Origin of the sequence: Cupriavidus sp. P-10, from assembly GCF_003402535.2 — a bacterium.
GTDB lineage: Bacteria > Pseudomonadota > Gammaproteobacteria > Burkholderiales > Burkholderiaceae > Cupriavidus.
Window position 1 is genome coordinate 2,318,292 of sequence record NZ_AP025170.1, and the last position, 113,791, is coordinate 2,432,082.

A 113,791-nucleotide genomic window follows, 5' to 3' on the forward strand; every position below is an offset into this window, starting at 1 on the left:
CCTTATTCCACTGCTCGCAACCAGACACGATCCAATTCCACGAATCGCCATGTCCGCCACCATCTATCACAACTCCGCATGCGGCACCTCGCGCAACACGCTGGCCATGATCCGCAATGCGGGTATCGAGCCGAATGTCATCGAATATCTGAGCACGCCCCCTGACCGGCAGACGTTGCAGCAGTTGATTAGCGATGCGGGCCTCGCGGTTCGTGAAGCCATCCGCGAGAAGGGCACTCCCTACGCCGAACTGGGCTTGTCCGATCTATCCGTGACCGATGAGCAGTTGCTCGATGCGATGCTGGCCCATCCGATCCTGATCAACCGGCCGTTCGTCATCACGGAGCTTGGCGTGCGGCTGTGCCGGCCATCGGAAGTCGTGCTCGAGATCCTATCCGCGCCCCAGCAAAACGCCTTCATCAAGGAGGATGGCGAAGTCGTCATCGACGCGCAAGGACGGAGGGTCAAATGACCGTGGATCTGCCCAATGTCGTCCCGGCCGTGCTCGATAGCCCGGACCTGAACAAGCTGCAACCGCCACGCGTCAGCACGCATCCGCCGCGCATCCTGCTGCTCTATGGCTCGCTGCGCGAAACGTCTTATAGCCGCCTGCTCGTGCAGGAAGCCGAGCGGATCCTGCAGCATTTCGGCGCGGAGACTCGCGTGTTCGATCCGCATGACCTGCCGGTGTGCGACAGCGTCCCCGCGGATCACCCCAAAGTGGTCGAACTACGCAGGCTCTCGGAGTGGTCTGAAGGCCAGGTGTGGTGCAGCCCCGAGCGGCACGGCACGCTGACCGCGGTTTTCAAGAACCAGATCGACTGGCTGCCCCTTGAGATGGGAGCCATCCGACCGACTCAGGGGCGCACGCTCGCCGTGATGCAGGTCTGCGGCGGCTCGCAGTCGTTCAACGCGGTCAACGCGCTACGCGTGCTGGGGCGCTGGATGCGCATGGTGACGATTCCGAACCAGTCGTCGGTCGCCAAGGCGTACCAAGAGTTCGACACAAACGGCCGCATGAAGCCCTCGTCCTACTATGACCGGGTGGTCGACGTGATGGAGGAACTGTACAAGTTCACGCTGCTGGTGCGCGATCGCAGCGACTACCTGACGGATCGCTACAGCGAGCGCAAGGATGCGGCGCCGGCGAACGTCACCTCCCTCGCTGCTGCAGCTATGAGCCATGAGCGGGATGCGCAGGTCAGCGACACGGATAGCGGCGAAGTCGAATAACAAAAAAACGGGATGGCCATGGAGCCGACGACCAGTGTGATCGCCAGGCTGGGGGTTGCCCAGACGCTGGCATGGGGCTCCACCTACTATCTGCCGGCCATGCTGGCCACGCCCATGTCCCGCGATCTCGGCGTAGCACCGGCCACGATCTTCGCGGCGTTCAGCGCCGCGCTGATCGTGTCGGCGCTGATCGGCCCCTCCGCGGGCAGGATGATCGACCGCACCGGCGGGCGCCGGGTGTTGGTTGCTACCAGTCTCGTTTTTGCTGCGGGACTGGCCGGCCTTGGCGTCGCCCAAGGCGTCGTTGGCCTGTTCGCCGCGTGGCTGATTCTCGGTATCGGAATGGGCGCAGGCCTGTACGAAGCTGCCTTTGCTACGCTCGTCGCGCTGTACGGAAATCGTTCTCGCGGCGCGATCACCGGCATCACCCTGATCGCCGGCTTCGCCAGTACGGTCGGCTGGCCCCTGTCGACCTTCATGGAATCGCACATCGGATGGCGAGGCGCCTGTCTTGCCTGGGCCGCGCTGCATCTGACCCTGGGGCTGGCGCTCAATCTCGGCATGCCCCGCAGGACGGCAATTGAGCCGCCACCGGCCAAAGCCACATCGTCGCAGGCTGCTGGCGACGGCGCGCCGTCTCAGCGGCTTGCCTCCTTCGCACTCGCCTTTGTCTTCGCCGCGACCTGGTTCATCAGCACCGCCATGGCTGCACACCTGCCGCGATTGCTGCAGGCAGGCGGAGCGACATTGGCAACTGCTGTGATGGTCGGTGCGCTGATCGGGCCCGCCCAAGTGAGTGCCCGCATATTGGAGTTCGGCCTGCTACGCAAGATCCATCCACTCCTTTCCGCCCGCATCGCCGCTGCCCTTCACCCCGCCGGTGCCATCGCGTTCGGCGTTGCCGGAGCGCCTGCTGCAGCGCTGTTTGGGGTCCTGCATGGCGCAGGCAATGGCATCCTCACGATCGCCAAGGGAACCCTGCCGCTCGTGATCTTTGGCCCCGATGGCTATGGCCACCGACAGGGAATTTTGATGGTTCCCGCTCGCGTAGCCCAGGCCCTTGCGCCATGGCTCTTTGGCATCTGCCTGGATGCTTTCGGAGCCAAGGCGCTTTGGCTTTCCTCATCCCTTGGTGTTGCTGCAATCATGATGCTAATGGCCATCAGGCAAGAGCATGGGTCGCAGTAGTTGAGTCGACCGGCTCAGCCTCTGCCACTCATGAAAATCCCTAGTGCTCGCATTTCTACCGGTCAGTGGCAGCATCCTCTTTGCTGTTGGATCGATGGGCACTTCACCGTTCCGTAGGAGCAAAACACGCAGCAATCACCGGGTTTCGGCCGCAGCAGTGCGCCGCAGTTGCCACACTCGTAATAGAACAGGCAAGCATTCGCAGGCATGACTTCCCTCCTTGCGAAACCACACTGTGGGCAAGTAAGGATCGATTCAAGTTGAATCGTGTTCATCGTGGTTTGGGCCAACCGGTCACACGTCAACAGTGTATGCCTGTCGGTTGGCATATTGCCGTTGCATCCGAGCGAGTCGGTGCCAGAGGCTTAAGCGGTCACGTGGCGAGTGCGCCGGGAGCATCCGCCACATGAGGCGGAGATCATCAGCCGAACGGCGCCGGCAAGCCTTTGTCGTCCGTGGACACTGGGCGAAGTCCGGGTGCAAACCCGTTGCCGCGGCTGTCGCTCGATAGTTGTCCTTCTGTTGTCCTGCAGCACCTGCTGACCATCGGGACACACCGCTAAACTACTCGCCAACGCCGGGAAATGGTGGCAATGGCGCGTCCTAGAGGACTCGAACCTCTGACCGCTCGCTTAGAAGGCGAGTGCTCTATCCAACTGAGCTAAGGACGCGAAGGCGAGCATTCTACCGCAGCGCCGGGCGGCAGTGCGGGTCCGCGGCGCTCAGGACGCCATGCGCTCGTTGTCGCGGGTGACGTAGCGGCCCGCCGCCGACGCATGATTGCCGGCAACCGGATGCATCGACACGCCGTTGCGGCCCTTGAGCTTGGCGTCATACAAGGCGCGGTCGGCGCGGCGCATCAGCGCGTCGGCGCCCTCGCCGGGGTTGCGCGTGGCCAGGCCGATGCTGACGGTGTAGGCGATCGCATCGGGCTCGGATGGGCACGGGCTGGCGCGCACGGCGGTTGCCAGCCGCATACAGGCCAGGCGGCCGCTTTCCATCCCGGTATCGGGCATGACGATGGCAAATTCTTCGCCCCCAAGGCGCCCGATTACGTCGTGCGGGCCGCTGGCACGGCGCAGCAACCCGGCGAAATGCCGCAGCACGCTGTCGCCGGCCAGGTGGCCGTAGACATCGTTGATGGCCTTGAAGTGGTCCAGGTCGACAAAGGCCACCGTCAACGCCTTGCGCTGGCGCTCGGCGTGCAGGCAGGCTTGTTCGAGCGCTTCCCAGAAGGCGCCGCGCAGCAGTACGTCGGTCAGGTCGTCATGCCGTGCGCGCCACTCCAGCATGCGCCGCAGCCGGTCGTGCGCCAGCAGCGCAAAGCTGACCGAGAGACCGACCAGCGCAATGACGTTGAGCATCGCCAGTTCGCCATCCCACGGCAATGGCCGCGGCCAGGCGCCATCCCGCACCAGCGCGGCAACCGGCAATGCCATGGTCCACGCATTGGTCGCGGCCACGGCCATGGCAATCAGCACCAGCGAAGCGGCGGCCAGGCGCCCGATGCCCCGAGCGGTTCGCACCGATGGGCCGATGCTGCGGGTGACGTCGAGAAGCAAGGCGATATGGCATGCCGTCAGCAGCGGCGCCATCTCCAGTCCGGTCAGCGGCGCATCGGGGTAGCCAGGCGCCACCATCTGCCACGCCACGCCGACCGAGGCAGCCAGGCAGGTTCCCAGCAGCAACCCGGCCCTGCCGGAGCGACCGGCAAAGTGCCGCGCTCCGATCGTTACCGAGGCGAGCGCAGCCAGCAACGCGAGGTCGGTTGCCTCCGGCATCAGCCACGCGGGGCGCGTGCCCTGCACCGCAGCCAGCACCGAGGCGATCGCCCCGGCGACATTGCCCAGCGCCCATGACGTCAGGCCGCTGCGGCCCATGCCCGCGGACCGACGCAATACGACACAAACCACCGCCATCTGCAAGGCAAACAGCCCTGCGATGAGCACAACAATATGCGACTGAAACATCTTCATTCCCGTCCAGGGCAACAAACGGCGCTCCGCTAGGCGCCGTCTTTCCCTTTCTTATGCCGGTCCTGTGCCGGACCGTTGTCATCGATTGCCGCATATCCTGTGTCGGGACGCCGTGGCGTTGCCAGCGGCAACGCCAACGCGCCGAGGCGCTCGCCCGGAAAGGGAGCGCCGTTCTTGTTATGGTGATCAGGTCAGTCCGGAAGGAATCTGCAAACCAGCATCCCCAACATCACGCCGGCCGGACTTAAGCGGTGTGCGGATTATCGCAGCGCGCAAACCCAAGTCAAGCCAAAGCGTCCCCGCCAAAAGGAGGAGCGCGCCCGTGGACTGGCCGAATCCCAACATGTGCCGCCTACGCCTGATTGACCGACAGTACCCGCGCGCGCTACAATCTTTGGCTTCGGGGCGTAGCGCAGCCTGGTAGCGCATCTGATTTGGGATCAGAGGGTCGCATGTTCGAATCATGTCGCCCCGACCAGTTTTGGCTTTAAGGAACACGGCCTGGACAGCAATGTCCAGGCCGTTTTTCTTTTTCGCCCCCGCACTTTGCCCTCCTCCGGCATTTGCTCACCACCTCGGCATCATGTCCGGCCAGATCACCGCGGCAGCGGTCAACAACAGCACCACGGCGGCCAGGACAAGACCGCGGCTGAAGCCGCCGGGTTGTTCATCCACCTGCGGCTGCCAACCGGGGACACCCTCGCGTTGCGGCGATACAGGCGGTGGCGGCACCACGTTGGCCGCGGAAGCCGCCACCCCTTGCGCGACAGCCCGCGACACATAGTCCGGCTGCGCCAGCAGAAAGCCCATCGGCGTGGCCTGGCCTACTGCCCCCATCTGCTGGAACAAGAGCTTGGACAGCGCCAGGCAGTCATCCAGCGCGATCTGCGGCCGCGGCCGGAAGATGCGCAGGTGTTCGCAAAGCGTATCGAGCTTGTGGTTGGGCGCATGGAAATACTGAGACCAGCGCACCTGGCGCACCGAGCAGCGCCAGCGCTTGCGCTGTATGTCGGGCAGCACTTTTTCCAGCATCCGGACATTGAATTCAGCGCCGTGGGCGACCAGCACGTCGGCATCTTCGACGATGGCGCGGATCGCGCCGACGTCGAAACGCTGCCCGCGCAGCATCTCGGCGGTCAGGCCGTGCATGCCCGTAGCAGCCTCGCTGATCGGCACGGCGGGCTCCTGCGAACCGTAATAGTCAGTGATTTCGCGCACGAGACTGCCCACCCTCGGCGCCACTTCGACAAGCAGCAGGCCGATGCTGACAGGCTCGTCCGCTGGCGTGAGCCCGGTAGTCTCGGTACTGACGATTGCGACCCGCATGGGCACTCCGGTGTGGCCGCCCGCAAGGCGCGTTGGCGGCGGCCGCTGTGGTCGGTTGCCTCTAGCGTAGTGCGAGGGTGCCGAACGTCATATCAACCAGATGGGCTAGCCGAAAACGCCAGCCAGTTGTAGACGGCTGGCGCGAAGGACGGGGCCAGCGATTTCAGCCCGGCTGCGGTCCAGCGGTGTCGGCGCGGCGCCGCTCGAGGTTGCAATACACATCGGCCGCAACCAGCCCGAACAGTGCGTGGGCGAACAGACTTTCCCATCCGCGTGCCTCGTCGAACCAGTTGAAATAGCGGCCAAATACATAGAAATTGACCAGGTAGACCGCGACGCCGAACACGATGCCGACCAGCGACGCCAGCGCCATGCTGGAATCGAGCCGGAATGACGACAAGATCATCGCCAGCACCGCCGAAAGTATGATCGACAGCGCGAAATGGACCGTGCCGGCCGACAGCACCACGGTCCAGTTGAAGGCATCGGCGGAAAGCGCTTCGCGGCCGAGGATAATGGCCGCCACCATTTTCACCGTGCCCCAGGCGCCCTGGTACATCAGGAAGCGCGCCGTCAGCAGCTCCAGCACCATGTAGACCGCGCCGGCGATCAGCCCGGCCACCACGGCGGCCCGCCAGTCCGGCGTACAGCGGACGTAGCGGTGCGAGTCCAGATGGAGTTCCATGGCAGTCTTCTCCTTGCGAGATTCCGGCCCCGCCGACTCCGGCCGGCCGTACGAGTTAGTTCTAGCTCATACCGGACAAATACCAAGCTACGCGGGCCACACGGAGTGGATCATGCATCACCAGGATGCGAGACGCACCACGCGAGTTCCCCGACGGCTTGCAGTGCCACGGGGGCAATGCTGCAACTGCGTACGTGATACAATACCGGAGCAAGTAGCCCCGGGGTGTCCGTGCATCCCTGTAACCGGGCGTTCTCACCAGCGCGCTCTTGCGAGCGTTCAGCAGCAGCCGGCGCGGGCCTTCCGCGGCGACACCAGAACTGGCGAACCACCGGGTACACCTGCCCGCCCTGCTCCGCGTAGCGAACGGCCGCCCAGGCCGTCACCGGCAGCGTCCACGCCAGGCAATCCGCATGCGCCTGGCCGAAGCGCGACCGGTATGGATCGAGTATCTGGCGCCACGCGTGGCGCCGCGCGGCAATGTCCGCGTGCGCCTGCCCCGACCGACTTCAATGGCGCGGTTCGCCAGCCATGGCGAATGTGCGTCGGTTTTGCGCCGGTTCTGCGCCGTGCCTCTGGCCGACCGAACCGGATCGGAATTTTTGATAACCAAACCCAGCCTTCGCGGGCTGCCGAAAGGAAAACAGATTGGCTAAGGAAGAACTCATTGAATTTGGCGGCGTGGTGTCGGAAGCCCTGCCTGACAACCGCTATCGTGTCACGCTGGAAAACGGCGTGGAAATCTGGGCATACGCTTCGGGCAAGATGCAGAAGCACCGCATCCGCATCCTGGCCGGCGACCGCGTCACCCTGGAAATGTCGCCCTACGACCTGACCAAGGGCCGCATCAACTTCCGCCACAAGTCCTGAGTCTTCGCACGGCCGGAGTTGCCGCTCCCGCCGTTACAAGTGGATTCCGGGGCGTCGCAGACGCGCTGTCATGCAGCTGACACCGCGCCCGGACACACTTGCGGGCTGCCCGACGGGCGGCCCGATTTCGTTTACGGTCATTGACGGCACCTGGCCGTCCGCTCGCGCCCGCTTGCGCCAGTCAGGCAGCTTCACCATACTCGAAGCATCACCACCGCCACGCCCGACATGAACCTGATCCTCTGGCGCCACGCCGAAGCCGAAGACCTCCCCGACGCCCTCAGCCTGAGCCGCCACGCCGACCTGCAGCGGCCGTTGACGCGCCGGGGCCGCAAGCAGGCGGAGACCTCCGCCAGATGGCTGCGCGCGCATCTGCCGGCGGATACCCGCGTGCTGTGCAGCCCCGCCGTACGCACCCGCGAGACGGCGGCGGCGCTGACAGGTGACGCGCAGATCGTCGAGGCGCTAGCCCCCGGCGCCGACGTCAGCGCGGTCCTCGCCGCGGTCCAATGGCCCGAACGCACCGAGCACGTGGTGGTGGTCGGGCACCAGCCATGGATCGGCCGCGTCGCCAGCCTGCTTCTGGCCGGCAACGAGATGGACTGGAGCGTGCGCAAGGCAGGCATCTGGTGGCTGACTGGACGGACTCGCGAAAGCGAGGCGCAGACCGTGCTGCGTGCCGTCATCAACCCCGAATTCCTCTGACGCAGCCCAGGCATTTCCGACTTCGCCATGCGCAGCCGGCTCGCGCGAGCCGGCCGCAGGCCGTGGCATGGCCGGCATCATTGCGCCTGCAAAATCTGAAATAGCTGATGGCAGCCGGAATCTCCGCTCCCTAGAGTCGCTACGGCGCCGCCCCCTGGCCGCGCCGCCCTAGCCATGCCAGGCATGGGCATCGACTGCAGGTGTCACGGAGATTTCCCATGGATTGCCCGTCGGATCCCCATCGTCCCCGCCAACCCGCCGGCGCGCCGGCAGCCCCGTCCCCAGAACCAGTCCGGCCGTGCAACATCGCCACCGGCACCGGCAACCCGGCGGACGTCACGGAAGCGTCATCGGCGGGTCACGGCACTGTCACCGCGCCTCACTACATTGCATCGCAACAGTTTCGTCACCAAAAGGACATACTGATGCGAGACCTCCCCACGCCGACCCAGCCGCTTTTCGACTCCTTGCCCAATGGCCTCGGTGGCCAGACGGCGCGGAGCCGTCTTCATCGCCAATCGGATAAGGCAAGTGAGTCGCCTGCTCTCAGCGTGGCGTGGGCGCGCCACCAGGACGAAGTAGTCGAGGCGCAGCGCCTGCGCTACAAGGTGTTCGCCGAAGAGATGGGCGCGCGCCTGACGTCTTCGGTGCCCGAGCTGGACATCGACATGTTCGATGCCTACTGCGACCACCTGATCGTGCGCGACATGGCCACGCTGCGTGTGGTCGGCACCTACCGCGTGCTGCCACCGCACCAGGCCAAGCGCCTGGGCTGCCTGTACGCGGAATCGGAATTCGACCTGGTGCGCCTTTCCCACCTGCGCCCCAAGATGCTGGAGCTGGGCCGCTCCTGCGTGCACCGCGACTACCGCTCGGGCAGCGTCATCATGGCGCTGTGGGGCGGGCTGGGCGAGTACCTGCAGCGCTGGGGCATCGAGTCGATGCTGGGCTGCGCCAGCGTGCCGATGAGCGACGGCGGCCACTATGCGGCCAGCCTGCACCGGCTGTTCAGCGAGCGCTACCTGGCACCGATCGAATACCACGCCTTTCCGCGCCTGCCGCTGCCGGTCGAGGACCTGAACCAGCAGCTCGAGGTCGAGCCGCCCGCGCTGATCAAGGGCTACCTGCGCCTCGGGGCGAAGATCTGCGGCCAGCCGGCCTGGGATCCGGACTTCAACGTGGCCGACTTCCTGACACTGCTGCGCGTGAACGACATGAACCCGCGCTATGCCCGCCACTTCCTCGGCCTGACCCAGGGCGGCTGAACCAAACCGGCTTAACCAGGCCGGCTGAACCAGGCCGCCTGAGCGGCGGCCCCCTTCCTCCGCGCTCAGCCGCGCGTCAGTCGTAGATGACCTTGTAGCGCTTGCCGATCCGCTGCCATTCGTCGGCCTCCTGGGCGAGGCTGTATTCGATCAGCGGATTGGCATCGATCCACATCTTGGGCAGGCGCACCTCGAAGCCCTCGTCGAGCGCCTCGGCCAGCTGGCTGACGCGGATATCGGGCAACCCGACGTCCGAACGGCGCCGGCACAGCACGAAGGCCAGGCGCAGGCTGAACAGCATGCGCCAGTCGACGAACTTGCCGCTGCCCGACAGCTTGCCGAGCTTGCCCGCATGCCCCAGCAACAGCGTGGCCAGGCGCGCCTGATCGGTCTTGGAGAAGCCGGGCATGTCCGCATGCGTGGCGATATACGCCGAATGCTTGTGGTAGCCGCTGTGCGAGATCGACATGCCGATCTCATGCAGGCTGGCGGCCCAGCCCAGCAGCGCCAGGTTGTCTTCGCGCCGTTCATTGGCGGGATCCGGGAAGTGTGACAGCAGGGCCTGCGCGCTGCCACGCACGCGCCCTGCCTGGGCGCGGTCGACGCCGTAGCGGCGCATGAACTGATCGACCGTGACGGTGCGCATATCCTCGTGGTGGCTGCGCCCCAGCAGGTCATAGAGCACGCCCAGGCGCAGCGCGCCGTCGGTCACATCCATGCGGTCGATGTCGAGTTCGGCGAACACGCCCAGCATGATCGACAACCCGCCCGGCAGCACCGGGATGCGGTCCGCCTTCAGGCCGGTGAGCTTGACCCGGTTGGTGTTCTCGGCCTTGACCAGCGCGCGCTTCAGGCGCTCCAGCCCTTCGCGCGTGATGCCATGGTCGGCCGGGTTGTCATTCATGCCGTTGAGCTCGATCAGCTCGGCCAGTGCGCGCGCCGTGCCCGACGAACCGACCGCCTGCTCCCAGCCGGCGGCGCGGTACTGGCGCACCAGCACCTGGATCTCACGCCGCGCGGCCAGCTCGGCCTGCTTCATCGCGTATTCGTCGACATTGCCACTGGGGAAGAACTGCCGGCTGTGCGATACGCAGCCGATGTACAGGCTCTCCATCAGCTTGGACTGGTAGCCGCTGCCGATGATGAATTCGGTCGAGCCGCCGCCGATGTCCACCACCAGCCGGTTGCCCTGGCAGGCCGGCGCATCGTGCGAGGCACCCAGGTAGATCAGCCGCGCTTCTTCCCGCCCGGCAATGACTTCGATCGGGAAGCCGAGCGCGTTCTCGGCCTCGATCAGGAACTCCGACGCGTTCTTGGCCACGCGCAGCGTATTGGTGGCGACCGCGCGCACCTGGTTCGGTGCGAAGTCGCGCAGGCGGTCGCCGAAGCGCCGCAACGCATCGATGCCGCGGCGGCGCGCGGGCTGGTCAAGGTATTTGTCGGGCGTCAGGCCAGCCGCAAGCCGCACCGGCTCGCGCAGGGCGTCGACCTGGAAGATCTGGCTCGCCGGGCCATTGGCGGTGGTGGTCTCGTCCACCCGCCCGATCATCAGGCGGAAGCTGTTCGAGCCCATGTCGACGGCGGCGAGCAGGTGTGGAGTGTCGTTCATCGTGTGCCTGGAGGGCTGGTTCGCTTGGATGTTGCGTGGCTCGGCCGGGGCACTGCCGGGTGCCCCGGTGCCGGCGCTCGCGCCCCGGAAAAATATGTCCTTGTCATGTCATCCTCATGACAAAATCAAACTGTCATGAAAGTGACACGATTCTATGGAAAAGTCGCCACATTACCAAAAGAAGGTCATGACCATGTCGACGACACCGTCCAGCACGCTGCTCAATCGCGAGCTGGGCATTCTGGAATTCAATGCCCGCGTGCTGGCGCAAGCCGCGGACCCCAAGGTACCGCTTCTGGAGCGCCTGAAGTTTATCTGCATCGTGTCCAGCAACCTGGACGAGTTCTTTGAAATCCGCATGGCGGGCCTGAAGGAACAGATGCGCGACAACGCGTCGGGGCTGACGCCGGACGGACTGTCCTTCCAGCAGGCTTACCAGCTTGTCACCGAGCGCACGCAGCGGCTTGTTGCTTCGCAGTATGACATGCTGCAGAACACCATTTTTCCACTTCTTGAAAAAGAAGGTGTCTTTTTCCACCTGACCACGACCTGGACCGACGCGCAGCGCGAATGGGCGCGCGAGTTCTTCCAGCGCGAGCTGGCACCGGTGCTGACGCCGATCGCGCTGGACCCCGCCCACCCCTTCCCGCGCGTGCTCAACAAGAGCCTGAATTTCGTGGTGGAGCTGTCCGGCAAGGATGCCTTCGGCCGCGAGGCCGATCTCGCCATCGTGCAGGCGCCGCGCGCGCTGCCGCGCGTGGTGAAGATGCCGGAGAAGCTGTCGGGCTACCCGTTCGGCTTCGTGATGCTGTCGTCGTTCATGCAGGGCTTCGTGCACGAGCTGTTCCCGGCGATCGCGGTGCACGGCTGCTACCAGTTCCGTGTCACGCGCAACTCCGACCTGTTCGTTTCCGAAGACGAAATCACCGACCTGCGCGAAGCGCTGCAGGGCGAACTGCCGACGCGCCATTTCGGCGACACGGTGCGGCTGGAGGTGTCCTCCGATACCCCGATGCCGCTGGCGCGCCGGCTGCTGCTGGAGTCGGGCCTGAGCGAGCAGGACCTGTACCGTGTCTCCGGCCCGGTGAACCTGGTGCGGCTGATGCAGATCCCCGACATGGTCGATCGCCCCGCCCTCAAGTACCCGCCTTATGTGCCGGCGCCCGTGAAGGCCTTCGCCAGCGGCATGTCGATGTTCGACGTGATGCGCCAGCAGGACGTGCTGCTGCACCACCCGTACGAGAGCTTCAGCTCGGTGCTCGACCTGCTGCAGCTGGCGGCCGCGGATCCCAACGTGGTCGCGATCAAGCAGACCGTCTACCGCACCGGCAACGAGTCGCTGGTGATGGAAGCGCTGATGACCGCCGCGCGCAACGGCAAGGAAGTCACCGTGGTGGTGGAACTGCTCGCGCGCTTCGACGAAGAGACCAACATCAACTGGGCCGAGCGGCTGGAATCGGCCGGTGCGCACGTGATCTACGGCGTGGTCGGCCACAAGTGCCACGCCAAGATGCTGCTGATCGTGCGGCGCGAGCCGACCGGCCCCAAGGCCAAGCAGGTCAAGCTGCGCCGCTATGCGCATCTGGGCACGGGCAACTACCATCCGCGCACCGCGCGCCTCTATACCGACTTCGGGCTGCTGACCGCCGATGAGGCGATCTGCGAAGACGTGCACCACGTGTTCCAGCTGCTGACCGGCACCGCCGGCACGATCCGGCTGAACCACCTGTGGCAGTCGCCGTTCACCATGCAGACCAACCTGGTCGAGCATATCCGCGCCGAAGCCCGCAACGCGCGCGCCGGCAAGCCGGCCCGGATCATCGCCAAGATGAATGCCCTGCTGGAGGCGTCGATCATCGACGAGCTCTACAAGGCCTCGCGCGCGGGGGTGAAGATCGACCTGATCGTACGCGGCGTCTGCGCGCTGATGCCGGGCGTGCCGGGCATGTCCGAGAACATCTCGGTGCGTTCGGTCGTCGGGCGGTTCCTGGAACACCATCGCGTCTATTATTTCCGCGCGGGCGGCGAAGAGGTGCTGTACCTGTCCAGCGCCGACTGGATGGATCGCAACCTGTTCCGCCGCGTCGAGGTGGCCTTCCCCGTGCTGGACAAGGCGCTGAAGGCGCGCGTGATCAAGGAAAGCCTGCAGGTCCACCTGCGCGACAATGCTTCCGCGTGGATCATGCAGCCGGACGGCAACTACGTGCGCAAGCAGACGCGGTCCAAGCATCCGCGTGTCAGCCAGAACGACATGCTGGTGATGTTCGGCGGCAATCCGTGAATCCCTGCCGAAAAGCAACAAGCCCCGCCGCGGCGGGGCTTGTTGCTTTGGCGGACCGGTGAGGCAAACCGCTCAGGCGGCCCGGCGTGACGAATCCGGTGCCTGCGGCGATGCCGGCACGGCGGCGGACGCGTCGCTCAGGGTGCGCACGCTGCGCTCCAGCGGGAAGATGATGCGGAACACGCTGCCGCGCCCTTCCTCGCTGGTCACGCGCAGGTCGGCATGGTGGCGCGACAGCACGTGCTTGACGATGGCCAGGCCCAGTCCGGTGCCGCCAGTATCGCGCGAGCGGCTGCGGTCGACGCGATAGAAGCGCTCGGTCAGCCGCGGGATATGTTCGGCGCCGATGCCGAGGCCGGTATCGGCTACCGAGAAGACGGCATGGCCCTCTTCCCAGCCCAGTCGCAGCGAAATGCGCCCACCTTCCGGCGTGTAGCGCACTGCGTTGGACACCAGGTTGCCCAGCGCCGACAACAGCTCGGTCTCGGCGCCGCGGAATCCCACCGTGGGGTCGATCTCGGCCGCAATCTTGTGCCGGCCTTGCGACAGCGCCTCGGCATCATGCATCAGGTGCGCCACCATCGCCTGCACGGCCACCATGTCGTTGCCCGGCGGCTGCGCATCGCTCTCCAGCTTGGCCAGCGCCAGCAGGTCCTCGACGATGCTCTGCATGCGCATCGACTGCACCAGCATCATGTCGATATAGCGGCGGCGATCCTCTTCCGAAACCGGCAGGTCGCGCACGGTTTCCAGGAAACCGGTCAGCACCGTCAGCGGCGTCTTGAGCTCATGCGAGACGTTGGCGACGAAGTCGCGGCGCATCGATTCGGTGTTTTCCAGCTTGGTGATGTCCTGCGTGATCACCAGCTTGCGGTTGTCGCCATAGGGCAGTATCTGCACCGCGATCACGCTGTGCTTGTGCTCGCCCATGTCGCGCATCAGCAGCGGATCGTCGAAGCGCTGCCGCGTCAGGTAGTGCACGAATTCGGGCCGACGGATCAGGTGCGTGATGCGCTGGCGCACGTCGCGCCGCGCGTTCAGGCCGAAGTGCTGCTCGGCCACGTCGTTGCACCATTCGATCTGGTCGGCGTCGTCCAGCATCAGCACGCCGTTGGGCGAGGCCTGGATCGCCTGGATAAAGCGGGTGTGCTGCTGCTCAACCTGCAGTACCTGCGTGCGCCAGCGCTTGACCAGCCGGTGCAGCCGGTAATACACCTCGCCCCACAGGCCCACGGCGCTCGGGATCTCGCCGTAGACCGGCGCGTCCAGCACTTTCCACAGGCGGTTGATCTGGTAGAGGTAGAAGCAAAGCAGCCCGAGCAGCACGACGCACGAGAGTGCCAGCGCGGCGACCGGGCCAAAGGCCAGGTAGACGCCGGCGGACACCACCAGCAGGCTGATCAGGATGGCCACGGAGCGGGCCCAGATGACATTCATGCGCAGGGTTCAGGCTCTAGCGGCCATTGCGTGGCCGCACGGGTTGCGACGGAGTGTGCCACGGATTCGCCGCGCCCTGCCAGCAGCGTGGGTTGTAGCGCGGGGTGGAATGGCGCCGCCCCGCGCCGCCGGCCGTTCAGGCGCCGGGAGAGCGCGCGAGGCGGTAGCCGCTGCCGCGCACGGTTTCGATCATGTTGCTGTAGCCACCGGGGGTGAGCGCTGCGCGCAAACGCTTGATATGCACGTCGACGGTGCGCTCTTCAACAAAGACGTGGTCGCCCCAGACCTGGTCGAGCAGTTGCGAACGGCTGTGCACGCGCTCCGGATGCGTCATCAGGAAGTGCAGCAGGCGGAACTCGGTCGGCCCCAAGTCGAGCTTGATCGGGCCGCTGTCGTCCTGGCCGGTAACGCGGTGCGTGGCCGGATCCAGCCGCAGGCCGTTGATGGCCACCACGTCGTCGGTCAGCTGTGGCGCACGGCGGCGCAGCACGGCCTTGATGCGGGCCAGCAATTCCTTGGGCGAAAACGGCTTGGTGACGTAGTCGTCGGCGCCGGCCTCCAGGCCCATCACCTTGTCCTGCTCCTCGCCGCGGGCGGTCAGCATGATGATCGGGATCTGGCGGGTGCGGTCGTTGGCCCGCAGCTCCTTGGCGAAGGTCGCGCCCGACTTGCCCGGGAGCATCCAGTCCAGCAGCACCAAGTCGGGCAGCACGTCGCTCATCAGCGACAGCGCCTGCTCGGCGTTATAGGCCCGGATCGGATAGTGCCCCGCGTGCTGCAGGTTGACGGCGATCAGTTCGGCGATCGCCGGTTCGTCTTCGACAACGAGAATACTACTCGGCATGTGTATCGTTCTCCGCAATCAGCCCGTTCAACTCAGCGCCTCGCGCTCCATGTCCTCGCGCGAGACATGGCGGACATCCGTCCCCTTGACGATGTAGATAATAAACTCCGCGATATTCTTGGCGTGGTCGCCGATACGCTCCACCGCCTTGGCGATAAAGAGGAAATCCAGCGCGACCGAGATGGTACGCGGATCTTCCATCATGTAAGTGATCAGCTTGCGCACGAAACCGCGGAATTCCTCGTCGATGGCCTTGTCGTCCTTGACGATACGCGCCGCCGCCACGGTGTCCAGGCGGGCAAAGGCATCCAGCGCCTGGCGCAGCAGCGAGATCGCCATCTCGCCCGACAGCTTCACCTCGGCATAGTTGATGCTGTGCGCCGACGCGTCTTCCATGATGTGCTTGGTGCGCTTGGCGATCTTCTCGGCCTCGTCGCCGGCGCGTTCCAGGTTGGTGATGGTCTTGGAAATGGCCATCACCAGGCGCAGGTCGCGCGCGGTCGGCTGGCGCCGGGCGATGATGTTGCCGCAATCGGCATCGATCTCGACTTCCAGCGCGTTGAGCTGCTGCTCGCGCGTGATGACCTGGTCGGCCAGGTCGGCGTCGAAGTCGGCAAGCGCGCGCATGGCAACTTCGATCTGCGACTCGACCAGCCCGCCCATCTGCAGCAGCTTGGTATTGATCGCATTGAGGTCGGCGTCGAACTGGGTCGACAGGTGCTTGTCAGTCATGGGTTTCTCCTGGCTGCTATGGGTATGCTAGTCCCTGCCCTGCTTTTCAGTCCTGGCATCAACCGAAACGGCCGGTGATGTAGTCTTCCGTTTCCTTGCGGTGCGGCTTGATGAAGATCTTCTCGGTCTCGCCAAACTCGATCAGCTCGCCCAGGTACATGTAGGCGGTGTAGTCCGAGCAGCGCGCGGCCTGCTGCATGTTGTGGGTCACGATCACCACGGTGTACTCGTCCTTCAGCTCGGCGATCAGCTCTTCGATGCGGCCGGTGGAAATCGGGTCCAGCGCCGAGCACGGCTCGTCGAGCAGCAGCACTTCCGGGCGGATGGCGATGCCGCGCGCGATGCACAGGCGCTGCTGCTGGCCGCCGGACAGGCCGTAGCCCGACTGGTGCAGCTTGTCCTTGGCCTCGTTCCACAGCGCCGCCTTGGTCAGCGCCCATTCCACGCGGTCGTCCATTTCCGAGCGCGACAGCTTCTCGAACAGGCGCACGCCGAAGGCGATGTTGTCGTAGATGGACATCGGGAACGGCGTCGGCTTCTGGAACACCATGCCGACCTTGGCGCGCAGCAGCGCGATGTCCTGCTTGGCGGTCAGCAGGTTTTCGCCGTCCATGTTGATCTCGCCCTCGGCCCGCTGCTCGGGGTAGAGCGCGTACATCTTGTTGAACGTACGCAGCAGCGTCGACTTGCCGCAGCCCGACGGGCCGATAAAGGCGGTGACCTTGCGGTCGGGGATCGACATGTTGATGTTCTTCAGCGCATGGAACTGGCTGTAGTAGAAGTTCAGGTTGCGCACGTCGATCTTGGCGCGTACCGAATCAGGAATGTCGATGACGGTGGAGGTCATTGCGTTCTCTCGCTTGCAGTCAGCTTGCAGTCTTCAGGGCGGAACGTGGGATTGTCGTCCCGCCGCTTATCTCTTCTTGAACAGGATGCGCGCCAGGATATTCAGGGCCAGCACGCCGATCGTAATCAGGAACACGCCCGCCCAGGCCAGTTGCTGCCATTCGGTGAATGGGCTCATGGCGAAGCGGAAGATGGTCACCGGCAGGTTGGCCATCGGCTTGTTCAGGTCGGAGGTCCAGAACTGGTTGGACAGCGCGGTGAACAGCAGCGGCGCGGTTTCACCGGCGATACGCGCGACCGCCAGCAATACGCCCGTCACAATGCCGGCGTACGATGACTTCACCGTAATCGACAGCACCATCTTCCACTTGGGCGTGCCCAGGGCGAAGGCCGCTTCACGCAGCGCGTTGGGCACCAGGTTCAGCATGTTTTCGGTGGTGCGCACCACGATCGGGATCTGCAGCAGCGCCAGCGCGCAGATGCCGGCCCAGCCCGAGAAGTGGCCCATGCGGGTCACCACCAGCGCGTAGACAAAGAGGCCGATCACGATCGACGGCGCCGACAGCAGGATGTCGTTGATGAAGCGGATGAAGCTGGCCAGCGGCGAGCTCTTGCCGTATTCAGCCAGGTAGATGCCGGCCAGGATGCCCAGCGGCGTGCCGAACAGCGTGGCCATGCCCACCATCACGAAGCTGCCGAAGATGGCATTGGCGAGGCCGCCGCCAGCGGTGTTGGGCGCCGGGGTCATCTGCGTGAACAGGTCCAGCGACAGGCCGCCGACGCCCAGCGTGACGGTGGTCCACAGGATCCACGCCAGCCAGAACAGGCCGAAGGCCATGGCGACCAGCGAGGCGGTCAGTGCATAGAGGTTGGTGCGACGCCGGCGCGCCTGCAGCCGGGCGCGCACGGCGTCGGCGTCGGGACGGACGGCGGGGATCGATACAGACGACACGGCTTGGCTCGCGTGGCTCATTTGGTTCCCTCATTCTTTGCCAGTCGCAGCAGCAACAGCTTGGACAGCGCCAGCACCACGAAGGTGATGAAGAACAGGATCAGGCCCAGCTCCATCAGCGCAGCGGTGTGCAGGCCGGCGCCGGCTTCGGCGAACTCGTTGGCCAGCGCCGAGGTGATGCTGTTGCCCGGCGAGAACAGCGACGCGCTGTCCAGCAGGTTGGTATTGCCGATCACGAAGGTGACGGCCATGGTCTCGCCCAGCGCACGGCCCAGGCCCAGCATCACGCCGCCGATGACGCCGGCGCGGGTGTAGGGCAGCACCACGTTCCACATCACTTCCCAGGTGGTGCAGCCCACGCCGTAGGCGGATTCCTTGAGCAGCACCGGGGTGACTTCGAACACGTCGCGCATCACCGAGGCGATGTACGGGATGATCATGATCGCCAGGATCACGCCCGCGCACAGCAGGCCGATGCCCAGCGGCGCGCCCTGGAACAGCTTGCCGATCACCGGCAGCTGGCCCACCGTGGCGGCCAGCGGCTTCTGGAAATATTCGCCGAAGATCGGCGCGAACACGAGCAGGCCCCACATGCCATACACGATCGACGGCACCGCGGCCAGCAGTTCGATGGCGGTGCCGAGCGGGCGGCGCAGCCAGGCGGGTGACAGCTCGGTCAGGAACAGTGCGATGCCGAAGCTCACCGGCACCGCGATGATCAGCGCGATCAGCGAGGTCACGATGGTGCCGTAGATGGGCACCAGCGCGCCGTAGACATCGGCGGGTGGATCCCACTCCGCGGTCCACAGGAAGCGCGCGCCAAAGGTCTGGATCGAGGGCCAGGCGCTGATCGCCAGCGAGACGATGATGCCGCCCAGCAGCAGCAGCGTCACGATGGCGGCGCCGCGCGTGAGGCCGCCGAACAGGATGTCGCCGAGCCGGCTTGGAGGCTGCACGCCGCGGGTGTCGGAGGGGATGGTCGCCATGTCGGAGAATTCAGGTTGGATCGCCGCTCCCGCCTGGGCGGGAGCGCGGTGTCCGGGCGAGAGTCAGGCCGCCCGGACACCGGCCCCGCGCTCGCACGGGGCCGGCGATGCCGTCAGATCAGTACAGCGCCTTGCCCGAGGCGTCCTTGACGATGGTCTTCCAGGTCGTGCGGATCTGGTTGACGACGTTTTCCGGCAGCGGTACGTAGTCCAGGTCGGCAGCCATGCCGGTGCCATTCTTGTAGGCCCAGTCGAAGAACTTCAGCACTTCGGCACCCTGCGCCGGCTTGTCCTGGTTCTTGTGGACCAGGATGAAGGTGGCGCCGGCGATCGGCCATGCATCCTTGCCCGGCTGGTTGGTCAGGATCTGGTAGTAGCTCTTGCTCCAGTCCGCGCCGGCGGCGGCTGCCTTGAAGGCATCGTCGCCCGGCTTGACCACGGCACCCGACGCGTTCTTCATGTTCACGTGGGTCATCTTGTTCTGCTTGGCGTAGGCGTACTCGACGTAGCCGATGGCACCATTCAGGCGCTGCACGAAGGCGGCCACGCCCTCGTTGCCCTTGCCGCCGGTGCCGCCGCCCGGCCAGTTGACCGTGGTGCCCTCGCCGACCGAGCCCTTCCAGTCAGCGCTGACCTTGGACAGGTAGTTGGTGAAGATGAAGGTGGTGCCCGAGCCGTCGGCACGGCGCACCGGCAGGATGTCCTGGCTCGGCAGCTTGGCTTGCGGGTTCAGCGCCTTGATCGCGGGGTCGTCCCACTTCTTGATCTTGCCCAGGTAGATGTTGGCCAGCACCTCGCCGGTGATGGTCAGCTCGCCCGGCTTCACGCCTTGCAGATTGATCACCGGCACCACGCCGCCGATCACGGTCGGGAACTGGACCAGGCCCTGCTTGCTCAGTTCCTCGTCCTTCAGCGGCGCGTCAGAGGCGCCGAAATCGACCGTCTTGGCGCCGATCTGCTTGATGCCGCCCGACGAGCCGATGGATTGATAGTTGACCTTGTTGCCCGTTGCTTTGTTATATGCGTCGGCCCACTTGGAATAGACGGGCGCCGGGAAGGAAGCGCCTGCACCGGTAATTTCCGCCGCGAACGCAGTACCCGCTACGACCATCGAAACGATGCCTGCCACGGCAGTCTTGACCAGCTTCATATGTCCTCCAGAGAACATTGGTTGGGAATGACAAATTTTTGACAAGACGAACTCTAAGCTCCCTATATGACAATTCCATGACATCTTTGAATCTTCTTGAAACCCGCTGCCAGCCTGGGTTTCAAGGCGCCATCGAACTGTCACGCGGTCGCAATGTTACGGCAGTTAATTGCAAAACAGCATAAAAAAACGCCGGGATCAACCCGGCGTTTGCGCTTCAGGTGCGACGAATCAGGCGCTCAGCGCATCGGCCAGCGTCTTCGCGGCGCGTTCGGCCATCTCGGCCTGCTCGGCCTCCACCATCACCCTCACCACAGGCTCGGTGCCGGAGGCGCGGATCAGCACCCGGCCTCGGCCTTCAAGTGCCGGCTCGACCGCGGCGCGCGCGGCCTTCAGGCCGGCGTGCGACTGCCAGTCGAAGCCTTTCTGCACGCGCACGTTGATCAGCGTCTGAGGGAACAGCGCGACACCTTCCAGCAGTTGTGCCAGCGTCTTGCCGCTGCGGCGCAGTGCGGCCAGCACCTGCAGCGCCGAGACAATGCCGTCACCGGTGCTGTGGCGATCGAGGCACAGCAGGTGGCCGGACCCCTCCCCGCCCAGTGTCCACTTGCGCTTGTTCAGCTCTTCCAGCACATAGCGGTCGCCAACCTTGGCGCGCACGAATTCAACGCCCTGGCGCTGCAGCGCCAGCTCCACCGCCATATTGGTCATCAACGTGCCCACCGCGCCCGGCACGACCTGGCCGTTGGCCTGCCGGTCGCGCACGATCAGATACAGCAGCTCGTCGCCGTTATATAGGCGGCCGTCGGCGTCCACCACCTGCAGCCGGTCCGCGTCGCCATCGAAGGCCAGGCCCAGGTCGGCACCGTTGGCCTTGACCGCCTCGATCAGCCTGGCGGGCGCGGTGGCGCCATAGCCTGCGTTGATATTGCGGCCGTCCGGCTGGTTGCCGATCGAGACCACGTCGGCACCCAGCTCGTGGAAGACGTGCGGCGCGATGTGGTAGGCGGCGCCATGGGCGCAATCGACCACCAGCTTCAGGCCGTGCAGGTCCTGCTCGTGCGGGAAGGTACTCTTGCAGAACTCGATGTAGCGGCCCGGTGCGTCGTTGATGCGGCGGGCGCGGCCAAGGTCGTCGGAGGGTGCGCACAGCATCGGCTCGTCGATGGCGGCCTCGATCTCGGCCTCGACCGCGTCAGGCAGCTTGTCACCGTCGGCGGAAAAGAACTTGATGCCGTTGTCATAGTACGGGTTGTGGCTGGCCGAGATCACCACGCCGGCCGACAGGCGCAGCGCGCGCGTCAGGTAGGCAATGCCCGGCGTAGGCAGCGGCCCGGTCAGCAGCACATGCACGCCGGCCGAAGTAAAGCCGGCTTCCAGTGCGGCTTCGAGCATATAGCCGGAAATGCGGGTGTCCTTGCCGATCAGCACGGTCGGACGGCCCTGCCCCGTCCTGGCGCCGTGCGCCAGCACCTTGCCGGCGGCATGGCCCAGGCGCATCACGAAGTCGGGGGTGATCGGCGCCTCGCCAACGCGCCCCCGGATGCCATCAGTCCCGAAATACTTGCGTGTCATTCGCTGTTCCCTTTCGTTCTGTTTGCGTTGCGCTGCCTGGCGCTCTGCGGCGCCTGGCTTGCGTAGACATTGGCGGCTCAGCCCGCCGCGACGGACTCGTTGCGCACGGCCCACCAGGTCTTCACCGCGTCCACGGTCTGTTCCACATCATGCACGCGTACGATAAACGCACCGCGCTCTACCGCACACACCGCGGCAGCAATACTGGCTGCAATTCGTTGCTGCGGTGGGCGGCCGCCCAGGATCGTGCCCAGCGTGGACTTGCGCGAGATCCCCGCCAGTACCGGCAGCCCTTCGACCGCCACCCGCGGCAACTGGCCGAGCAGGCGCAGATTATGATCCGGCGTCTTGCCGAAGCCAAACCCCGGATCGAGGGATATGCGGGCGTCATCGATGCCGGCGGCGCGCAGCACGGCAATGCGCTCGGCCAGGAAGTCCGCCACCTCGCCGACCACATCGTCATAGTGCGGGTCTTCCTGCATGGTCTGCGGATCGCGCTGCATGTGCATCACGCATAGCCCGGCCTGCCCCGCCTCCGGCGCCGCCAGTGCCTCCACCGCGCCCGGCATGCGGAAGCCCCAGATATCGTTGATGAGATCCGCGCCGGCCGCAAGCGCGGCGCGCATGACCTCGGGCTTGTAAGTGTCGATCGACAGCGGCTTGCCACAGTCGCGCAATGCCTCGACTACCGGGATCACGCGCGCCAACTCATCCTCGAGCGGCAATGCGGCCGAGCCCGGCCGGCTGGATTCGCCACCGATGTCGATGATGTCCACGCCCTCCGCGAGCATCTGCTCGGCGTGGCGCACGGCGGCATTGCGACTGGCGTGCTGGCCGCCGTCCGAGAAGGAGTCGGGCGTAACGTTGAGGATGCCCATCACGAGCGGGCGCTGGTCGAGCGCAAAGCGGAAGCGTCCGCACTGGAAATACCGGGTCTGTGGAGTTTGCTGCAAGGTCTGAATACTCAAGAAAGCGATGCGCGAACCCGGTCGCGCAAAAGGAAAAGCCGGTGCACCAGGCACCGGCTTCAGGGTCATGCACTTACAGCCAGCATGCAGGCGTCGTCAGTCTGACGAGCCGGGCAATCAGGCCGTGGCAGGCGCGTTCGTCGGCGCCACCGGCGAGCCGCCCGAAGGCGTGCTGCCACCACCGTTGGGGCCCGATGCGCTGCGCGGCGGGCGCGGAGGCTTGCCGGCCATGATGTCGTTGACCTGGTCGGCATCGATGGTTTCCCACTCCATCAGCGCGTTGGTCATGGCTTCGACCTTGTCGCGGTTATCTTCGAGCAGGCGCTTGGCCAGCGCGTATTGCTCGTCGATGATGCGGCGGATCTCGGCGTCGACCTTCTGCTGCGTGGCTTCCGACACGGTCTTGGAAGACAGCTTGCCGAACATGCCATCCTGCTCGGTGTCCACGTAGACCATGGCGCCAAGCGAATCGCTCATGCCGAAGCGGGTCACCATGTCACGGGCGATCTTGGTGGCACGCTCGAAGTCGTTGGACGCCCCGGTGCTCATGGCGTTGAGGAAGACTTCTTCCGCCGCCCGGCCGCCGAAGAGGATCGCGACCTCTTCCAGCATGCTGTCCTTGTACTTCGAATACTTGTCATGCTCCGGCAGCTGCCAGGTCACGCCCAGCGCCCAGCCACGCGGCATGATGGTGACCTTGTGCACCGGGTCGGCCTTGGGCAGCAGCTTGGCAACCACCGCATGACCGGACTCGTGGTAAGCCGTGGCACGGCGCTCTTCCTCGCGCATGACCGTCGACTTGCGCTCCGGACCCATGTAGATCTTGTCCTTGGCGTCCTCGAAGTCCTGCATGTCGACCACGCGCTTGTTGCGGCGGGCGGCAAACAGGGCAGCTTCGTTGACCAGGTTGGCCAGGTCAGCGCCCGAGAAGCCCGGGGTACCACGCGCGATCACCGAGGCATCGACGTCGTTGCCGATCGGCACCTTGCGCATGTGGACCTTCAGGATCTGCTCGCGGCCGCGGATGTCCGGCAGGCCCACGTAGACCTGGCGGTCGAAACGACCCGGACGCAGCAGCGCCTTGTCCAGCACGTCGGCACGGTTGGTCGCGGCGATCACGATCACGCCCGAGTTGGCCTCGAAGCCGTCCATCTCGACCAGCATCTGGTTCAGGGTCTGCTCGCGCTCGTCGTTGCCGCCGCCCATGCCGGCGCCACGATGGCGGCCGACCGCGTCGATTTCATCGATGAACACGATGCAGGGTGCCTGCTTCTTGGCGTTCTCGAACATGTCGCGGACACGGGCCGCGCCCACGCCGACGAACATTTCAACGAAGTCCGAACCAGAGATGCTGAAGAACGGCACCTTGGCCTCGCCGGCAATGGCACGCGCCAGCAGCGTCTTGCCGGTACCCGGAGGGCCGACCAGCAGCACGCCACGCGGGATACGGCCGCCCAGCTTCTGGAACTTCTGCGGGTCCTTCAGGAAGTCGACCAGTTCGACCACTTCTTCCTTGGACTCGTCGCAGCCGGCCACGTCCTGGAACGTGACGGCGTTCTGGTTCTCGTCGATCAGGCGCGCGCGCGACTTGCCGAATGAGAATGCGCCGCCTTTCCCGCCGCCTTGCATCTGGCGCATCATGTAGAACCAGAACACGATGATCAGCAGGGTCGGTCCGAGGTAATACAGGGCCTGGACCAGCACGTTGGGTTCGTCATCCGCCTTGCCGGTCACCTGGACGCCATACTTCATCAGGTCGCCGACCATCCAGATGTCGCCCGGCGAGATGATGGTGTACTTGGCGCCTTCCTTCGGGGAGACCACCAGGTTGCGGCCCTGCACGTCGACACGCGACACCTTGCCGTTCTTGGCGTCATCCATGAACTGCGAATAGGTGACGCTGTCCTGCGCACGGGGCTTGTCGAACTGCTTGAAGACGGTAAACAAAACCAGCGCGATCACGAGCCAGATTGCCGCCTTTTGAAACAGGTTGTTATTCAAGGCCGAACTCCTTTGCAATTGCCTTGCCAACGGATAGCTGCATTGTAATGCAGCGCCCGCCCTCGGGGGGAAACAGCGAAACTATGACGCCGATAGCTGCGGGTGGGGCACTTTCGCCCTCTTATTTCGCCCTGGCCTCGATCGGGATCGATCAATCCACCGCCTTCAGGTAGCGCCCAAGGATAAAGGTTTCGGAAGATTTGTCGCGCGACGCCTTGGGCTTGCGCTTCGCGACCACTTTGAACTGCCGTTTGAACTTCTCCACGATCTGGCTGTAGCCGCTCCCGTGGAAACACTTTACCAGCAATGCGCCTTCCGGCTTCAGGTGGGCCTGAGCAAACTCAAGGGCCAGATCGCACAAGTACTCGATCCGCGCCGAATCGGCGGAGGCTACACCGGACAAATTGGGGGCCATGTCGGAGATAACAAGGTCGATTTTGTCACCGCCAGAGGCCTCCAGCACGACATCTTCGAGCTGGCGGAAGACTTCCTCCTCGCGGAAATCGCCCTGGATAAATGTGACGTCCGCGACAGACTCCATCGGCAGGATATCGATCGCCACCACCGCGCCGTCGATCTTTCCGTCCCTGGCCCGCGGTGAAGCCGCCAGCTTGTTGCGGGCGTACTGGCTCCAGCTGCCTGGCGCCGCCCCCAGGTCGACGATCACCTGGCCCGGATGGATCAGCTTGTCCTGCTCGTCAATTTCCTTGAGCTTGTATGCGGCGCGGGCACGATAGCCCTCCCGCTGCGCCATCTTCACGTAGGGGTCGTTGATGTGGTCGTGCAGCCACGAATGGTTAAACTTGTTCTTTGCCATGCCAGATCCAGCCTGTTGCCTGCCCAGGCACGCGGCCGATGCCACATGCGCAAGGTTTTTGTACTGTTTTGATGATTTTGCCGCCCGACAGTGCCGGATTGACGGATAATACGCGCCAATTCGCGCTCCGCCCGCCTGCCTTGCCGGCACCTGCCGGGCCTGCAGCGCACAAAACTCCAGCGCCAGTGGCGCCTACCTATGCCCGCACTACAACTGATTCCTGCCCAGCGCTCAGAACTGCGCTCCCGTGCCCATGCCCTGAACCCGGTCGTCATGGTTGGCGCCGAAGGCCTTACCGGCGCCGTGCTGGCCGAGATCGACCGCAGCCTGGCTGCGCACGACCTGATCAAGATCCGCGTGTTCGGCGACGACCGCGACGCCCGTATCGCAATCTACGAAGAAATCTGCGAAGCGCTGAGCGCCGCGCCGATCCAGCATATCGGCAAGCTGCTGGTGGTCTGGCGCCCGGGCGAAGCGCGCCTGAAGGAAAACCAGCCGGACAACCTGGGCCGCCATGCCCCGCCGGCCCGCCGCGGCGGCGCCGCGCCGCGCACGGTCACGGTCAAGAAACCCAGCGCCGCGCCGAATCGCCGCCCGACCCGCAAGGAAGTGACCGTACTGGGTAACGAGCGTGTCACCGCGGGCGGCAACGTCAAGCGCTCGCGCGCGCGGCCGACCAGCCAGAAGAAGAAAGCACTGGGCTGATTCGCCCATCCGGACATGCGGCCACCGCCCGGTGGCCGCCGGCCGCCCCGCCCCTGGGCCCCTACTCCCCCGCCGAACGCGGCGCCGAAGCGCGCCACACCAGCACCAGTGCCAGCAGGCTTTGCAGCAGGTAAAAAGCACTGGACACGCCGTGCAGCATGCCGAACTGCGACTTGTAAGGCGACTCCGAAACCCCCACTCCCAGCGCCAGCGCCTTGGCCTTCAGGCTGCCCATGAAGGGTTGCGTGCCGAAGTAGCCCACCAGCACGCAGCACAGCATGCCCAGCACCAGCCAGCGCAGTGCGCGGTAGCGGTTGGCGCCGCGCCGGATCATCACATTGCACAGCACCAGCTGCAGCACGCCGATGGTCACGCCTACGATGGCTTCGGTATGGAACAGGTGCCCGGCGATCATGCCGGCCATCTCACGGCTGGGCAGCACGGAAAACAAGGTCGGCGCCACCATGTAGCCGACCGTCCAGAGGCTGCCCGCCCAGACCACCGTCAGCAGCAGAAAGATGCGGTGCGGCAGCGGCGGCAGGCTGTTATAGGAGGAAGAGAACAAGCGGCCTCAGATATAGCGGACGGTAATGACTTCGTACTCGCGCTCACCGCCAGGGGCCAGCACGGTGGCGACGTCGCCCTCGAACTTGCCGATCAGCGCACGCGCGATCGGCGAGCTGACCGAGATCTTGCCGGTGTCGAGGTCGGCCTCGTCGTCGCCCACGATCTGGTAGCTGACCGGCTTGCCGGACTCCAGGTCTTCCAGGTCGACGGTCGCGCCAAAGACGATGCGGCCATCGGTGTCGAGCTGGGTCGGATCGATGACCTGGGCCGTGGACAGCTTCGACTCCACTTCGATGATGCGGCCTTCGATAAAGGCCTGCTTTTCCTTGGCGGCGTCGTATTCGGCGTTTTCAGAAAGGTCGCCCTGCGCACGCGCTTCGGAAATGGCAGTGATCACCGCCGGACGCTCGACAGCCTTGAGGCGCTGCAGCTCTTCCTTGAGCAGCTCGGCGCCACGCTTGGTAATCGGAATGGTGCTCATGTCTTCTTCAACAAAAAAATGAGCCGCAGCGGAGCTGGAGCCATCCCCGGCAATACACAGCCAGGGCACTTCCGCTCAACCGCGGCTTTCAGACAGGACCGAAGGGCCGCACACTGCTTGCACCGGTGCGCCAGGCCAATTCGATCGACGAATTTGACGTAGTTTAGGCCAGGAAGCCCGCCGGCATCAACACCGGCGGGCTTCCGGGCCCTGCCGACCCTTGACCGGACGCAAGCGCCCGGCGGGATGGCAATGTGCAGCGTGGCTTACGCCAGCGTGGCGTGCAGGCCTTGCAGGTCATAGACCTCGAGGCTCTGCATGTGCTTCAGGCCTTCCACCGCGGCGCTGGCGCCGGCGATGGTGGTGTAGTAAGGCACGCGGTTGGCCAGCGCCGAGGTACGGATCGAGCGCGAATCCGCGATCGCGCCGCGGGTCTCGTCCACCGTGGTGAACACCAGCGCCAGTTCGCCGTTCTTGATCATGTCAACAATGTGCGGACGGCCGTCCTTGACCTTGTTCACCACCTTGACCGGGATGCCGGCGGCTTCGATGGCCGAGGCGGTGCCGCGGGTGGCGACGATCGGGTAGCCCATGTCGTGCAGCATGCGGGCCACAGCAACGGCGCGCGGCTTGTCGCTGTCCTTTACGGTGATCAGCACGGTGCCCTTTTCCGGCAGGCGCGAACCCGCGGCCAGCTGGCTCTTGAACAGCGCTTCGCCGAAGGTCTTGCCCACGCCCATCACTTCGCCGGTGGAGCGCATTTCAGGTCCGAGGACCGGATCGACGCCCGGGAACTTGTTGAACGGGAACACTGCTTCCTTGACGCTGTAATACGGCGGCACCACCTCGTTGGTAATGCCCTGCTCGTCCAGCGACTGGCCGGCCATGCAGCGCGCGGCGATCTTGGCCAGCTGCATGCCGGTGGCCTTCGACACGTACGGCACGGTACGCGAGGCGCGCGGGTTCACTTCCAGCACGTACACGGTGTCGACACCGTTGTTCTGCTGGATGGCGAACTGCACGTTCATCAGGCCGACCACGTTCAGCGCCTTGGCCATCGCGGCGGTCTGGCGCTTCAGTTCAGCGACGGTCTCGGCCGACAGCGAGTACGGCGGCAGCGAGCAGGCGGAGTCGCCCGAGTGCACGCCAGCCTGCTCGATGTGCTCCATCACGCCGCCGATGAACACGCGCTTGCCATCGCTCAGGGCGTCGACATCGCACTCGATGGCGTCATTCAGGAAGCGGTCCAGCAGCACCGGGGAGTCGTTCGACACCTTGACGGCCTCGCGCATGTAGCGCTCGAGGTCGCGCGGCTCGTGCACGATTTCCATGGCGCGGCCGCCCAGCACGTAAGAGGGGCGAACCACCAGCGGGTAGCCGATTTCCTCGGCCAGGCGCAGCGCTTCGTCCTCGGCACGCGCGGTGCGGTTGGGCGGCTGGCGCAGGCCCAGTTCCTGCAGCAGCTTCTGGAAGCGCTCGCGGTCTTCCGCGGCGTCGATCATGTCGGGGCTGGTGCCGATGATGGGCACGCCATTGGCTTCCAGGTCCAGCGCCAGCTTCAGCGGGGTCTGGCCGCCGTACTGCACGATCACGCCGACCGGCTTCTCGATCGCGACGATCTCCAGCACGTCTTCCAGCGTCACCGGCTCGAAGTACAGGCGGTCCGAGGTGTCATAGTCGGTCGACACGGTTTCCGGGTTGCAGTTGACCATGATGGTCTCGTACCCGTCTTCGCGCAGCGCCAGCGCGGCGTGCACGCAGCAGTAGTCGAACTCGATGCCCTGGCCGATCCGGTTCGGGCCGCCGCCCAGCACCATGATCTTCTTCTTGTCGGTCGGCTGCGCCTCGCACTCGCCATGCTCGGCCTCGTAGGTCGAGTACATGTAGGCGGTGTTGGTGGCGAACTCGGCCGCGCAGGTGTCCACGCGCTTGTAGACCGGGCGCACGTTCTGGGCGATGCGCGCCTCGCGCACGGCCTTGGCGTCGGTCTTCAGCAGCCTGGCCAGGCGGCGGTCGGAGAAGCCCTTCTGCTTCAGGAAGCGCAGCTCGGCGGCCGACAGGCTGTCCAGCGTGCGCGCCTTGACCAGGTTTTCGGTCTTGACGATGTCTTCGATCTGGGCCAGGAACCAGGGGTCGATGTCGGTCTCGGCATAGACCTCTTCCAGCGACATGCCCAGGCGGAACGCGTCGCCCACGTACCAGATGCGGTCCGGGCCGGCTTCGCCGATTTCCTCGACCACTTCATCACGGTTCGACGACTTCTCGTCGAGGCCATCGACGCCGACTTCCAGGCCGCGCAGGGCCTTCTGGAACGATTCCTGGAAGGTACGGCCCATGGCCATCACCTCACCCACCGACTTCATCTGGGTGGTCAGGTGGCTGTCGGCCTGCGGGAATTTCTCGAACGCGAATCGCGGCACCTTGGTGACCACGTAGTCGATCGACGGCTCGAACGAGGCCGGGGTCGCGCCGCCGGTGATTTCGTTCTTCAGCTCGTCCAGCGTGTAGCCCACGGCCAGCTTGGCCGCAACCTTGGCGATCGGGAAGCCGGTGGCCTTGGAGGCCAGCGCCGACGAACGCGACACGCGCGGGTTCATCTCGATGACGATCATGCGACCGTCCTTCGGGTTGATCGAGAACTGCACGTTGGAGCCGCCGGTGTCGACGCCGATCTCGCGCAGCACCGCCAGCGAGGCATTGCGCAGGATCTGGTATTCCTTGTCGGTCAGGGTCTGGGCCGGAGCAACGGTGATCGAGTCGCCGGTGTGGATGCCCATCGGGTCCAGGTTCTCGATCGAGCAGATGATGATGCAGTTGTCCTGCTTGTCGCGGACCACTTCCATCTCATACTCTTTCCAGCCCAGCAGCGACTCTTCGATCAGCAGCTCGCGCGTCGGCGACAGGTCCAGGCCGCGCTTGCAGATCTCTTCGAATTCTTCGCGGTTGTAAGCGATGCCGCCGCCGGTACCGCCCAGCGTGAACGACGGGCGGATCACGATCGGGTAGCCGCCGGAGCCGGTTTCCTGCGCGATGCGCGACTGCACGGCCATGGCTTCGTCCATCGAGTGGGCGATGCCGGACTTGGCCGAACCCAGACCGATCTTGGTCATGGCGTCCTTGAACTTCTGGCGGTCCTCGGCCTTGTCGATGGCTTCCGGCGACGCGCCGATCAGCTCGACCTTGTACTTGTCCAGCACGCCGTGGCGGTGCAGGTCCAGCGCGCAGTTCAGCGCGGTCTGGCCGCCCATGGTCGGCAGGATCGCGTCAGGACGCTCCTTCTCGATAATGCGCTCGACCACTTCCCAGGTGATCGGCTCGATGTAGGTCACATCGGCCGTGTTGGGATCGGTCATGATGGTCGCCGGGTTCGAGTTGACCAGGATGACCTTGAAGCCTTCTTCGCGCAGGGCCTTGCAGGCCTGGGCGCCGGAGTAGTCGAACTCGCACGCCTGGCCGATGATGATGGGGCCCGCGCCGATGATCAGGATGCTCTTGATGTCTGTGCGTTTTGGCATTGCACGCTCTCTTTATGGGCCGGCCCGCTTGCATGCGGGCCGCGCCGGTAATCAGGGAATCCGTGGGGATTCGAAAATGTCAGTTTGTCCGCCGCTGCGGCTAGTTCATGGTGGCCGTCGCCAGCTTGGCGCCGAAGCCGATGAACATCGCGCCCACCCCGCTCGACATGCCCGCCGACAGGCGCCGGCGGCGCCGGAATGCATCGGCCAGCTTGGCGCCCACGAAAATGATCGTGGTCAGGTAGGCAAAGCTGCACAACTGGGCGACCACACCCAGCACGGAGAACGACAGCACCGGATAGCCGAAGGCCGGATCAACGAACTGGATGAAGAACGAGATGAAGAACAGGATCGCCTTCGGGTTCAGCAGGCTGATCAGCAACGCCTTGCGGAACGGGTCGGACTGGTCCGACTTGCCAACGGTCAACGTGGCGGCGGCATCGCCGCGCGCGGCCCAGTTGCGCACCGCGCCGCGCAGCATGCTGAAGCCGATCCACGCCAGGTAGGCCGCGCCGATGTACTTCACCACGTAGAACAGCGCCGGGCTGGCCTTCAGCAGCGAGGCCACGCCCGCCGCCGACAGCACCATCAGCACGAAGTCGCCCAGGAACACCCCGCACGCGCCCTTGTAGCCGGCGCGCACGCCGCGCTGCGCCGCCACCGACAGCACATACATCGAGTTCGGCCCCGGCAGCAGCACGATAAAGATCGTGCCGAGCAGGTAGGTCCAGAAATCGGTGATGCCGAAGGCGGTTTGCATAAAGGCGTTCATGGGATGTCCCTTGGTCCAGCGCTTTCCCGGTGCGCGCTTATTTGCGCGCGTCCGTCATGTGCTGGATGAAGCGGTCGAACAGATAAGCCACGTCGTTCGGGCCGGGCGAGGCTTCCGGGTGACCCTGGAAGCAGAACGCCGGCTTGTCGGTCAGCGCGAAGCCCTGCAGCGTGCCGTCGAACAGCGACACATGCGTCACGCGCGCGTTGGCGGGCAACGTGTCGGCATCGACCGCGAAACCGTGGTTCTGCGACGTGATCATCACACGGCCATCCTCCAGGTCCTTGACCGGGTGGTTGGCGCCGTGGTGGCCGGCCTTCATCTTCAGCGTCTTGGCGCCGACGGCCAGGGCCATGATCTGGTGGCCCAGGCAGATGCCGAAGGTCGGGATGCCGCGCTCGATGAACTCGCGCGTGGCGGTGATGGCGTAGTCGCACGGCTCGGGGTCGCCGGGGCCGTTGGACAGGAACACGCCGTCCGGATTCAGTGCCAGCGCGTCGGCGGCAGTCGCCTGTGCCGGCAGCACCGTCACCTTGCAGCCGCGCTCGGCCAGCATGCGCAGGATGTTGAACTTGACGCCGTAGTCATAGGCGACCACGTGGAACTGCGGCTTGTCCTGCTTGCCGTAGCCTTCGCCCAGCGCCCATTCGGACTGGGTCCACTCGTACGGTTCCTTGACCGAGACCACCTTGGCCAGGTCCATGCCGGCCAGGCCGGGGAACGAGCGGGCCAGGTCGATGGCCTTCTGCACGTTGTCCTCGCCAGCCAGGATGCAGCCGTTCTGGGCGCCCTTCTCGCGCAGGATGCGGGTCAGCTTGCGGGTATCGATGCCGGCGATCGCCACCACCTTTTCCTGCTTCAGGTAGTGCGCGAGGGTGTGTTCCTTGCGGAAATTGGAGGCCAGGATCGGCAGATCCTTGATGATCAGGCCGGCGGCATGGACTTTCGTGGCTTCGACATCCTCAGGATTGACACCGTAGTTGCCGATATGCGGGTACGTCAGCGTGACGATCTGCCGCGAATAGCTCGGGTCGGTGAGGATTTCCTGGTAACCGGTAATGGCGGTGTTGAACACCACTTCACCGATGGTATGGCCGGAAGCGCCAATGGAATAGCCACGAAAGACCGTGCCGTCTGCTAGCGCGAGAATGGCGGACGGAAAAGACGGTAACACGGGTAGGCTCCTGCTGGACTCACCCCGTGACCGACCAATCGACGCCTCGTGCCTCCCAGGCTGGATCCGTGACGTCGGCAGCGGCATTGCGCCGATGCGGTCGGATCCGGTCGCAACATGCTCTTTGCATCACATAAATTGTGGTTGGCAAAGGCGGCGCGGATGGGGGCGGCGGAAGGTGGAAAGCGGTTGGCGCTAGGGTGAAGGGTTCTGAAAGCGAAACTTTCGAATTATATCCCGCGCCACCCAATTTCTCAAGTTTTCAAGGACTTGCATCAACCGGGCGGCGCCTCGGGCAGCCGCGACAGCGGTGCCGGGGCGCCGGTCCGGTGGTGTGCCGCAGCCGTTACGCCTGCGGCGGCACAACCGCCGTGACCTCGATTTCGACCTTGGCGCGCGGCTCGACCAGGTCAGCCACTTCGACCGCGGTCATGGCCGGGAAGTGCCGGCCGATGATGGCGCGGTAATGTTCGCCGATCGCCCGATAGGCCGCGACGTATTCCGCCTTGTCCTTCACATACCAGGTCATCCGTGCGATATGTTCCGGCCGCGCGCCGCCGGCGGCCAGCACATCGACCACATTGCGCAGCGTTTGCGCCACCTGCATGCCGAAGTCATCGGTCTCGAACTCGCACTTGCCATTCCAGCCGATCTGGCCGCTGACAAAGATCAGGCGGCTGCCGGCATGCATTTCAGTCATCGTGCCGTTGGCGTAGCCACGCGGGGGCGCCCAGTCGGGCGGCTGCAGGATTTTCATGGTCATGTCCTGTTGCTCTCTGTATCAGTGGATTGAAAATTCAGTCATGGGTCGGGCGGTCACGCCGCGGTCACCAGATAGGCGGCCATGGCCTCACGCACCGCTTCTGGCAGCGGCTGCGGCGCGATCGAACCGGTGTCGACGCACACCAGCCGCTGCGTCACTTCCATGCGGGTATCGTCATGTGGGCCGGCAAAGCGGATCGCCAGCGTGAAGCTGGACTGTCCGAGCTTGAGCACGCGCAGCTCGCGCGTCAGCACCTCGCCGAGCCGGCTCGGCGCCAGGAAGCGGCACTCCAGCTCCGCGGTCGGCACGCCGGCCCGACCCTCGCCGTGCATGGCGTCGAAGGGCCAGCCCAGCGCCTCGCCGAACCAGTCTTCGATCAGGTCATTGAGCATCTCGAAATAGCGCGGGTAGAACACGATCCCGGCTGCATCGCAGTGCTTGAAACGCACCAGAACGGTGCTACGGAATACCGGGCTCATGATTTGCTCCCACCGTGGTTAGTGCCATCGCCCTGCTCCGCCATCTGGCGCAGCCGGAAGCGCTGCAGCTTGCCGGTCTCGGTGCGCGGCAGCGCCGGCACGAACTCGATGCGGCGAGGATACTTGTACGGCGCGATCTGGCGCTTGACGTAGTCCTGCAGTGCGGAGCGCGTGGCGTCGTCCGCCGGCACGCCTTCGCGCAACACCACGTAGGCCATGACCACCTGCCCGCGCCCGTCGTCGGGTGCGCCCACCACGCCGCATTCGGCCACGGACTCATGCTGCATCAGCGTGCTCTCCACCTCCGGGCCGGCGATGTTGTAGCCGGCCGAGATGATCATGTCGTCGGAGCGCGCCTGGTAAAAGTAATAGCCGTCTTCGTCGACCGTGAAGGTATCGCCCGGCAGGTTCCATCCGGCCTTGACGTAGTTGGCCTGGCGCGGGTCGTCCAGGTAGCGGCAGCCGGTGGGACCCTGCACCGCCAGCTTGCCGACCTGCCCCGGCGGCAGCGGCCGCATCTCGTCGTCGACAATCTGCGCGGCATAGCCAGGCACCACCTTGCCGATGGCACCGGGCTTCACTTCGGCGCCGGCACTGGAGATAAAGATGTGCATCATTTCCGTGCCGCCGATGCCGTCGGTCATCTCGATGCCGGTGGCGGCTTTCCAGCTTTGGCGGGTAGCGTCGGGCAGTGCCTCGCCCGCGGACACGCTTTTCCGCAGGCTGGAAATGTCGAAGCGCGGTGCCAGCGTCGCCATCTGCCGGTAGAAGGTGGGCGCGGTGAAGACGATGGTGGCGCGGAAGTCGTGGATCAGTTCCAGCAGCGTCTCCGGCGTCAGCTTCTCCGCCAGCACCGTGCTGGCACCGATGCGCAACGGGAAGCACAGCATGCCGCCCAGCCCGAAGGTGAAGGCGATCGGCGGCGTGCCGCAGAAGATATCGTCCGGCCCGGAGCGCAGCACGTGGCGCGGGAACAGGTCGCACATGGCCAGCACGTCGCGGTGGAAATGCACCGTACCCTTGGGCTGTCCGGTGGTGCCGCTGGTGAAGGCGATCAGGCAGATATCATCGCTGGCGGTGTCGCAGGCGTCGAAGCTGTCGGGCTTGCCCGCCATCGCGGCTTCGAGCGACCCCTCGCCGGTGCCGTTGAAATACATCGCGCGCGCCAGGCTAGGGCAATGGTGTTCGCCGCCGGCCCGCTGGTTGGCATCGAGGTCCTCGCGCAGCCGCGCATCGCAGAGCGCCGCGGTGACCTGCGCCTTGTCAACGATCTGCTTCAGTTCCTTGGCGCGCAGCAGCGGCATGCTCGGCACGGCGATCAGGCCGGCCTTGATGGTGGCGAGCCAGCTTGCCGCCATCATCAGGTTGTTGGGGCCGCGCAGCAGTACGCGGTTGCCGGGCACCAGCGCCATGTCCTCGACCAGCACGTGGGCGATGCGATTGACCAGCGCCGCCAGCTGCGCGTAGGTGACCGTCTCGATCTGGCCCGTCTGACCGTTGCGGTGGCGGATGGCGGCGCGCTCGCCGCGGCCTTCGCGCACATGGCGGTCGACCAGTTCCACCGCGCAATTCATCCGCGCCGGGTAGTCGGTATCGGCATTGAAGCGGAACACCGGCCACTGCTCGGGCGGCGGCAGGCGGTCGCGGGCGAAGGTATCGAGGTGGGCGGTGGTCGCCATGGCTTGTCTCCTGTCTGCTCTCGGTACGGCAGTTCCGGGGCTTGTGGCTCAGGCCTTCCGGCCGGCCAGCGTCTCGCGGGCGATGATCAGCTTCTGCACTTCGGTGGCGCCTTCATAGATGCGCAGCGAGCGGATCTCGCGGTACAGGCTTTCGACCCGCGTGCCGACCTTGACGCCGAGGCCGCCGAACATCTGCACCGCACGGTCGATGACCTGCTGCGCATTCTCGGTGGCGACCATTTTCGCCATTGCCGCTTCGCGCGTGGTGCGCTCTTTTCTGACGTCCCGCTGCCAGGCCGCGCGATAGGTCAGCAGCGCGGCCGCGTCGATGGCCGTGGCCATGTCGCCGATGGCGGCCTGCGTCAGCTGCAGGTCGGCAAGCACGCCGCCGAACATCGGCCGCTCGCACGCACGCGCCAACGCATCGTCCAGCGCGGCACGGCCGAAGCCCAATGCCGCCGCGGCTACGGAGGCACGGAAGATGTCGAGCGTCATCATCGCCACCTTGAAGCCCTGCCCCGCTTCCCCTAGCCGGTTGCCAACCGGCACGCGGCAGTTGTCGAAGCGCAGCGTGGCCAGCGGATGCGGCGCGATCACGTCGATGCGCTCGGCGATGGTGAGGCCTGGCGTGTCGGCATCGACCACGAAGGCCGAGATGCCGCGCGCGCCGGGCGCTTCGCCGGTGCGCACGAACACGCAATAGAAATCGGCAATGCCGCCGTTGGAAATCCAGGTCTTGGCACCGTCGATCACATAGTGCTTGCCATCTTCGGACAGCCGCGCGCTGCATTGCATCGCCGCGACATCGGACCCGGCCTCGGGCTCGGACAGCGCAAAGGCGGCGATGGCTTCCCCGCGCGCCACGCGCGGCAGGTATTGCGCGCGCAGCGCATCGCTGCCGGCAATGGAGATCGCACCCGAGCCTAGCCCCTGCATCGCGAAGGCAAAGTCGGCCAGGCCGTCGTGACGCGCCAGCGTTTCGCGCAGCAAGCACAGCGAGCGCGAATCCAGCGCGGGCAGCGCGCCGCCGTGCGCTGCCGGCACGCAATAGCGCAGCCAGCCCGCCTCACCCAGCTGGCGCACCAACGCACGGCACGCGGCGTCGGTGTCGCTGTGGTCGACATGCAGGTGTTGCCCGCACCACGCGTCGAGCTCGCGCTCCAGCGTGCGGTGCGCGTCGTCGAACAGCGGCAAATCGAGATAGGTCTTGTCTGACATCGCGGCTCCCTGGCTCAGTCGCCTTCGAACACCGGCTTCGATTTGGCCACGAAGGCCTCGTAGGCGCGGCGGAAATCGCGTGTCTGCATGCAGATGGCCTGCGCCTCGGCTTCGGCTTCGATGGCCTCGTCCAGCCCCATGTTCCATTCCTGGTGCAGCAGCTTCTTGGTCACGCCATGGGCGAATGTCGGCCCGGCGGCGAGCTGCGCGGCCAGTGCCTGCGCCTGTGCCAGCACGGCTTCCGACGGATGCAGCGCATTGAAGAAGCCCCACTGCAGCCCTTCCTCCGCGTTCATGGCGCGGCCGGTGTAGAGCAGTTCGCTGGCGCGCCCCTGCCCGATCACGCGCGGCAGCAGCGAGCAAGCACCCATGTCGGCGCCAGCCAGCCCCACGCGCACGAACAGGAATGCGGTCCTCGCCTGCGCCGTGCCCAGCCGCATGTCCGAGGCCAGCGCCATCATCGCGCCCGCGCCGGCACAGATGCCGTCGACCGCGCTGATCACCGGCTGCGGGCATGCGCGCATCGCCTTGACCAGGTCGCCGGTCATGCGCGTGAAATCGAGCAGCTCGGGCATGGTCATCTGCGTCAGCGGCCCGATGATTTCGTGCACGTCGCCGCCCGAGCAGAAGTTGCCGCCAGCGCCGGTGACCACGACCGCCTTGATGTCGCTGGCGTAGCAGAGCGCGCGAAACAGGTCGCGCAGCTCCGCATAGGAATCGAACGTCAGCGGGTTCTTGCGCTCAGGCCGGTTCAGCGTGATGGTGCCGACCTTGCCGTCGTCGGACACCGACCACAGGAAGTGCCGCGGCTCATAGCCGGCAAAGCTGCGCTTGTGATGGCGCATGTCGAGTGCGATTTCAGTCATGGTTCTCTCTCTGTCCTTGTCTTTGTCAGCCCGCCATCACTTCGCCGCCGGCCACCGGGATCGCCTGCCCCGTGATCGCGCCGGCGGACGGCTGGCACAGCCATGCCACGGCGTCGGCCACTTCCTCGGGCTGCACCAGTCGCCGCTGCGGGTTGCGCGCGGCCAGCTCGGCGCGCGCCTGGTCCTCGGTGCGGCCGGTCTTGCCGACGATATTGGCCACTGCGTCGCGCACGATATCGGTCTCGGTGTAGCCTGGGCAAACTGCGTTGACGGTGACGCCCTTGGGCGCGGTTTCCAGCGCCAGCGCGCGCGTAAGACCGATCACGCCGTGCTTGGCCGCGCAATACGCGCTGACATAGCCATAGCCGATCAGTCCCGCGGTACTGGCCACATTGACGATGCGGCCCCAGCCCGCTTCGAGCATCGCCGGCAGCGCTGCCTGCGTACACAGGAAGGTGCCGGTCAGGTTGACGTCGAGCATGCGCTGCCACAGCGCGGCATCGGTCTTCATGAACGGCGCGCTGTGCGCCTGCCCGGCGTTGTTGACCAGCATCGACACCGGGCCGGCGTGCTCCGTGGCCGCGGCAAAGGCGCGTGCCACGCTATCGGCATCGGCGATATCGGCTGTGACGAACGAGACCATGGCGCCCGCTGGCGCCTGCTCGCGCAGCGCCTGCACCGTCGATTGCAGCGTACCGGCATCGCGCCCCAGCAGCGTGACGCTGGCCCCGTCGGCCAGCAGCCGCCGCGCGATCGCGGCGCCAATGCCGCGCCCGCCGCCGGTGACCAGCGCGTGGCGTCCCGCCAGTGTTGCCGTGCCGGCCGTCATGCCTGCTTCTCCTGCGCCGCGGCGCGTTCGAGGTTGGTTTCCAGTTGCCGCTTGCCCGCCATGTACTGCTTGGGCCAGGCGATATCGCGGTAGCCGATGCGCGCGGCTTCCTGCAGCGTCCATGCCGGGTTGGCCAGGTGCGGGCGCGCGATCGCGCACAGGTCGGCGCGGCCGGCGGCGATGATCGAGTCGACGTGGTCGGCCTCGAAGATCGCGCCCACCGCGATGGTGGCGATGCCTACCTCGTTGCGGATGCGATCGGCGAACGGGGTCTGGTACATGCGACCGTACACCGGTGCCTGGTCCGGGCTGACCTGCCCAGACGAGCAGTCGATCATGTCCGCTCCGGCGGCCTTGAAGGCGCGGGCGATTTCAACGGCATCGTCAGGCGTGATGCCGCCTTCGACCCAGTCGTGCGCCGAGATGCGCACCGACATCGGCTTGTCCTGCGGCCACACCGCGCGCACGGCTTCGAACACTTCCAGCGGATAGCGCAGCCGCGCCGCCAGCGAGCCGCCATACTCGTCTTCACGCGTATTGGTCAGCGGCGAGATATAGCTCGACAGCAGGTAGCCGTGGGCGCAGTGCAGTTCGAGCCAGTCAAAGCCCGCTTCAGCCGCGCGCCGCGCGCTGGCCACGAAGTCGTCGCGCACGCGTTCCATGTCGGCGCGCGTCATCTCGCGCGGCGTCTGCGATTCGCCAGGCAAGTACGGCAATGGCGAGGCCGACATCACCGGCCAGTTGCCCTCCGGCAGCGGATGGTCCATCGCTTCCCAGCCCAGTTGTGTCGACCCCTTGCGGCCAGAATGGCCGATCTGCATGGCAATGCGCGCATCGCTGTTGGCGTGGACGAAGTCGACGACGCGCTTCCATGCGTCACGCTGCGCGTCATTCCACAAACCCGGGCAGCCCGGCGTGATGCGCGCATCGGGCGACACGCAAGTCATCTCCGCCACCACCATGCCGGCGCCGCCCAACGCACGCGAGCCCAGGTGCACCAGGTGGAAGTCGCCCGGCATGCCGTCGGCGCAGGAATACATCGCCATCGGCGACACCACCACGCGATTCTTCAGCGTGACGCCGCGCAGCCGGAACGGCGTGAACATCGGCGGCAGCGGCTCATGCTCGCGCAGTTGCAGGCTTTGCCGCGGCACCCCGGCCTCCTGCGCCAGCCAGTGTTCGAACTGGGCCACGTAATCGGCGTCACGCACGCGCAGGTTTTCGTGCGAGATACGCTGCGAGCGCGTCAGCAGCGAATAGGCGAACTGCTCTGGCGGCAGGCTGCCCGCGTAGCGTTCGACGTTTTCGAACCACTCGGTCGAATTGCGCGCCGCGTTCTGGATCTTCAGCACTTCTACGCCGCGCGTGGCTTCGTAACGCGCCAGCGCATCGGGCAGGCCGTCGTGGCCGCTGCCACGGATCTCTTCGGCCAGGTCAATCGCGTCTTCCAGCGCCAGCTTGGTACCGGAGCCGATCGAGAAATGCGCCGTGTGCGCGGCATCGCCCATCAGCACCACGGGCACGCGACGGCCGTCAGGCAAGGTATTCCAATGCACCCACTGGTGGCAGATCACGCGCGGGAACCGGATCCAGATCGCCGAGCCGCGCAGGTGCGAGGCATTGGAAATCAGCTTGTTGCCATCAAGGTAGCGCGCGAACAGCTTCTCGCAATATGCCACGCCCTCTTCCTGGCTCATCTCGTCGATGCCGGCGGCTTGCCAGACCGATTCGGGCGTCTCGACGATAAAGGTCGAGGTGTTGTCGTCAAAGCGGTAGGCATGCGCCTGGAACCAGCCGTGCTCGGTCTTCTCGAAGGCAAAGGTGAACGCGTCGAACAGCTTGTGCGTGCCAAGCCAGACGAAGCGGCACTGGCGCGTATCGATATCGGGCTGGAAGGTGTCGGCGTAGCGGGTGCGGATGCGGCTGTTGAGCCCGTCCGAGGCAATCACCAGGTCGGCCTGATATTGCATCGCCAGCGCCTGGTCGTCGGTGACATCGGTCTCGAACACCAGCCTGACGCCGAGCGCTTCGCAGCGCGCCTGCAGGATATTGAGCAGGCGCTTGCGGCCGATGCCGATAAAGCCGTGGCCGCCTGAGCGGATGGTGCGCCCGCCGATATGGATGTCGATATCGTCCCAGTGGTTGAAGGCGGCGTTGATCTCGGCGGCACTGACCGGATCGGCCTGCTTGAGGTTGTCCATGGTGGCGTCGGAGAACACCACGCCCCAGCCGAAGGTATCGTAGGGCCGGTTGCGCTCGACCACGATGACCTCGTTGGCGGGATCCTGCAATTTCATCAGCAGGCCGAAATACAATCCGGCCGGTCCGCCACCAATACAAAGCACTCGCATCTGTTGCCTCCTGCTGGGCCCGCGCCGGGCAATGCGGCCCGACGGCGTCACGATCTAGATCAGACCTAAATATTTTATGCTTCAAATATTAGACTGCATCACGAGCCAAGGCAAGCCCGCAGTGCGAAGTGTCCGGTTCGGCACCCGCACCGCCTGACGGCCGGTGTCAGTCCTTCAGCGCGGCCTGAACCTGCTCCAGCGCTGCCGGATCCTCGATCGTGGTCAGGTCGCCGGGATCCCGCCCTTCCGCCACCGCCTGCATCGCGCGCCGCAGCAACTTGCCGGAGCGTGTCTTCGGCAGCGCATTGACAAAGAATACGCGCGCCGGCCGCGCCACCGCGCCGAGCTGTTGCTCGACGGTCTTCATCAGTTCGCCCTCCAGCGCCAGCCGGTCCGCCTCCGTGGCGGTGCGCGCCGGGTCGCGCGCGATGCAGAAGCCCATCGCCACCTGGCCCTTGAGCGCGTCCTGCACGCCGACCACCGCCACTTCGGCAACGGCCGGGTTCGACGACAGGCTTTCCTCGATCTCGCGCGTCCCCAGCCGGTGGCCGGCGACATTGATCACGTCGTCGGTGCGCCCGAGGATAAAGACATAGCCGTCCTCGTCGCGTACGCCCCAGTCGAAGGTGGAATAGCATCGACGGTTGGGCACCGCCTGCCAGTAGGTGCGCACGAAGCGGTCGTCGTCACCCCACACCGTGCTCATGCAGCCCGGCGGCAGCGGCCCGTCGATGGCGACCACGCCCTTCTGGTTGGGCGGGCATTCCTCGCCGGTGTTTTCGTCGACGATCTTCAGGTCGTAGCCGTAGGCCGGCACCCCCGGCGAGCCGAGCTTGGGCGGCAGCGGCTCGATGCCGCGCTGGATCGCCAGGATCGGCCAGCCCGACTCGGTCTGCCAGTAGTTGTCGACCACCGGCTTGCCCAGGCCGTCCTGGATCCAGCGCGCGGTGGGCTCGTCCAGCGGCTCGCCAGCCAGGAACAGCAGGCGCAGGCTGGACAGGTCGTAGCGCGTCAGCCAGGCCGGGTCCTGCTTCTTCAGCACGCGGATCGCGGTGGGCGCGCTGAACATCAGGTTGACCCGGTACTGCTCGACCAGCCGCCACAGGATGCCGCCATCCGGGCGGATCGGCGTGCCTTCGTACATCAGCGTCGTCATGCCGGCCAGCAGCGGGCCGTAGACGATATAGCTGTGACCGACCACCCAGCCGATGTCGGAGGCCGTGAACATGGTGTCGCCCGGCTTGCCGCAGAAGATGTAGTCCATCGAGGTGGCCAGCGCCACCGCATAGCCGCCGGTATCGCGCTGCACGCCCTTGGGCTTGCCGGTGGTGCCGGAGGTGTAGAGCACATACGAGGGTTCGCTGGACTCCAGCCACACGCACGGCACCTGCGCGCCGGCCACGCGGTCGCGCCAGGTGGCGTAGTCCTCATCGCGGCCTTCCGTGCGCGGCATCTCGGCGAGCTGGCGATTGACCAGCAGCACCTTGTCCGGCTGGTGCGACGACAGCCGGATGGCCTCGTCCAGCAGCGGCTTGTACGGCACCACCTTGCCGGCGCGCGAGCCGGCGTCGGCGCTGATCACCACGCGCGGGCGGGCGTCGTCGATCCGGGCCGCCAGGCTGACCGAGGCAAAGCCGCCGAACACCACCGAATGGATCGCGCCGATGCGCGCGCAGGCCAGCATTGCAAACGCAGCCTGCGGGATCATCGGCATGTAGATCAGCACGCGGTCGCCCTTCTGCACACCCAGCCCCTGCAGGATCGCCGCCATGCGGTTGACCTCGTCGTGCAGCTCGGCATAGGTGTAGGTATGGGACTGGTCGACCTCGGTCGAGACCCAGTGCAGCGCCGGCTGGCCGGCTCGCGCGGCCAGGTGGCGGTCAACCGCGTTGTGGCACAGGTTGGTGCGCCCGCCCACGAACCAGCGCGTGAATGGCGCGCGGCTGTTGTCGAGCACCTGGTCGAACGGGGTTTCCCAGTCGATGCGCGCCGCCTGTTCGGCCCAGAACCCTTGCGGGTCGGCCAGCGAACGGGCATGCACGGCATGGCTTGCCGTCATGGCAGTCTCCTCCGCGTCTGCGGTCGTTGTGATGATGACGGTAGTTTGCCACCGGCGCGGGCCCGGGGGAAACGGGATTCGGAGGGGTGCAGCCCGTGGCCGGTGTCCGCGGCAGGCACAAAAAAAGAGGCGTGCCGCCGGCACGCCTCTTTGCTCTCAAACGCCGCGCTCAGCGCGTCTTGCCCTTGGCACTGGATTTGGCTGACGCCTTCACCACCGGGCCCGACCTGGCCTCGCGCGTCACCTTGGCCGGCGCCGCCTTGCCGCCGCGGCGCGGTGAGGCTTCGACCGTGATGCGCTTGCGTGGCTCGGCCTTGCCATGGCCTGCCTGTTTGCCCCCCTGCGCCGATACACGCACGATGCCGCCCTTGCTGCCACGCTCGGCACGATCCTCGCGCTCGGCCCGGTCGGCCTGTTCGGCGCGTGCCGCACGGACCGCGCCGGCGCCGCGCACGGGCACCATCAGCACCAGGCTCTGCCCGGCCACCAGCTTGGTGCCCGACAGCTTGTTCCAGGACTGCACCTGGCCCGGCGACACGCCATAGCGTCGGGCCACCGATGCCACCGTATCGCGCCGGGTGGCGCGCACCACCACGCGGCGGGCATCGGGCAGGTCAGGCTCCATCGCCAGCATGGCGTTGTCGGCCAGGCTTGCGCTGATGTCCTGGTCGTGGCGGCCCGAACGCGGAATCATCACGGTCGAGCCGGCCTTCAGGCGCATGCCCTTGGGAATGCTGTTGATCTCGCGCAGCGTGTCGGCATCGATATTGAGCCGCGCCGCCAGTGACTCGACGCGCTCGCGCCCGTCCACCGTGACCGCGGTCCAGCTCGACAGCCCGCCGCGGTAGGTGTTCAGGTTGTACTGGAAGCGCTCGGCATTGTCGAACGGCAGCAGGATCTGCGGGTTGGATGCGCCCAGGATCACCGGCCGGTTGAACGACGGGTTCAGCGCCTTGAACTCCTCCAGCGTCATGTCCGCCAGCTTGGCCGCCAGGTTCACGTCGATATCGCGCGAGGTGGTCACCGTGACGAAGTACGGGTGGTCCGGGATCTCGGGCAGCCTGACGCCGTACACCGCCGGGTTGGCGATGATGTTCTTGACCGCCTGCAGCTTCGGCACGTAGTAGCGCGTCTCGTTGGGCATGGTCAGGCTGGCGTAGTCGGTCGGCAGCCCGCGCGCCTGGTTGCGCGCGATCGCACGCGACACCGCGCCCTCGCCCCAGTTGTAGGCAGCCAGCGCCAGGTGCCAGTCGCCGAACATGTCATAGAGCCGCTGCAGGTAGTCGAGCGCGGCATCGGTCGAGGCCAGCACATCGCGGCGCTCGTCGCGGAACATGTTCTGCTTCAGGTTGTACGACTTGCCGGTGCTGGGGATGAACTGCCACATGCCGGCGGCCTTGGCGGTGGACTGGGCCTGCGGGTTGAACGCGCTCTCGACGAACGGCAGCAGCGCCAGCTCGGTCGGCATCTTGCGGCGCTCCAGTTCTTCGACGATGTGGTACAGGTAGCGGCTCGACCGCCCGACCATGCGCTCCATGTATTCCGGGCGCTGCGCATACCACTGCGTGCGGTCATCGACCAGCGTGCCCTCCAGGTCCTGCATGGCGAAGCCGCGCCGGATCCGGTCCCAGATATCGTTGGACGGGCCGCGCAGCCAGTCCAGGCCGCCCTGGTCGGCATTGATGGTGGTCGTGGAAGCCAGCGCCGATTTGTCGCTGAGCGAGTTGAGCGGATCCTGGCGCCTGGCGGTCTGGGCGGTCGCGCCGTTGGCATCGGCGTCAGGCGGCGTGGGGGTGCTGGCGCAGGCTGCAAGCAGCGCCGCACACGCAACTACCGCCAGTAATCGACCAATTTTCATTAAGTTCTCAAATCGTGACGCTAAAAGGTTGCGTGATGCTAAAAAAAACGGACTATCGCGTCAATCAGATTTTTCTAGGTAGCGGCCCGAAAGCCTTGACTCGTAAGGGTTTTCGGCAGGGCCTGCATTCAATTTAGCGGAAATTGTCCTTCCACCCACGCAACGCGCCAAATGCTTTTGCGTCGCTGTCGGTGGCACCGCCCTGCGCCGACACCGCGGCGCGCACCGCAGGCTCGCGCGAGCGCAGGAACGGGTTGACGTCGCGCTCGTGGGCGATGGTGGTCGGCAGCGTGGGCGTGTCGGCCGCGCGCAGCGCATCGACGCGCTGCTCCCACGCCGCCAGCGCGGCATTATCCGGCTCGACCGCCCGCGCGAAGCGCACGTTGCTGCGCGTGTACTCGTGGGCGCAGTAGACGCGCGTGTCGCCCGGCAGGCCCGCCAGCTTGTCCAGCGACGCCAGCATCTGGGCCGGCGACCCCTCGAACAGCCGCCCGCAGCCGCTGGCGAACAACGTGTCGCCGCAGAACACGGCGGGACCGGCCTCGCCCAGGTCGCCCACGTAGGCAATATGGCCGGCGGTATGTCCGGGCACGTCCAGCACCCGCAGCGTCACGGCCGGCTCGGCCAGCGTCACCTCGTCGCCCTCGCGCAGCGCCCGCGTGCGTCCGCCGATACGTTCACCCGCGGGCCCCAGCACCGGCATTGGTGCCCCCGAGGGCGTGCTCGGGTGCGCCGCCAGCAGGTCAGCAACACCGCCCTGGTGATCGCCGTGGTGATGGGTGATTACAATAGCGCCCAGAGCCAGCCCCCGCTGCGCCAGAAATTGCTCCACCGGCGCCGACTCGCCGGGATCGACCACGGCGGCGTGATGCCCGTCGTGAATGGCCCAGATATAGTTATCCTGGAACGCCGGGATCGGCTCAACCTTCAACATGCGCATGCTCCTATGTCCAATCGTCCCAATCGCCCACACGGCGAGTACGGCCAGCATGGCCTGAATGGCCCGATTGTAAGCTGGGAAGACTGGCTGGCCTCGCCGCCCGGCGAGTACATGCTGCGCTGGGAAGCGCAGCAGTACGACCGCACCGTGGCCGACATCTTCGGTTACCACGCCGTACAGCTGGGCATGCCATACGTCGATACCCTGCGCGAGAACCGGATGCCGTTCTCGGCGCTGGCGCTGGACCCGGCCAGCGGGCCGCACGGGCCGCGCGCGGCACATCCGGATGCGCGCCAGCTGCTGTGCCGCTTCGACGAACTGCCGTTCGACACACAGAGTGTCGACCTGCTGACACTGCCCCATATCCTGGAGTTTGCCGAAGACCCCCACGAAGTGCTGCGCGAAGTCTCGCGCGTGCTGATGCCCGAAGGGCGCGTGGTGGTCACCTGCTTCAACCCGATGAGCCTGTGGGGCGCGCGCCAGGGCATGAACAGGCTCGGCGCCACGCCCTTCCTGCCGACCGATGCCCAGCAGATCGGCTTCGTGCGCATCAAGGACTGGCTCAAGCTGCTCGGCTTCGATATCATCCGCGGCCGCTTCGGCTGCTATTGCCCGCCCTACCGCACCGAGCGCTGGCTGCAGCGCTCCGCCTTCATGGAAAAGGCCGGCGACCGCTGGTGGCCGATTTTCGGCGCGGTCTATATGATCTCGGCGATCAAGCGCGTGCGCAACGTGCGCCTGGTCGGCCCGGCCTGGAAGTCCAAGCCGGCGCTGGCACCGGTGGCATCGCCCGTGGCCACGCCCACCGGCACGCACGGCAAGACGCCGCGCGATGAACACTAAGCCGTAGCCACGGCGAAAAAACCCCTGCGCCGGCCGCGCTACGCGGCCGGCCCCCAACGGAATCCCATGGAAGAAGTCACGATCTACTCCGACGGCGCCTGCAAGGGCAACCCCGGCCGCGGCGGCTGGGGTGCGGTGCTTGTCGCCGGCACCAATGAAAAAGAACTGTTCGGCGGCGAGGCCAACACCACCAACAACCGCATGGAGATGACCGCGGTGATCGAAGCGCTGCGCGCGCTCAAGCGGCCCTGCACCGTGCGCGTCTACACCGACTCGCAATATGTACAGAAAGGCATCAGCGAATGGCTGCCCGGCTGGAAAGCGCGCGGCTGGAAGACCGCCGACAAGAAGCCGGTGAAGAACGCCGACCTGTGGCAGGAGCTCGAAGCGCTGACCCAGGGACACCAGATCTCCTGGCACTGGGTGCGCGGCCACAATGGCCATCCCGGCAACGAGCGCGCCGATGCGCTGGCCAACCGCGGCGTCGAATCGATCGGCCGCTGAACCGACGGACCCCAGTTTTTACCGGAGCCGGACTGCCGCTCCGCTAGAATGCCCGCCATGCGACAAATCGTTCTCGATACCGAAACCACCGGCCTGAATGCCGCCACCGGCGACCGCCTGATCGAAATCGGCTGCGTCGAGCTGCTTAACCGCCGCCTGACCGGGCGCCACCTGCACTTCTACGTCAACCCCGAGCGCGACATCGACGAGGGCGCGATCGCCGTGCACGGCATCACGGTCGAGTTCCTCGCGGACAAGCCCCGCTTTGCCGAGGTCGTCCACGAGATCCGCGAATTCGTCGCCGATGCCGAACTGATCATCCACAACGCGCAGTTCGACCTGGGCTTCCTCGACATGGAATTCCAGCTGCTGGGCATGCCGCCGTTCCGCCAGCATGTCGGCAACGTGATCGATACCCTGCGCGAAGCGCGGCAGATGTTCCCCGGCAAGCGCAACTCCCTTGACGCCCTGTGCGACCGGCTGGGGATCAGCAACGCGCATCGCACGCTGCACGGCGCATTGCTCGATGCCGAACTGCTGGCCGAGGTCTACCTGGCGATGACACGCGGCCAGGATTCGCTGGTGATCGACACGATGGACAGCAGCGCCGGCGCAGGCGGAGTCACCGCCACCGCCGACCTGTCCGGCCTGGTACTGCCCGTGCTGCGCGCCACCGAAGCAGAAATGGAGGCCCATTTCGACGTGCTCAAGGGCCTGGACAAGGCCAGCGGCGGCAAGACGGTATGGCAGGAAGTGACCGCCGAGGAAGCCGGCACGCTGGCTGCCTGACCAAAAAGTTTTGAAAAGGGCTTTACAAGATACAGAGGCCCCTGCATAATCTCATTTCTCCGCTGCACGACGGCAACGACGATGCAGAAAGGGGTGGTTAGCTCAGCGGTAGAGCACTGCCTTCACACGGCAGGGGTCACAGGTTCAATCCCTGTACCACCCACCAGCATTCAGAAAAAGCCAGCCTCGCGCTGGCTTTTTTCTTTTCCGCCTCCGCACCCACTTCTCCCTGGGGCGCAAACTGCACCCTCCACCCGGGCACCCATCGCACCGTTGCAACAGCCCGCCGTTCTTGTTGCAAACAGTTTCGAATTCACCCTTGACATCTGCTAATCTTCAACGCACGCGCCGGCAATGGGCGGGGTCGGCAATACAGAGCCCTGGGACCGGAACACGGGTCAGTGCGCACAAGAAAGACGGGCAATCATGCAGCACTCTTTGAAGTACCGGATGGCGATTGCCACTGCGGGTGTGGTGACGCTGATCATCGTGCTGCGCGCCTTCTACGCCCAGTACTACGCCTACGACAGCCTCAAGCGCCTGCTGCAGCAGCAACAGGACACGCTGGTCGAACTGGTGGCGGAGCAACTCGACGAAAAGCTGCAAAGCCGTGCCGCGGTGTTGCGCCGCATGGCCCGGCAACTGTCGCCGATGCTGGCAGCCAGGCCGGCCGAACTGCGCCGGGCCGCCGAGGGCATGGTCGACATGCCGGACATGTTTAACGCCGTCTTTCTCGCCACGCCCGACGGCCAGCTGGTGTTCAGCACGGCCATCCCGGACGGCGTGCGCCTCCGGGTGGACGATCGCGACTATTTTCGCGATGTCCTGCGCGGCCAGTCGCTCGCGGTGTCAGACCTGATCCAGGGCAAGCTGACCAATGCACCGGGCGTGGTGCTGGCCGTGCCGCTGCACGGGCCCAACGGCGAATTGCGCGGCGTGGTCGGCGGCGTGCTGAACCTGTCCGCCAATAATTTCCTGCGCGAGCTGGCCCACGGCCGCGTCGGCGTCACCGGCAGCTTCTGCCTGGTGTCGGCCGGCGCCAGTCCGCGCTACGCGATGCATCCCGATCCGACCCGCGTGCTCGCGCCAGCGCGGGCGGTGGACGAGGCCTGCGGTGCCGAGCGCCCTGCCTCGATGCTGGAAGTGGTCAGGCCGACGCAGCCCATCGTGGCGCGCTACCTGCTGCAGTCCAATGGCTGGGAAGTGGTGGCCGTGCTGCCGGCGACCGAAGCCTTCGCCGCGCTGGTCGATGTGCGCCAACGCACGATCATCATTGCGGGGATATCGCTGCTGTTCGCCGCGGCGCTGATGTGGCTGGTGATGCGCCGGCTGCTGGCACCGCTGCAGCGGTTGCACCGCGCCGTGCGCCAGATTGCCGCCAACCCGGCGGCGCTGGCGGACCTGCCCACTGGCCGGGCCGACGAAATCGGCGAACTCGCCACAACCTTTGCAGAAGTCGTGGCGCAGCTTTCGGAACGCGAAGCCGCTCTGAAAGCGGCCAAGGACCGCGCCGCCGAGAGCGAGAAACGCATCGAGGCGATCGCCAACCATGTGCCGGACTTCGTCTCGTTCATCGACCGCCAGCAGCGCTACGTGTTCGTCAACCAGGCCTACGCGCAGCACTACGGGGTCCCGGCGCAACAGATCGCCGGACTATCGCTGCGCGAACTGTGGGGCACGCAGGAGTACCTGGCCTGCCGGCCCTATCTGGAGCAGGCATTCGCCGGCCGTCCGGTCACTTTCACGCGTGAAAGCGCCGATGGCAACGAATGCATGGAGGTCACTTACCAGCCGGCCTGGAACGATGCCCAGGACACCGTGGTCGGGCTCCATATGTTTGCACGCAATGTGACGCACGAGCGCGAGAAGCTGCGCAACCTGGAGGCACAGACCGTCTCGGACCATCTGACCGGCCTGCTCAACCGCAAGGGCTTCGACCGGCGCCTGGCCGAATGCATGGCACGTACGAGCGCCGGCGGCCGCGCGCTGGCGCTGCTGCTGGTGGACCTGGACGATTTCAAGGCGATCAACGACAACCATGGCCACCCGGTCGGCGACCGCCTGCTGGTGGCGTTCGCGCAGCGCTTGCGTGCCTGCGTGCGCAAGGGCGATGCGGTCGCGCGCATCGGCGGCGACGAGTTCGCGGTGATCCTCGACGGCGTGGCGGACCGCGGCGCGATGGAGTCGGTCGCCAACGCCATCGTGCAGGCCGCGCGCATGCCGCTGGTGATCGACGGGCATTCGCTGTCGGCCACGGCCAGCGTCGGCTCGGCGCTGCACGACGGGCGTCACGCGATGACCGTCAGCGAGCTGTTCATGCACACCGACATGGCGTTGTACGAGGCCAAGCGGCACGGCAAGGCGCGCTATGCCGTCCAGGCTGCCCAGGCGACCTGCGCACCACCGGCCGGCGAAGCCGAAGCCAGCCCGCGGCCGGCAGCTCGCGCGGAGCCGGCCGGCCTGCCGGCCTAGCGCAGACGGAAAAAACGGGCGCACTTCGCGCCCGTTGCGGTGACATGGCGGCCGGGCCAAGCCTTGCGGCCTGCCCGGCGCCGCGCTCAGCGTACCTTGCCCTCCTTCCACGCCTGCAGCAGCTTGTCGTAGGGGATGGTCTCGCCCTTCGGCTTTTCGTTGGCAAGCTTCTTCCACGGCGCGTGGTCGTCAGACAGCCACTTGGCCGGATCGCCCTTCGGGTTGAGCTTGGGCGCGCAGTTGCTCATGCCGGCGCGCTGCAACCGTGCCATCACCTGGTCCATCTCGTCGGCGAGCGTGTCCATTGCTGCCTGCGGGGTTTTCTCGCCGGTCACCGCAGTGGCCACGTTCTTCCACCACAGCTGCGCCAGCTTGGGATAGTCGGGCACATTGGTGCCGGTCGGCGTCCAGGCCACGCGCGCCGGGCTGCGGTAGAACTCGATCAGGCCGCCATACCTGGCCGCATTCTTGGTCAGGTAGTCGTGGTTGATATCGCTGTCACGGATGAATGTCAGCCCGGTCAGCGACTTCTTCAGCGATACCGTCTTCGACGTGACGAACTGCGCATACAGCCACGCGCCGGCGAGCTTGTTGGGATCGGTGTTCTTGAAGAAGGTCCACGAGCCGACGTCCTGGTAGCCGTTCTGCATGCCCTGCTTCCAGTACGGGCCGTAAGGCGACGGCGCCATGCGCCACTTGGGCGAGCCGTCCGCATTGACCACCGGCAAGCCCTTCTTGGTCATGTCGGCGGTAAAGGCGGTGTACCAGAAGATCTGCTGCGCCACCTGCCCCTGCGCCGGTACCGGTCCGGCCTCGGAGAAGGTCATGCCCATTGCCTGCGGCGGCGCATACTTCTTCATCCAGTCGATGTACTTGGTCAGCGCATAGACCGCCGCCGGGCTGTTGGTGGCGCCGCCGCGCGCGACCGAAGCGCCGACCGGCGTGCACTTGTCCTCGGCCACGCGGATGCCCCACTCGTCCACCGGCATGCCGTTGGGCAGCCCCTTGTCTGCGGTGCCCGCCATCGACAGCCAGGCATCGGTAAAGCGCCAGCCCAGCGACGGGTCCTTCTTGCCGTAGTCCATGTGGCCGTAGACCTTCTTGCCGTCGATCTCCTTCACATCGTTGGTGAAGAAACTGGCGATGTCTTCATAGGCGGACCAGTTGGTCGGCACGCCAAGGTCGTAGCCGTACCTGGCCTTGAATTTGTCCTGCAGGTCCTTGCGCGCGAACCAGTCGGCGCGGAACCAGTACAGGTTTGCGAACTGCTGGTCGGGCAACTGGTACAGCTTGCCGTCGGGCGCGGTGGTGAACTTGGTGCCGATAAAGTCCTTCACGTCCAGGCCCGGGTTGGTCCACTCCTTGCCGGCGCCGTTCATGTAGTCGGTCAGCGGCAGGATCGAGCCATAGCGATAGTGCGTGCCGATCAGGTCCGAATCGGAAATCCAGCCGTCGTAGATCGACTTGCCGGACTGCATCGAGGTCTGCAGTTTCTCGACCACGTCGCCTTCCTGGATCAGGTCATGGTTGACCTTGATGCCGGTAATTTCCTCGAAGGCCTTGGCCAGCGTCTTGGACTCATACTCGTGCGTGGTGATGGTCTCGGACACCACGCTGATCTGCGTGACCCCCTTGGCCTTGAGCTTGGCGGCGGCATCGACAAACCACTTCATCTCCGCCTGTTGCCTGTCCTTGGACAGCGACGAAGGCTGGAATTCATTGTCGATCCACTTCTTCGCTTCCGCCTCGCCCGCCAGGGCGGAGGTGCCGCAAGCCAGCGCAGCCGCGCAGGCAAGGGCTGTCATCCCCAACTTCACGTGCACTTTCATCGGTGTCTCCTCATGAATTCCCTTCCCCGGCTATGGTCTGGGTGGCGGCCCCGGGGCAGGGATAAGCCGCATGTCCCATCGAAGCAAAAACGGCTGGTGCCGATGCGCCAGTCAGCCCTTGCGCAGGATCAGCGCCAGTACCAGCATTGACACGCCGAAGCTGATCCACACCGACGGTTCCTCGGACAAAGACAGCCACGCGGTGACCTTTTCGCCCAGCCCGACCCATGCCAGGTTGACCCACGCCGCGCACATCAGGCCGATGAACAGCCGGTCGCCGCGCGTGGTGGCGATCGGCAGAAAGCCCTTGCGCAGCACCGAAGGCGAACGGATTTCCCAAAGGGTCATGCCGGCCAGCATGACCACGATGCAGCCGAAGAACACCGCGACCGGCGTCGTCCACACCATCCAGCTGAGCATTGCCACGTCTCCTTGTCTTGTCCGCGCGCTTTACACGTGCGCCTTACACACGCCCCATCGCGAAGCCCTTCGCGATGTAATGCCGCACGAACCAGATCACGATGCCGCCCGGCACGATGGTCAGCACGCCGGCCGCGGCCAGCACGCCCCAGTCCATGCCCGAGGCCGACACCGTGCGCGTCATGGTGGCCACGATCGGCTTGGCGTTGACCGAGGTCAGCGTGCGTGCCAGCAGCAGTTCCACCCAGCTGAACATGAAGCAGAAGAACGCCGCCACGCCGACGCCAGCCTTGATCAGCGGCAGGAAAATGGTCAGGAAAAAGCGCGGGAAGGAGTAGCCGTCGACGTAGGCGGTCTCGTCGATCTCGCGCGGCACGCCCGACATGAATCCCTCCAGGATCCACACCGCCAGCGGCACGTTGAAGACCAGGTGCGCCAGCGCCACGCCCAGGTGCGTGTCCATCAGGCCGATGGTGCTGTACAGCTGGAAGAACGGCAGCAGGAACACCGCCGGCGGCGTCATGCGGTTGGTCAGCAGCCAGAAGAACACATGCTTGTCGCCGATGAACTGGTAGCGCGAGAACGCATACGCGGCCGGCAGCGCGACCACGATCGAGATCACCGTGTTCATCGCCACGTAGATCATCGAGTTGATATAGCCGGAATACCACGACGGGTCGGTGAAGATGGTCTTGTAGTGATCCAGCGTGAATTCGGCCGGCCACAGCGACAGCGTGGAAACGATCTCCTCGTTGGTCTTGAACGACATGTTCACCATCCAGTAGATCGGCACGATGGCGAACAGCAGGTAGACCAGCAGGAAACCGGCGCGCCACCATGTCGTGGTGGATGTCCGGGTGCGGATTTCAGCCATGAGGCATGTCCTCGCTGCCGGCGGTGCCCGCGCGCTGCATCCAGTTATAGAGGATGAAGCACATCAGCAGGATGATCAGGAAATAGACGATCGAAAACGCCGCCGCCGGGCCCAGGTCGAACTGGCCCACGGCCTTTTGCGTCAGGTATTGCGACAGGAAGGTGGTGGCGTTGCCGGGCCCGCCGCCGGTCAGCACGAACGGCTCGGTATAGATCATGAAGCTGTCCATGAAGCGCAGCAGCACCGCGATCATCAGCACCCCGCGCAGCTTGGGCAGCTGGATGTGGCGGAACACCGCCAGCCGTGAAGCACCATCGATCTGCGCAGCCTGGTAGTACGCATCGGGAATCGCGCGCAGGCCCGCGTAGCAGAGCAGCGCCACCAGCGGCGTCCAGTGCCAGACATCCATGACCAGCACCGTCACCCAGGCATCGAAGGCGCTGCCGGTGTAGTTGTAGTCGAAGCCCATGGCTGCCAGCGCGGCGCCAAGCAGGCCGATATCGGTGCGCCCGAAGATCTGCCAGATGGTGCCGACCACGTTCCACGGGATCAGCAGCGACAGCGCGATGATCACCAGCACCGCCGAGGCCTTCCAGCCTTTGGCCGGCATCGACAGCGCCAGCAGGATGCCGAGCGGGATCTCCACCAGCAGCACCGCCAGCGAAAAGCCCAGCTGGCGCAGCAGCGCGTCGTGCAGTTCGCCATCGCGCAGCACGGTGCGGAACCATTCGGTGCCGACAAACACGCGCCGCTCGGGCGAGATGATGTCCTGCACCGAGTAGTTGACGATGGTCATCAGCGGCAGGATCGCCGAGAACGCCACGCATGCCACCACCGGCAACACCAGCAGCCAGGCCTTCTGGTTGATGGGCTTCATGAGACCAGTTCCTCGTTGACGTAGTAGCAGGTATGGGGATTGAACACCGACAGCCACGCCGTGTCGCCGGGCCGTAGCGCGGCGGCCTCGCCTCCAAGCCGGGCGCGTAGCGTGCCAGCCTGTGCGCCAGCCTCCTGCACGTTGCCGGTCACCAGCCAGTAGGTGCCGATGTCCTGCGCGCGCTGCACCTGTACCGGCACCGCTTGCATATCGCGCTCCGGTGCCAGTTGCAGGTACTCGGGCCGCACGCCGATGCGAAAGCTGCCCGCGGCGCGCAAGGCCGCGGCCACCGATGGCGCCAGCGCAGGCGTGTAGCGGCGGCCCGCCACCTCGATGGCGTCGTCGCGCCACTGGCCCGGCAGGAAGTTCATGCCCGGCGAGCCGATGAAATGCCCGACGAAGGTATGCGCCGGCCGCTCGAACAGCGCATCGGCCGGTCCGACCTGCACCGCCTTGCCGCGCGACATCACCACCACCTGGTCGGCGAAGGTCAGGGCCTCGGTCTGGTCGTGGGTGACGTAGATCAGCGTCAGGCGGAATTCGTGGTGGATCTCCTTGAGCTTGCGCCGCAGCTGCCACTTGAGCTGCGGGTCGATGACGGTCAGCGGCTCGTCGAACAGGATCGCCGACACGTCATGCCGCACCAGCCCGCGGCCGAGCGAGATCTTCTGCTTGGCATCGGCGGCAAGGCCGCTGGCGCGACGGTCCAGCGTGGCCGACAGGTCCAGCATCTCGGCGACGCGGCCGACCCGCTCGCGCACCTGTGCCTCGGGCACGCCGCGGTTGCGCAGCGGAAAGGCCAGGTTTTCGCCGACGGTCATGGTGTCGTAGATCACGGGGAACTGGAACACCTGGGCGATATTGCGTGCCTGCGGCGTAGCACCGGTGACATCGCGCCCGTCGAAGGCAATGGTGCCGTGCGAAGGCTGCAACAGCCCCGAAATGCAGTTCAGCAGCGTGGTCTTGCCGCAGCCCGACGGGCCCAGCAGCGCATAGGCGCCGCCGTCCTCGAAGGTGAACTTCAGCGGCAGCAACGCGTAGTCCTCATCGTTGCGCGGATGCGGCACGTAGGAATGCGCCAGGTCGAGGTCGATGCGTGCCATCGTCAGCCCCCGGCTGCTGCCCCGCCCGGCACATGACCCGGCACAACACCGTGCACACCGCCGGGCCCTCCCGCCGCCAGCCCCCCAGGCCGGCGCGGTGCATGGATGCGCCGGCCGGCCGCGTCGAACAGGTAGATCTGGTCAGGCAACAGGTGCAAGGACACCGGTTCGCCCAGCCGCAGGTCGAGCACGCCGGCGAACTGCGCCACCAGGTTGCCCACCGGCGTATCGGCGTGGACAAAGGTGTCCGAGCCCGACAGTTCGGCCAGCGCCACGCGCCCGGGCACCGCGACCGCGCCCGGCTCGCCGGCCAGGCGCAGCGCGGACGCCCGCACGCCGACGGTGACCGGCCCGTCGCCGCCGCCAGCCCCGGGCACCGGCACCGAGATGTCGCCGGCGAGCGTGACCCAGCCGCCGCTGAGCGTGCCGGCGACCAGGTTCATCGGCGGATCGTTGAAGGCCCGCGCCACGCGCAGTGAATCGGGATAGTGGAAGACATAGGCGGTCGGCCCGTACTGCAGCAGCTCGCCGGCATCGAGCACGGCCGTATTGCCGCCCAGCAGCAGGGCCTCGCCGGGCTCGGTGGTGGCGTAGACCACGGTGGCGTCGCCATGCGCGAACAGCTGCGACAGTTCTTCGCGCAGTTCTTCGCGCAGCTTGTAGTCCAGGTTGACCAGCGGCTCGTCCAGCAGCATCAGCGGCGCTTCCTTGGCCAGTGCTCGCGCCAGCGCCACGCGCTGCTGCTGGCCACCCGAAAGCTCCGACGGGTAGCGGTCCAGCAAATGGTCGATATGCAGCCGCGCCGCCAGTTCGCGCACGCGCGCGGCAATATCGCCGCCGCCGGCGCCCTTGCGCCGCAGCCGCGGCCGCAACCTCAGCGGCGAGGCAATGTTGTCAAAGACCTTGAGCGACGGGTAGTTGATGAACTGCTGGTAGACCATCGACACATTGCGCTCGCGCACCGGCACGCCGGTGACGTCATGGCCGTCGACCAGCACGCGGCCGGCGCTGGGCCGGTCGAGCCCCGCCATCACGCGCATCAGCGAAGTCTTGCCCGCCTGGGTGGCGCCCAGCAGGATGGTCACCGCGCCGGGAACCGGCGCCAGCGTCAGCGGATAGAGATACGCCTGCGAACCTGCCTGCTGCGCCACGGCCTCCAAACTTAGCTGCATCCGGTCTCCATGTTCGATATGCTTTCCGCATCACCACGTTCCGCACAATGCAGGCGCACAATTCTTGGCTTTCCGAACGTTTTAGTAATAAAACGAACAGAAAACAAGTGTGCGCCGCATAATTTGTTTTCGTTTCTGTTTGAACTAGAATCCCGGCATGACGCTCAATCCCCGCCAGACCGCCCTGCTCGAAGAAGTCCGCAGCCAGGGCTTTGCCTCCATCGACGAACTTGCGCGCAAGTTCGGCGTCACGCTCCAGACGGTCCGACGAGACGTCAACCTGCTGGCCGAGAACGGCATGCTGGCGCGCTTCCATGGCGGGGTGCGGGTGGAAGGCTCCACCACCGAGAACATTGCCTACCGGCAGCGGCAGGTGCTGAACGCCGATGGCAAGGCGCGCATCGCACGCGCGGTGGCGGCGGCGGTGCCGGAAGGCTGCTCGCTGATCCTGAACATCGGGACCACCGTGGAAGAGATCGCGCGCGAGCTGATGCAGCATCGCGGGCTGCGCGTGATCACCAACAACCTGAACGTGGCCAATATCCTGGCGGACAACCCCGACTGCGAGGTCATCGTCGCCGGCGGCGTGCTTCGCTCGCGCGACCGCGGCATCGTTGGCGAGGCGACGGTCGAGTTCATCCGGCAGTTCAAGGTGGATATCGGCCTGATCGGCATCTCGGGCATCGAGACCGATGGCACGCTGCGCGACTACGACTTCCGCGAGGTCAAGGTGGCGCGGACCATCATCGAGCATTCACGCGAGGTCTGGCTGGCAGCGGATACCAGCAAGTTCAACCGCCAGGCCATGGTGGAGCTGGCGCATGTGTCGCAGGTCGACCGGCTGTTCACCGATGAGCCGCTGGCGGCACCGTTCGACCGGATCCTGGCCGACAGTGGGGTGAAGTGTGTGGTGGCGGAGCGGGAATGAGCGTGCCGGACGCCCGGCTGCTGCTGCCGCGCTGGCGGGAGCGGGGCTGGTGTTGATGGCGGGTGGCGGGACGGTGCATGCCGTGTGGACAGCGCGACGCGCTGGCCCTCTCCCCCGGCCCCTCCCCCGCCGGCGGGAGAGGGGAGCAAACCTTCGGGAAACCGAAGGCTTACTTGAAGACGACGGTCTTGTGGCCGTTCAGCAGGATGCGGCGTTCGGCGTGCCACTTGACCGCACGGGCCAGCGCCACGCATTCCACGTCGCGGCCCACGGCGGTGAGCTGGTCCGGGTCCATGCTGTGGTCGACGCGTTCGATTTCCTGCTCGATGATCGGGCCTTCGTCCAGGTCGGCGGTGACGTAGTGCGCGGTCGCGCCGATCAGCTTCACGCCGCGGTCATGCGCCTGGTAGTAAGGCTTGGCACCCTTGAAGCTGGGCAGGAACGAGTGGTGGATATTGATGGCGCGACCGGCCAGCTTGCGGCACAGGTCGTTGGACAGTACCTGCATGTAGCGCGCCAGCACCACCAGGTCGATCTTCTGCTCCTGCGCCACGTCGAACACGCGCGCCTCCTGCGCGGCCTTCTGCTCGGCGGAGGCGTTCATCAGCGGCAGGTGGAAGAACGGCACGTCGTACGACGCGGCCAGCTGGTAGAAGTCGCGGTGATTCGACACGATCGCAGCAATCTCGACCGGCAGGCCGCCAACCTTGGCGCGGAACAGCAGGTCGTTCAGGCAGTGGCCGATCTTGGACACCATGATCATCACGCGCGGCTTGACCGAGGCGTCGTTCAGCTCCCACTGCATGCCGAACTGGTCGCCCACCGGCGCGAACGCGGCCTTCAGCGTGCCCAGGTCCGGGCCGCCGGCAGCCGGGCTGAAGTGCACCCGCATGAAGAAGCGGCCGGTGTACGCGTCACCGTACTGGTCCGAGTCGACGATATTGCAGCCATGCTGGAACAGCAGGCCCGAGACGGCGTGGACGATGCCCGGCTGGTCGGGGCACGAAAGGGTCAGGATGAATCCGGTGGTGCTCATGGTGTGTGGTTCTGTCTGAGGGGCGCGGTGTACGAGCCGGTGTGCGAGCCCAAAGGCCATGGAGGCAGTGAAAGCGCGGGCCAGGCCCGCTGCGCAAGCTCAGGCGCGACGGTCTTCGGTGCCCGGCCAGCCGCGCCGGCGAAGGGCATCCAGCGTCACCAGCGTGGCGTCGACCGTCATGGCGCCGCTCGACATGATATCAAGCAATGCGGCCAGCCCCACGCGCTTGTGTTCGCTGACCTCGCCATCCTGGTTGCGCGGGGTGAAGCCTGGCGGCAGCATCAGGTCATAGACATAGACCTGTTCCCACTGCACGCCTTCGGGCAGGTCGCGCAGCACCTCGATCATGCCATGCGCCTGCACGCGCCCGGCCAGCGCCGGCGGGATGCCCGACTCTTCCTCGCACTCGCGCACCAGCGTGGCCAGCGGGTCGCTGCCATGCGGCATGCCGCCGGCGACCAGGTTGTCCCACATGCCGGGGTCGACCGACTTGGCGGGGCTGCGCCGCGAGATCCACAGCACGGGGCCGGCGCCGGCATCGGCCATGTCCACGATCCCGTTCATGTGCGAGGCAAAGGTCAGCAATCCCAGGAAGCGCGCCGCCGCCCGCTCGACCGCCGCCAGCGCGGGCGCGTCCAGTGCCGCGGTGACCGCGAACAGTTCATGGCGCCAGCCGCGCACGTGCCCGGCATCGGCCAGCTGGTGCGCCAGCGCGGCCAGCGCGGCGCTCAGCACGTCGAAGCCGGACCGTCCCGGCAGCAATTCCACCGCGGCGGTGCCATCCGCTGCACCCTCCTCCGGGCCGAGGATGCAGCCCATGCCGCGCAGGATCGCCGCATGCGATCGGGGCAGCCAGCCGACCTGCTGGCCGGCCACCATCAGGCGCAGCTTGCTGGCGGGATCGAAACCGGTGCGCACCGCCAGCGAGGCGGCGATGCGCGCCATGTGGCCGGAATCGGTGCTATTGCCGATGGGATCGGCGGGCGGCAGAGAGGAAATTTCGGCCATGTCAGATCGGGGCGCCGGCCGGGCCGGCGCATCTTGTCATTTTCAGGATTGAACGCATGAACCAGGCAGCAACGCAAGCCCAGGCGCAGCGCGCCGGCCCAGGCCGGCATGGCTCCGAACCGCAGTATGTGCTGGCGCTCGACCAGGGCACCAGCAGCTCGCGCGCGATCCTGTTCGACCACGCCGGCAGCGTGGTCCGGCTGGCGCAGCGCGAGTTCCGCCAATACTACCCACATCCGGGCCACGTCGAGCACGATCCGTACGAAATCTGGCAGTCGCAGCTGGCGGTAGCGCATGAAGTGCTGGCCGATGCCGGCATCTCCGCCACGCAGGTGCGCGCCATCGGCATCACCAACCAGCGCGAGACCACGGTGCTGTGGGACCGCAAGACCGGCGAGCCGGTCGGGCGCGCGCTGGTCTGGCAGGACCGCCGCACCGCGCCGATGTGCGAGGCGCTGCAGGCCGCCGGCCATGCCGAGCTGTTCCGCGAGAAGACCGGGCTGATCGTCGACGCGTATTTCTCCGGCACCAAGCTGCGCTGGATGCTCGACAACATCGAAGGCGCCCGCGAACGCGCGCAGCGCGGCGAGCTGGCGTTCGGCACGGTCGACAGCTGGCTGATCTGGCAGCTGACCGACGGTGCGCGCCACGTCACGGACGTCTCCAACGCCTCGCGCACGATGCTGTTCAACATCCACCGCTTCGAGTGGGACGACGCGCTGCTGGCGCTGCTCGACATCCCGCACGCGCTGCTGCCCGAGGTGGTGCCGTCCAGCGGCGAGGTGGCGCGCACCGCGGCGCGGCTGTTCGGCGTGGAGATCCCGATCGCGGGCATCGCCGGCGACCAGCAGGCCGCCACCTTCGGCCAGGCGTGCCTCTCGCCCGGCATGGCCAAGAACACCTATGGCACCGGCTGTTTCCTGCTGATGAATACCGGCACCGAGCCGGTGGCATCGCGCAACCGGCTGCTGACCACGATCGGCTGGCAGTTCGGCGGGCAAACCCAGTATTGCCTGGAAGGCGGCGTCTTCATGGGGGGCGCCACCATCCAGTGGCTGCGCGACGGCCTGAAGATCATCAACAGCGCGCCCGAGGTCGAGCCGCTCGCGCGCCAGTGCGACGACACCGGCGGCGTGGTGCTGGTGCCAGCCTTTGCCGGCCTGGGCGCGCCGCACTGGGACGCCTTCGCGCGCGGCACGCTGGTTGGCATGACCCGCGGCACCGGCCGGCCACAGCTGGCGCGCGCGGCACTGGAATCGATCGCGCTGCAGAGCGTCGACGTGCTGGAGGCCATGCAGAAGGACGCCGGCATTGCACTGGCCGAACTGCGCGTTGACGGCGGCGCCTCGCGCAGCGACCTGCTGATGCAGATGCAGGCCGACCTGCTCGGCACGACGGTGGTCCGCCCCCGCGTGACCGAGACCACCGCGCTGGGCGCCGCCTACCTCGCCGGCCTGGCCACCGGCTACTGGAGCGACCCGGCGCAGATCGCTCAGCAATGGCAGGTGGAGCAGCGTTTCGAGCCCAACCTGTCCGCCGACGAACGCGGCCACCGGCTGGCGCGCTGGCACCGCGCCGTCGAGCGCGCCCGCGACTGGGCGCGCGAGGACGACGCCGGCGGCCACGGCTGAACGCCGGCCGTCCCGCCCCTCCCCCGCTCCGCCAAGACCGCATATACCCGAAACGAACGCCATGCAGAAAGTCTCCACCCCGACCCAGCCGCTCACCCGTGCCGCCCTGCTTTCCACCCTGGAGCGCGAGCCGCGCTGGGACGTGATCGTCATCGGCGGCGGCGCCACCGGCCTGGGCACCGCGGTCGATGCCGCCTCGCGCGGCTACCGCACCCTGCTGGTCGAAGCCGCCGACTTTGCCAAGGGCACCTCGAGCAAGGCCACCAAGCTCGTCCACGGCGGCGTGCGCTACCTGGCCCAGGGCAATATCGGCCTGGTGCGCGAAGCCCTGCACGAGCGTGGGCTGCTCGCGCGCAACGCACCGCACCTGGTGTGGCCGCTGGGCTTCGTGGTACCGGCGTACCAGATGTTCGACCAGCCCTTCTACGGCATCGGCCTGAAGGTCTACGACATGCTCGCCGGCAACCTCAACCTGGCCGGCAGCCGCTGGCTGAACCACCGCGAGGTGCTGGCCGCCGCGCCCAACCTGGCCGAGCACGTGAGCGGGCGCCCGCTGCGCGGGGGCAACCTGTACTTCGACGGCCAGTTCGACGATGCGCGGCTGGCGGTGGCGCTGATGCGCACGCTGTTCGACGTGGGCGGCACCGCGGTCAACTACATGCGCGTGACCGGCCTCAGCCAGCAAGGCGGTGTGATCAGCGGCGTCACGGTGCAGGACGCGCTGGGCGACGCCACCTTCCGGCTGCGCGCGGATTGCGTGATCAATGCCACCGGCGTGTGGGTCGACGCGGTGCGGCAGATGGAAGACGGCCACGCCCGCGCCCTGGTGGCGCCAAGCCAGGGCGTGCACCTGACGCTGCCGCGCCGCTTCCTGCCGGGCGAGCGCGCCATCCTGATCCCCAAGACCGACGACGGCCGGGTGCTGTTCGTGGTGCCGTGGAACGGCCATACCATCGTCGGCACCACCGATACGCCGCGGCGCGACCTGCCGCTCGAGCCCGATGCCGGGGCCGACGATGTCGATTTCATCCTCGAGACTGCGTCGCGCTACCTGGCCAGGGACCCCACCCGCGCCGACGTCACCAGCGTCTGGGCCGGACTGCGGCCACTGGTCAGGGCTACGGGCGAAGCGTCCACCGCATCGCTGTCGCGCGAGCATACGATCCTGGTCTCGAAGGCCGGGCTGATCACTGTCACCGGCGGCAAATGGACCACCTATCGCAAGATGGCGGAAGACGTGATCGACACCGCGATCCAGCGGCAGATGGTGCACGCCGCGCCATGCGTGACCGCCGAACTGCCGCTGCACGGCGCCGCCGGACTGCCGGCGGAACTGCCGCTGGAGGAGGCGGCCGCGCCGGACCGCTACTACGGCAACGAGCTGGCCACGCTGCGCGCCCTGCCCGGCCATGACCACATGCTGGCGGCGGCATCGGGCCTGACCGAAGCCCATGTCCGTTTCGCGGCCCGGCACGAGCTGGCGCGGCGCGTCGAAGACGTGCTGGCGCGCCGCAACCGCGTCCTGTTCCTCGATGCGCGCGCCGCGCTGCAGGCCGCGCCGGCGGTGGCCGCGATCCTGGCCGAAGAACTCGGGGAAAACGAAGCCTGGCAAGCGCGCGAACTCGACAGTTTCCGCACGCTTGCCGCTGGCTACCTGCTGGACGGCGCGCCGCAGCCCGCGGAACCGGCCGCCGCCGCCCGCGTCTGAACTGGCTGACACGAACCACCGAGAAAGGCCCATCGACCATGAATCGCCGAACCTTGAACGCAACCCGCGCCGCCGTGATGCTCGCATTGCTGGCCGCTGGCGCCGGCGCCAGCGCGGCGCGTGCCCCCGGCATCGACGGTGTGCGTTTTACCGACGTGCGCACCGTGCGCTACCAGTGCGACGGCGACAAGACCCTGACAGTGCGCTACTTCAACAGTGCGGACAACCAGGCCGCCGTGCTCCGCGTCGAAGGCAAGCCGGTGCTGGCCGTGACCACGGTCTCGGCGTCCGGCGCGCGCTATGTCGGCGGGCGCTACGAGTGGTGGAGCAAGGGCGATACCGGCACGCTGCGCGACCTGATGCAGCAGGAAAACGCCGCGCCGGCGCTGTCGAACTGCCAGGCAAAGCCCTAGCCGGCAGGCATGCAATCGGTGCTGAACTGTCGCCAACGTTTGAGGCAACGTCGTTCCGGGCGATAATGCGGGGATTGAATCAGGGAGAACACCATGGACGAGATTGAAGATCTGTCCGATCTGCCGATGCCCCGCTTTATCTGGGGCTTCGCCGTTATCGCCGGCAAAAGCGGTGAGGTCATGCACGACGAGTTCGAGTATCTGACCCACACCCGCAGCCCGCGCTTTACCTGCCGCGTGGTCGAGCTGGAAGACATGCCGGCTGAAAGCGAGGAAGACGCCATCGACGGCCGCATCGTCCACCATGACGATCCGCGCCGGATGTTCTATATCACCGATGCCGGCATGGCGCTGGTCAACTTCCAGCTGGCCGACAAGATGCCGGACAAGCAGAAGTTCAAGCGCATTTGCGACGAAGCCATCGCCAACTGGATGCTACGCCGCGAATTCCTCGACGAGGAGGAAGAAGACTGACCCACCCGGTTCCGGCCTGGCCGGAACGTTGCGGCCGCCGGCGCGGCCGCGCCTTCATCAGGCCTGGTCTTGCTCCGGCGGCAGCGCGCCCGTCAGCAGTTCATTGAGCAGGCCGCTCATGCCACCGGGATGATTGCCGGCCAGCGCCTGCAGGCGCCGGGCCAGCGTGGCGTCCAGCTTGCACGCGAACGGCACCAGGCCCTGCTCCTGGTCCAGCCGGCGCTGTTCGCGGCGATCCAGGCGCCCCGCGGCGCCGCCAGGAATTCCGCCCCGGGTCGCCGAAGCCTGTTTCAGGCTGTTTGCGATCTTTAGGCCCTTGTTCTTTTCCAGGTCCGTTTTCTTCACGGCAATTTCCGAAAGTCTGTCGAGGCCGGCATTGTACGCGCAGGCTGCGGCCGGGCACGGCAACGCGTGCGCACTGCGGCGCGCTACGAGTCGCTGACCTCGATCAACTCGGCCGCGACTCGCTGGATTTCCGCGTAGACCGGGATGGCATCCATCGGACCGGTGCAGCCTACCGCCGTCGCCTGGCTGGCATCCGCGCCCGGCGGCAGAAAGACGAAGGCCATGCCGGGCTGCCAGCCGGGATGCTTGCGCAGGCTGTCATTGAGGATGTCGAGATACTGCGCGCGCGTGAAGACGTGCCTTGCCATCACTACCTCCGGATCCACTGCCGATGCGCCGTGTGGGGCGCGGGAGTCATGGCGGGGATCGTAGCATGGCAATCATGGCCGGCGTCACCTTGCGGCGCCGGCCCGCACGCCTCAGCATTCCCCTTTCTTGGCGTGCCCCGGCGGGCAGTGGTAATCCTTCTTGTTTCCCTTGCCGTTGCCCTTGCCCTTATGGCCGCCTTCGTCCCAGCGCCCCGGCACCAGTACCCAGCCGTCGCGCGACTGGACCCAGCGCGGCGACTCATAGACATAGCCGGGCCGCTCGCGGTCCCAGCGGCCCTTTTTCCACGCATGCTTGTGGTGGTGGTCGTCCCAGTCCCAGTAACCCGGCATCCAGACATAGCCGGGACGCGGCGCGGGAATGGCCTCGTACATCGGCGCCGGAGGCGGCACGCCAATGGCAATGTTGACCGACACCTGGGCCATCGACGCCGCACTGAACGCCAGGCCCGAACCCAGCACGGCCGCCAGCAGGATGGTCCGGACCGGCCGGAGCGCGAGATGTGTCATGGAAGCCCTTTCTCCGTTGGAACACGCGCTCAGTCTAGCGCGCGCCGGCCGCGGCGCCATGTAAGAAAGGGTATCCGTTGATCACAAAGATGCCGGCGCGCAACACTCGCTTGCACGCCGGCGGCATCAGTGATCCTCGGCCATCGCCTTGAGCTGGGCCTCGCCGGCAACGCGCGCGGCGTCCGCGGTGGTGAAGGTGTCGTCCGAGACGATGGCGCGCCGGACCTGTTGCGCGCCGAAGTCGACCAGCGCGACCACCCAGACATAGCGCCCTGCCTGGGGAGCGGTCTGCACGAAAGCTTTCAGGTTCGGCCGGGATTCACTCGCCATGATCCATCTCCTTGGGAAACGATCTGGAAACGTCGTTGAGGGATGTGCCGCAACACAAAGGTGTCTGAAAACTCTAGCACACGGTCCGGGCCCTTACCGTCCTTACCGTCCTTACCGTCCTTACCGTCCTTACCGTCCTTAGCGGGCGGCGGCCTCGTCGGCATATGCACGCAATTCGCGCGTCCGCGACGCGGTCATCTGCGCGGCGCAGGTTACGCCGGCGACGCGCGCCGCACTGCCGCCGCCCGGATTGGCCACATAGGCACAATTGGCGTCGCGGAACTGCAGCCAGGCCCGCTGCGCCAGCCGCAGTTGCCCCGTGCGCGGCGCCTCCAGCCGGCGCAGCAGGTCCTGGTAGGTGGTATTGACCGCCTTGTCCTGCAAACGCAGTTCTGCCGCGGTGCAGTCGAGCATGTCGACAGTCGACACGGCCTTGGCCATGCAGCGTTCGTAGCCGGCGCTGAGGGCGGGATCGGCCCCCGCGCGGGCCGGCCCTGCGGCCGCGAACAATCCAACCAGGGCAAGGCAGGCAAAGGCGCGCATGGGTGTTTCCTTGGGCGATGCAGGCCAGCCTGGGCGCCAGGTCGGCGCCGGGTGGCAGCGAGTTGGCGAGGTGGCGGCAAGGTGGCGAACGGAATTTCATTCTAAGTGTTGCGTGCGGCACCGCGAAGCCTGGACTGTGGGCAACCCTTCAGTCAGCGCCGCGGCAACCGATAAACAGGCCACGAACCAGGCGCCGCCAACAGCGCGCCCCCTCTGCTCGAACGCTTGACCAGCCAAAACCGACGCCCGGACAATAGCCGCGGGCTGCAAAAACCAGACAACCACACACGCAGCGCATTCGCTCCCGCTCTTCAGATCATGGCTTCTGCCCCGGCCGGCGCCACGCCCGCTTCCTCCGCATCCCGACGGCCGCTGCTGCGCCGGTGGTGGCCTACCCTGTTGGGCGCCATGCTCGCGTTGCTGCCCGCGGTGCTGCCGCCGGCCGTCACCGCGCAGCCCGCGCCACAGCGTACCGAGCAGGTCGCACGCGTAGTCTTGAGCCTGCTCGGCTATGCGCGCTGGCCCGTCGAGCGCGAGACGGTACGCCTGTGCGTCGACAACGGCAGCCGCTACTCCGCCCGCCTGATGGAAGGCGGCACGCTTGCCACCGGCCGGCCGGTGCAGCCGCGCCAGGTTGACGTGCTGGCCGATGCACTGAATCCGGGCTGCGATGCCCTCTACGTTGGCGTCATGAACGAAGCCCGGCGCAAGCGGCTGTCGGCAGAGCTGACCGGGCGCCCGGTGCTGGTGATCGCCGAGGAAGATTTCGAGTGCGAGGTCGGCAGCATGTTCTGCCTGAACATCCGCGAGAGCCAGGTTTCGTTCCGCGTCAACCTCGACACGCTCTCTCGCAGCGGCGTGCACGTCCACCCCGGCGTGCTGCAACTGGGGCGACGCAAGGGGGCGCCATCATGAGCCCGCGCCGGCCCGAACCCGCTCCCGCGCCCCGTCCCACGCTGTACAGCGTGCTGCGCCGCATTCATCTGGGTGTGGCACTGATCGCGGTCATTACCGCCGGCCTGCTGCTGACAGCGATCGGCGTCACCGCGCTGCGCGTCTATGCCGACCACAACCTGCGGCTGGTGGCCCGCTCGATCGCCTACACACTGGAAGCGCCGGTGGTGTTCCGCGACCAGGCCGCCACCGGCGAGACGCTCGCCATCATCGCCGCGTCGGAAGACATCGCGCGCGCCCAGGTGTATGACGCCGACAACCGCGTACTGGCCGAGTGGCAGCGCCCCCGCCAGCCCCAGCTGACCGGCCTGCGCCAGACGCTGGGCGAATGGCTGAGCATGAACGCGGTGGAACAGCCGATCCTGCACCAGGCGCAGCAGGTCGGCCTGCTGCGTGTCAGCGGCGATCCCCGCAACCTGCTGCAGTTCCTGCTGCAAGGGGCGTTGGGCCTGCTCGGCTGCCTGCTGCTGACCGCGGTCGCCGCGCACTACCTGGCCAGCCGCATGCTGGTGCAGATCGTCGAGCCGCTGCGCAACCTGATGCGGGTGGCGCACGCGGTGCGCTCCGAACGCGACTTCGCACAGCGCACGCCGCCGGCACGTATCGCGGAGCTCAACGCGCTCAGCGACGACTTCAACGGCCTGCTCGATGAACTGCAGACGTGGCAGAACCAGATGCAGCACGAAAACCGCTCCCTCGCCCACCGTGCCAACCATGATGCGCTGACGGGGCTGCTGAACCGCGCCGCCTTCGTCGAATCGCTGGAACATGCGGTGCGCCATGCCGCGGCCAACCATGAATATGCGGCGGTTCTGTACCTCGACAGCGACGACTTCAAGGACATCAACGACCGGCACGGGCATGCCTCGGGCGATGCGGTGCTGGTCGCCGTGGCGCAGCGCATCCATGCCAGCCTGCCCAGTGGCGACACCGTGGCACGCATCGGCGGCGACGAATTCGCGGTGCTGGCCACGGCGCTGCGCTCGCCGGGCGACGCCATCCTTGGCGCCGAGCGTATCCTGCAAGCCCTTGCCGAGCCGATTGCGCTGCCCGACGGCACCTCGGTGCAGGCGTCGGTCAGCATCGGACTGGCCGTGTTCCCGGTCCATGCGCAGGACAGCCAGGCGCTGCTGCACGCGGCCGATGCCGCCATGTATGGCGCCAAGCGGCGCTGCGGCGGCATCTGGCAAAGCGCGGAGCCGCGCCTGGATGTTACGCTGTGAGCTTCCGCACGATCGCCACTACGTCTCCGGCTGTGTTGGTTGTACTCGGCCGACCCGGCATCGCTCCGCGGCCGGCCGCGCCGAGAACCGGCGCGTGGCCATCATCGTTTCAGTCGACTGAAGCTTCAGGCGCCAGACGTTCAGTCGCCGAATGGATTAGGCGCGCGGTTTTCGAGCGACTCATTCAGGTCGAACTCGTCGCGTACCTCGTCGACCACCGTGCGTATGCTCGCCTCATAGCCCGTTGCGTTGCCGAAGCCGTTCATGTCCCAGTTGCGGCCGCGGGTATCGCGGGCATGCGGCACCGGCGCGGGCACGTGGATGGTCGCGCCATCCTCGCCGATTTCATAGATATGCTGGATGCGCCGGCTGACCTCGTCCTGCAGGGCACGCCGGCCACGCTCGCGCTTGGCCATGGCTGACTCCTCGATGCATGCGCTGGCATCCTAGCACGGTGCGCCGGCGTGGTTCAAAGTGCCGCGATGGCGTCCTGGTAGGCCGCGTAGAGCCGCGCAAAGACTGGTCCGGGGACGCCGGCGCCGATGGTGCGCCCGTCGATCGTGACCACCGGCAGCAGTTCCTTGCTTGCCGAGGACAGCAGCACTTCATCCGCCGCGAACAGGTCCTCCCTGGCGATCCGGCGCGCCTCCAGAGGAATCTCCAGCGCCGCGCAGACTTCTTCCATAAAGCCGTAGCGGATGCCTTCCAGGATCAGGTTGTCCTTGGGCGGCGCCAGCACGCGGCCATCGCGCACCACCCAGACGTTGGACGACGAGGCTTCGGTCAGCCAGCCATCGCGGAACTGGATCGCCTCGGTCACGCCGTGCTCCACGGCATGCTGCGCGGCCAGCACGTTGCCGAGCAGCGAGGTCGACTTGATCTGGCAGTTCAGCCAGCGCCGGTCCTCCATCGTCACGCAGGCCACGCCTTGTTCGCGCATGTGCGCGGGCGGCAGCGCCATCGGATTGGTCATGATCAGCACCGTCGGCACGACTTCCTTCGGGAAGGCGTGCGCACGCCGGGCAACGCCGCGCGTCACCTGGATATAGACCATCTGGTCCGACATGCCGTTGGCACGGACCACGTCGTCGATCACTGCCTGCCACTGCGCGGGGCCGTGCGGGTCGGGAATCCCGATCGCCTCCAGGCTGCGGTGCAGGCGCGCAAGATGCTGCGCACCGCGTAACGGTTTTCCGCCGTAGTACGGGATGACCTCATAGATGCCGTCGCCGAAGATAAAGCCGCGGTCAAGGACGGGGATGCGGGCTTCGGACAGCGGGGTCAGGGTGCCGTTGAGGTGGACGACGGGGTCAGTCATGGGGGCCATTTGGCTTCAGGCGGTGGAGTGAATGAAGAATTCTTTCACACGCGCGCATCTGAAGTTATGCGCATTTTGCATCCACCGCTCGTGAAGTGCTGTGACGCAGGGGAGCCTTGATCACATTCACCCATGCGGGGGTGTTCGCTGCAGCACTTCACGCCGAAAATCAAGGTGTCGTGAGTTGACCCCTCTCGGCATTTCCCGCAGCCCGCCACCGTGCGGGCTTTTTTTTGCATCACCAGAATTGGGGATGCGCGCCGTACCCGCAACGGCGACGATAAGGGCGGGCGGACTGCGACCCGCCCAACGCCACTTCAAGCCCTCGCCTACCCTGGCCGAGGGCTTTTTCTTTTTGTTGGCTCACCGGGTACCGGCGCGAGTACCGGCGCAGGTCACAGCGCGCAAGGCGGCTTGAAGCCTGGCACGGACGCACAGGCGCTTGGCACGGGCAGTTCGGGCCTTTGCACCTCCCCGGGAACGGAAGCATTAACCTCAGCGGCATTGACCGGACAGCGGCCGGTGATTAGCGCTACCGAAGCGAACGGGCCGGGCAGGCATGGCACCACCAACTCGAATCTCGCCAGGCCCTTCGCTTTGGCATACAGGACGCTGCGCCCTGGCATGGCGTCCAGTAACTCGGGAACCAGCATCAAGGTTAGCAGCGAGAATATCGACAGCCAGGCAAACGGTGAAGGCATGGCACGGGTCCCCCGATGGCTTGATGCAACCGCCGTGGTTTCCAGTGTCCTCCAGGCACCCTCCTTTGGCCTGCCTGAGCTGACTCCCTTATGTGTGGTGGCGCACAAACTACGAGCGACCTGCTGCGTGCGAAGCGGCCACTGGCGCTATCTGCCGGTGACGTGCACCGAACCGCCGATTTACCCATGACCGCATCGGTTTCTCAACCAGAAAGTGGAGGAGGATGGCGGCGCCCAACGTGAGGAGCAACAGGAGCGTTGCCTGCAACCAGCCGGGCATGGCGGCCAGATCGGGCAGGCGGGTCCGGACAAATGCGAACAGGTACTGCGGAATCCGCTGCACGATATAGACGCAGTACGACACCTCGCCCAGAAACACCAGCGCGCCCATCGACAGCACGCGCGTCAGCGCGTCCTTTTCATAGGAAAGCGAGAAAATCAGCCCGGCCGCGCCGGCGACGAACAAGGTGTCCACTGCCAGCCAGACAGCGATGGCGCAGACGAGGAGCGAGATGACGGCACCGAGCACGCACCCGTCGTAGTCCGGCATGGCCTCGCGCAGGCGGCACAGCAGGACACCAAGCATGAACTCGGGGAGCAGCCGCGCGACGCCGCCGCTGAGCGAAAGATGCTCTGGCGACGTTGCCTCCACCATCGCAAGCATCGCCAGCGCGCACCCCGCCATCAGCAGGATGCGGGCCTTGTTCATGCGTGGCGCCGCGAGCACGAACAGTGGAAAGCAGACATAGGCAAACCATTCCGCGCTGACCGACCAACCGACGTCATTCCACCCCGCGGCCCCGGCATAGCGCCACGCGCTCAGCAGCAACAATCCCGACACGAATTTCGAAGCCGTGTAGTCGGCGGTTCCGACCACGTTCGTATGCAGCACCACGTCGCGAAGCATTACTGCAGCCGCAAAAACCAGCAGGCAGGTGACGTAGGCCGGGTAGATCCGTGCAATGCGCGCCACGATGAATGCCCGCCAGTCCAGCCGTTCGCCGGGCGATGGCGCGTAATGATAGGCCAGGATAAAGCCGCTCAGGACGAAAAAGCCGTCGACACCGAGATAGCCATGGTCAAAGAACGTGCTGGTGAAGCCGAGGTCGAAGTACACGCCGTCGGCGCCATAGCGATGGAACCAGTGCCTGCACAGCACCCACACGGCAAGCAGCAGCCGCAGGCTTGTCAAAGGTTTGAACTGACGCATACATCCTTCCTCGTAGCCAGGGTTCAATGGCGTAACTGTGCTGCGAGGACAATGGGCGATCGGTGCGGTTGGCGACGAGTTGATGTTTCACGGCCGCATCGGGTCGACGGGGTGATTCCGAGTGCTTGTCGCCCCGGCACAACACCTCTGATTAGAGGGATGCGCGATTCCATGGGCTGTATGACTATCGTCACGGGCGGTTCCGCGACTCGCCCACCACTACTTCAAGCCCTCGACTACCCTGGCCGAGGGCTTTTTCTTTGGTTGGCGCAAACGGGCTGTGGCGCATCCGCAATGCAACAAATCTTTACAACTGAGCCCGTGAAATCCCGCAGGGTTGCCCTAGCCTTTCCCCATGCTTTCCGAAGGAGACGGCCATGCCTTCGTCACGGGACCCATTCAAGTTGCGCCGCCCTGGGCGCCGGACGATGAACTGGCATGACGTCGCCCTGATTTCGGCGGCGTGGATCGGCTTGTGTTTGGGCCTTGGGTGGACGCTTTCCAAAGCGGCCGGGACCTTCGAGTAAGGCTGGCTTGCCCCCTTTTCGAAACAGCGGGGGGAAATAAAAAAGCCGCCCAGGTTGGGCGGCTTTGATTTGCCTTGCGCATTGTTCTGGCGGAGAGAGGGGGATTCGAACCCCCGATAGGCTATTAACCTATACACGCTTTCCAGGCGTGCGACTTAAACCACTCATCCATCTCTCCGGGAAGTCCGCGATTATAGCAGAGTTGCCCGGCGAATCCACAAGTTCGTGCGGCCCTGCCTTAGCCCCTGCGCAAATACGTCACCAGCCTGTCGATAACCGGCGCGTTGCGCGGCGTGAGCAGGCTGACGATGATCGCCACCGCGAAGCCGGCGGGCACGCCGAAGGCGCCGGAGGCGATCGGGTCGACGCCGAACCAGCGGTTGCCGAAGATGCCGGTCATGCGGGTGAAGAACGGGTAGTTGACGAATATGTAGTACACCGCTACGCCAAGCCCGGCAGCCATGCCCGCGACCGCGCCGGCCGCGGTTGTCCGGCGCCAGAAGATGCCAAGTATCAATACCGGGAAGAAGCTGGACGCCGCCAGCGAGAACGCGGCGCCGACCAGGAACAGGATGTTGCCGGGTCGCAGCGATGTAACGTATGAAGCGAACAAGGCAACGCCGAGCAGCACGATCTTGGCCGTGGTGACGCGGCGCTGGTGGCTCGCCTGGCGATCGACCATGTGATAGAAGACGTCGTGCGACAGTGCATTGGCGATGGTGAGCAGCAGGCCGTCGGCGGTCGACAGCGCCGCGGCCAGCGCGCCGGCGGCGATCAGGCCCGAGATGACGTAGGGCAGCCCGGCAATCTCCGGGGCGGCCAGCACGATCATGTCGGGCTGCAGCAGGATCTCGGCCCATTGCACGATGCCGTCGCCGTTGACGTCGCGGATGCCGAACACCGGCGGATCGACCTTGCGCCATTGCACCACCCATTGCGGCAGTTCCGCATACGATGTGCCGACCAGGTGTTCAAAGAACTCGTACTTGACCAGCGCGGCCAGCGTTGGCGCGGACACGTACAGCAGCGCGATGCAGAACACGGCCCAGGCCACCGAGTTCCGGGTCTCCTTGACGGAGGGCGTGGTGTAGAGGCGCGTCAGGATATGCGGCAGGCTGGCGGTACCGACCATCAGGCAGAACACCAGCAACACAAAATTCAGCCGCTTGGTCTTGCGCTCCTGCTCGGACACCGCGGGATACGGCTCGGTGGACGACATCGACTGCCGGCTGCGCGCAAGCGCCTCTTCACGCTGCAGGCTCCACTGCTGCTGCGCGGCGGCGGGATCGCGCGGGAACTCCAGGCGTTCGCGCTCCAGCGCCTTGATGTCCCGCAGCGGCGCATTGCGCGCGCGCAGATCCTGCAGCCGCGCGTCCAGCGTATCTCGCTCCTGCCGGAAGGATGCCGGCAGGCGCGCGATGCGATCCTGCAACAGGATGGCCTGCTGCTTGTAGTACTCGCGCACGGCCTGCTCGGCGGGCTCGCGCTCCAGTTCCTGCTCGCGCGCATCGAGCTGCGCCAGCAGCGTGCCATAGCTGAGCTGCGGCACGGCTTCCTGGTGATGCTTCCACGCGATCATCGACACCGTGACCAGGAAGGCGACGATCATCATGATGTACTGCGCTACCTGCGTCCACGTAACCGCGCGCATGCCGCCCAGGAACGAGCACACCAGGATGCCGGCCAGCCCGAAGAAGATGCCGACGGCGAATTCCACGCCGATGAAGCGCGTCACCACAAGCCCTACCCCCTGGATCTGCGCGACCAGGTAGACGAAGGAACACAGCGAGGCCGCCAGCACCGCGATCGCACGCACCGGCAGGTTGCCGCCGGGCTTGCCGTTGCCATAGCGCGCGGCGAGGAAATCGGGGATGGTGTAGCCGCCGTACTTGCGCAGGTATGGCGCCAGCAGGAAGGCCACCAGGCAATAGCCGCCGGTCCAGCCCATCACGTAGGCGAGGCCCTCGTACCCGGAAGCGAACAGGATGCCGGCCAGCCCGATGAAGGACGCCGCGCTCATCCAGTCGGCGGCAATCGCCATGCCGTTGAACAGCGCCGGCACGCGCCGCGAGGCGACGTAATACTCGTTGAGGTCGGAGGTGCGGCAGATCAGCCCGATGCAGGCATAGATCGCGATGGTGATAAAGAGGAAGACATAGCCAAGCCACAGGGCATCGGCGTTGGAGCGCTCCAGCAGCCCCATCATGCCGACGAAGCCGAACAACCCTAGCGTGAACAGGCCGTAGTACAGCAGCAGCCGGCGGCGGAAGCGCGACTGGGCATCGGGCATGGGCGGCGGTCCGTGGTCGGTGGGGCGCTATCGTAACAAACCCGCCGGCGCGCGGGAACGCGGCGGCGGGTTGGTCGGTTGCACGCTGGCGGGATTATTGGGCTTGCTTGAGCTGGTCCAGGATCGCCGGGTTCTCCAGCGTCGAGGTGTCCTGCGTAATCTCCTCGCCCTTGGCCAGCGATCGCAGCAGCCGGCGCATGATCTTGCCCGAGCGCGTCTTGGGCAGGTTGTCGCCGAAGCGGATGTCCCTGGGCTTGGCGATCGGGCCGATTTCCTTGCCGACCCAGTTGCGCAGCTCGGCAGCAAGCTTGGCCGCCTCGTCTCCGCTCGGCCGCGAGCGCTTGAGCACGACGAAGGCGCAGATCGCCTCGCCGGTCATGTCGTCGGGACGGCCCACCACCGCGGCCTCGGCCACCAGCGGGTTGGACACCAGCGCCGACTCGATCTCCATCGTGCCCATGCGGTGGCCCGACACGTTCAGCACGTCGTCGATGCGGCCCATGATGGTGAAGTAGCCGGTGTCCTTGTCGCGGATCGAACCGTCGCCGGCCAGGTAGAGCTTGCCACCCAGTTCTTCCGGGAAATAGCTCTTCCTGAAGCGCTCCGGGTCGCCCCAGATGGTGCGGATCATCGACGGCCACGGGCGCTTGACCACCAGGATGCCGCCATTGCCGTCAGGCACGTCATGGCCGGTCTCGTCGACGATGGCGGCCATGATGCCCGGCAGCGGCAGCGTGCACGAACCTGGCACCAGCGGCGTCGCGCCCGGCAGCGGCGTGATCATGTGGCCGCCGGTCTCGGTCTGCCAGAAGGTATCGACGACCGGGCAGTTCTCGTTGCCGATGTGTTTGTAGTACCACATCCACGCTTCCGGATTGATCGGCTCGCCCACGGTGCCCAGCAGGCGCAGGCTCGACAGGTCGTATTGCTTCGGATGGATGTTCTCGTCGGCCTCGGCGGCCTTGATCAGCGAGCGGATCGCGGTCGGCGCGGTGTAGAAGATGCTGACCTTGTGGCGCGCGATCATGTCCCAGAAGCGGCCGGCGTTCGGGTAGGTGGGCACGCCTTCGAAGACCACCTGCGTGGCGCCGGCGGCCAGCGGGCCGTAGGCGATGTAGGTATGGCCGGTGACCCAGCCGATGTCGGCGGTACACCAGAACAGGTCGTCGGGCTTGAGGTCGAAGGTCCACTTCATCGTCATCAGCGCCCACAGCAGATAGCCGCCGGTGCTGTGCTGCACGCCCTTGGGCTTGCCGGTGGAGCCCGAGGTGTAGAGGACGAACAGCGGGTGCTCGGCGCCAACGGGCTCGGCCTCGCAGGTATCGGGCTGGTTGGCGCAGACGTCGTCGAGCCAGCGGTCGCGGCCCTCGGTCCAACCGACGTTGCCGCCGGTGCGGCGGTAGACGATCACGCTCTTGACGGCTTCGCAGCCGCCCAGCGCCAGCGCGTCGTCGGCGATGGCCTTCAGCGGCAGCGCCTTGCCGCCGCGCATCTGCTCGTCGGCAGTGATCAGCGCCACCGCGCCCACGTCGACCAGCCGCTCCTGCAGCGACTTGGCGGAGAAGCCGCCGAACACCACCGAATGCGTGGCGCCCAGGCGCGCGCAGGCCTGCATCGCGGCCACGCCTTCGACCGACATCGGCATGTAGATCACGACCCGGTCGCCCTTCCTGATGCCGAGCGTCTTCAGGCCGTTGGCCAGGCGGCACACCTTCGCATGCAGTTCGCGGTAGGTGACGCGCGTCACGGTGCCATCGTCGGCCTCGAACACGATCGCGACCTTGTCGGCGTTGCCGTTTTCAAGGTTGCGGTCCAGGCAGTTGTAGGAGGCATTGAGCTGGCCGTCCTCGAACCACTTGTAGAACGGCGCGTTGCTCTCGTCCAGCACCTTGGTGAAGGGCTTGTTCCAGTGCAGCAGCTCGCGGGCGTGGCGTGCCCAGAAGCCTTCGTAGTCGCGTTCGGCTTCGTCGCACAGCGCCTGGTAGGCCTCCATGCTGGGAATCGCGGCCTGGCTGGCGAACGACTCGGGCGGGTTGAACACGCGGTGCTCGTGCATCACCGATTCGATGGCGGACATAGACTTGTCTCCTGATTTTGGACTGGCTTTGGCTGCCAAGGTACGCCCGACGGCTTACTTAAACCTGACGGTCGGCGGCTGCCGCTTGCGGTGACTGGCCGGTTTCCGTTGTCGCCGCATGCTGCAATGCAGCGGGAAACGTCCTGCGAAACGTCCTGCCATCGGGGGCGAAAGTGCAGCCTTCTCCATTAGGCTAGCACAGCTATAATGCCGCGAGCCGTGCGACACGCACTCACGTGTCCGGGTAGCTCCAACGTAAGGAGCATCGACCTTGTTGGGACAAGGGGAAGGCTTCGGCCGGAACCGTCCAATCCCAACCATTTCTTGCTTAGACGAACCCGGCCGAACAGCTAGGGGGAGTCCGATGTGCAGCGGGACAGCCGGAGAATTGGCTGACCTGCGGCTTGCTTTTTGCTGGATGGATTTCCAGCCATTGCCCAAAGGCGGGGACGCTCGCCTTTGGGCGAGTTCTCTGTAAACGCCCCTCCACGGAGGCGGCGGGCGCCAATGCAACGGCAATTTTGTTGCGAAAACGCCACATAGCTTTCAACCGATCCGGATGGATCGGCGCTACGTTCTTTGGGGCGATAACCGGTGCTCGCAAGAGTCCGCCATCGCCAAGCGCTCGCCCGTACAGGAGCACGCGAATAAGGAAGTGAGGTCCCGGAGCGCAAGCTCTGCGCGTTATGGTTCGGTCAAACACGCCTGTGAGGGCGCTTTGATAGAGAACCTGCTATGCGACTAGCAGTAGCCTAGGGAGACATGCGTCACTGGTAACGGTGGGGTGTGAAGCTCTCCTGACAATGTAGCCCCCGCAAGGGTGCCCACGGATCGTGAGGTCGGTGGGTAGAAAACCGAAGCAGCATCGGTTTAGGAGCTAGGCTGGCTGGTATGAGTAATGAAAGTGAACCGCTGATAAACGTCGTAAGCATTGCTGTGCCAAAGCTGATGATAGGCACTAACCAAAAGGGTACGTGGTTGGATACTTCGGTGGCTCGTCGGAGTACGCTCGCCAAACAACCACCGGCGGAGAGGCGGACTCTAACCCAGTCTTGTAACGCGCAGGGAACGTGGTAAGCCCGTATGGCTGCCGGAGTGCTGTACGACTCAGGCAGGCGAACCGTAAGGAACGCTGTCGGCTGTGCGGGTATGGGAGGTTGGAAAAAGCGAATGCCGGGCTGTAACGGCTCGGATAGGGGTTGAAACATTATCCCACGCGAAAGCGGGCAGACTTCCAACTGGTCTTCTCGTCGCAGGACGGCTGACTAAACTCGCTTGTTTAAATTTTCTTCCCTTGAGGGACAACCTGTCCCTCAAGGGGCATGTTGTCTTTCGATGTTGGGGAAGATCCTCAAGATAGGAGGGCAGCATGGAAGCATTGATCCGCAAGGATGAATCTGCGCCTTCCGGCGTACCGGAAAGATGGGGCGACATTGATTGGCGCCGCGTGGAACGGAACGTTCGGGTGATGCAGATTCGAATTGCGAAGGCAACACAGGAAGAGGATTGGCGCAGGGTGAAAGCCTTGCAAAGGTCCTTGACCCGCTCGTGGTCCGCCAAAGCATCGGCGGTAAGGCGAGTGGCGATGAACCAAGGTGCGCGGACGGCGGGAGTCGATCGCGTAAAGTGGGAAACGTCTGAAGCCCGGTGGGAAGCCATCGGGAGGTTGAAGCGTCGGGGGTATAGGCCACTGCCTTTACGGAGAGTCTACATCCCCAAGTCGAATGGGAAGAAACGCCCTTTGGGCATTCCGACCCTACACGACCGAGCCATGCAAGCGTTGTATCTGCTGGCGCTGGAACCGGTGTCCGAAGGGACGAGCGACCCGAACTCTTACGGGTTTCGGATCAATCGCTCGACTCACGATGCCATGTCTCAGCTATTCGTATCTTTATCCCAGAAGGCCTCGGCCCAATGGGTGCTGGAGGCGGATATCAAGGGGTGCTTTGACCATATCAATCACGACTGGCTGGAGCGCAATGTCCCAATGGACAAAGCAATCCTTCGGAAGTGGTTGAAGGCTGGCGTGGTATTTCAGGGCCAGTTTCAGGCGACCGACGCTGGAACACCACAGGGGGGCATCATTTCCCCGACTCTGGCAAATGTGGCATTGAACGGGTTGGAACGATCACTGAGCAAGGTTCTTGAAGCCAAGTTCGGTGTCAAGAAGACGCGGACGCTGAAGGTACACGTTGTGCGCTATGCGGACGACTTCGTGATCACCGGCAACACGCCGGAGGTGTTAGAGAACGAAGTGAAACCGTGGGTGGAGCAGTTCCTTGCATTACGGGGGCTGACGCTATCAACGGAGAAAACGCGGATCACCAACATCGCCGACGGTTTTGACTTTCTAGGGTGGAATTTCCGGAAGTATTCGGGAACGCTGCTCATCAAGCCGAGCAAGAAGAACGTGAAAGCGTTCTACTGCAAGGTGAAGCAGGTCATCAATGCAAACAAGACGGCAAAGCAGGAGAAGCTAATTCGACTGCTGAACCCGATGCTAAGGGGCTGGGCGCAGTATCACTGCCCGGTGGCAGCGAAGGCGGCGTTCACCCGAATGGAGCATCTGATTTTTCGTGCTCTATGGAGGTGGGCAAAACGGCGACATCGAGGAAAGAACTCAGGATGGGTGCGGAAGAAGTATTTCGCCTCAGTCGGAAATCGGAACTGGGTGTTCGGAACCACTGCTGTGAACAAGGCAGGTGAAGGCTACTGGATGGAGATGTATTCGATTGCGGGTACGCTCATTCGGAGGCACAAGAAGGTGCGGGCGGACTACCATCCGTTCGACCCGGCGCAGGAGATGTATGGCGAAAAATTGCGGCAGGAACGCATGGCAGATCGCATGTCGTACCGAAAGCAGTGGGCAAAGCTGTACGTTTCTCAGCGCGGCTTGTGCGTGGTGTGCCAAGGCGAGCTTACCGACGAGACTGGATGGGATGACCATCACATCGAACCCCGGATTCTGGGGGGCTCCGATGCTCTAGGAAATCGCGTATTGTTGCACCCCGATTGCCATGTCCAAGTTCATCACTACGGCAAAATTGCTGTGAAACCGGTGTTTGAATAAGTTCAGGCGCTTTGTAAAGGCTTGAGCCGTATGCGGGGAAACTCGCACGTACGGTTCTTAGGGGGGAGAGGTCCAGGAATGGATTTCTCCTACCCTCCTATACCTGAACGCGGCGCTTACCCTTGCCACGTCCCCTCCAAGCTTGCACGGCTCGCCGCGCCATCGCGCCACCCGCGATCGTGGCCGCCCGCTGACCGAGGCATCGACCGTGCCCGCCAACACCTCCACCGCAGCCACTACCCCCTCTCAACTTTTCTCCCCGGTCCACGCCCTGTTCCTGGTCGGATCGATGGCACTGGTCGGCAGCAATGTAGGGCTGGGCAAATCGATCATCGCTCATGTGCCGGTGCTGCTGTTCGCGCTGCTGCGCTTTGTCATCGCCATCGTCTGCCTGGCGCCGTGGTACCGGCCCGCGCGCATGCGCCAGGTGTCGCGCGCCGAATGGCTGAACCTGTTCCTGCAGGCGTTCTTCGGCACCTTCCTGTTCACGCTGCTGATGCTCAACGGCGTGCGGCTGACCAGCGCCATGGCCGCCGGGGTCATCACCAGCACCATCCCTGCCACGGTGGCGATCCTGTCCTGGCTGGTGCTGCGCGAACGGTTGTCGCGGCGCACCGTGGCCTCGGTGCTGCTGGCGGTGGCCGGCATCGCCGTGCTCAACATCGCCCGCGGCGATTCGCACGGCGCCGGCGAGAACAGCCAGGCCTGGCTGGGCAACCTGATGATCCTGGGCGCGGTGCTGTGCGAATCGATCTACGTGATCCTGTCGCGCCGCCTCACGCAGACGCTGGCCGCCATCGAGATCTGCGCCTATACCCACCTGATCGGCGGCTTGCTGATGCTGCCGCTGGGGCTGGTGCCGCTGCTGACCTTCGACGCCTCCACGGTACCGGCGCAGACCTGGCTGATGCTGCTGTGGTACGCGCTGTCAGCCAGCGTGTTCTCGTTCTGGCTGTGGATGAAGGGCATCCGCCACGTGCCGGCGCAGTTGGCGGGCGTGTTCACCTCGGTGCTGCCGGTGGCCGCGGCCACCTACGGCATTGTCGTGCTGGGCGAGCAGCCGGGCTGGCCACACGGCGTGGCGCTGGGCTGCGTGCTGGCCGGGATCGTTCTTGCAAGCTGGCCGGGCCGGATTGCGCGCGGCGCCTGGCGCGGCAAGGCGGCCGGCGCGGACCCGGGCGCGGCGAACTGAGCCCCTCGGGCGAGGACCGGTAGCCGCCCTCGGTTACGGTCGGTAACACAGTCCGGTCATCGGCGCTTGGTACAATCCACGCCGACTTTCAACCCGCCGCATTTTCCACTCTTCGCCCCGCCCATGGCTTCCAATCCAATGACCAGGCCGCAGACCATGCGGCCGATCCCGAGCATTATCTTCGCGTCGCGCTGGCTGCAGTTGCCGCTTTACCTGGGCCTGATCGTCGCCCAGGGCGTCTATGTCTACCATTTCCTGGTCGAAGTCTGGCACCTGCTGGCGCATGTGACCGAGTTCGACGAGAACAAGATCATGCTGGTGGTGCTGGGCCTGATCGACGTGGTGATGATCTCCAACCTGCTGATCATGGTGATCGTGGGCGGCTATGAGACCTTCGTCTCGCGGCTGGGCATCGACAACCACCCGGACGAGCCGGAATGGCTGGACCACGTCAACGCCGGCGTGCTCAAGGTCAAGCTGTCGATGGCGCTGATCGGCATTTCGTCGATCCACCTGCTCAAGACCTTTATCGACGCCGAGCAGCGTACCACCCACACCATCATGTGGCAGGTGGCGATTCACATTGCCTTCCTCGCCTCCGCGGTGGCAATGGCCTGGGTAGACCGGATGGTGACGCACCCCGCCGGCGCCCATGCGAAGCCGGAAACACATTGAAGCGAAGCTGAGCTTTTGCTTCACGCAGGACCGCGGCCATGTGCCGCGGTTTTTTATTTTGAGGCGCCAGCGCCTCATTGGAGCCTGTAGACGGATGTATGCAGCCGGGCAGACTGCCCCGGCTCGGTGTATGATTTCGGGCTGTGTTTCACCGCTGCCCACCCCACAAAATGACAGTCATCAAGCAAGAAGACCTCATCCAGAGCGTCGCCGACTCCCTGCAGTACATCAGCTACTACCACCCGATGGACTACATCACCAGCCTGGGCCGCGCCTATGAGCTGGAGCAGAGCCCGGCGGCCAAGGACGCGATCGCGCAGATCCTGACCAACAGCCGCATGTGCGCGGAAGGCAAGCGCCCGATCTGCCAGGACACCGGCATCGTCACGGTCTTCGTCAAGGTGGGCATGGACGTGCGCTGGGACGGCGCAACCATGGGCCTGACCGAGATGATCAACGAGGGCGTGCGCCGCGGTTACACGCACCCCGACAACGTGCTGCGTGCGTCGATCGTCAGCCCGCCCGAAGGCGGCCGCAAGAACACCAAGGACAACACGCCGGCCGTGATCCACTACGAAGTGGTGCCGGGCAACACCGTCGACATCCAGGTCGCGGCCAAGGGCGGCGGCTCGGAGAACAAGTCCAAGTTCGTGATGCTGAACCCGTCTGACTCGATCGTCGACTGGGTGCTCAAGACCGTGCCGACCATGGGCGCCGGCTGGTGCCCGCCGGGCATGCTGGGCATCGGCATCGGCGGCACCGCCGAGAAGGCAATGGTGATGGCCAAGGAATCGCTGATGGAATCCATCGACATCCAGGACATCATCGCCCGCGGCCCGAAGGACTGGGTCGAGGAACTGCGCGTCGAGCTGTATGAGAAGGTCAACGCGCTGGGGATCGGCGCGCAGGGACTGGGCGGCCTGGCCACCGTGCTGGACGTCAAGATCATGGCCTGCCCGACGCACGCCGCGTCCAAGCCGGTCGCGATGATCCCCAACTGCGCCGCCACCCGCCACGTGCACTTCACGCTGGACGGCAGCGGCCCGGCCAGGCTGGAAGCGCCGGACCTGTCGCAATGGCCGGAGGTCGAGTGGGCACCGAACACCGAGACCTCCAAGCGCATCGACCTGAACACGCTGACGCCGGAAGAAGTCGCCTCGTGGAAACCGGGCCAGACCCTGCTGCTCAACGGCAAGATGCTGACCGGCCGCGACGCCGCGCACAAGCGCATCGCCGACATGCTGGCCAAGGGCGAGAAGCTGCCGGTGGACTTCAAGAACCGCGTGATCTACTACGTCGGCCCGGTCGACCCGGTGCGCGACGAAGCCGTCGGCCCGGCCGGCCCCACCACCGCCACGCGCATGGACAAGTTCACCGAGATGATGCTGGCCGAAACCGGCCTGATCTCGATGATCGGCAAGGCCGAGCGCGGCCCGGTGGCGATCGAGGCGATCAAGAAGCACAAGTCGGCCTACCTGATGGCCGTCGGCGGCGCCGCCTACCTGGTGGCCAAGGCGATCAAGGAAGCCAAGGTGGTCGGCTTCGAAGACCTCGGCATGGAAGCCATCTACGAGTTCGACGTCAAGGACATGCCGGTGACGGTCGCCGTGGACAGCGAAGGCACGTCGGTGCACAAGACCGGCCCCGCCGAGTGGCAGGCCAAGATCGGCAAGATCCCGGTCGCCGCACTGTAAGTCTGGCGAGGCGGTAGAATTTGCCGTCGCGCTCGAAAAAAGCCGGGTTCCGACCCGGCTTTTTTTCTGCCTTTCTATTCTGTTGTCTGCTGCAGCCCCGTGAACCCCTCCCCCATCGGCGTCTTCGATTCCGGCCTTGGCGGCCTGTCCGTTCTGCGCGAGATCCGCGCGCAGCTGCCGCATGAATCGCTGCTGTACCTGGCCGACTCCCGCTACGCGCCCTATGGCGAAAAACCCGAACGCTTCGTGCAGGCCCGCACCCTGCAGGCGTGCGAATGGCTGATTGGCCAAGGCTGCAAGGCGCTGGTGATCGCCTGCAACACGGCCACGGGCCACGCGGTGGAACTGCTGCGCGAGAAGCTGGCGGTGCCGATCATCGGCGTCGAGCCGGGCCTCAAACCCGCCGCCGCGGCCAGCCGCAGCAAGGTGGTCGGCGTGCTGGCCACCGCCAATACCCTCAAGAGCAGCAAGTTCGCGCGCCTGCTGGCATCGATGGAAGGTGAAAGCCGTTTCCTGTGCGAGGCCGGGCTGGGCCTGGTAACGCTGATCGAGCAAGGCGACATTGACGGCCCCGCGGTGCGGCAGCGGCTCGATGCCTACCTGACGCCGATGCTGGAAGCCGGCGCCGACACGCTGGTGCTGGGCTGCACCCACTACCCCTTCCTGGCCGGCACGATCCGCGACATGGTCGGCGACCGGCTGGCGCTGGTCGATACCGGCAGCGCCATCGCACGCCAGCTCGCGCGCAAGCTGGCCGAACACGGCCTGGCCGCCGCGCCCGATGCCGCGCCGCACGACCGGTTCGCTTCCACCAAGGATGCCGCGCACCTGCGCGCGATGGCCGCCACGCTGCTGCAGGTGGAGGCCAATGCGGAAACGGTGGTGATCGAGCCGGCGCCGGCCTGCTAGCCGGCGCCTGCCCTAATCCAGCTTATTGCAGGAAGCCCAGCGGCCGGTGCTGCCGCACTTCCGGCTTGATGGCGTGTTCCTGGCGCAGCTGCGCCAGGAACTCATCCGGCGTCAGCGCCTCGCCCAGCAGCACGCACTGGCGCTTGACGGTGGCGAAGTCGCCCGGCGTCAGGCAATCCATTGCCTCCAGCTCGCGCCGCATGGCATCGCTCAGCAAGGTTGCGTCGGCGCCCAGCGCTTCGTCGACGAACATCGCGGCCCGTTGCTCCGGCTTCAGTGCCAGGAAGCGGATCTTGAACGAGAAGCGCCGCAGCGCGGCCTCGTCGATGCGGTCGAACAGGTTGGTGGTGCAGATGAAGATGCCGTTGAAACGCTCCATGCCTTGCAGCATCTCGTTGACCTCGGAGATCTCGTAGTTGCGCACTGCCTGCTGGCGGCTCTGCATGAAGCTGTCTGCCTCGTCCAGCAACAGCACCGCCCCGTCTTCCTCGGCGCGCGCGAACATGGCCGCGATCTGCTGCTCGGTCTCGCCCACGTACTTGCTCATCAGGTCCGAGGCACGCCGGATCATCAGCGGCAGGTCCAGCTCGGCGGCGATATGCTCGGCCAGCGCGGTCTTGCCGGTGCCTGGCGGACCGTAGAAGCACAGCGTGCCGCGCTGGCGCACGCGCAGTGCATCGACGATCTTGGCAACGTCGTAGCGGGTCTCCAGGTGCAGGTTTTCCAGCCGGTAATGCGTGACCACCGGCCGTGCCTCGGCCTCGGGACGCAGGCCCATCGCGCGGTCGGCATGCTCCAGCTGCCGCAGGATCAGCGCCTCGACCGGCTCCTGCACGTCGGGCCGTGCCAGCTCGACAAAACGCGCCGCCGATTGCACCTGCGCCGGCGTCAACGTCTTGCGCGCGGCCAGGCCGCTGATGAAGGCGTCGCTGACATCCAGCCCGCCCAGGTGCTTGCGGATAATGTTCTCGCGCACCAGCGGCGGCGGGATCTTCAGCTCCAGGTGGAACTGGAAGCGACGCAGGTAGGCCGGGTCGATCTGCCGGATCGAATTCGAGATCCAGATCACCGGCACCGGGTTCTGCTCGAGCGTCTGGTTGACCCACGCCTTGCCGTTGACCGACGCGCGCGTATCTTCCTGGCCGAACAGGCTCATCAGCTCGCGCGCGCTGCCCGGGAAAACGTCTTCCACTTCGTCGAACAGCAGCGCGGTATGTGCGCGGCCGCGCAGGAAGGCCTGCGAGACCTGCAGCGACCGGTAGCGGTCCTTGCCCGACAGGCTGTTGCCGTCGCGGTCCAGGCAATCCACCTCGTACAGCTCGCAGCCGGCTTCGCGCGCCAGCAGGCGCGCGAATTCGGTCTTGCCGGTGCCTGGCGGGCCGTAGATCAGCACGTTGACGCCGCTGGCGTGCTGGCGCGTGGCATTGGCCAGCAGCGCGCATAGGTAGCGGGCATCGGTCTCGACGTGCGGGTAGTCGGCGACAGTCAGCGTGGGCGGCGCTGCCGGGCGGGTGAACACCGCCATCATCTCGGCTTCGTTGGCGTAATTGCCCAGCAGTACGTGCAGCAGGCGGTCGGACAGGCGCATCAGGTCGCCCAGGTCGGTCACGCTGTTCTCGGGCAGCGGCTGCTCGATCAGGTTCAGCGTTTCCAGCCGCGAGCCCGGGCGCAGCGACGCCGCCACGTCAGCGGCGCCGGCGCCGGTCAGGCCGGCCAGGATCTGGAAGGCTTCCTGGCTGTGCGCCACCTTGCAATCGACCATCACCGCGCGCAGGTCGCGCTTGTACTTGGCCAGCGCAGCATACAGCAGCAGCTTGCGCTCGTGGTCGGGCAGGTCCAGCACGCGGCTCAGCATGTCGATATTGCGCACCAGCAGCACGCGCTCGCTGTCCAGCCGCTGCGCAATGGCGGCGGCCGAGGCGTCGAACACGGCAAACATGTCCTTGGCGTGGTGCTTGACGTACTCGTCGAGGTAATAGAACAGCGCGCTTTCGTCGAAGGCGCTGTTCCACTGGCCGTGGCGGTCGAGGAATTCCTCAGGCGTCAGCCGCGCCGCGCCCTTCCACGCGGGCATGTCGGCGCAGCGGGCGGCCAGGAAGCGCTGCACGCGCAGCACCACCCCATAGGGCCACACCATTTCCTGCGCGCTGACAGTCAGCACGTCATTGATATTGCTGCGCAGGTTGAAGCGCGGCCCCAATGCGCACACCACGCGCAAGGCAAACTGCGCGCACATCCAGTCCAGCGCGGAGCTGGACGACGTCCCGGGCATGGAGCGCAGGAGCGTCAATCGGTCATCTTCAGCGGAACGTGTGAAGTCCATGGACGGTTCCCCGAGCTCGCCGTGGCGGGGCCGACCGACCGGCGCACCGCCTCGTCTGCAGTTTCTTCCTATGCTAGCGCGCTTTGCCCCCCTCCGCGCGGGGGTTGGCAAACCGGCTACCAGCGATTGTGGCCTGTGCCACCGAAGCCTACGGATCCTTGCGGGCGCGCAAACCCGCGCAAGATAGCGCTAACCGCTCCACAATGCTGCCTGGATTTGGCGGTATAACTTGCCCGGACGGAAAATTCCAGTTGCGGCGCACAAATCACAACAAATAAGAATCATTATCGTTTATACTAGCCAGCTAACACGCTGCCCCAGAGTGGCGCTCCCACGGCAACCCAGTTGAAGGAGCGTTTATCATGGAATTGCTGCTTAGCCTGCTGGTCGGTTGCGGCATCTCGCTGATCCTGTTCTACCGCAAGTGACGGCGCGCAGGTGCTGTTGCTTGTGCCGCTGCTTGTACCGAGCCAGGCCGTTTGGCGCCTGCCGGCAGACTTTTGTTGTTGACACATGTTCGATCAACGCTTCTTCAAGATTACGCTCGCCGTCCTGCTGTTCCACGCGGGCCTGCTCTACCTGATCCAGAGCGGCCTGGGCCGCAAGCTGACCGAGGCGGTGATCGCCCCCGAGATCATCGCGCGCATCATCCCGCTCGAACCGCCCAAGCAAGAAGCTCCGCCCGAGCCACCCAAACCCAAGCCCAAGCAGGAAACACCGCCGAAGCAGGTCAAGGTGACCACGCCCAAGCCGACGCCGCCGCAGCCCAAGCCCACGCCGCAACCTGTAGCCAACCTGCCGCCGACGCCGAACGCGCCGGAAGCGCCGTCCGCACCGCCGGCTCCACCGGCACCGGCTGAACCGGCACCGGCACCGCTTTCCGCCGCGCCGCGCGCCGTCGGCATCGGCGAAATCCAGTGCACGCCGCCGCAACCGAAGTATCCTTCTCAATCACGCCGCATGGGCGAGACCGGCAAGGCCGTGGTGCGCCTGACCACCGATGAAGGCGGCAAGGTCATCAAGACCGCCGTGGTGTCGTCGAGCGGCTCGTCGCGCCTGGACCAGGCCGCGGTGGAAGCCGTGCAGGCCATGCGCTGCAAGCCTTACATGGACAACGGCCGTGCCGTCGCCGTCACGGCGCAGCAGCCGATCGGCTTCGAACTGAACTGATTGCCGATCCGCTGCGCGCCATCCGGCTACCCGATTTCCGATCATCTGATCTGACCTAAACCAAGCGAACTCACCAGGAACCAACCCATGCAGGACCTCGGACTCTCCCACCTCTGGACGCAAGGCGACTTCGTCATGCGTGCGACCGCCATCATTCTGCTGATCATGTCGCTCGCCTCCTGGATCGTCATCTTCACCAAGGCCTGGGATCTGGTGCGCCTGAAGAAAATGGCGCAAGGCGCGGAAAAGCGCTTCTGGCACTCGGACGACTTCGACCACGCGCTGGAAACCCTGGGCGCCAATGATGCCAACCCGTTCCGCACGCTGGCCATCGCCGGCAAGGAAGCCGCCCAGCACCACCGCGCCAGCCAGCCGCAACTGCACGACGTGATGGATATCTCCGACTGGCTGACCCGCTCGCTCAAGAGCTCGATCGACGAGGCGGTGGCACGCATGCAGTCGGGCCTGGCGGTGCTGGCTTCGGTGGGTTCGACCGCGCCGTTCGTCGGCCTGTTCGGCACCGTGTGGGGTATCTATCACGCGCTGATCGGTATCGGCGCCTCGGGCGTGCCGACCATCGACAAGGTCGCCGGCCCGGTGGGCGAGGCCCTGATCATGACCGCCTTCGGCCTGGCCGTGGCGATTCCGGCGGTGCTGGGCTATAACGCATTGACGCGAGGCAACAAGGCAGTGATCTCCAAGCTCAACCGCTTCGCCCACGACCTGCACGCCTACTTCGTGACCGGCGCCCGCGTGCGCCCCACCGGTGCCCGCACTGACGACGGCACCGTGCGCCTGGCCGCGGCCCAGCGCTAATCCGCAAGCAAGGAAGTCATCATGGCATTCGGTACTCTCGACGGTGACGACGACGAGGTGATGAGCGAAATCAACATGACGCCGCTGGTCGACGTCATGCTGGTGCTGCTGATCATCTTCATCATCACCATCCCCGTGATCAACCACGCGGTGAAGATCGACCTGCCGCGCGCCACCAACTCCCCGAACGATCCCAAGCCGCAGAACATCAACGTCTCGATCGACGCCAGCGGCAAGGTGTTCTGGAACCAGGTGGAAGTGGACCAGGCCACGCTGGAAAGCAATATCGCGCTGGCCGCGCAGCAGCAACCGCAGCCTGAGCTGCACCTGCGTGCCGACCGCGAGGTGCGCTACGAACGCGTGGCCGAGGTCATGGCCGCCGCGCAGCACGGTGGCCTAGGCAAGATCGGCTTTATCACCGAACCCAAGCAGTAAGGCGCGCGCCGGCTGGCGCTCCGCGCAACAGGAAGGGCATCCCGTGGGATGCCCTTTTTTTGTTTACCGGACCCGGGCCCGGATGCAAATGCCAGGGGGCGGCTCGCCGTTTGTCGAATCTTTGATCTGGACTATTGTAATGATAACAATTCTCATTTAAGATTATTCCATCGACCGCGCCATCGGTGGCGCACCCCTGATGCCTTTTTCCTGCGCGCCCAGAGCGCCAGGCAGAACCGGAGCCAGATGATGAGCACTCTTTCCCTGCCGCTGTCGCAACCGCGTGAAGTCACCCGCCGCCGCCTGTCGCTGCGCCGAGTCGAGGTGGCCCAGCCGCGCCGCGAGACGCCAGCCACGAAGGCAGCCCCGTCGACGATCGCGTCCATGAAATCGGCCGTGGCCGCCCTGCCCGCACGCCTGGAAGCTCTGGTCCGCGACAGCCTGTCCTCGGCCCCCGCCGGCGAACCGGTCGCGCTGGACGCGATCATGCGAGGCAACAGCACGCTGCCGATCCTGCACAACGGCGAGGTCTACACGCTGCGGGTGACGCGCTACGGCAAGCTGATCCTGACCAAATGACGCGTCCCGGCGGCAAGGCCGACGCGCTGAAGCCAAGGGAGCGGTTTGAGGACGATTTGAAACCCGCATTCACCGCGGGCGCCACGCAAGTGGCAGTACAGACTTTTGTGGGGACCACCTCGGAACGAGGTGTTGGGCAGTAGCCAAGTGTTGGTGCCGCGGCGGGAATTCCAGACCCCTCGCCTTACCGGCCTCACCCAGCCATGCCCTCTTTTATTCCGCCCCGCAGGCCCGGCCTGCGGGGCTTTTTCATGCGCTGATGCGCGGCAAGGCGCCGCGCAATGCGTCCTTACAGGCCCAGCGCGGCAATGCCGGCGCGTGCGACCTGCGCGTCTTCGGTCGACTTCACGCCCGACACGCCGACGGCACCGACCACCTGCTCGTTGGCAACGATGGGCACACCGCCCTCCAGCATGCCCTGCAGCACCGGCGCCGTCATGAACGAATAGCGGCCGTTGTTGATCATGTCTTCGTAGATCTTCGATTCACGACGACCCAGGGCGGACGTACGGGCCTTCTCCGCGGCGATTTGGGCCGAGATCGGCGCGGCGCCGTCCAGGCGCTGCATCGCCAGCATATGGCCGCCGTCGTCGACCACGACGATGGACACGGCCCAGTGATGGTTCTTCGCTTCGGTTTCCGCCGCGGCCATGATCTTCTTCACATCGTCTGCCGTCAGAACCGTTTTTTGCTGCATGCCACTCTCCTGGTCATTCATTTGGTTGGAGGTCGAAGTATACCCCGCACCCCATGCCATCGCCATTGCGAGCGCGCGCTGGCAGTGCCGGAACGCACCCAAAGAAATGGCCCGCACGAGGCGGGCCGTTCAGCATGCAAACTCCGCGGCAATCAGGCGCCGTCGGTGTACGGGTCCGGCTTGCCAATGCGCGCGCCATCGGTGTACGGGTCGGTCTTGCCGACGCGAGCGCCATCGGTGAACGGATCGACCTTGCCCATCCGGGCGCCATCCAGGTACGGGTCAGGCTTGCCGGTCGCGGCAAACGAAGCGGTGGACACGGCGCACAGCGCGGCCAGCACGGAGGCGGCGGCAATCGATTGTTTGAGATTCATGAGGTTCCCCTTGCATCTTGGTCGGTACGGGCATCGCGGCAAGCTCGGCAACAAAAAGGGGCCGGTGTCATCACGATGTCATGGCTCCAGTTTAGGGAAAACCCTCATATCAATAGAGGTGATGCTTTGAGCAGTCCGTTCAAATATTTTGACCGCGATCAAGATAGGGAAATAATCCGGGAACCGGTTCCCACGGCTCCTGTCGTCATCCGCAAGCGCAAATGAAAAGGGCCCCGCGGGGCCCATCTGTCAAAACGCTTCGGCGCTGTACCGGTCAGTCGTGGCGCCAGTGGCCATGGCCATGGCCGCGGTGTCCCGGCGAACCATAGTAGCCGTGATGGCCATGGTAACGCGGCGGGCCATAGTAGCGCGGGCCGTAGTAGACCGGACGGGGACGCACCACCACGGCCGGCGGGCCATAGTAGACCGGCGCCGGGGCAACCACCACCGGAGGCGGGGGCGCGTAGTAGACCGGAGCGGGCGGATAATAGGCCGGTGCGCCAACCACGACGCCCGGAACGCCGATCGCGACGCCGACGCTCACATGGGCCATCGCGGCCCCGGATGCCAGCCCGGCTGCGACACCGAATGCTGCGAGCCACCAACGTTTCATATCCGCCTCTCAAGGTTGAGCTTTCTCTTACCCGTTATTGTAGAAGGTCGGAATTTTCCAGGTGCAACCGAGAGCACGACATTGTTACCAGCCGTAACAGTGCGTCACTTTTGTCGCGCGCGCCCCAATCTCTGCCGCCGACAGTTCCTAGTGCCTGCGGCGCGCTTGCATCCGGATTGCGGAGCCACCACAATATCGGGCTTGCCGTGCGGCCGTGGAGAAATTGGTAGACTCAGCAGACTTAAAATCTGCCGCCTTTCCGGGCTTACGGGTTCGAGTCCCGTCGGCCGCACCAGGGCCTCCGCAGCGGCAAGCGCTGCGCCCAAGAACAAAAAAGGAGGCCATCGGCCTCCTTTTCCAATCCTTCGTCCTTCGCTGCGCCGCGCTTTACGCCATCACGTAGCACATCAGCGCGCCGACCCCCATCAGGAACACAAACAGCACCCCGGCCAGCGCCAGCGGCTTGCGTCCGGCGCGCACCAGGTCGCCGATGCGGGTATGCAGGCCGATCGCCAGCATCGCGCACGCCAGCAGCCAGTTGTCCAGCGCGATCAGCGGAGCCTTCCAGGCGGCGGGCACCGTGCCGGCCGAGTTGAGCGCCATCACCGCGACAAAGCCCACTGCAAACCACGGCACCGACTTCAGGATGCCGCCCAGGCGGCCCTTACCGGCGGGCGCCTGGCCTGCCTCGCCCTTACCCTGCGGCCACAGCGCCATCACAAGCAGCAGCGGCCCCAGCGCCAGCACGCGCACCATCTTGGCGACCACCGCGGCATCGGCGGTCGGCTCGCTGATCATCTTGCCCGCGGCGATCACCTGGGCCACCTCATGCAGCGTCGCACCAGTAAAGATGCCGAACATGCGCTCGCTGATCGCCCAGTGCCAATGCCCGTTGGCCAGTTCGAACAGGTAGGGATAGAGCAGCATGCCGACCGTGCCGAACAGCACCACCGTGGCCACCGCCACCGCGGTCTGGCGGTCATCGGTGCGCACCACCGACGACACGGCGATGGCCGCGGCCGCGCCGCAGATGGCGCTGCCGGAACTGACCAGGATCGCTTCGCGGCGGCTCAGCCCAAAGAAGGTCGTGCCGACCCAGGTGCCGAACAACAGCGTGGCAACCAGCATCGTCAGCGGCACCACGATGCCCGGCAGGCCCAGCGCGACGATCGACGCGAACGTCAGCCGCAGCCCGTACAGCGCCACGCCCAGCCGCAGCAGGTAATGGCGTGCCACCTGCATTCCGGGAGCCAGCGGCGCCAGCCAGTGCTTCGGCAGTGTATTGGCCGCGACCATGCCGGCGCACATGGCGAGCGTCAGCGCGCTCAGGCCGTAGCGGGCGATCGCCGGATGCTCGGCCAGCGCCAGGGCCAGCCAGGCAATGCCGCCCAGCGGCACGAGCGTCAACAGGCGCTGTGACCAGGGCGGGGAAGCTGCTGCCGGTGTGGCGGCTGCGGTGCGGGGGACGCTGCTGGAGGTGGCGGAAGACATGTCGGCTCACTTGTTTTGTAGTGACTCCAGCGTACTGGTCCGCCCTTAACCCGTAAAACGGGTAATATCGTTATGCGTTATCTATTCTTTCGATATGGAACACCGTCCAGAGCCCCGCCCCGAGCAGCGCCCGCTGCGCTTAACGCTACGCCAGCTGTCGGTCTTCGTCGCCGTCGCCCAGCACGGCAGCACCATGGCGGCCGCGCAGGCGCTGGCGATGTCACAGTCAGCGGTCAGCGCTTCATTGGCAGAGCTGGAACGTGCGCTGGACAGCCCTTTATTCGACCGCATCGCGCGCCGGCTCAGCATCAACGAAACCGGCCGCCAGTTCTTCCCGCGCGCGCTGGCGCTGCTGGACCAGGCGCAGGAACTGGAGCGCTTTGCCACGCAGACCGGGGTGCAACTGCGCATCGCGGCCAGCAACACCATCGGCAGCTATATCCTGCCGCCGCTGCTGGCCGGATTCCGGCATTCGCGCAGTGGGCCCTGCACGCTCGACCTGCGCATTGGCAACACCCGCGAAGTGCTGCAGTCGCTACTGCAGTTCGAGGCCGACATCGGCCTGGTGGAAGGCGCCAGCCACGAGCGCGACCTGCGCAGCATGCACTGGTGCGATGACGAGATGGTGGTGGTCGTCGGCCCGTCGCATCCGCTGGCGCTCACGCCGGAAGACCTGATGGCGCTGCGCGACGCCGAGTGGATCGTGCGCGAACCCGGCTCGGGCACGCGCGAGGTGATCGAGGAACGGCTGGTGCCATTGCTGGGCGAACTGCGCTTCGCGCTGGAGTTGGGCAATGCCGAGGCGATCAAGCGTGCGGTAATGAGCGGATTCGGCGTCAGTTGCCTGTCGTTGCACGTAGTGCGTGACGAACTCGCGCGCGGCACGCTGGTGGCGATCCGTGAAGGATTGCCACGCATCGTGCGACCACTGCAGCTGGTGGTGCACCAGGACAAATTTCCGACGCAGGGCCTGCTGGCCTTTACCGAATACCTGCGCACCATGGCGCCGCGTGTCAGCGCATGACGCGCGGCGCGGACCGGCAATACGCGGACGGCTAGGCCGCCTGCGGCTCGCTGCGCTTGCCCCGCGCGGTGTACAGGTCGAGCAGGTGGAACAGCACCGGGTTGAGCATGATCGACAGCAGCGCGCCCGCCAGGATCAGTGCCTGGCCGCGCTCCGGCAGGATGTTCAGGTAGACGCCCAGGCTCGCCAGGATGAAGGAAAACTCCCCGATCTGCGCCAGGCTGACGGCAATCGTCATGCCGGTCTGCCCGGAGTGGCCGAAGGCCCGCACGATGCCCATTGCTGCCAGCGACTTGCCGACCACGATGATAAACAGCGTAGACAGCACGCCCCACGGGTCGTTGACCAGCACCATGGGATCGAACAACATGCCGACCGAGACAAAGAACAGCACCGAGAATGCATCGCGCAGCGGCAGCGATTCTTCGGCTGCGCGATGGCTGAATTCGGATTCGGCCAGCACCATGCCAGCAAAGAAGGCGCCCAGCGCGAAGGACACGCCAAATAACGAGTACGCGCCATAGGCCACGCCCAGCGCGGTCGCCAGCACGCCCAGGCGGAACATCTCGCGGTTGCCGGTCCAGACAATGCGCTCGAGCATCCAAGGGATAAAGCGGCGCCCGATCAGCAACATCACCGCGACAAAGGCGGCGACCTTGCCCAGCGTCGAGAACACCGCCAGCAGGACTTCGCCGGTGCCCGGACTGCCTTCGGCGCCGGTGTCCGCAGCGCCGGAAAGCAGCCCCGCCAGCGCGGGCAACAGCACCAGCGCCAGCACCATGGCCAGATCCTCGACGATCAGCCAGCCCACCGCGATCCGCCCCTGCGGCGATTCCACCAGGTCGCGCTCCTGCAGCGCCTTGAGCAACACCACGGTACTGGCCACCGACAGCGCCAGCCCATACACCAATCCCTGCCCCCACGACCAGCCGAAACCCCACGCCACCAGCATGCCGAGCAAGGTGGCAATGCCGATCTGCACGACCGCCCCGGGGATCGCAATGCGCTTCACCGCCATCAGGTCCTTGATCGAGAAATGGAGCCCGACGCCAAACATCAGCAGGATCACGCCAAGCTCGGCGAGTTCCGGCGCGAGCGCCTGGTCGGCCGTGTAGCCCGGCGTATGCGGTCCGACCACGATCCCCGCGCAAAGGTAGCCGATCAGCGGCGGCAGCCGCAGCTTGCTGGCGATGGCGCCAAGGACGAAGGCCAGGACGATACCGCCGACGATGGTGCTGATGAGCGGGGTGGCGTGATGCATGCGTGCGGGGTTCCTCGTGTCAGGGGCTGGACGGCGATGGCTGGATCCCACCCGCCTTCCCCACGCGCGCCACGATGCCCACGGCCGGCCATCCGGCGCGCACCAGCGGTCAGTGCGGCACGATCGGCAGCCTCGGAACGGGACAAGCAGGGAAAGAACGGGAAGTGCCGCAGCGGCCCCGGACACGCTGGAGGCGCATCACGGATCAGGAATGGCGTATGACATGCTGCGCCGCGATCCATCGCGCGGCGCACCCCGAAAAGCGTACGACAGGAGTAATGTAACATGCCCGCCGCGCGCTCAAAGCGCAGAAATGCGTGGCAATTCCTGGCAATGGCGAGTGCAGGGATGACGTAGCGGATTGCGCAAAACAAAAACGGCGCCCAAAGGGCGCCGCTTTGCATGCAACTGGAGGCGGAGGTCGGAATCGAACCGGCGTACACGGCTTTGCAGGCCGCTGCATAACCACTCTGCCACCCCGCCAGGTGACGTGATGCTGGATTGTATCCGCATTCAGCCGATGCTGCCGGCCGGCCTGTCGCGGCAATTCAACCCAAACAAAAAGGGAAGCGCTGCTTCCCTTTGGGGACTGGAGCGGGAGACGAGTCTCGAACTCGCGACCTCAACCTTGGCAAGGTTGCGCTCTACCAACTGAGCTACTCCCGCATACAACTTTTTGCTGCCAGCCCGGCGGGTGCCATGCACGCTGCCGAACCTTTGATAACCTGGAGCGGGAGACGAGTCTCGAACTCGCGACCTCAACCTTGGCAAGGTTGCGCTCTACCAACTGAGCTACTCCCGCAGGGTACTGCTTCAAAAACTTCTCAAGGCATTTTGTATCGCAATTTGCCGCTATCACACAACATCTTGCGCTAAACCTGCCTTATTTCGCTGCTTTCGTTTGCGTCGTCAGCAACGAGAATGAGATTATGCAAAAAGCTCCTCCCTGCGTCAATAGCTTTTTGGAAATTCTTTTACTTGCGCGCGCCGGCGCCCGCCACCACGCCGCTGCGCTCACGGATCTGCGGCCACGCCAGCTTCATGTAATAGATCATCGACCACAGCGTCAGCACAGCGGCCAGATAAATCATCCACGTACCCAGCACGTAGGCATTGAAGCCGAACAGTTGACCGCTGAACAACAGCAGCGGGATCGCGATCATCTGCACGGTGGTCTTCAGCTTCCCGAGGAAGTTCACCGCCACGCTCTTGGACGCGCCGATCTGCGCCATCCACTCGCGCAGCGCCGAGATCGTGATCTCGCGTCCGATGATGACCAGCGCGATCAGGTCAGTGACCCGATCCAGCGCCAGCAGGGACAGCAGCGCCGCCGTCACCATCAGCTTGTCTGCGACCGGATCGAGGAATGCGCCGAACGACGAGGTCTGGTTCCAGCGCCGCGCCAGGAAGCCGTCGAGCCAGTCCGTCACCGCGGCGATGATAAAGAACGCCGCCGCCGTCAGGTTCTTGGTGTGCATGGGAAGCCATGCGTCGGGCAGGTAAAACACGCCCACCACCAGGGGAATCATGGCGACGCGAAGCCAGGTCAGCAGGATCGGAATATTGAAAGGCATGGAACTCGGGCGGCGGGGGAACGTGACCAATCCCGCGATTGTCGCCGATTTCGGGACCAATCGACCATCATTGACCATTTTCGTGACCGCGCCAGCAACTGCCGCGGGTCAATGCAGCTGCCGATAGATCTCCTCGGCCAGCCCGCGCGAGATGCCCTCGACGCTGGCCAGCTCGTCGATGCTGGCGGCCATCACGCCACGCAGGCCGCCGAAACGGGTCAGCAGCTTCTGCCGCCGGCGCGCGCCGACGCCTTCGATTTCTTCCAGCCGCGAGGTTGTGCGCGCCTTGGCCCGGCGCGCGCGCATGCCGGTGATGGCGAAGCGGTGGGCCTCGTCGCGGATCTGCGCCACCAGCATCAGCGCCGCGCTGCCCTGCCCCAGTTCCAGCGACGGACGGCCGTCGGCGAACACCAATGTCTCCAGGCCGACCTTGCGCCCTTCGCCCTTGGCCACGCCGACCAGCAGGCCGATATCCAGCCCCAGCTCCTCGAACACCTGGCGTGCCACCTCGACCTGGCCCTTGCCGCCGTCGATCAGCACGATCTGCGGCATCAGCGCGGCGGCTTCGCTGCCGGCCTGAGCGCCGCCGTCTTCCTGCATCTGCTCGACCAGCTTCTGGTAGCGGCGCGTCAGCACCTGGCGCATGGCGGCATAGTCGTCGCCAGGGATGATGTCCTGGATGTTGTAGCGGCGATATTCGCTGTTCTGCATGTCATGATGGTGGTACACCACGCACGACGCCTGCGTCGCCTCGCCTGCGGTATGACTGATGTCGAAGCACTCCACCCGCAGCAGCGCCAGGTCTTCCAGGTCCAGGCCGATGGTATCCGCCAGCGCGCGCGTACGCCCCTCCTGGCTGCCCTGCTCGGCCAGCCGGCGCGACAACGCCAGCGCCGCTCCCTGCTGCGCCATTTCCAGCCACACCTTGCGCTGGCCCTGCGGCTGGCGTACCAGCGTCACCTTGCGGCCGGCATGCAGCGTCAGCGCCTCAAGCACCGCTGCGTCGTCCGGCACATGGCTGACGACGATGATGGGCGGCGCAGGTTGCTCCAGGTAATGCTGCACCATGAAGGCGGACAACACCCGGGCGGCGATACGCTCGACGGTGAGCGGTAGCGCGGCCCCGGCGGCCCCGCCGTCGCCGGCTTCGTCAAGCGTGTCTCGCTGGTCGGCATCCTCGACGATCATCGCGGCCTCATCGGCATGGGCCGGGAAATAGGCCTTGTCGCCCAGATGGCGGCTGCCGCGCACCATGGCCAGGTTGACGCAGGCGCGCCCGCCTTCCACCGCCACGGCCAGCACATCGATATCGCGCGCCTGCCCGCCCACTTCCTCCACGGCCTGGCGCTTGAGCACGGTCGAGAGCGCCGCGATCTGGTCGCGCACCGCGGCGGCCTGCTCGAACTCAAGCCGCTCGGCGTGCTGCTCCATCTTGCCCTGCAGGCCTTCCAGCACTTCAGTCTGGCGGCCCTGCAGGAAGCGCGCCGCGTTGGCCACGTCGCGCGCGTAATCCTCTTCGCTGATGGCGTTGACGCACGGGCCGGTGCAGCGATGGATCTGGTGCAGCAGGCAAGGCCGGGTGCGATTGTTGAAGACGGTGTCCTCGCAGGTGCGCAGCTGGAACACCTTCTGCAGGATCTGCATGCTCTCGCGCACCGCGTAGGCGCTCGGGAACGGGCCGAAGTACTGGTGCTTGCGGTCGGTGGCGCCGCGGTAGTAAGCCATGCGCGGGAAGCGATGCCCCGTCAGCTTCAGGAACGGGTACGACTTGTCGTCGCGGAACAGGATGTTGTAGCGCGGCGCCAGCGCCTTGATCAGGTTGTTCTCGAGCAGCAGCGCCTCGGCCTCGGTGCGCACCACCGTGGTCTCGATGCGGGCGATGCGCGCGACCATCATCGCGATGCGCGGCGACAGCTGGGTCTTGGTGAAATAGCTCGAGACCCGCTTCTTCAGGTCGCGCGCCTTGCCGACGTAGAGAACGTTGCCCGCGGCGTCGAAATAGCGGTACACGCCAGGCAGGCCTGGCAGGCGCGAGATGACCGGCTTGGGGTCAAAGGGCTCTGGCGGTAGTTCGCCGGGAGCTTCAGCGGCGGTCTCGGGCTGCACCTCGGCGGGAACTTCGGCCGGCGGTTCGGCCCGCGGTTCGGCCGGCGTATCGGCAAGCGTTTCGGCAAGCGTTTCGGCCGCCACATCGGCCTCGGGTTTCGGTGAATCGGATTGCTGGTCGGACATTGGGGGAACGGTGACCGCTACACGGCCGGCGCGCAACAAAATGGCGCGGCCTCTAAAATCGCAAGTTTAGAGCAATTCAGCGGGCCTCCCGCCCGCGCACGCCTCCACCCTGCCATGCCTATCCGCTCCTGGGACATCTTCTGCACCGTGATCGACAATTTCGGCGACATCGGCGTCTGCTGGCGGCTGGCACGCCAGCTTGCGCAGGAGCACGGGCACGCGGTGCGGCTATGGGTCGATGATCTGGCGAGCTTCGCGCGGCTGGCGCCGGAACTCGATACCGGCGCCACCGTGCAGCGCCTGGCGGGCGTGGAAATTCGTCCGTGGCGGCCGGGTGGCCCGGGTGCTGATAGCGACGTGGATGACACCGCCGGGGTAGAGCCACACGACGCCGTCATCGAAGCCTTCGCCTGCGATATACCGCAAGCCTTCCTGGCCCGCATGGCCGCGCGTGATCCCAAACCCGCCTGGATCAACCTGGAGTACCTGAGCGCCGAGCCATGGGTACGGGAGCACCATGCGATGCCCTCGCCCCATCCGCGGCTGCCGCTGGTGAAGCATTTCTTCTTCCCCGGCTTCGAGCCCGGAACCGGCGGCCTCCTGCGGGAATCGATGCTAGGCGCGCAGCGCGCCACCTTCCTCGGCGGCGCGGCCGCCCAGGCGGCCTTGTGGCACCGGCTAAGCGTGACGCCCCGGCCCGAGGCGCTGCGGGTGAGCCTGTTTGCTTACCGCAACCCGGCGCTGCCCGCGCTGCTGGAGCAATGGCGCGATGCCTCCGAGGCGGTCCATTGCCTGGTGCCCGCAGGCCTGGCGGCTGACCAGGTCGCCGAATGGCTGGGCGCGCCGCTGCGGATTGGCGACCCGGTGGAACGTGGCAGCCTGTGCGTGCAGCGGATCCCATTCGTACGACAGGAGCACTATGACGAACTGCTGTGGGCCTGCGACCTGAACTTTGTGCGTGGCGAAGATTCATTCGTACGCGCGCAGTGGGCAGCGCGGCCGCTGGTCTGGCAAATCTACCCCCAGGATGATGCCGCGCACCGGGTCAAGCTCGACGCCTGGCTCGACCTGTTCCGCCAGGGCGGCGTGGCAACCGACGCTGCCGGTGCGCTAACGGATTTCTGGCACGCCTGGAACGGATATGGCGTCCCCGTCGACTGGCCGCGCCTGCGAGAGCATCTGGCGGCACTTGCCGCAATCGCGCCGCGCTGGGAGCGGCGCTTGCAGCATCCAGGAGATCTTGCCGCCAACCTGGTGGCGTTTTGCGAAAATCAGGTAAAATAACCGGTTGATCCAAATGGCGACCGGGCCGGAGAACCAGGTCCTCTCCCGCGCGTCCAACGCGTGAGGCGAAGACCTGAATGCAAGCTGAGCACGGGGTCGCGAGCGCGTGGATACCGGCTTTCGGTGGAGCTCATCTGGCCTATCGCAGCGGTAATGCCGGCAGCGCGCCTTCGCCATTCCAAATTCCTACTTTCTTATTCAGGAAAACAGTTCAGATGAAAATCGCACAGGAACTCCGCGTCGGTAACGTGTTCATGATCGGCGGCGATCCGATGGTCGTGCAGAAGGCCGAGTACAACAAGTCGGGCCGCAACGCAGCCGTGGTCAAGATGAAGTACAAGAACCTGCTGACCGACGCCCCGGGCGAGTCGGTGTTCAAGGCCGACGACAAGTTCGAAGTCGTGGTGCTGGAGCGCCGCGAGTGCACCTACTCGTACTTCGCTGACCCGATGTACGTGTTCATGGACACCGACTACAACCAGTACGAAGTCGAGCAGGACAGCATGGGCGACTCGCTGAACTACCTCGAAGACGGCATGACCGTGGAAGTGGTGTTCTACAACGACAAGGCCATCTCGGTTGAAATGCCGACCACGCTGGTCCGCGAAATCGTCTACACCGAGCCGGCCGTCAAGGGCGACACCTCGTCGGGCAAGGTGCTCAAGGGCGCCAAGATCAACACCGGTTTCGAACTGCAAGTGCCGCTGTTCTGCAACATCGGCGACAAGATCGAAATCGACACCCGTACCGGCGAATACCGCAGCCGCGCCAACTAAGGCGTGCGCAACGTCCCGGCTGGCACAGCGGGACCGGCAGAGAAAAAGGCAGCCGAGGCTGCCTTTTCTGTTTTTGGACTCTCGCGGATCAGGCGATCAACCCGTACTCGCGCAGCGTGCGCAGTGCGGCACGGTATTCGCCTTCGCCTTGCAGCTTGTTCCAGTCCATCGGCTTGCGGCGCGGGAACAGCTTGCGGACGCGGCGCTGCGAGGCCTTGTCGATGCCCACGTCAAGTTCGGTCAGCAACTGGTCGGCGCGATCGGGGTGGTTGCAGATCAGCACCATGTCGCAACCCGCCGTCAGCGCGGCGCGCGCGGCTTCCGTCACATTGCCGGCCACGCTGGCGCCTTCCATGCTCAGGTCGTCGCTGAAGATCACGCCTTCGAAGCCCAGTTGCGCGCGTAGCACGTCCTGCAGCCAGTAGCGCGAGAAGCCGGCCGGATTCGGGTCGACCTTCGGATAGATCACGTGCGCCGGCATCACCGACGACAGCGACAAGCCCAGCCATTCATAGGGGCGCGCGTCCTGCTCGAGGATCTCGTCGAGCGTGCGCTCGTCGACCGGGATCGCCACATGCGAATCGGCCTCGACATAGCCGTGGCCGGGGAAGTGCTTGCCGCAGTTGCTCATGCCGGCCAGCAGCAGGCCGTGGTTGAGATGGCCCGACAGCATCGTCACCACGCGCGGGTCGGCATGGAAGGCGCGGTCACCGATCACGGCACTGCGGCCGTAGTCGAGGTCGAGCACCGGCGTGAAGCTGAAATCGATGTCGCAGGCGCGCAGTTCAGCCGCCAGCACGTAGCCGCATGCCACCGCCGCGCGCGTCGCGGCCAGTACATCGCGATCCCACAGATCGCCCAGGCGGTGCATCGCCGGCAAATGGGTAAAGCCATCGGTCTTGCAGCGCTGCACGCGGCCGCCTTCATGGTCGATGCAGATCAGCACGTCGTCGCGCACCGCGCGGATCGCGCGCGTCAGCGCCTGCAACTGCGTGCGCGATTCGAAGTTGCGCGCGAACAGGATCACGCCGCCGGTCAGCGGATGCGCGATGCGGCGCGCATCTTCCGTATCGAGCTGCTTGCCGACGACGTCAAGGACCACCGGGCCCGGCCGCTTGCCGGAGTTCTTCTTGGACATGGAAGTGCTTGGATTCACAATGCTGTAGTTTGAGGAGCCGCCCCGCCGGTGCGCTCGGCGATGGCGAAGGCGACCGCATAGTCGTGTTCGTCACTGACACTGACCCGCACGGTGAGGCCGCGTTCCGCGAGCCATGCCGCCAGTTCGCCATGGCACACCGGCGAAGGCTCGCCCGAAGGCAGGTTCATCAGCTCCATCGCGCGCCACGTCATCGGCCAGCGCATGCCCAGGCCGATGGCCTTGGAAAAGGCCTCCTTGGCGGCGAAGCGCGTGGACAGGAAGGCGAGGCCGCGTTTTTCGGAACGCGCCTTGCGCGCGTGGTACTTGGCCAGCTCGTTGGGGCCCAGCACCTTTTCAGCGAAGCGGCCGTGGGTGCGTTCCATCACGCCCTGCACGCGGGCGATCTGGATGATGTCGGTGCCGACGCCGTAGATCACGCCGGCGCGCCTGCAACGGGATATCGCGTGCCCAGGCGCGCGGCCACCATGATGGCCTTCATCTCGCGCACCGCGTTCTGCCAGCCGGCAAACACCGCATGCGCGACGATGGCATGACCAATGTTCAATTCCTTGATGCCGGGCAGCGCCGCGATGGGCTGGACATTGGTGTAGTGCAGGCCGTGTCCGGCGTTGACCACCAGGGCGTGCTTGATACCGGCGTCGACACCATCAGCGATGCGGCGGAATTCCACCGCCTGCTGGTCGGGCGTGTGCGCATCGGCATAGGCGCCGGTATGCAACTCGATCACCGGTGCACCGCACGCGGCCGCGGCGGCGATCTGGTCGGGGTCGGCATCGATAAACAGCGACACGCGGATGCCCACGCCGGCCAGTTGCGCGCAGGCGGCCTTGACCTGCTCGAAGCGCCCCGCCACGTCGAGGCCGCCTTCGGTGGTCACCTCCTCGCGGCGCTCGGGCACCAGGCATACGTCCTGCGGGCGGATCTCGCAGGCGATATCCAGCATCTCCTGCGTGATTGCGCATTCCAGGTTCATGCGCGTGGCCAGTTGCGGGCGCAGCGCGCGCACGTCGGCGTCGCGAATATGGCGGCGGTCCTCGCGCAGGTGCAGCGTGATCAGGTCGGCGCCGGCTTCCTCGGCCTGCAGCGCGGCCTGGATGGGATCGGGATACACGGTGCCGCGCGCATTGCGCAGCGTGGCGACGTGGTCGATATTGACGCCAAGGTCGATGACGCCCGGATTTGCGTGGAAGATCATGCGAGCAGGAGAGATTCGGATTGGAATGGTTCGGTCACAGAAACTGCAGGTCGATCAGTATCTGGCGCGTTTTCAGCGGTTCGCCTTGCAGATAATAATGCAGCAGGAAGCGCATCAGTGCCCGGCTTTGCGCCGCGGTCTGCGCACGGCTGTAGTCGTCCTGCGCCATGTCGAGCAGCGTCTGCCCCGACACCACCGGCCACGACGACGGGTCGCTCGGCTGGGCGCGGCGCACGCCGCGCTCGGGCTGGTAGACATAGTCGAGCCCCGGCTGCACGCGCTCGCCGGTGCTCAGGCACTGGTCGAAGGCCACCGCGAAGCCGGTGTCCTGCAGCAGCACGCGCTCGAAGCTGCGCAACACCAGCCCGGCGGGTTCGCCATGCGCCAGCCGCGTGAGCGTGGCCAGGTAGTGGCGGAACAGCACGGGATACGCATCTTCGCGCGGGCAGAAGCGCATCAGCAATTCATTGAGGTAGAACGCGGACAGCAGCGCATCGCCAGCCAGCGGCGGCATGCCGCCGACCCATTCGGCCTTGGTCAGGGTCTTGACCTCGCCGCGGCCGCTCCACGACACCGACACCGGATGGAAATGCTGCAGCACCGCGCGCAACGCCGAATGCGGGCGCTTGGCCCCCTTGGCCACCATCGAGATGCGGCCATGGTCGCGCGTGAAGACGTCGAGGATCAGGCTGGTTTCGCGATACGGCCAGGCGTGCAGCACGAAGCCGGGCTGCTCGGCGACGCGCGACTCGGGCCGGGCCGGCACGATGCGCATGGCGCGGTCCATCATGGCGCGTGCGGCAGCATCCGCCATGCCGGGCAGCGCCCTGCTGTCGAGCAGTTCGGCCGCCTCGTCCACCACCGGATCCGCGCGGCGGGCGCGGGGCGCCGGCACGCGTGCGATGTCAGCCGTCTTGCTCAATGGTCGCTCGCCTTTGGTCGCAGTGCGCTCACTCGTAGCCGTAGGCCCGCAGTCCCGCTTCGTTGTCGGCCCAGCCGCTCTTCACCTTGATCCACATTTCCAGGTAGACCTTGCCGTCGAACAGCTTTTCCATGTCGAGGCGCGCTTCGGTGGATATCTGCTTGAGCTTGCTGCCCTTGTTGCCGATGATCATGGCCTTGTGCGCGTCGCGCTCGACCAGGATGGTGGCAAAAACGCGGCGCAGGCGGCCCTCGGTCTCGAACTTGTCGATGACCACGGTGCTGGTGTACGGCAACTCGTCGCCGGTCCAGCGGAACACCTTCTCGCGGATGATCTCCGAGGCGAGGAAGCGCTCGCTGCGGTCGGTCATCGCGTCGGCGTCATACATCGGCTCGCCTTCCGGCAGGTAGGGCCGGATGATCTCGAACAGCCGCGCGATATGGTCGCGGGTCTTGGCCGACATCGGCACCACTTCGCGGAACGGGAACAGCTGCCCCATCTTTTCCAGGAAGGGCATCATCACTTCCGAGCGGTTCTCGCCGATGCGGTCGAGCTTGTTGGTCACCAGCAGCACCGGCGTGTTCTTCGGCAGCAGCGACAGCACCTTCTCGTCGTCGGCGCCGTAATAGCCGGCTTCGACCACGAACAGGATCAGGTCAACCGACGACAGCGTCGACGTGACCGCGCGGTTCAGCGAACGGTTCAGCGCGCTGGCGTGGCGGGTCTGGAATCCAGGCGTATCAACGAACACATACTGCGCGTCATCCGTGGTCTGGATGCCGACGATACGGTGCCGTGTAGTCTGCGCCTTGCGCGAGGTGATGCTGATCTTCTGGCCGACCAGCGCGTTCATCAGCGTGGACTTGCCCACGTTGGGGCGGCCGACGATGGCCACGGTGCCGCAGCGGAACGCCGCGGCCGGGGTATCCGCCGCGTCTTGCTGCGGATGGGTAGATTCGGTCATTCCTTCAACCTGAGAGACAGCTGCGGGTCCTGCGGCTGGGGTTGCTTGCGGGTTTTGCCGGTGCGCTCGGCGCGGCTGCGCTTGAGCAGCTGGGGCACCAGCTTCTGGACTTCTTCCAGCGCCAGCTTGGCGGCGGCCTGCTCGGCGGCGCGGCGCGAGGCACCGGTGCCGAACACCCGGACTTCCAGTTTAGGCACCGTGCACTCGACTTCAAACTGCTGGCTGTGCGCGGCACCGTGAGTGGCGATTACGTTATATTGCGGCAGGGCAATTTTGTGGCCCTGCAGGTATTCCTGCAGCAGGGTCTTGGCGTCCTTGCCCAGCGTGCGCGGATCGACCTGCTCCAGGATCGGGATATAGAGCTTGCGGATCAGCGCGCGCGCGGCCTCGAAGCCGGTATCGAGGAAGACCGCGCCGACAATGGCTTCCAGGGCGTCGGCGAGGATCGACGGACGGCGGAAGCCGCCGCTCTTCAGTTCGCCCTCGCCGAGGCGCAGCGTGTCAGACAGCTGCAGCATCTGGGCGATCTCGTACAGGGCCTGCTGCTTGACCAGGTTGGCCCGCACGCGCGACAAATCGCCTTCATCAAGCTTGCCGAACATGCCATAGAGCATGTCCGCCACGGCGCAGTTGAGCACCGAATCGCCCAAAAATTCGAGACGTTCGTTGTGCTGGGCGCTGTGGCTGCGGTGCGTCAGCGCCTGCTGCAGCAATTCTGGCTTGCTGAATCGGTAGCCGAGTCGTTGCTGCAAGGCGTCGAGGTTCATATCAGTGCTGCGTTCCCGAATAGGTGATCAGAAGACTCAGGGGTCCGTAGACGGGCACTTCGGTCCGGTACGAAAAATCGACCGAGCGGATGTTGCCGTTATCGTCTTCGCGGACCAGCAGGTCTTCGCCCTTGACTGCGGCAATTCGGTCGATGACTGCCTGTTTGTCGAAATATTCGACGACTTCACGTTTGTTGACTGCGCGCTGCTTCGCATAACTGGCGGCGCGCTTCACCGAAAAATACTCCACCAGGCTCGGGATCGAGCGCACGGCCGGCAAGGCCACGCCAATCACGAAGACCACGACCACCAGCAGCGTCCAGACGGAAAAACCGCCCTGCCCGCGGCGCCGTGGCCGGGCCTGTCCGTATTTCCGACCCTGTTCTTTCCCCTTACCCTTACCCTTCCCGGTCTGACCCATTTGCGCTTGCCCTCGTTTGCGTTGAGTGTTCTTGCGCCGCGCGGATTGACTTATTTAAACGAGCCCACGCGTCCGAAATTGCCCAGGTTCATCCAGATGACAAAGGCCTTGCCGACGATATTCTCATCCGGCACGAATCCCCAGTAGCGGGAGTCGAGGCTGTTGTCCCGGTTGTCACCCATGACGAAATAGTGACCTGCAGGTACCTTGCACGTCACACCCTGCTGATTGTAAGTGCAGTTTTCCCGGTAAGGGAAATCCGGGTCGGCGCCCGCCACGAACGCCGGCCGGTCGGCATCGTTAAGGATGCCATGATCGACGCTGCCGGGCAGCTTCTCGCGGAAATGCTTGGAATACGCCAGGCGCTCTTCGTCCAGGAAGTCTGGCAGCACAGTGTATTCAGCCGGCTTGCCGTTGATGGTCAAGCGCTTGTTGAAATACTGCACCGTGTCGCCAGGCACGCCGATGACACGCTTGATGTAGTCGAGCGACTGGTCCTTCGGGTAGCGGAACACCATCACGTCGCCACGCTGGGGCTCGCGCACGTCCTTGATTTTCTTGTTCACCACCGGCAGCCGGATGCCGTACTCATACTTGTTGACCAGGATGAAGTCGCCGATCAGCAGCGTCGGAATCATCGAGCCCGACGGGATCTTGAACGGCTCAACCACGAATGAGCGCAGCACGAACACCGCCAAAATCACCGGGAAGAAGCTGGCCGAGTATTCCAGCCACCACGGCTGGCGCAGCTTCTCTTCGGCCAGGCGCTTGCGCGTGGCGTCGGCATCGGTCGCGCCAAAGCCGCCTTGCAGCGCGGCCTGGCGGGAATCGAATTCAGCCAGCGCCAGCCGCGCCGAGGCGCGGCGCTGCCGCTCAAACACGAGCTTGTCCGCGACCCACGCAACACCCGTAATCACCACCAGCACAAAAAGGATCAGTGCAAAATTCATGACGGCTTCTGGTTCTTGGAAATCCTGGTACAGCCTGTTCTGTTATGCGCGCGGCTGAACCGCCGCGCGGGGCATCGTGCTGCCGGTGCCTTACTTGTCGTCCACCTGCAGGATGGCCAGGAAGGCCTCTTGCGGGATCTCGACCGTACCGACCTGCTTCATGCGCTTCTTGCCGGCTTTCTGCTTTTCCAGCAGCTTTTTCTTGCGGCTGATATCGCCGCCGTAGCACTTGGCCAGCACGTTCTTGCGCAGCGCCTTGACGTTCTCGCGGGCGATGATATTCGAGCCGATCGCAGCCTGGATCGCCACGTCGTACATCTGGCGCGGGATGATCTCGCGCATCTTGGCGGCGACTTCGCGGCCGCGGTATTGCGAGTTGGAGCGGTGCACGATCACCGACAGCGCATCGACCTTGTCGCTGTTGATCAGGATATCGACCTTGACCACATCCGACGGGCGATATTCCTTGAACTCGTAGTCCATCGACGCATAACCGCGCGACACCGACTTCAGGCGGTCGAAGAAGTCCATCACGATTTCCGCCATCGGGATTTCGTAGGTCAGCTGGACCTGCTTGCCGTGGTAGCTCATGTTGATCTGCGAGCCGCGCTTCTGCGTGCACAGCGTGATCACCGAGCCGACATATTCCTGCGGCATATACAGGTTGACGGTAACGATCGGTTCCAGGATCGCTTCGATCCTGCTCGGATCCGGCATCTTCGCCGGATTTTCCACCGTGATCATGCTGCCGTCGCGCATCTCGACCTGGTACACCACCGTCGGCGCGGTCGTGATCAGGTCCATGTCGAACTCGCGCTCCAGGCGCTCCTGCACGATTTCCATGTGCAGCAGGCCCAGGAAGCCGCAGCGGAAGCCGAAACCCAGGGCCTGCGACACTTCCGGCTCGAACATCAGCGAGGCGTCGTTCAGGCGCAGCTTCTCCAGCGACTCGCGCAGCGCTTCATACTGGTTGGCCTCAACCGGATACAGGCCGGCGAACACCTGCGGCTTGACTTCCTTGAAGCCCGGCAGCGGCGCCTCGGCCTTGCGCTGCACCGTGGTGATGGTGTCGCCCACCTTGGCGGCCTTCAGTTCCTTGATGCCGGCAATGACAAAACCCACCTGCCCCGCCGTCAGCTCGTCGCGCTGGATCGACTTGGGCGTGAACACACCCACCTGCTCCACCAGGTGCTGCGAGCCATTGGCCATCAGCAGCACCTTGTCCTTCGGGCGCAGCGTACCGTTGACCACGCGCACCAGCATCACCACGCCGACGTAGTTGTCGAACCACGAATCGATGATCAGCGCCTGCAGCGGTGCACTGGCGTCGCCCTTGGGCGGCGGCACCTTGGCGATCAGGGCTTCGATCACGTCCTGCACGCCCTGGCCGGTCTTGGCCGAGCACGGGGTGGCATCCTGCGCGTCGATGCCGATGACGTCCTCGATCTCCTGGATCGCGTTATCGGGGTCGGCCTGCGGCAGGTCGATCTTGTTCAGCACGGGCACCACTTCCACGCCCAGCTCGATCGCGGTATAGCAGTTGGCCACGGTCTGCGCCTCAACGCCCTGCGAGGCGTCGACCACCAGCAGCGCGCCCTCGCAGGCGGACAGCGAGCGGCTCACTTCATAGCTGAAGTCGACGTGTCCCGGGGTGTCGATCAGGTTCAGGTTGTAGACCTTGCCGTCGCGCGCCTTGTAGCTCAGCGCCGCAGTCTGCGCCTTGATGGTGATGCCGCGCTCTTTCTCGATATCCATCGAGTCGAGGACCTGCGCTTCCATCTCCCGATCCGACAGCCCTCCGCAGAGCTGAATGATCCGGTCGGCCAGGGTGGACTTCCCATGGTCGATGTGGGCAATGATCGAGAAATTACGGATATGGTCCATCTAGTGTTCAGGGGAGCGCCGGCAACAGGGCCCGGGCGGCAACAAGCGGTTCGTCGCAGTTCGTAAATGGCCCGGCGCCGCGCGCCGCCAGGCGTGCGCGGGCGTGCCGCAAAGGTCAGGGTGCAATTTTTGCGCCAATCCGCAATTTTACCGGATTTTCAAAGGCTTCCGGGTCGTGAAATGGCCACGCCATGCGTGTGTCGAACGCATTCAGCGGATGTTGCGGGCGCCTCCGTGTGCCGCAAGCCACACCCGCACCACACCTTCGTCGAGGAAATAGTGACAAAGCTGCGCAGCACCGCTGTGAAGCGCCTCCGGCGTCCCTGCCATCAATACCGGGACCAGGTCGCCGAAGCGGTCTTCCAGGCTGGCGTCGCTGTCGACATCCACTTCATGCAGTACGAAAGAAAAATCGCGCCGGAGGGACTCCAGCGCGACCTTCATGTCGTCGCACAGATGGCAGTATGCCCGGCCGTAAAGCGTCAGCGCGGGCATGCCATCGACGGTTGCGGATCAACGGCTGACGGTGGCACCGGGGCGCAGCGTCAGTACCTGGGTGGCATCGCCGCGCCGCACGAACACCGCGGCGATCCGGCTCTTGTCCAGCCCGCGCACCAGCTCGTTGAACTGGCGGGCGTTGGTCACGTCGGTATCGCCCAGGCGCAGGATGATATCGCCCGGACGGATTCCGGCGCGCAGCGCGGGGCCGTCGGCCAATTCGACTTCGACGCCCGACTTGAGCTTGAGCTCCTTCAGCCGTGCATCGGGCAGGTCGTTGACCACCAGACCCAGCGCATTAGGCTTGCTGGCTTGTGCGCTGTCTTCCTTGGGCGCCGCACTGCGGCTGGCGCGGGCCTTGCCGTCCGGCTCCAGTTCGGTGACGGTTATGGTGACCTCGCGGGTCGCGCCCTTGCGCCACAACTGCAGCGGCACGCGCGCGCCCGGCTTGGTATCGCCCACCAGGCGCGGCAGGTCCGAGGCGCGCTCGATATCGCGACCGTTGAACTTCAGGATGATGTCGCCGGCCTCGATCCCGGCCTTTTCGGCGGGGCCGCCCGGTTCGACACTGCCGACCAGCGCGCCGCGCGCACGGCCCAGCCCCAGCGAATCGGCCACTTCCTTGGTGACATCGCCGATCGCCACCGCGATGCGTCCGCGGGTTACGCGCCCGGCAGTCTTGAGCTGCTCCGACACGCGCATCGCCTCGTCGATCGGGATCGCGAAGGAAATGCCCATGTAACCGCCGCTGCGGCTGTAGATCTGCGAGTTGATGCCGATCACTTCGCCGCGCAGGTTGATCAGCGGGCCGCCCGAGTTGCCGGGGTTGACCGCCACGTCGGTCTGGATAAACGGCAGGTAGTCGCCGGTATCGCGGCCCTTGGCCGAGACGATGCCGGCGGTCACGCTGTTATCCAGCCCGAACGGCGAGCCGATGGCCAGCACCCACTCGCCCGCGCGGACTTTTTCCGAATCGCCAAGCGGCAGGCGCGGCAGGTTGTTGGCCTCGATCTTCAGCAGCGCCACGTCGGTACGCTTGTCCGAGCCGATCAGCTTGGCCTTGAATTCGCGCTTGTCGGGCAGCGTCACGTAAATGGTTTCGGCATCGGCGACCACGTGCGCGTTAGTCATCACATAGCCGTCCTGGCTGATGATGAAGCCCGAGCCGACGCCGCGGCTCTGCTCTTCCTGCTGCGGCGGCTGGCCACGGCGCGGCGGCGTACCAGGCGACGGTGCGCCGGGCATGGGCACGCCGAAGAAGCGGCGGAAGAATTCGGCCATCTCATCGTCGTCCCCGGGCGCGCCGCCGCGCTGGCGCACGCGCTCGGTGGTGCGGATATTGACGACCGCGGGGCTGGCCTTTTCCACCAGGTCGGTGAAATCGGGCAGGTTGTAGTTGGCGGCGGCAGCCTGGGCGTGGCTGACTTCGGCCACGGTCGGACCGAACACCAACATGGCAGCCATGACCAGGGCGCGCGCCAGGGCTGGAGATCTGAAAGTCATCGACAACTCCCGGGATTCAGCGAAAGAAGAAAAACCGATACGATCCCGTGGCTGGGACCCCTCGCGCAGGTTTCATGGGCCGGCACCCGGAATGGGCATCCCGAGGCGCCGGCTGCACCCGCGTCAGGCTCAGTGTACCGCCTTGGGCGGTCGGTACTCTACGGCCGTCGCAAACTGGCGTACGGTGCTCGCCGGCACCTCTCCGACCACGGTGATCCAGTAGTCGGCGATCCGGCGCACCACGACCTGGGTCGCGCCGAGCGCAGCCACGCCCTCGCGGCGCACACGCTGCTCGGAAACCGGCTCGATGAAGACCGACAGGCCGGTCAGCCCGTCGCTGTAGACCACCTGCAGGACTTCGAATACCTGGCCGCGGTTGCTGCCCGGCGCCGAGGCGCGCAGCTCGCCCAGCGGACGGCGCACTTCGCGGATTTTCTGGAAACCCTTCAGCGGCACAGCGATCGTCCAGCCTTCGTCGGCGATATTGGTCGGCTGGTAGTTCACCTCATAGTGATTCCAGTTGCTGGCGCTCTTGATCGCAGCCAGGATGCGCTGCTTTTCAGACGGCACCCCGATCTGGACTTGCGAGAATGCCACTTGCTCCAGCACCTTGCCGCCATCGCCAACCGTCTGCGCACGCATCAGCAGGCCGGAATTCTTCTCGGCCCACAGGCGCACCGCATAGCGCGCGGCATCGTGCGGCTCCAGCGCAAACACCTCGCAATCCATGCCGGCAACCCGCTCCGCGGGCATCTTGCGCATGTCGTAGAGTTCCAGCACGTCGTTCTTGTTGGTGGCAAGCAGCGCCGGGAAGCGGTCCTTGGCTTCCTGCTTCTCGACCACCACCAGCTTGGCTTCCGGAATCAGGCTGTGCACCACGTCGTTCTGGCGCAGCACCTCGCGCGGCTTGCCATCCAGCGTTTCCAGGCGCTCGTACTCGTTGTTGACCAGGTCGCTGTAATGCTGGATGCGCGACGCATGCATGACGCTGCCGCGCTGGTAGATCAGCGTGCCCACGTAGTTCTCGCGTTGCGCCGCCTTGTGGATCTTGTTGAGCCACGCGGTGGCGTCGCGTCGGTTCAGCGTACTGTCCGTCGGCTGCGCGGTTGCCGCTGCAGCAGTCAGACACAAGGCCAGAAAAAGGGACCTACGCAGGGCCCCAATTCTCTGTGCGCCCGCTACATAGGCGGACGACCGTCCTTTATGCATGTCCGGCATTATTCCTGCGTATTTTCCTGAGAGAAGCTGGCGCCGTTGGCAACCGTGCGCATGGTCGGCACGAACGCATCCGTTGCCACCGAAGTGCGATGGGCACGCAGGTATTCGTCCAGTCGCGGGTCGCGGATCATCTGGGTGTCGGCCACGGTGACGATACCGGCAGCCGGCGCGGCTGCGGACGGTTCCGCGCGTGCCACCACGGCTTCGGGCGTCGCCAGGCCGGCGGGTCCGCGCATCTGCGGCACCACCACCCAGCTGACCGCCGCCACCGCCGCCGCGATCGCCGTACCCGGCAAGGCGCGGCGCACCCACGACGGCCTGACCAGCAGGCGGTGGCGGGCGCTGGCTTGCGCCACGGCCGGCACCAGCACGTGCGGCTCGGCTTCCAGGCGCGCGGAGAAACAAGAGAGGAAATCGGCGGTGGAGCCCGCGTGCGTCAGGTCTTCCGAGCGCAGCGCATCACCGATTAGCTGGTACGTGCTCCAGTCCGCCATGCCGGCGTCGCTTTTCGCGAGATCGAGCACGGCATTGACTTCGTGCGGCGCCAGTTCGCCATCCATCAGAACGGAGATCTGCTCCGCTGCTTCCATTACATGAACCGACTGCTTATGAGCCTGACCCATTTCCCACCCCAAGACATTCCATTGAACACCGATAATCCCGTCTACTGCTGTCGCTTATCGATGCAGGAATAGGCTGCAACGCTGGCCGCACGACATTGTTCTTTGCTACCGAACCACTACCACCGCTTGCCCTCTGCCGTTCCCAGCAGCGGGCGCAATCTTTCGGCAATCGCCTCGCGCGCACGGAAGATCCGCGAGCGCACCGTGCCGATCGGACATCCCATCGCCTCCGCGATTTCCTCATAGCTGAGGCCCTCGATCTCGCGCAGGGTGATGGCGGTCCGCAATTCCTCCGGCAGTGCTTCCATCGCGCGGTTCACCGTCTCGGCGACCTGGCGCGTGTGGAGCATCGACTCCGGCGTATTGATATCCCTTAGTTGCTCACCGTCCGCAAAAGTTTCAGCCTCTTCCGCATCGATATCGCTCGACGCTTCCGGCCGGCGGCCCTGGGTAGCCAGGTAGTTCTTGGCCGTGTTGACGGCGATCCGGTACAGCCACGTGTAGAAGGCCGACTCCCCGCGAAACTGGGGCAAGGCGCGATATGCCTTGATAAAGGCATCCTGCGCCACATCCTCGACTTCGGCGGGGTCCCTGACCAGGCGCGAGATCAGGCGAATGATCTTCCGATGGTATTTGGTCACCAGAAGTTCAAAGGCCCGCTTGTCGCCCTGCTGGACGCGTTCAACTAGGAGCTGATCGGCTTCGCGTTCGCTCACGTATGGCTCACCTGCAGTGTATCTCTTGGTTTGGTCGTCACGACAAACGTTGTATTTTACCTACGATTCTCCGCCCACTCCGTCGAGCAACGCGCACCCTGTGACCGTGAATTAACAAATTCGTTCCTTCGCGGCCGCTTCCGGTTGCACCTGCAGTGCAACTCTGGCGGCACGTTGCAACCGCCGCGAGAGTTCCGGCGAACCGGCTTGGCAGGGGAGGAAGACGGCACCCGGCAGGCCGGGCGCCCTGGAGGCGAGGCGCAAGACAGCTGCGTCGCCTGCTTGCCAGAAGCCGGTGACCACAACTTCATGGCAACTGGCGCCGGGGGCTTCAATACGGATCCGCAGTGGTCCTTTGCCGTCGGGCGCCGGCAGCATCGCCGTGCAGCGCCAGCGCAATGCCTGCACCCATCGGCGCCAACTGCGCACAACGGCAGCGGCGGCAACCAGGGTCAGCAGCGCCAGCGCGCCATGCCACCACAGCATGCCGGCCGGGCTGGCGGCAACGGTGTCGGCCAACGCCGACGCGAGCAGCCCCACTGCCGCCGCCTCACCGACGCAGAACAACAACAGGGTCCACCGCAACCGGTGGACCCTGTCCTGGCGCAGCCCGCGCAGGGCTCGCCTCAACCACGGATCAGACGC

106 protein-coding genes and 8 tRNA genes (1 of these 114 running past the window's edge) are annotated in these 113,791 nt (G+C 65.6%); 35 read left to right on the forward strand and 79 right to left on the reverse strand.

The window, feature by feature from the left end:
• The first annotated feature begins 49 nt into the window (after positions 1–49).
• The 3 genes from arsC to CTP10_RS10665 are packed head-to-tail and all read left to right on the forward strand — an operon-like array spanning position 50 to position 2,421.
• Positions 50–472 carry an arsenate reductase (glutaredoxin) gene (gene arsC, locus CTP10_RS10655; RefSeq protein ID WP_116322005.1) on the forward strand — a complete coding sequence of 141 codons (423 nt, stop codon included), beginning with the start codon at positions 50–52 and terminating at the stop codon, positions 470–472.
• Entirely contained in the window at positions 469–1,233 is a 765-nt protein-coding gene (gene arsH / locus CTP10_RS10660) for an arsenical resistance protein ArsH (RefSeq protein WP_116322004.1), read from the forward strand. Before arsC ends, arsH begins: the two co-directional genes overlap by 4 nt.
• Positions 1,234–1,251: 18 nt before the next feature.
• A complete protein-coding gene (locus CTP10_RS10665; protein ID WP_116322049.1) occupies positions 1,252–2,421 on the forward strand; it encodes an MFS transporter in 1,170 nt (389 codons plus the stop codon).
• 62 nt (positions 2,422–2,483) lie between these two features.
• Here the strand turns inward: CTP10_RS10665 and CTP10_RS10670 are convergent, their stop codons facing one another.
• From CTP10_RS10670 to CTP10_RS10680, 3 genes are all read right to left on the reverse strand, one after another.
• Entirely contained in the window at positions 2,484–2,696 is a 213-nt protein-coding gene (locus CTP10_RS10670; RefSeq protein ID WP_116322048.1) for a GDCCVxC domain-containing (seleno)protein, read from the reverse strand.
• A 319-nt stretch (positions 2,697–3,015) separates the two neighbouring features.
• A tRNA-Arg gene (locus CTP10_RS10675) sits at positions 3,016–3,092 on the reverse strand.
• Between the two features lie 51 nt (positions 3,093–3,143).
• The gene (locus tag CTP10_RS10680; RefSeq protein WP_116322047.1) at positions 3,144–4,391 is read right to left on the reverse strand and encodes a GGDEF domain-containing protein; all 1,248 of its coding nucleotides are present in this window, start codon (positions 4,389–4,391) and stop codon (positions 3,144–3,146) included.
• 407 nt (positions 4,392–4,798) lie between these two features.
• Between CTP10_RS10680 and CTP10_RS10685 the strand changes: the two genes are divergently transcribed.
• Positions 4,799–4,875, forward strand: a tRNA-Pro gene (locus tag CTP10_RS10685).
• A gap of 89 nt (positions 4,876–4,964) precedes the next feature.
• Here the strand turns inward: CTP10_RS10685 and CTP10_RS10690 are convergent.
• Both CTP10_RS10690 and CTP10_RS10695 read right to left on the reverse strand, forming a co-directional pair.
• A complete protein-coding gene (locus CTP10_RS10690) occupies positions 4,965–5,723 on the reverse strand; it encodes an exonuclease domain-containing protein (RefSeq protein WP_116322003.1) in 759 nt (252 codons plus the stop codon).
• A 163-nt stretch (positions 5,724–5,886) separates the two neighbouring features.
• The gene (locus tag CTP10_RS10695) at positions 5,887–6,408 is read right to left on the reverse strand and encodes a hypothetical protein (RefSeq protein WP_116322002.1); all 522 of its coding nucleotides are present in this window, start codon (positions 6,406–6,408) and stop codon (positions 5,887–5,889) included.
• 413 nt (positions 6,409–6,821) lie between these two features.
• Between CTP10_RS10695 and CTP10_RS10700 the strand changes: the two genes are divergently transcribed.
• The 4 genes from CTP10_RS10700 (at position 6,822) to CTP10_RS10715 (ending at position 9,248) form a co-directional block, all read left to right on the forward strand.
• On the forward strand, positions 6,822–7,064 hold the full coding sequence (locus CTP10_RS10700) for a hypothetical protein (RefSeq protein ID WP_147316264.1): 243 nt from the start codon (positions 6,822–6,824) through the stop codon (positions 7,062–7,064).
• Positions 7,057–7,278: a translation initiation factor IF-1 gene (infA, locus tag CTP10_RS10705; protein WP_008641674.1), complete on the forward strand. Its 222-nt coding sequence runs from the start codon at positions 7,057–7,059 to the stop codon at positions 7,276–7,278. Before CTP10_RS10700 ends, infA begins: the two co-directional genes overlap by 8 nt.
• A 228-nt stretch (positions 7,279–7,506) precedes the next feature.
• Complete coding sequence (locus CTP10_RS10710) at positions 7,507–7,983, forward strand: SixA phosphatase family protein (protein ID WP_116322001.1); 477 nt, start codon at positions 7,507–7,509, stop codon at positions 7,981–7,983.
• A 425-nt stretch (positions 7,984–8,408) separates the two neighbouring features.
• Entirely contained in the window at positions 8,409–9,248 is an 840-nt protein-coding gene (locus CTP10_RS10715; protein WP_116322000.1) for a GNAT family N-acetyltransferase, read from the forward strand.
• 76 nt (positions 9,249–9,324) lie between these two features.
• Here the strand turns inward: CTP10_RS10715 and ppx are convergent, their stop codons facing one another.
• A complete protein-coding gene (gene ppx / locus CTP10_RS10720; protein ID WP_116321999.1) occupies positions 9,325–10,857 on the reverse strand; it encodes an exopolyphosphatase in 1,533 nt (510 codons plus the stop codon).
• A 154-nt stretch (positions 10,858–11,011) separates the two neighbouring features.
• On the opposite strand from ppx, the gene ppk1 reads away from it, so the two are divergent.
• Entirely contained in the window at positions 11,012–13,138 is a 2,127-nt protein-coding gene (ppk1, locus tag CTP10_RS10725) for a polyphosphate kinase 1 (RefSeq protein WP_116321998.1), read from the forward strand.
• 72 nt (positions 13,139–13,210) lie between these two features.
• Here the strand turns inward: ppk1 and phoR are convergent, their stop codons facing one another.
• The 11 genes from phoR to CTP10_RS10780 form a co-directional block, all read right to left on the reverse strand.
• Entirely contained in the window at positions 13,211–14,575 is a 1,365-nt protein-coding gene (gene phoR / locus CTP10_RS10730) for a phosphate regulon sensor histidine kinase PhoR (protein WP_116321997.1), read from the reverse strand.
• Between the two features lie 136 nt (positions 14,576–14,711).
• The gene (gene phoB / locus CTP10_RS10735; protein ID WP_116321996.1) at positions 14,712–15,419 is read right to left on the reverse strand and encodes a phosphate regulon transcriptional regulator PhoB; all 708 of its coding nucleotides are present in this window, start codon (positions 15,417–15,419) and stop codon (positions 14,712–14,714) included.
• Positions 15,420–15,446: 27 nt separating this feature from the next.
• Positions 15,447–16,151: a phosphate signaling complex protein PhoU gene (gene phoU, locus CTP10_RS10740; RefSeq protein ID WP_116321995.1), complete on the reverse strand. Its 705-nt coding sequence runs from the start codon at positions 16,149–16,151 to the stop codon at positions 15,447–15,449.
• Between the two features lie 58 nt (positions 16,152–16,209).
• Entirely contained in the window at positions 16,210–16,998 is a 789-nt protein-coding gene (gene pstB / locus CTP10_RS10745) for a phosphate ABC transporter ATP-binding protein PstB (RefSeq protein WP_116321994.1), read from the reverse strand.
• A gap of 66 nt (positions 16,999–17,064) precedes the next feature.
• Positions 17,065–17,970 carry a phosphate ABC transporter permease PstA gene (gene pstA, locus CTP10_RS10750; RefSeq protein WP_116321993.1) on the reverse strand — a complete coding sequence of 302 codons (906 nt, stop codon included), beginning with the start codon at positions 17,968–17,970 and terminating at the stop codon, positions 17,065–17,067.
• Positions 17,967–18,935, reverse strand: a complete 969-nt coding sequence (gene pstC, locus CTP10_RS10755) for a phosphate ABC transporter permease PstC (RefSeq protein WP_116321992.1) — start codon at positions 18,933–18,935, stop codon at positions 17,967–17,969. The genes pstA and pstC overlap by 4 nt, the downstream gene beginning before the upstream one ends.
• Positions 18,936–19,053: 118 nt before the next feature.
• Complete coding sequence (gene pstS / locus CTP10_RS10760; RefSeq protein ID WP_116321991.1) at positions 19,054–20,085, reverse strand: phosphate ABC transporter substrate-binding protein PstS; 1,032 nt, start codon at positions 20,083–20,085, stop codon at positions 19,054–19,056.
• Positions 20,086–20,316: 231 nt separating this feature from the next.
• Positions 20,317–21,660, reverse strand: coding sequence for a phosphoglucosamine mutase (gene glmM, locus CTP10_RS10765; RefSeq protein ID WP_116321990.1), 1,344 nt, complete (start codon positions 21,658–21,660; stop codon positions 20,317–20,319).
• Between the two features lie 77 nt (positions 21,661–21,737).
• Positions 21,738–22,613, reverse strand: coding sequence for a dihydropteroate synthase (gene folP, locus CTP10_RS10770; RefSeq protein ID WP_116321989.1), 876 nt, complete (start codon positions 22,611–22,613; stop codon positions 21,738–21,740).
• Between the two features lie 132 nt (positions 22,614–22,745).
• Positions 22,746–24,629, reverse strand: coding sequence for an ATP-dependent zinc metalloprotease FtsH (gene ftsH, locus CTP10_RS10775; protein WP_029046380.1), 1,884 nt, complete (start codon positions 24,627–24,629; stop codon positions 22,746–22,748).
• 151 nt (positions 24,630–24,780) lie between these two features.
• Positions 24,781–25,446, reverse strand: a complete 666-nt coding sequence (locus tag CTP10_RS10780; RefSeq protein WP_116321988.1) for an RlmE family RNA methyltransferase — start codon at positions 25,444–25,446, stop codon at positions 24,781–24,783.
• A 198-nt stretch (positions 25,447–25,644) separates the two neighbouring features.
• Here CTP10_RS10780 and CTP10_RS10785 point away from each other — a divergent pair, with 198 nt between their 5' ends.
• Positions 25,645–26,151: a YhbY family RNA-binding protein gene (locus tag CTP10_RS10785; RefSeq protein WP_116321987.1), complete on the forward strand. Its 507-nt coding sequence runs from the start codon at positions 25,645–25,647 to the stop codon at positions 26,149–26,151.
• A 61-nt stretch (positions 26,152–26,212) separates the two neighbouring features.
• On the opposite strand, the gene CTP10_RS10790 is transcribed toward CTP10_RS10785, so the two are convergent.
• The 15 genes from CTP10_RS10790 to gloB all read right to left on the reverse strand — a co-directional run bounded on the left by CTP10_RS10790 (position 26,213) and on the right by gloB (position 45,696).
• On the reverse strand, positions 26,213–26,716 hold the full coding sequence (locus tag CTP10_RS10790) for a DUF4149 domain-containing protein (RefSeq protein ID WP_116321986.1): 504 nt from the start codon (positions 26,714–26,716) through the stop codon (positions 26,213–26,215).
• A gap of 6 nt (positions 26,717–26,722) precedes the next feature.
• Positions 26,723–27,199: a transcription elongation factor GreA gene (gene greA / locus CTP10_RS10795; protein ID WP_116321985.1), complete on the reverse strand. Its 477-nt coding sequence runs from the start codon at positions 27,197–27,199 to the stop codon at positions 26,723–26,725.
• A 266-nt stretch (positions 27,200–27,465) separates the two neighbouring features.
• Positions 27,466–30,714 carry a carbamoyl-phosphate synthase large subunit gene (gene carB, locus CTP10_RS10800; protein ID WP_116321984.1) on the reverse strand — a complete coding sequence of 1,083 codons (3,249 nt, stop codon included), beginning with the start codon at positions 30,712–30,714 and terminating at the stop codon, positions 27,466–27,468.
• Between the two features lie 100 nt (positions 30,715–30,814).
• Positions 30,815–31,486, reverse strand: a complete 672-nt coding sequence (gene leuE, locus CTP10_RS10805) for a leucine efflux protein LeuE (protein ID WP_116321983.1) — start codon at positions 31,484–31,486, stop codon at positions 30,815–30,817.
• Between the two features lie 37 nt (positions 31,487–31,523).
• On the reverse strand, positions 31,524–32,660 hold the full coding sequence (carA, locus tag CTP10_RS10810; protein WP_116321982.1) for a glutamine-hydrolyzing carbamoyl-phosphate synthase small subunit: 1,137 nt from the start codon (positions 32,658–32,660) through the stop codon (positions 31,524–31,526).
• Positions 32,661–33,006: 346 nt separating this feature from the next.
• Entirely contained in the window at positions 33,007–33,417 is a 411-nt protein-coding gene (locus CTP10_RS10815) for a RidA family protein (RefSeq protein WP_116322046.1), read from the reverse strand.
• A 59-nt stretch (positions 33,418–33,476) separates the two neighbouring features.
• Positions 33,477–33,902, reverse strand: a complete 426-nt coding sequence (locus CTP10_RS10820) for an acyl-CoA thioesterase (protein WP_116321981.1) — start codon at positions 33,900–33,902, stop codon at positions 33,477–33,479.
• Entirely contained in the window at positions 33,899–35,581 is a 1,683-nt protein-coding gene (locus CTP10_RS10825) for an AMP-binding protein (protein WP_116321980.1), read from the reverse strand. The genes CTP10_RS10820 and CTP10_RS10825 overlap by 4 nt, the downstream gene beginning before the upstream one ends.
• A gap of 48 nt (positions 35,582–35,629) precedes the next feature.
• Positions 35,630–36,799, reverse strand: coding sequence for an acyl-CoA dehydrogenase family protein (locus CTP10_RS10830; RefSeq protein WP_116321979.1), 1,170 nt, complete (start codon positions 36,797–36,799; stop codon positions 35,630–35,632).
• Between the two features lie 14 nt (positions 36,800–36,813).
• Positions 36,814–37,665, reverse strand: a complete 852-nt coding sequence (locus CTP10_RS10835) for an enoyl-CoA hydratase family protein (RefSeq protein ID WP_116321978.1) — start codon at positions 37,663–37,665, stop codon at positions 36,814–36,816.
• Positions 37,666–37,690: 25 nt separating this feature from the next.
• Positions 37,691–38,494 carry an SDR family NAD(P)-dependent oxidoreductase gene (locus CTP10_RS10840; protein ID WP_116321977.1) on the reverse strand — a complete coding sequence of 268 codons (804 nt, stop codon included), beginning with the start codon at positions 38,492–38,494 and terminating at the stop codon, positions 37,691–37,693.
• On the reverse strand, positions 38,491–40,845 hold the full coding sequence (locus CTP10_RS10845; protein WP_116321976.1) for a bifunctional salicylyl-CoA 5-hydroxylase/oxidoreductase: 2,355 nt from the start codon (positions 40,843–40,845) through the stop codon (positions 38,491–38,493). The genes CTP10_RS10840 and CTP10_RS10845 overlap by 4 nt, the downstream gene beginning before the upstream one ends.
• Before the next feature lie 166 nt (positions 40,846–41,011).
• Positions 41,012–42,937 (reverse strand): propionate--CoA ligase, encoded by a 1,926-nt coding sequence (locus CTP10_RS10850; protein ID WP_271815687.1) that lies wholly within the window; start codon positions 42,935–42,937, stop codon positions 41,012–41,014.
• A 136-nt stretch (positions 42,938–43,073) separates the two neighbouring features.
• Positions 43,074–44,762, reverse strand: a complete 1,689-nt coding sequence (locus CTP10_RS10855; RefSeq protein WP_116321974.1) for a transglycosylase SLT domain-containing protein — start codon at positions 44,760–44,762, stop codon at positions 43,074–43,076.
• Between the two features lie 133 nt (positions 44,763–44,895).
• Positions 44,896–45,696, reverse strand: coding sequence for a hydroxyacylglutathione hydrolase (gene gloB, locus CTP10_RS10860; protein ID WP_116321973.1), 801 nt, complete (start codon positions 45,694–45,696; stop codon positions 44,896–44,898).
• Positions 45,697–45,708: 12 nt separating this feature from the next.
• On the opposite strand from gloB, the gene CTP10_RS10865 reads away from it, so the two are divergent.
• The 5 genes from CTP10_RS10865 to CTP10_RS10885 all read left to right on the forward strand — a co-directional run bounded on the left by CTP10_RS10865 (position 45,709) and on the right by CTP10_RS10885 (position 50,310).
• Positions 45,709–46,545, forward strand: coding sequence for a methyltransferase domain-containing protein (locus tag CTP10_RS10865; RefSeq protein ID WP_116321972.1), 837 nt, complete (start codon positions 45,709–45,711; stop codon positions 46,543–46,545).
• A 66-nt stretch (positions 46,546–46,611) separates the two neighbouring features.
• A complete protein-coding gene (gene rnhA / locus CTP10_RS10870; RefSeq protein WP_116321971.1) occupies positions 46,612–47,049 on the forward strand; it encodes a ribonuclease HI in 438 nt (145 codons plus the stop codon).
• A gap of 57 nt (positions 47,050–47,106) precedes the next feature.
• A complete protein-coding gene (gene dnaQ / locus CTP10_RS10875; RefSeq protein ID WP_116322045.1) occupies positions 47,107–47,838 on the forward strand; it encodes a DNA polymerase III subunit epsilon in 732 nt (243 codons plus the stop codon).
• Between the two features lie 91 nt (positions 47,839–47,929).
• Positions 47,930–48,004, forward strand: a tRNA-Val gene (locus tag CTP10_RS10880).
• Positions 48,005–48,264: 260 nt separating this feature from the next.
• Positions 48,265–50,310, forward strand: coding sequence for a sensor domain-containing diguanylate cyclase (locus tag CTP10_RS10885; protein ID WP_116321970.1), 2,046 nt, complete (start codon positions 48,265–48,267; stop codon positions 50,308–50,310).
• An 86-nt stretch (positions 50,311–50,396) separates the two neighbouring features.
• Here CTP10_RS10885 and CTP10_RS10890 read toward each other — a convergent pair whose 3' ends face one another.
• The 6 genes from CTP10_RS10890 to CTP10_RS10915 form a co-directional block, all read right to left on the reverse strand.
• A complete protein-coding gene (locus CTP10_RS10890) occupies positions 50,397–52,127 on the reverse strand; it encodes an ABC transporter substrate-binding protein (protein ID WP_116322044.1) in 1,731 nt (576 codons plus the stop codon).
• A gap of 123 nt (positions 52,128–52,250) precedes the next feature.
• Positions 52,251–52,559, reverse strand: a complete 309-nt coding sequence (locus tag CTP10_RS10895) for a DUF2160 domain-containing protein (protein ID WP_116321969.1) — start codon at positions 52,557–52,559, stop codon at positions 52,251–52,253.
• A 43-nt stretch (positions 52,560–52,602) separates the two neighbouring features.
• Positions 52,603–53,433: a carbohydrate ABC transporter permease gene (locus CTP10_RS10900; protein ID WP_116321968.1), complete on the reverse strand. Its 831-nt coding sequence runs from the start codon at positions 53,431–53,433 to the stop codon at positions 52,603–52,605.
• Positions 53,426–54,310: a carbohydrate ABC transporter permease gene (locus CTP10_RS10905; RefSeq protein ID WP_116321967.1), complete on the reverse strand. Its 885-nt coding sequence runs from the start codon at positions 54,308–54,310 to the stop codon at positions 53,426–53,428. The genes CTP10_RS10900 and CTP10_RS10905 overlap by 8 nt, the downstream gene beginning before the upstream one ends.
• The gene (locus CTP10_RS10910; RefSeq protein ID WP_116321966.1) at positions 54,307–55,413 is read right to left on the reverse strand and encodes an ABC transporter ATP-binding protein; all 1,107 of its coding nucleotides are present in this window, start codon (positions 55,411–55,413) and stop codon (positions 54,307–54,309) included. The genes CTP10_RS10905 and CTP10_RS10910 overlap by 4 nt, the downstream gene beginning before the upstream one ends.
• A gap of 2 nt (positions 55,414–55,415) precedes the next feature.
• The gene (locus CTP10_RS10915; RefSeq protein ID WP_116321965.1) at positions 55,416–56,585 is read right to left on the reverse strand and encodes an ABC transporter ATP-binding protein; all 1,170 of its coding nucleotides are present in this window, start codon (positions 56,583–56,585) and stop codon (positions 55,416–55,418) included.
• 157 nt (positions 56,586–56,742) lie between these two features.
• On the opposite strand from CTP10_RS10915, the gene CTP10_RS10920 reads away from it, so the two are divergent.
• On the forward strand, positions 56,743–57,513 hold the full coding sequence (locus CTP10_RS10920) for a DeoR/GlpR family DNA-binding transcription regulator (protein ID WP_116321964.1): 771 nt from the start codon (positions 56,743–56,745) through the stop codon (positions 57,511–57,513).
• 169 nt (positions 57,514–57,682) lie between these two features.
• Here CTP10_RS10920 and purU read toward each other — a convergent pair whose 3' ends face one another.
• Complete coding sequence (gene purU, locus CTP10_RS10925) at positions 57,683–58,549, reverse strand: formyltetrahydrofolate deformylase (protein WP_116321963.1); 867 nt, start codon at positions 58,547–58,549, stop codon at positions 57,683–57,685.
• A gap of 99 nt (positions 58,550–58,648) precedes the next feature.
• Positions 58,649–59,557, reverse strand: a complete 909-nt coding sequence (locus tag CTP10_RS10930) for an NUDIX hydrolase (RefSeq protein WP_116321962.1) — start codon at positions 59,555–59,557, stop codon at positions 58,649–58,651.
• 56 nt (positions 59,558–59,613) lie between these two features.
• On the opposite strand from CTP10_RS10930, the gene glpK reads away from it, so the two are divergent.
• From glpK to CTP10_RS10950, 4 genes are all read left to right on the forward strand, one after another.
• The gene (glpK, locus tag CTP10_RS10935; protein ID WP_116321961.1) at positions 59,614–61,188 is read left to right on the forward strand and encodes a glycerol kinase GlpK; all 1,575 of its coding nucleotides are present in this window, start codon (positions 59,614–59,616) and stop codon (positions 61,186–61,188) included.
• Between the two features lie 61 nt (positions 61,189–61,249).
• Complete coding sequence (locus CTP10_RS10940) at positions 61,250–62,896, forward strand: glycerol-3-phosphate dehydrogenase/oxidase (protein WP_116321960.1); 1,647 nt, start codon at positions 61,250–61,252, stop codon at positions 62,894–62,896.
• Positions 62,897–62,949: 53 nt separating this feature from the next.
• Positions 62,950–63,309 carry an MliC family protein gene (locus CTP10_RS10945; protein ID WP_233528286.1) on the forward strand — a complete coding sequence of 120 codons (360 nt, stop codon included), beginning with the start codon at positions 62,950–62,952 and terminating at the stop codon, positions 63,307–63,309.
• A gap of 93 nt (positions 63,310–63,402) precedes the next feature.
• Positions 63,403–63,783, forward strand: a complete 381-nt coding sequence (locus CTP10_RS10950) for a hypothetical protein (protein ID WP_116321958.1) — start codon at positions 63,403–63,405, stop codon at positions 63,781–63,783.
• A gap of 57 nt (positions 63,784–63,840) precedes the next feature.
• Here the strand turns inward: CTP10_RS10950 and CTP10_RS10955 are convergent, their stop codons facing one another.
• The 5 genes from CTP10_RS10955 to CTP10_RS10975 form a co-directional block, all read right to left on the reverse strand.
• On the reverse strand, positions 63,841–64,134 hold the full coding sequence (locus CTP10_RS10955; RefSeq protein WP_199414670.1) for a hypothetical protein: 294 nt from the start codon (positions 64,132–64,134) through the stop codon (positions 63,841–63,843).
• A 77-nt stretch (positions 64,135–64,211) separates the two neighbouring features.
• Positions 64,212–64,436, reverse strand: a complete 225-nt coding sequence (locus CTP10_RS10960) for a hypothetical protein (RefSeq protein ID WP_116321956.1) — start codon at positions 64,434–64,436, stop codon at positions 64,212–64,214.
• A 111-nt stretch (positions 64,437–64,547) separates the two neighbouring features.
• On the reverse strand, positions 64,548–64,964 hold the full coding sequence (locus CTP10_RS10965) for a YXWGXW repeat-containing protein (RefSeq protein WP_116321955.1): 417 nt from the start codon (positions 64,962–64,964) through the stop codon (positions 64,548–64,550).
• 126 nt (positions 64,965–65,090) lie between these two features.
• Positions 65,091–65,294 (reverse strand): hypothetical protein, encoded by a 204-nt coding sequence (locus tag CTP10_RS10970; RefSeq protein WP_116321954.1) that lies wholly within the window; start codon positions 65,292–65,294, stop codon positions 65,091–65,093.
• 138 nt (positions 65,295–65,432) lie between these two features.
• Positions 65,433–65,837 carry a lysozyme inhibitor LprI family protein gene (locus CTP10_RS10975; protein WP_116321953.1) on the reverse strand — a complete coding sequence of 135 codons (405 nt, stop codon included), beginning with the start codon at positions 65,835–65,837 and terminating at the stop codon, positions 65,433–65,435.
• A 318-nt stretch (positions 65,838–66,155) separates the two neighbouring features.
• On the opposite strand from CTP10_RS10975, the gene CTP10_RS10980 reads away from it, so the two are divergent.
• Entirely contained in the window at positions 66,156–66,752 is a 597-nt protein-coding gene (locus CTP10_RS10980) for a YfiR family protein (protein WP_116321952.1), read from the forward strand.
• Complete coding sequence (locus CTP10_RS10985; protein WP_116321951.1) at positions 66,749–68,014, forward strand: diguanylate cyclase domain-containing protein; 1,266 nt, start codon at positions 66,749–66,751, stop codon at positions 68,012–68,014. Before CTP10_RS10980 ends, CTP10_RS10985 begins: the two co-directional genes overlap by 4 nt.
• Positions 68,015–68,154: 140 nt before the next feature.
• Here CTP10_RS10985 and CTP10_RS10990 read toward each other — a convergent pair whose 3' ends face one another.
• The 7 genes from CTP10_RS10990 to acs form a co-directional block, all read right to left on the reverse strand.
• Positions 68,155–68,430: a hypothetical protein gene (locus tag CTP10_RS10990; protein WP_116321950.1), complete on the reverse strand. Its 276-nt coding sequence runs from the start codon at positions 68,428–68,430 to the stop codon at positions 68,155–68,157.
• Between the two features lie 53 nt (positions 68,431–68,483).
• The gene (locus CTP10_RS10995) at positions 68,484–69,332 is read right to left on the reverse strand and encodes a D-amino acid aminotransferase (RefSeq protein WP_116321949.1); all 849 of its coding nucleotides are present in this window, start codon (positions 69,330–69,332) and stop codon (positions 68,484–68,486) included.
• A gap of 395 nt (positions 69,333–69,727) precedes the next feature.
• Positions 69,728–70,033, reverse strand: a complete 306-nt coding sequence (locus tag CTP10_RS11000) for a hypothetical protein (protein ID WP_147316263.1) — start codon at positions 70,031–70,033, stop codon at positions 69,728–69,730.
• Between the two features lie 109 nt (positions 70,034–70,142).
• Complete coding sequence (locus CTP10_RS11005) at positions 70,143–71,243, reverse strand: acyltransferase family protein (protein ID WP_116321948.1); 1,101 nt, start codon at positions 71,241–71,243, stop codon at positions 70,143–70,145.
• 614 nt (positions 71,244–71,857) lie between these two features.
• A tRNA-Ser gene (locus CTP10_RS11010) sits at positions 71,858–71,948 on the reverse strand.
• Between the two features lie 60 nt (positions 71,949–72,008).
• Positions 72,009–74,060, reverse strand: coding sequence for a sodium:solute symporter family protein (locus CTP10_RS11015; RefSeq protein ID WP_116321947.1), 2,052 nt, complete (start codon positions 74,058–74,060; stop codon positions 72,009–72,011).
• Positions 74,061–74,154: 94 nt separating this feature from the next.
• A complete protein-coding gene (acs, locus tag CTP10_RS11020; protein WP_271815187.1) occupies positions 74,155–76,137 on the reverse strand; it encodes an acetate--CoA ligase in 1,983 nt (660 codons plus the stop codon).
• 1,369 nt (positions 76,138–77,506) lie between these two features.
• Here acs and ltrA point away from each other — a divergent pair.
• From ltrA to murI, 5 genes are all read left to right on the forward strand, one after another.
• Positions 77,507–79,207, forward strand: coding sequence for a group II intron reverse transcriptase/maturase (ltrA, locus tag CTP10_RS11025; RefSeq protein WP_116322213.1), 1,701 nt, complete (start codon positions 77,507–77,509; stop codon positions 79,205–79,207).
• 208 nt (positions 79,208–79,415) lie between these two features.
• Positions 79,416–80,399 carry a DMT family transporter gene (locus tag CTP10_RS11030; RefSeq protein ID WP_317919905.1) on the forward strand — a complete coding sequence of 328 codons (984 nt, stop codon included), beginning with the start codon at positions 79,416–79,418 and terminating at the stop codon, positions 80,397–80,399.
• A 123-nt stretch (positions 80,400–80,522) separates the two neighbouring features.
• Complete coding sequence (locus CTP10_RS11035; RefSeq protein WP_116322214.1) at positions 80,523–81,074, forward strand: TIGR00645 family protein; 552 nt, start codon at positions 80,523–80,525, stop codon at positions 81,072–81,074.
• Between the two features lie 170 nt (positions 81,075–81,244).
• Positions 81,245–82,768, forward strand: coding sequence for a fumarate hydratase (locus tag CTP10_RS11040; protein ID WP_116322215.1), 1,524 nt, complete (start codon positions 81,245–81,247; stop codon positions 82,766–82,768).
• 99 nt (positions 82,769–82,867) lie between these two features.
• Positions 82,868–83,677: a glutamate racemase gene (gene murI, locus CTP10_RS11045; RefSeq protein WP_116322216.1), complete on the forward strand. Its 810-nt coding sequence runs from the start codon at positions 82,868–82,870 to the stop codon at positions 83,675–83,677.
• A gap of 22 nt (positions 83,678–83,699) precedes the next feature.
• Here the strand turns inward: murI and CTP10_RS11050 are convergent, their stop codons facing one another.
• Positions 83,700–86,000, reverse strand: a complete 2,301-nt coding sequence (locus CTP10_RS11050; protein WP_116322217.1) for an AAA family ATPase — start codon at positions 85,998–86,000, stop codon at positions 83,700–83,702.
• Positions 86,001–86,513: 513 nt separating this feature from the next.
• On the opposite strand from CTP10_RS11050, the gene CTP10_RS11055 reads away from it, so the two are divergent.
• The 4 genes from CTP10_RS11055 (at position 86,514) to CTP10_RS11070 (ending at position 89,000) form a co-directional block, all read left to right on the forward strand.
• The gene (locus CTP10_RS11055; protein WP_116322218.1) at positions 86,514–87,170 is read left to right on the forward strand and encodes an energy transducer TonB; all 657 of its coding nucleotides are present in this window, start codon (positions 86,514–86,516) and stop codon (positions 87,168–87,170) included.
• Positions 87,171–87,257: 87 nt separating this feature from the next.
• Positions 87,258–87,986, forward strand: a complete 729-nt coding sequence (locus CTP10_RS11060; RefSeq protein WP_116322219.1) for a MotA/TolQ/ExbB proton channel family protein — start codon at positions 87,258–87,260, stop codon at positions 87,984–87,986.
• A 21-nt stretch (positions 87,987–88,007) separates the two neighbouring features.
• Complete coding sequence (locus CTP10_RS11065; protein ID WP_116322220.1) at positions 88,008–88,421, forward strand: ExbD/TolR family protein; 414 nt, start codon at positions 88,008–88,010, stop codon at positions 88,419–88,421.
• 249 nt (positions 88,422–88,670) lie between these two features.
• Positions 88,671–89,000 carry a hemin uptake protein HemP gene (locus CTP10_RS11070; protein ID WP_116322221.1) on the forward strand — a complete coding sequence of 110 codons (330 nt, stop codon included), beginning with the start codon at positions 88,671–88,673 and terminating at the stop codon, positions 88,998–89,000.
• 289 nt (positions 89,001–89,289) lie between these two features.
• On the opposite strand, the gene CTP10_RS11075 is transcribed toward CTP10_RS11070, so the two are convergent.
• From CTP10_RS11075 to CTP10_RS11085, 3 genes are all read right to left on the reverse strand, one after another.
• Positions 89,290–89,697, reverse strand: a complete 408-nt coding sequence (locus CTP10_RS11075) for a heme-binding protein (RefSeq protein ID WP_063238276.1) — start codon at positions 89,695–89,697, stop codon at positions 89,290–89,292.
• Positions 89,698–89,849: 152 nt separating this feature from the next.
• Positions 89,850–90,071, reverse strand: a complete 222-nt coding sequence (locus CTP10_RS11080; protein WP_116322222.1) for a hypothetical protein — start codon at positions 90,069–90,071, stop codon at positions 89,850–89,852.
• A 274-nt stretch (positions 90,072–90,345) separates the two neighbouring features.
• On the reverse strand, positions 90,346–90,684 hold the full coding sequence (locus tag CTP10_RS11085) for a hypothetical protein (protein WP_116322223.1): 339 nt from the start codon (positions 90,682–90,684) through the stop codon (positions 90,346–90,348).
• Positions 90,685–90,892: 208 nt separating this feature from the next.
• Here CTP10_RS11085 and CTP10_RS11090 point away from each other — a divergent pair.
• Positions 90,893–90,979, forward strand: a tRNA-Leu gene (locus tag CTP10_RS11090).
• A 92-nt stretch (positions 90,980–91,071) separates the two neighbouring features.
• On the opposite strand, the gene CTP10_RS11095 is transcribed toward CTP10_RS11090, so the two are convergent.
• A complete protein-coding gene (locus tag CTP10_RS11095; protein ID WP_116322224.1) occupies positions 91,072–92,175 on the reverse strand; it encodes a YeiH family protein in 1,104 nt (367 codons plus the stop codon).
• 94 nt (positions 92,176–92,269) lie between these two features.
• On the opposite strand from CTP10_RS11095, the gene CTP10_RS11100 reads away from it, so the two are divergent.
• Positions 92,270–93,199: a LysR family transcriptional regulator gene (locus CTP10_RS11100; RefSeq protein WP_116322225.1), complete on the forward strand. Its 930-nt coding sequence runs from the start codon at positions 92,270–92,272 to the stop codon at positions 93,197–93,199.
• 31 nt (positions 93,200–93,230) lie between these two features.
• Here CTP10_RS11100 and CTP10_RS11105 read toward each other — a convergent pair whose 3' ends face one another.
• The 6 genes from CTP10_RS11105 to uvrC form a co-directional block, all read right to left on the reverse strand.
• On the reverse strand, positions 93,231–94,460 hold the full coding sequence (locus tag CTP10_RS11105; RefSeq protein ID WP_116322226.1) for a cation:proton antiporter domain-containing protein: 1,230 nt from the start codon (positions 94,458–94,460) through the stop codon (positions 93,231–93,233).
• A gap of 409 nt (positions 94,461–94,869) precedes the next feature.
• A tRNA-Cys gene (locus tag CTP10_RS11110) sits at positions 94,870–94,943 on the reverse strand.
• Between the two features lie 107 nt (positions 94,944–95,050).
• Positions 95,051–95,126, reverse strand: a tRNA-Gly gene (locus tag CTP10_RS11115).
• Positions 95,127–95,186: 60 nt separating this feature from the next.
• Positions 95,187–95,262: transfer RNA gene (locus CTP10_RS11120), tRNA-Gly, on the reverse strand.
• Between the two features lie 172 nt (positions 95,263–95,434).
• Positions 95,435–96,034, reverse strand: a complete 600-nt coding sequence (gene pgsA / locus CTP10_RS11125) for a CDP-diacylglycerol--glycerol-3-phosphate 3-phosphatidyltransferase (RefSeq protein WP_116322227.1) — start codon at positions 96,032–96,034, stop codon at positions 95,435–95,437.
• Positions 96,035–96,142: 108 nt separating this feature from the next.
• Entirely contained in the window at positions 96,143–98,266 is a 2,124-nt protein-coding gene (uvrC, locus tag CTP10_RS11130) for an excinuclease ABC subunit UvrC (RefSeq protein ID WP_233528309.1), read from the reverse strand.
• Positions 98,267–98,380: 114 nt separating this feature from the next.
• On the opposite strand from uvrC, the gene earP reads away from it, so the two are divergent.
• Together earP and efp are read left to right on the forward strand one after the other, a co-directional pair.
• Complete coding sequence (gene earP / locus CTP10_RS11135; RefSeq protein WP_116322228.1) at positions 98,381–99,550, forward strand: elongation factor P maturation arginine rhamnosyltransferase EarP; 1,170 nt, start codon at positions 98,381–98,383, stop codon at positions 99,548–99,550.
• A gap of 215 nt (positions 99,551–99,765) precedes the next feature.
• Entirely contained in the window at positions 99,766–100,326 is a 561-nt protein-coding gene (gene efp, locus CTP10_RS11140) for an elongation factor P (RefSeq protein ID WP_022535910.1), read from the forward strand.
• 88 nt (positions 100,327–100,414) lie between these two features.
• On the opposite strand, the gene nagZ is transcribed toward efp, so the two are convergent.
• From nagZ to fabF, 16 genes are all read right to left on the reverse strand, one after another.
• Positions 100,415–101,464: a beta-N-acetylhexosaminidase gene (nagZ, locus tag CTP10_RS11145; protein ID WP_116322229.1), complete on the reverse strand. Its 1,050-nt coding sequence runs from the start codon at positions 101,462–101,464 to the stop codon at positions 100,415–100,417.
• A 14-nt stretch (positions 101,465–101,478) separates the two neighbouring features.
• Positions 101,479–101,901 carry a holo-ACP synthase gene (gene acpS / locus CTP10_RS11150; RefSeq protein ID WP_116322230.1) on the reverse strand — a complete coding sequence of 141 codons (423 nt, stop codon included), beginning with the start codon at positions 101,899–101,901 and terminating at the stop codon, positions 101,479–101,481.
• Entirely contained in the window at positions 101,898–102,680 is a 783-nt protein-coding gene (pdxJ, locus tag CTP10_RS11155) for a pyridoxine 5'-phosphate synthase (RefSeq protein WP_116322231.1), read from the reverse strand. Before pdxJ ends, acpS begins: the two co-directional genes overlap by 4 nt.
• Before the next feature lie 34 nt (positions 102,681–102,714).
• Positions 102,715–103,602 (reverse strand): DNA repair protein RecO, encoded by an 888-nt coding sequence (gene recO / locus CTP10_RS11160; RefSeq protein WP_116322232.1) that lies wholly within the window; start codon positions 103,600–103,602, stop codon positions 102,715–102,717.
• A 28-nt stretch (positions 103,603–103,630) separates the two neighbouring features.
• A complete protein-coding gene (gene era, locus CTP10_RS11165) occupies positions 103,631–104,566 on the reverse strand; it encodes a GTPase Era (RefSeq protein WP_116322233.1) in 936 nt (311 codons plus the stop codon).
• The gene (rnc, locus tag CTP10_RS11170) at positions 104,563–105,333 is read right to left on the reverse strand and encodes a ribonuclease III (RefSeq protein WP_116322234.1); all 771 of its coding nucleotides are present in this window, start codon (positions 105,331–105,333) and stop codon (positions 104,563–104,565) included. Before rnc ends, era begins: the two co-directional genes overlap by 4 nt.
• A gap of 1 nt (position 105,334) precedes the next feature.
• Entirely contained in the window at positions 105,335–105,754 is a 420-nt protein-coding gene (locus CTP10_RS11175) for a DUF4845 domain-containing protein (RefSeq protein WP_116322235.1), read from the reverse strand.
• A 50-nt stretch (positions 105,755–105,804) separates the two neighbouring features.
• The gene (gene lepB, locus CTP10_RS11180) at positions 105,805–106,704 is read right to left on the reverse strand and encodes a signal peptidase I (protein ID WP_116322236.1); all 900 of its coding nucleotides are present in this window, start codon (positions 106,702–106,704) and stop codon (positions 105,805–105,807) included.
• A gap of 90 nt (positions 106,705–106,794) precedes the next feature.
• Positions 106,795–108,588 (reverse strand): translation elongation factor 4, encoded by a 1,794-nt coding sequence (gene lepA, locus CTP10_RS11185; protein WP_116322237.1) that lies wholly within the window; start codon positions 108,586–108,588, stop codon positions 106,795–106,797.
• A 210-nt stretch (positions 108,589–108,798) separates the two neighbouring features.
• Positions 108,799–109,083: a glutaredoxin family protein gene (locus tag CTP10_RS11190; protein WP_116322238.1), complete on the reverse strand. Its 285-nt coding sequence runs from the start codon at positions 109,081–109,083 to the stop codon at positions 108,799–108,801.
• A gap of 18 nt (positions 109,084–109,101) precedes the next feature.
• Complete coding sequence (locus CTP10_RS11195; RefSeq protein ID WP_116322239.1) at positions 109,102–110,589, reverse strand: DegQ family serine endoprotease; 1,488 nt, start codon at positions 110,587–110,589, stop codon at positions 109,102–109,104.
• Between the two features lie 129 nt (positions 110,590–110,718).
• Entirely contained in the window at positions 110,719–111,798 is a 1,080-nt protein-coding gene (locus tag CTP10_RS11200; protein ID WP_116322298.1) for a MucB/RseB C-terminal domain-containing protein, read from the reverse strand.
• 8 nt (positions 111,799–111,806) lie between these two features.
• Positions 111,807–112,430: a sigma-E factor negative regulatory protein gene (locus tag CTP10_RS11205; protein ID WP_116322240.1), complete on the reverse strand. Its 624-nt coding sequence runs from the start codon at positions 112,428–112,430 to the stop codon at positions 111,807–111,809.
• 116 nt (positions 112,431–112,546) lie between these two features.
• On the reverse strand, positions 112,547–113,146 hold the full coding sequence (gene rpoE / locus CTP10_RS11210) for an RNA polymerase sigma factor RpoE (protein ID WP_012353313.1): 600 nt from the start codon (positions 113,144–113,146) through the stop codon (positions 112,547–112,549).
• A 111-nt stretch (positions 113,147–113,257) separates the two neighbouring features.
• Positions 113,258–113,731 carry a hypothetical protein gene (locus CTP10_RS11215; protein ID WP_233528310.1) on the reverse strand — a complete coding sequence of 158 codons (474 nt, stop codon included), beginning with the start codon at positions 113,729–113,731 and terminating at the stop codon, positions 113,258–113,260.
• Positions 113,732–113,783: 52 nt separating this feature from the next.
• Positions 113,784–113,791: the 3' portion of a beta-ketoacyl-ACP synthase II gene (gene fabF / locus CTP10_RS11220; protein ID WP_116322242.1), read on the reverse strand. It continues 1,225 nt past the right edge of the window; 8 of the gene's 1,233 nt are visible here — the last part of the coding sequence; the start codon falls outside the window, past its right edge — the gene reads right to left on this strand; its stop codon occupies positions 113,784–113,786.

Bases quoted from the DNA above. Each gene is read 5' to 3' on its own strand.
- CTP10_RS11050 (WP_116322217.1), bottom strand. From the start codon at position 86,000: ATGGACTTCACACGTTCCGCTGAAGATGACCGATTGACGCTCCTGCGC.
- CTP10_RS10690 (WP_116322003.1), bottom strand. From the start codon at position 5,723: ATGCGGGTCGCAATCGTCAGTACCGAGACTACCGGGCTCACGCCAGCG.
- CTP10_RS11075 (WP_063238276.1), bottom strand. From the start codon at position 89,697: ATGCAGCAAAAAACGGTTCTGACGGCAGACGATGTGAAGAAGATCATG.
- CTP10_RS10825 (WP_116321980.1), bottom strand. From the start codon at position 35,581: ATGGCGACCACCGCCCACCTCGATACCTTCGCCCGCGACCGCCTGCCG.
- CTP10_RS10980 (WP_116321952.1), top strand. From the start codon at position 66,156: ATGGCTTCTGCCCCGGCCGGCGCCACGCCCGCTTCCTCCGCATCCCGA.
- era (WP_116322233.1), bottom strand. From the start codon at position 104,566: ATGACCGAATCTACCCATCCGCAGCAAGACGCGGCGGATACCCCGGCC.
- gloB (WP_116321973.1), bottom strand. From the start codon at position 45,696: ATGTTGAAGGTTGAGCCGATCCCGGCGTTCCAGGATAACTATATCTGG.
- CTP10_RS10885 (WP_116321970.1), top strand. From the start codon at position 48,265: ATGCAGCACTCTTTGAAGTACCGGATGGCGATTGCCACTGCGGGTGTG.
- rnhA (WP_116321971.1), top strand. From the start codon at position 46,612: ATGGAAGAAGTCACGATCTACTCCGACGGCGCCTGCAAGGGCAACCCC.
- CTP10_RS10855 (WP_116321974.1), bottom strand. From the start codon at position 44,762: ATGAAAATTGGTCGATTACTGGCGGTAGTTGCGTGTGCGGCGCTGCTT.
- CTP10_RS10915 (WP_116321965.1), bottom strand. From the start codon at position 56,585: ATGCAGCTAAGTTTGGAGGCCGTGGCGCAGCAGGCAGGTTCGCAGGCG.
- CTP10_RS10950 (WP_116321958.1), top strand. From the start codon at position 63,403: ATGGACGAGATTGAAGATCTGTCCGATCTGCCGATGCCCCGCTTTATC.
- glpK (WP_116321961.1), top strand. From the start codon at position 59,614: ATGAACCAGGCAGCAACGCAAGCCCAGGCGCAGCGCGCCGGCCCAGGC.
- CTP10_RS10995 (WP_116321949.1), bottom strand. From the start codon at position 69,332: ATGACTGACCCCGTCGTCCACCTCAACGGCACCCTGACCCCGCTGTCC.
- CTP10_RS11015 (WP_116321947.1), bottom strand. From the start codon at position 74,060: ATGCCCGATGCCCAGTCGCGCTTCCGCCGCCGGCTGCTGCTGTACTAC.
- dnaQ (WP_116322045.1), top strand. From the start codon at position 47,107: ATGCGACAAATCGTTCTCGATACCGAAACCACCGGCCTGAATGCCGCC.
- CTP10_RS10920 (WP_116321964.1), top strand. From the start codon at position 56,743: ATGACGCTCAATCCCCGCCAGACCGCCCTGCTCGAAGAAGTCCGCAGC.
- pgsA (WP_116322227.1), bottom strand. From the start codon at position 96,034: ATGCCTTTCAATATTCCGATCCTGCTGACCTGGCTTCGCGTCGCCATG.
- CTP10_RS10845 (WP_116321976.1), bottom strand. From the start codon at position 40,845: ATGCGAGTGCTTTGTATTGGTGGCGGACCGGCCGGATTGTATTTCGGC.
- CTP10_RS10695 (WP_116322002.1), bottom strand. From the start codon at position 6,408: ATGGAACTCCATCTGGACTCGCACCGCTACGTCCGCTGTACGCCGGAC.
- ltrA (WP_116322213.1), top strand. From the start codon at position 77,507: ATGGAAGCATTGATCCGCAAGGATGAATCTGCGCCTTCCGGCGTACCG.
- CTP10_RS11105 (WP_116322226.1), bottom strand. From the start codon at position 94,460: ATGCATCACGCCACCCCGCTCATCAGCACCATCGTCGGCGGTATCGTC.
- rnc (WP_116322234.1), bottom strand. From the start codon at position 105,333: ATGAACCTCGACGCCTTGCAGCAACGACTCGGCTACCGATTCAGCAAG.
- pstS (WP_116321991.1), bottom strand. From the start codon at position 20,085: ATGAAGCTGGTCAAGACTGCCGTGGCAGGCATCGTTTCGATGGTCGTA.
- CTP10_RS10970 (WP_116321954.1), bottom strand. From the start codon at position 65,294: ATGGCGAGTGAATCCCGGCCGAACCTGAAAGCTTTCGTGCAGACCGCT.
- CTP10_RS10670 (WP_116322048.1), bottom strand. From the start codon at position 2,696: ATGAACACGATTCAACTTGAATCGATCCTTACTTGCCCACAGTGTGGT.
- CTP10_RS10895 (WP_116321969.1), bottom strand. From the start codon at position 52,559: ATGCTCAGCTGGATGGTGTGGACGACGCCGGTCGCGGTGTTCTTCGGC.
- leuE (WP_116321983.1), bottom strand. From the start codon at position 31,486: ATGAACGCCTTTATGCAAACCGCCTTCGGCATCACCGATTTCTGGACC.
- efp (WP_022535910.1), top strand. From the start codon at position 99,766: ATGAAAATCGCACAGGAACTCCGCGTCGGTAACGTGTTCATGATCGGC.
- CTP10_RS11060 (WP_116322219.1), top strand. From the start codon at position 87,258: ATGCAGGACCTCGGACTCTCCCACCTCTGGACGCAAGGCGACTTCGTC.
- pstB (WP_116321994.1), bottom strand. From the start codon at position 16,998: ATGACCTCCACCGTCATCGACATTCCTGATTCGGTACGCGCCAAGATC.
- CTP10_RS11040 (WP_116322215.1), top strand. From the start codon at position 81,245: ATGACAGTCATCAAGCAAGAAGACCTCATCCAGAGCGTCGCCGACTCC.
- CTP10_RS11100 (WP_116322225.1), top strand. From the start codon at position 92,270: ATGGAACACCGTCCAGAGCCCCGCCCCGAGCAGCGCCCGCTGCGCTTA.
- arsH (WP_116322004.1), top strand. From the start codon at position 469: ATGACCGTGGATCTGCCCAATGTCGTCCCGGCCGTGCTCGATAGCCCG.
- CTP10_RS11095 (WP_116322224.1), bottom strand. From the start codon at position 92,175: ATGTCTTCCGCCACCTCCAGCAGCGTCCCCCGCACCGCAGCCGCCACA.
- CTP10_RS11085 (WP_116322223.1), bottom strand. From the start codon at position 90,684: ATGAAACGTTGGTGGCTCGCAGCATTCGGTGTCGCAGCCGGGCTGGCA.
- CTP10_RS11190 (WP_116322238.1), bottom strand. From the start codon at position 109,083: ATGCCCGCGCTGACGCTTTACGGCCGGGCATACTGCCATCTGTGCGAC.
- phoR (WP_116321997.1), bottom strand. From the start codon at position 14,575: ATGAATGTCATCTGGGCCCGCTCCGTGGCCATCCTGATCAGCCTGCTG.
- CTP10_RS11035 (WP_116322214.1), top strand. From the start codon at position 80,523: ATGGCTTCCAATCCAATGACCAGGCCGCAGACCATGCGGCCGATCCCG.
- purU (WP_116321963.1), bottom strand. From the start codon at position 58,549: ATGAGCACCACCGGATTCATCCTGACCCTTTCGTGCCCCGACCAGCCG.
- ppx (WP_116321999.1), bottom strand. From the start codon at position 10,857: ATGAACGACACTCCACACCTGCTCGCCGCCGTCGACATGGGCTCGAAC.
- CTP10_RS10665 (WP_116322049.1), top strand. From the start codon at position 1,252: ATGGAGCCGACGACCAGTGTGATCGCCAGGCTGGGGGTTGCCCAGACG.
- CTP10_RS10820 (WP_116321981.1), bottom strand. From the start codon at position 33,902: ATGAGCCCGGTATTCCGTAGCACCGTTCTGGTGCGTTTCAAGCACTGC.
- acs (WP_271815187.1), bottom strand. From the start codon at position 76,137: ATGTCCGCCATCGAATCGGTGATGCACGAGCACCGCGTGTTCAACCCG.
- CTP10_RS11205 (WP_116322240.1), bottom strand. From the start codon at position 112,430: ATGGGTCAGGCTCATAAGCAGTCGGTTCATGTAATGGAAGCAGCGGAG.
- pstA (WP_116321993.1), bottom strand. From the start codon at position 17,970: ATGAGCCACGCGAGCCAAGCCGTGTCGTCTGTATCGATCCCCGCCGTC.
- CTP10_RS10815 (WP_116322046.1), bottom strand. From the start codon at position 33,417: ATGAAAATCCTGCAGCCGCCCGACTGGGCGCCCCCGCGTGGCTACGCC.
- CTP10_RS10840 (WP_116321977.1), bottom strand. From the start codon at position 38,494: ATGACGGCCGGCACGGCAACACTGGCGGGACGCCACGCGCTGGTCACC.
- CTP10_RS10680 (WP_116322047.1), bottom strand. From the start codon at position 4,391: ATGTTTCAGTCGCATATTGTTGTGCTCATCGCAGGGCTGTTTGCCTTG.
- CTP10_RS11080 (WP_116322222.1), bottom strand. From the start codon at position 90,071: ATGAATCTCAAACAATCGATTGCCGCCGCCTCCGTGCTGGCCGCGCTG.
- glmM (WP_116321990.1), bottom strand. From the start codon at position 21,660: ATGACACGCAAGTATTTCGGGACTGATGGCATCCGGGGGCGCGTTGGC.
- CTP10_RS11070 (WP_116322221.1), top strand. From the start codon at position 88,671: ATGAGCACTCTTTCCCTGCCGCTGTCGCAACCGCGTGAAGTCACCCGC.
- CTP10_RS10835 (WP_116321978.1), bottom strand. From the start codon at position 37,665: ATGACTGAAATCGCACTCGACATGCGCCATCACAAGCGCAGCTTTGCC.
- CTP10_RS11175 (WP_116322235.1), bottom strand. From the start codon at position 105,754: ATGGGTCAGACCGGGAAGGGTAAGGGTAAGGGGAAAGAACAGGGTCGG.
- CTP10_RS10990 (WP_116321950.1), bottom strand. From the start codon at position 68,430: ATGGCCAAGCGCGAGCGTGGCCGGCGTGCCCTGCAGGACGAGGTCAGC.
- CTP10_RS11000 (WP_147316263.1), bottom strand. From the start codon at position 70,033: ATGCCTTCACCGTTTGCCTGGCTGTCGATATTCTCGCTGCTAACCTTG.
- CTP10_RS10930 (WP_116321962.1), bottom strand. From the start codon at position 59,557: ATGGCCGAAATTTCCTCTCTGCCGCCCGCCGATCCCATCGGCAATAGC.
- CTP10_RS11055 (WP_116322218.1), top strand. From the start codon at position 86,514: ATGTTCGATCAACGCTTCTTCAAGATTACGCTCGCCGTCCTGCTGTTC.
- CTP10_RS10700 (WP_147316264.1), top strand. From the start codon at position 6,822: ATGCGCCTGGCCGAAGCGCGACCGGTATGGATCGAGTATCTGGCGCCA.
- CTP10_RS10985 (WP_116321951.1), top strand. From the start codon at position 66,749: ATGAGCCCGCGCCGGCCCGAACCCGCTCCCGCGCCCCGTCCCACGCTG.
- phoU (WP_116321995.1), bottom strand. From the start codon at position 16,151: ATGACTGACAAGCACCTGTCGACCCAGTTCGACGCCGACCTCAATGCG.
- greA (WP_116321985.1), bottom strand. From the start codon at position 27,199: ATGAGCACCATTCCGATTACCAAGCGTGGCGCCGAGCTGCTCAAGGAA.
- CTP10_RS10865 (WP_116321972.1), top strand. From the start codon at position 45,709: ATGTCCAATCGTCCCAATCGCCCACACGGCGAGTACGGCCAGCATGGC.
- pdxJ (WP_116322231.1), bottom strand. From the start codon at position 102,680: ATGATCTTCCACGCAAATCCGGGCGTCATCGACCTTGGCGTCAATATC.
- ppk1 (WP_116321998.1), top strand. From the start codon at position 11,012: ATGGAAAAGTCGCCACATTACCAAAAGAAGGTCATGACCATGTCGACG.
- lepB (WP_116322236.1), bottom strand. From the start codon at position 106,704: ATGAATTTTGCACTGATCCTTTTTGTGCTGGTGGTGATTACGGGTGTT.
- CTP10_RS10900 (WP_116321968.1), bottom strand. From the start codon at position 53,433: ATGGCTGAAATCCGCACCCGGACATCCACCACGACATGGTGGCGCGCC.
- CTP10_RS10710 (WP_116322001.1), top strand. From the start codon at position 7,507: ATGAACCTGATCCTCTGGCGCCACGCCGAAGCCGAAGACCTCCCCGAC.
- CTP10_RS10905 (WP_116321967.1), bottom strand. From the start codon at position 54,310: ATGAAGCCCATCAACCAGAAGGCCTGGCTGCTGGTGTTGCCGGTGGTG.
- CTP10_RS10975 (WP_116321953.1), bottom strand. From the start codon at position 65,837: ATGCGCGCCTTTGCCTGCCTTGCCCTGGTTGGATTGTTCGCGGCCGCA.
- CTP10_RS11200 (WP_116322298.1), bottom strand. From the start codon at position 111,798: ATGCATAAAGGACGGTCGTCCGCCTATGTAGCGGGCGCACAGAGAATT.
- CTP10_RS10910 (WP_116321966.1), bottom strand. From the start codon at position 55,413: ATGGCACGCATCGACCTCGACCTGGCGCATTCCTACGTGCCGCATCCG.
- arsC (WP_116322005.1), top strand. From the start codon at position 50: ATGTCCGCCACCATCTATCACAACTCCGCATGCGGCACCTCGCGCAAC.
- nagZ (WP_116322229.1), bottom strand. From the start codon at position 101,464: ATGTCCAAGAAGAACTCCGGCAAGCGGCCGGGCCCGGTGGTCCTTGAC.
- earP (WP_116322228.1), top strand. From the start codon at position 98,381: ATGCCTATCCGCTCCTGGGACATCTTCTGCACCGTGATCGACAATTTC.
- CTP10_RS10965 (WP_116321955.1), bottom strand. From the start codon at position 64,964: ATGACACATCTCGCGCTCCGGCCGGTCCGGACCATCCTGCTGGCGGCC.
- CTP10_RS11065 (WP_116322220.1), top strand. From the start codon at position 88,008: ATGGCATTCGGTACTCTCGACGGTGACGACGACGAGGTGATGAGCGAA.
- CTP10_RS10940 (WP_116321960.1), top strand. From the start codon at position 61,250: ATGCAGAAAGTCTCCACCCCGACCCAGCCGCTCACCCGTGCCGCCCTG.
- CTP10_RS10830 (WP_116321979.1), bottom strand. From the start codon at position 36,799: ATGTCAGACAAGACCTATCTCGATTTGCCGCTGTTCGACGACGCGCAC.
- CTP10_RS10960 (WP_116321956.1), bottom strand. From the start codon at position 64,436: ATGGCAAGGCACGTCTTCACGCGCGCGCAGTATCTCGACATCCTCAAT.
- CTP10_RS10785 (WP_116321987.1), top strand. From the start codon at position 25,645: ATGCCCGCACTACAACTGATTCCTGCCCAGCGCTCAGAACTGCGCTCC.
- carB (WP_116321984.1), bottom strand. From the start codon at position 30,714: ATGCCAAAACGCACAGACATCAAGAGCATCCTGATCATCGGCGCGGGC.
- CTP10_RS10780 (WP_116321988.1), bottom strand. From the start codon at position 25,446: ATGGCAAAGAACAAGTTTAACCATTCGTGGCTGCACGACCACATCAAC.
- CTP10_RS11005 (WP_116321948.1), bottom strand. From the start codon at position 71,243: ATGCGTCAGTTCAAACCTTTGACAAGCCTGCGGCTGCTGCTTGCCGTG.
- CTP10_RS10715 (WP_116322000.1), top strand. From the start codon at position 8,409: ATGCGAGACCTCCCCACGCCGACCCAGCCGCTTTTCGACTCCTTGCCC.
- CTP10_RS11195 (WP_116322239.1), bottom strand. From the start codon at position 110,589: ATGACTTTCAGATCTCCAGCCCTGGCGCGCGCCCTGGTCATGGCTGCC.
- uvrC (WP_233528309.1), bottom strand. From the start codon at position 98,266: ATGTCCGACCAGCAATCCGATTCACCGAAACCCGAGGCCGATGTGGCG.
- lepA (WP_116322237.1), bottom strand. From the start codon at position 108,588: ATGGACCATATCCGTAATTTCTCGATCATTGCCCACATCGACCATGGG.
- pstC (WP_116321992.1), bottom strand. From the start codon at position 18,935: ATGGCGACCATCCCCTCCGACACCCGCGGCGTGCAGCCTCCAAGCCGG.
- phoB (WP_116321996.1), bottom strand. From the start codon at position 15,419: ATGCCGAGTAGTATTCTCGTTGTCGAAGACGAACCGGCGATCGCCGAA.